Origin of the sequence: Amycolatopsis thermoflava N1165 (assembly GCF_000473265.1) — a bacterium.
Lineage (GTDB): Bacteria > Actinomycetota > Actinomycetes > Mycobacteriales > Pseudonocardiaceae > Amycolatopsis_E > Amycolatopsis_E thermoflava.
The window spans coordinates 7960347-8073096 of record NZ_KI421511.1 but is presented as its reverse complement, the minus strand read 5'-3'; the positions used below and the strand labels follow the sequence as shown (position 1 = coordinate 8073096).

General features: G+C 71.5%; 107 protein-coding genes and 3 pseudogenes (2 of these 110 only partly in view). 36 read left to right on the top strand and 74 right to left on the bottom strand.

The genetic code is table 11. The features are described from left to right. Positions 1–1179: the 5' portion of an FAD-dependent oxidoreductase gene (locus AMYTH_RS0140175; RefSeq protein ID WP_027934973.1), read on the bottom strand. 312 nt of this gene lie to the left of the window's left edge; the window shows 1179 of its 1491 coding nt (coding positions 1–1179); it begins with the start codon at positions 1177–1179; its stop codon lies off the left edge, out of view. 471 nt (positions 1180–1650) lie between these two features. Next, positions 1651–2709, bottom strand: a complete 1059-nt coding sequence (locus AMYTH_RS0140170; protein WP_027934972.1) for a DNA polymerase ligase N-terminal domain-containing protein — start codon at positions 2707–2709, stop codon at positions 1651–1653. 65 nt (positions 2710–2774) lie between these two features. Here AMYTH_RS0140170 and AMYTH_RS0140165 point away from each other — a divergent pair, with 65 nt between their 5' ends. The 5 genes from AMYTH_RS0140165 to AMYTH_RS0140145 are packed head-to-tail and all read left to right on the top strand — an operon-like array spanning position 2775 to position 8898. Next, positions 2775–4058, top strand: a complete 1284-nt coding sequence (locus AMYTH_RS0140165; RefSeq protein WP_027934971.1) for an ATP-grasp domain-containing protein — start codon at positions 2775–2777, stop codon at positions 4056–4058. Positions 4059–4064: 6 nt separating this feature from the next. Beyond that, on the top strand, positions 4065–6089 hold the full coding sequence (locus AMYTH_RS0140160; RefSeq protein ID WP_027934970.1) for a CocE/NonD family hydrolase: 2025 nt from the start codon (positions 4065–4067) through the stop codon (positions 6087–6089). Positions 6090–6123: 34 nt separating this feature from the next. After that, positions 6124–7026, top strand: a complete 903-nt coding sequence (locus AMYTH_RS0140155) for an alpha/beta hydrolase fold domain-containing protein (protein ID WP_027934969.1) — start codon at positions 6124–6126, stop codon at positions 7024–7026. Beyond that, positions 7023–8300 carry a cytochrome P450 gene (locus tag AMYTH_RS0140150; protein ID WP_027934968.1) on the top strand — a complete coding sequence of 426 codons (1278 nt, stop codon included), beginning with the start codon at positions 7023–7025 and terminating at the stop codon, positions 8298–8300. The genes AMYTH_RS0140155 and AMYTH_RS0140150 overlap by 4 nt, the downstream gene beginning before the upstream one ends. A gap of 34 nt (positions 8301–8334) precedes the next feature. Further along, the gene (locus tag AMYTH_RS0140145) at positions 8335–8898 is read left to right on the top strand and encodes a hemerythrin domain-containing protein (RefSeq protein ID WP_027934967.1); all 564 of its coding nucleotides are present in this window, start codon (positions 8335–8337) and stop codon (positions 8896–8898) included. 210 nt (positions 8899–9108) lie between these two features. Here AMYTH_RS0140145 and AMYTH_RS0140140 read toward each other — a convergent pair whose 3' ends face one another. The 5 genes from AMYTH_RS0140140 to AMYTH_RS0140120 all read right to left on the bottom strand — a co-directional run bounded on the left by AMYTH_RS0140140 (position 9109) and on the right by AMYTH_RS0140120 (position 12681). Beyond that, positions 9109–9750 carry a UdgX family uracil-DNA binding protein gene (locus tag AMYTH_RS0140140; protein WP_027934966.1) on the bottom strand — a complete coding sequence of 214 codons (642 nt, stop codon included), beginning with the start codon at positions 9748–9750 and terminating at the stop codon, positions 9109–9111. Beyond that, complete coding sequence (locus AMYTH_RS0140135) at positions 9750–10214, bottom strand: SRPBCC family protein (protein ID WP_027934965.1); 465 nt, start codon at positions 10212–10214, stop codon at positions 9750–9752. Before AMYTH_RS0140135 ends, AMYTH_RS0140140 begins: the two co-directional genes overlap by 1 nt. Before the next feature lie 55 nt (positions 10215–10269). Then, on the bottom strand, positions 10270–10947 hold the full coding sequence (locus AMYTH_RS0140130; protein ID WP_027934964.1) for a PAS and ANTAR domain-containing protein: 678 nt from the start codon (positions 10945–10947) through the stop codon (positions 10270–10272). A 137-nt stretch (positions 10948–11084) separates the two neighbouring features. After that, positions 11085–12275: a zinc-dependent alcohol dehydrogenase gene (locus AMYTH_RS0140125; RefSeq protein ID WP_027934963.1), complete on the bottom strand. Its 1191-nt coding sequence runs from the start codon at positions 12273–12275 to the stop codon at positions 11085–11087. Positions 12276–12312: 37 nt separating this feature from the next. Further along, the gene (locus tag AMYTH_RS0140120; RefSeq protein ID WP_020421026.1) at positions 12313–12681 is read right to left on the bottom strand and encodes a cold-shock protein; all 369 of its coding nucleotides are present in this window, start codon (positions 12679–12681) and stop codon (positions 12313–12315) included. Between the two features lie 132 nt (positions 12682–12813). On the opposite strand from AMYTH_RS0140120, the gene AMYTH_RS0140115 reads away from it, so the two are divergent. Continuing rightward, entirely contained in the window at positions 12814–13071 is a 258-nt protein-coding gene (locus AMYTH_RS0140115) for a DUF4235 domain-containing protein (RefSeq protein WP_027934962.1), read from the top strand. On the opposite strand, the gene AMYTH_RS0140110 is transcribed toward AMYTH_RS0140115, so the two are convergent. The 12 genes from AMYTH_RS0140110 to mftA all read right to left on the bottom strand — a co-directional run bounded on the left by AMYTH_RS0140110 (position 13068) and on the right by mftA (position 27716). Further along, positions 13068–14267, bottom strand: a complete 1200-nt coding sequence (locus AMYTH_RS0140110) for a PucR family transcriptional regulator (protein ID WP_027934961.1) — start codon at positions 14265–14267, stop codon at positions 13068–13070. The genes AMYTH_RS0140115 and AMYTH_RS0140110 overlap by 4 nt on opposite strands. Before the next feature lie 137 nt (positions 14268–14404). Further along, positions 14405–14881 carry a (2Fe-2S)-binding protein gene (locus AMYTH_RS0140105; RefSeq protein WP_027934960.1) on the bottom strand — a complete coding sequence of 159 codons (477 nt, stop codon included), beginning with the start codon at positions 14879–14881 and terminating at the stop codon, positions 14405–14407. A 10-nt stretch (positions 14882–14891) separates the two neighbouring features. Continuing rightward, positions 14892–17216, bottom strand: coding sequence for a molybdopterin cofactor-binding domain-containing protein (locus AMYTH_RS0140100; protein WP_027934959.1), 2325 nt, complete (start codon positions 17214–17216; stop codon positions 14892–14894). Between the two features lie 978 nt (positions 17217–18194). Further along, positions 18195–19310, bottom strand: a complete 1116-nt coding sequence (locus AMYTH_RS0140095; RefSeq protein ID WP_027934958.1) for an NDMA-dependent alcohol dehydrogenase — start codon at positions 19308–19310, stop codon at positions 18195–18197. A 41-nt stretch (positions 19311–19351) separates the two neighbouring features. Next, positions 19352–20029, bottom strand: coding sequence for a mycofactocin biosynthesis peptidyl-dipeptidase MftE (gene mftE, locus AMYTH_RS0140090; RefSeq protein ID WP_027934957.1), 678 nt, complete (start codon positions 20027–20029; stop codon positions 19352–19354). Then, on the bottom strand, positions 20026–21438 hold the full coding sequence (gene mftF / locus AMYTH_RS0140085; RefSeq protein WP_027934956.1) for a mycofactocin biosynthesis glycosyltransferase MftF: 1413 nt from the start codon (positions 21436–21438) through the stop codon (positions 20026–20028). Before mftF ends, mftE begins: the two co-directional genes overlap by 4 nt. Further along, positions 21435–22220, bottom strand: coding sequence for a mycofactocin-coupled SDR family oxidoreductase (locus AMYTH_RS0140080; protein WP_027934955.1), 786 nt, complete (start codon positions 22218–22220; stop codon positions 21435–21437). The genes mftF and AMYTH_RS0140080 overlap by 4 nt, the downstream gene beginning before the upstream one ends. A 169-nt stretch (positions 22221–22389) precedes the next feature. Further along, positions 22390–24315, bottom strand: coding sequence for a mycofactocin system FadH/OYE family oxidoreductase 2 (locus AMYTH_RS0140075; RefSeq protein ID WP_027934954.1), 1926 nt, complete (start codon positions 24313–24315; stop codon positions 22390–22392). Then, positions 24312–26120 carry a mycofactocin system FadH/OYE family oxidoreductase 1 gene (locus tag AMYTH_RS0140070; RefSeq protein WP_027934953.1) on the bottom strand — a complete coding sequence of 603 codons (1809 nt, stop codon included), beginning with the start codon at positions 26118–26120 and terminating at the stop codon, positions 24312–24314. Before AMYTH_RS0140070 ends, AMYTH_RS0140075 begins: the two co-directional genes overlap by 4 nt. Continuing rightward, a complete protein-coding gene (gene mftC, locus AMYTH_RS0140065) occupies positions 26117–27325 on the bottom strand; it encodes a mycofactocin radical SAM maturase (RefSeq protein WP_027934952.1) in 1209 nt (402 codons plus the stop codon). The genes AMYTH_RS0140070 and mftC overlap by 4 nt, the downstream gene beginning before the upstream one ends. A 20-nt stretch (positions 27326–27345) precedes the next feature. Further along, complete coding sequence (gene mftB, locus AMYTH_RS0140060; RefSeq protein WP_017983864.1) at positions 27346–27627, bottom strand: mycofactocin biosynthesis chaperone MftB; 282 nt, start codon at positions 27625–27627, stop codon at positions 27346–27348. After that, complete coding sequence (mftA, locus tag AMYTH_RS0140055) at positions 27612–27716, bottom strand: mycofactocin precursor MftA (protein WP_017983865.1); 105 nt, start codon at positions 27714–27716, stop codon at positions 27612–27614. Before mftA ends, mftB begins: the two co-directional genes overlap by 16 nt. 84 nt (positions 27717–27800) lie before the next feature. Here mftA and mftR point away from each other — a divergent pair, with 84 nt between their 5' ends. Continuing rightward, positions 27801–28397 carry a mycofactocin system transcriptional regulator gene (gene mftR, locus AMYTH_RS0140050; RefSeq protein ID WP_027934951.1) on the top strand — a complete coding sequence of 199 codons (597 nt, stop codon included), beginning with the start codon at positions 27801–27803 and terminating at the stop codon, positions 28395–28397. Positions 28398–28401: 4 nt separating this feature from the next. Here the strand turns inward: mftR and AMYTH_RS0140045 are convergent, their stop codons facing one another. The 9 genes and pseudogenes from AMYTH_RS0140045 to AMYTH_RS0140005 form a co-directional block, all read right to left on the bottom strand. After that, positions 28402–28785: a hypothetical protein gene (locus tag AMYTH_RS0140045; protein WP_027934950.1), complete on the bottom strand. Its 384-nt coding sequence runs from the start codon at positions 28783–28785 to the stop codon at positions 28402–28404. A gap of 3 nt (positions 28786–28788) precedes the next feature. Beyond that, complete coding sequence (locus AMYTH_RS0140040) at positions 28789–29421, bottom strand: TetR/AcrR family transcriptional regulator (protein ID WP_027934949.1); 633 nt, start codon at positions 29419–29421, stop codon at positions 28789–28791. A gap of 80 nt (positions 29422–29501) precedes the next feature. After that, positions 29502–30371 (bottom strand): NUDIX domain-containing protein, encoded by an 870-nt coding sequence (locus AMYTH_RS0140035; RefSeq protein ID WP_027934948.1) that lies wholly within the window; start codon positions 30369–30371, stop codon positions 29502–29504. Between the two features lie 12 nt (positions 30372–30383). Continuing rightward, on the bottom strand, positions 30384–31319 hold the full coding sequence (locus AMYTH_RS0140030; protein ID WP_027934947.1) for an ROK family protein: 936 nt from the start codon (positions 31317–31319) through the stop codon (positions 30384–30386). A 14-nt stretch (positions 31320–31333) separates the two neighbouring features. Continuing rightward, positions 31334–31714 (bottom strand): hypothetical protein, encoded by a 381-nt coding sequence (locus tag AMYTH_RS0140025; RefSeq protein WP_027934946.1) that lies wholly within the window; start codon positions 31712–31714, stop codon positions 31334–31336. After that, a complete protein-coding gene (locus AMYTH_RS0140020; protein WP_027934945.1) occupies positions 31711–32853 on the bottom strand; it encodes an ArsA family ATPase in 1143 nt (380 codons plus the stop codon). The genes AMYTH_RS0140025 and AMYTH_RS0140020 overlap by 4 nt, the downstream gene beginning before the upstream one ends. Before the next feature lie 14 nt (positions 32854–32867). Next, positions 32868–33308: an SRPBCC family protein gene (locus tag AMYTH_RS0140015; RefSeq protein ID WP_017983871.1), complete on the bottom strand. Its 441-nt coding sequence runs from the start codon at positions 33306–33308 to the stop codon at positions 32868–32870. Between the two features lie 27 nt (positions 33309–33335). Then, positions 33336–34126: pseudogene (locus AMYTH_RS46530) on the bottom strand (metallophosphoesterase family protein). Between the two features lie 174 nt (positions 34127–34300). Beyond that, positions 34301–34702: a hypothetical protein gene (locus AMYTH_RS0140005; protein WP_027934944.1), complete on the bottom strand. Its 402-nt coding sequence runs from the start codon at positions 34700–34702 to the stop codon at positions 34301–34303. A gap of 113 nt (positions 34703–34815) precedes the next feature. On the opposite strand from AMYTH_RS0140005, the gene AMYTH_RS0140000 reads away from it, so the two are divergent. The 3 genes from AMYTH_RS0140000 to AMYTH_RS0139990 are packed head-to-tail and all read left to right on the top strand — an operon-like array spanning position 34816 to position 38312. Then, entirely contained in the window at positions 34816–36612 is a 1797-nt protein-coding gene (locus tag AMYTH_RS0140000) for an AMP-dependent synthetase/ligase (protein ID WP_027934943.1), read from the top strand. A 21-nt stretch (positions 36613–36633) separates the two neighbouring features. Further along, complete coding sequence (locus AMYTH_RS0139995; RefSeq protein WP_084022885.1) at positions 36634–37410, top strand: MEDS domain-containing protein; 777 nt, start codon at positions 36634–36636, stop codon at positions 37408–37410. Beyond that, positions 37407–38312 (top strand): sensor histidine kinase, encoded by a 906-nt coding sequence (locus AMYTH_RS0139990; RefSeq protein ID WP_027934941.1) that lies wholly within the window; start codon positions 37407–37409, stop codon positions 38310–38312. Before AMYTH_RS0139995 ends, AMYTH_RS0139990 begins: the two co-directional genes overlap by 4 nt. Here AMYTH_RS0139990 and AMYTH_RS0139985 read toward each other — a convergent pair whose 3' ends face one another. From AMYTH_RS0139985 to AMYTH_RS0139920, 14 genes are all read right to left on the bottom strand, one after another. Beyond that, positions 38313–38813, bottom strand: a complete 501-nt coding sequence (locus AMYTH_RS0139985; protein WP_027934940.1) for a nuclear transport factor 2 family protein — start codon at positions 38811–38813, stop codon at positions 38313–38315. Further along, entirely contained in the window at positions 38810–39286 is a 477-nt protein-coding gene (locus tag AMYTH_RS0139980; RefSeq protein ID WP_027934939.1) for a hypothetical protein, read from the bottom strand. Before AMYTH_RS0139980 ends, AMYTH_RS0139985 begins: the two co-directional genes overlap by 4 nt. Further along, the gene (locus tag AMYTH_RS0139975) at positions 39283–40521 is read right to left on the bottom strand and encodes an MCE family protein (protein ID WP_027934938.1); all 1239 of its coding nucleotides are present in this window, start codon (positions 40519–40521) and stop codon (positions 39283–39285) included. Before AMYTH_RS0139975 ends, AMYTH_RS0139980 begins: the two co-directional genes overlap by 4 nt. Continuing rightward, entirely contained in the window at positions 40518–41702 is a 1185-nt protein-coding gene (locus tag AMYTH_RS0139970; protein ID WP_027934937.1) for an MCE family protein, read from the bottom strand. The genes AMYTH_RS0139975 and AMYTH_RS0139970 overlap by 4 nt, the downstream gene beginning before the upstream one ends. After that, complete coding sequence (locus AMYTH_RS0139965) at positions 41699–42886, bottom strand: MCE family protein (RefSeq protein ID WP_027934936.1); 1188 nt, start codon at positions 42884–42886, stop codon at positions 41699–41701. The genes AMYTH_RS0139970 and AMYTH_RS0139965 overlap by 4 nt, the downstream gene beginning before the upstream one ends. Next, the gene (locus AMYTH_RS0139960) at positions 42883–43914 is read right to left on the bottom strand and encodes an MCE family protein (RefSeq protein WP_027934935.1); all 1032 of its coding nucleotides are present in this window, start codon (positions 43912–43914) and stop codon (positions 42883–42885) included. The genes AMYTH_RS0139965 and AMYTH_RS0139960 overlap by 4 nt, the downstream gene beginning before the upstream one ends. Next, entirely contained in the window at positions 43911–44954 is a 1044-nt protein-coding gene (locus AMYTH_RS0139955; RefSeq protein WP_027934934.1) for an MCE family protein, read from the bottom strand. The genes AMYTH_RS0139960 and AMYTH_RS0139955 overlap by 4 nt, the downstream gene beginning before the upstream one ends. Further along, positions 44951–46273 (bottom strand): MCE family protein, encoded by a 1323-nt coding sequence (locus AMYTH_RS0139950; protein WP_027934933.1) that lies wholly within the window; start codon positions 46271–46273, stop codon positions 44951–44953. Before AMYTH_RS0139950 ends, AMYTH_RS0139955 begins: the two co-directional genes overlap by 4 nt. Continuing rightward, positions 46270–47133: an MlaE family ABC transporter permease gene (locus AMYTH_RS0139945; protein ID WP_027934932.1), complete on the bottom strand. Its 864-nt coding sequence runs from the start codon at positions 47131–47133 to the stop codon at positions 46270–46272. The genes AMYTH_RS0139950 and AMYTH_RS0139945 overlap by 4 nt, the downstream gene beginning before the upstream one ends. Beyond that, entirely contained in the window at positions 47133–47927 is a 795-nt protein-coding gene (locus AMYTH_RS0139940; RefSeq protein ID WP_017983886.1) for an MlaE family ABC transporter permease, read from the bottom strand. Before AMYTH_RS0139940 ends, AMYTH_RS0139945 begins: the two co-directional genes overlap by 1 nt. Positions 47928–48026: 99 nt before the next feature. After that, the gene (locus AMYTH_RS0139935) at positions 48027–48788 is read right to left on the bottom strand and encodes a glucose 1-dehydrogenase (RefSeq protein ID WP_027934931.1); all 762 of its coding nucleotides are present in this window, start codon (positions 48786–48788) and stop codon (positions 48027–48029) included. Beyond that, positions 48788–50302 carry an aldehyde dehydrogenase family protein gene (locus AMYTH_RS0139930; RefSeq protein WP_027934930.1) on the bottom strand — a complete coding sequence of 505 codons (1515 nt, stop codon included), beginning with the start codon at positions 50300–50302 and terminating at the stop codon, positions 48788–48790. Before AMYTH_RS0139930 ends, AMYTH_RS0139935 begins: the two co-directional genes overlap by 1 nt. Next, entirely contained in the window at positions 50299–51180 is an 882-nt protein-coding gene (locus tag AMYTH_RS0139925) for a 3-oxoacyl-ACP reductase (RefSeq protein ID WP_027934929.1), read from the bottom strand. The genes AMYTH_RS0139930 and AMYTH_RS0139925 overlap by 4 nt, the downstream gene beginning before the upstream one ends. Before the next feature lie 62 nt (positions 51181–51242). Beyond that, on the bottom strand, positions 51243–51434 hold the full coding sequence (locus AMYTH_RS0139920) for a ferredoxin (RefSeq protein ID WP_027934928.1): 192 nt from the start codon (positions 51432–51434) through the stop codon (positions 51243–51245). 105 nt (positions 51435–51539) lie between these two features. Here AMYTH_RS0139920 and AMYTH_RS0139915 point away from each other — a divergent pair, with 105 nt between their 5' ends. The 3 genes from AMYTH_RS0139915 to AMYTH_RS0139905 are packed head-to-tail and all read left to right on the top strand — an operon-like array spanning position 51540 to position 55268. Further along, positions 51540–52721, top strand: coding sequence for an acyl-CoA dehydrogenase family protein (locus AMYTH_RS0139915; RefSeq protein WP_027934927.1), 1182 nt, complete (start codon positions 51540–51542; stop codon positions 52719–52721). A gap of 10 nt (positions 52722–52731) precedes the next feature. After that, on the top strand, positions 52732–53772 hold the full coding sequence (locus AMYTH_RS0139910; protein ID WP_027934926.1) for an acyl-CoA dehydrogenase family protein: 1041 nt from the start codon (positions 52732–52734) through the stop codon (positions 53770–53772). Beyond that, positions 53769–55268: a long-chain-fatty-acid--CoA ligase gene (locus AMYTH_RS0139905; RefSeq protein WP_027934925.1), complete on the top strand. Its 1500-nt coding sequence runs from the start codon at positions 53769–53771 to the stop codon at positions 55266–55268. The genes AMYTH_RS0139910 and AMYTH_RS0139905 overlap by 4 nt, the downstream gene beginning before the upstream one ends. Here AMYTH_RS0139905 and AMYTH_RS0139900 read toward each other — a convergent pair. The 3 genes from AMYTH_RS0139900 to AMYTH_RS0139885 form a co-directional block, all read right to left on the bottom strand. Further along, a complete protein-coding gene (locus tag AMYTH_RS0139900; protein WP_027934924.1) occupies positions 55255–55848 on the bottom strand; it encodes a hypothetical protein in 594 nt (197 codons plus the stop codon). The two genes, AMYTH_RS0139905 and AMYTH_RS0139900, sit on opposite strands and share 14 nt — an antisense overlap. 113 nt (positions 55849–55961) lie before the next feature. Next, entirely contained in the window at positions 55962–58589 is a 2628-nt protein-coding gene (locus tag AMYTH_RS0139895; protein ID WP_051363145.1) for a bifunctional acetate--CoA ligase family protein/GNAT family N-acetyltransferase, read from the bottom strand. Between the two features lie 982 nt (positions 58590–59571). Next, the gene (locus AMYTH_RS0139885) at positions 59572–60741 is read right to left on the bottom strand and encodes an acetoin utilization protein AcuC (protein WP_020421071.1); all 1170 of its coding nucleotides are present in this window, start codon (positions 60739–60741) and stop codon (positions 59572–59574) included. A 104-nt stretch (positions 60742–60845) separates the two neighbouring features. Between AMYTH_RS0139885 and AMYTH_RS0139880 the strand changes: the two genes are divergently transcribed. The 3 genes from AMYTH_RS0139880 to galE all read left to right on the top strand — a co-directional run bounded on the left by AMYTH_RS0139880 (position 60846) and on the right by galE (position 63794). Continuing rightward, positions 60846–61541 (top strand): metal-dependent transcriptional regulator, encoded by a 696-nt coding sequence (locus AMYTH_RS0139880; protein WP_020421072.1) that lies wholly within the window; start codon positions 60846–60848, stop codon positions 61539–61541. Beyond that, positions 61538–62710: a galactokinase gene (galK, locus tag AMYTH_RS0139875; RefSeq protein ID WP_027934921.1), complete on the top strand. Its 1173-nt coding sequence runs from the start codon at positions 61538–61540 to the stop codon at positions 62708–62710. Before AMYTH_RS0139880 ends, galK begins: the two co-directional genes overlap by 4 nt. 94 nt (positions 62711–62804) lie before the next feature. Further along, the gene (gene galE, locus AMYTH_RS0139870) at positions 62805–63794 is read left to right on the top strand and encodes a UDP-glucose 4-epimerase GalE (protein ID WP_027934920.1); all 990 of its coding nucleotides are present in this window, start codon (positions 62805–62807) and stop codon (positions 63792–63794) included. 151 nt (positions 63795–63945) lie between these two features. On the opposite strand, the gene AMYTH_RS0139865 is transcribed toward galE, so the two are convergent. Continuing rightward, positions 63946–65268, bottom strand: coding sequence for a DUF4192 domain-containing protein (locus tag AMYTH_RS0139865; protein WP_027934919.1), 1323 nt, complete (start codon positions 65266–65268; stop codon positions 63946–63948). A gap of 254 nt (positions 65269–65522) precedes the next feature. Here AMYTH_RS0139865 and AMYTH_RS0139860 point away from each other — a divergent pair, with 254 nt between their 5' ends. Both AMYTH_RS0139860 and AMYTH_RS0139855 read left to right on the top strand, forming a co-directional pair. Next, the gene (locus tag AMYTH_RS0139860; protein WP_027934918.1) at positions 65523–66470 is read left to right on the top strand and encodes a serine hydrolase; all 948 of its coding nucleotides are present in this window, start codon (positions 65523–65525) and stop codon (positions 66468–66470) included. A 54-nt stretch (positions 66471–66524) separates the two neighbouring features. Then, positions 66525–67583 carry a DUF2293 domain-containing protein gene (locus AMYTH_RS0139855; RefSeq protein WP_027934917.1) on the top strand — a complete coding sequence of 353 codons (1059 nt, stop codon included), beginning with the start codon at positions 66525–66527 and terminating at the stop codon, positions 67581–67583. A 32-nt stretch (positions 67584–67615) separates the two neighbouring features. Here AMYTH_RS0139855 and AMYTH_RS0139850 read toward each other — a convergent pair whose 3' ends face one another. Then, entirely contained in the window at positions 67616–68044 is a 429-nt protein-coding gene (locus AMYTH_RS0139850) for a CBS domain-containing protein (RefSeq protein ID WP_027934916.1), read from the bottom strand. A gap of 35 nt (positions 68045–68079) precedes the next feature. Then, positions 68080–69504 carry a MocR-like pyridoxine biosynthesis transcription factor PdxR gene (gene pdxR / locus AMYTH_RS0139845; protein WP_027934915.1) on the bottom strand — a complete coding sequence of 475 codons (1425 nt, stop codon included), beginning with the start codon at positions 69502–69504 and terminating at the stop codon, positions 68080–68082. Between the two features lie 80 nt (positions 69505–69584). Between pdxR and AMYTH_RS0139840 the strand changes: the two genes are divergently transcribed. Both AMYTH_RS0139840 and AMYTH_RS0139835 read left to right on the top strand, forming a co-directional pair. Next, a complete protein-coding gene (locus tag AMYTH_RS0139840; RefSeq protein WP_027934914.1) occupies positions 69585–70145 on the top strand; it encodes a TIGR03086 family metal-binding protein in 561 nt (186 codons plus the stop codon). Positions 70146–70174: 29 nt separating this feature from the next. Continuing rightward, complete coding sequence (locus AMYTH_RS0139835; protein WP_027934913.1) at positions 70175–72184, top strand: prolyl oligopeptidase family serine peptidase; 2010 nt, start codon at positions 70175–70177, stop codon at positions 72182–72184. Here AMYTH_RS0139835 and AMYTH_RS0139830 read toward each other — a convergent pair. Both AMYTH_RS0139830 and AMYTH_RS51270 read right to left on the bottom strand, forming a co-directional pair. Further along, positions 72133–73440: an MFS transporter gene (locus AMYTH_RS0139830; RefSeq protein ID WP_027934912.1), complete on the bottom strand. Its 1308-nt coding sequence runs from the start codon at positions 73438–73440 to the stop codon at positions 72133–72135. The two genes, AMYTH_RS0139835 and AMYTH_RS0139830, sit on opposite strands and share 52 nt — an antisense overlap. Positions 73441–73472: 32 nt before the next feature. Next, positions 73473–73811 (bottom strand): annotated as a pseudogene (locus AMYTH_RS51270) (transposase); the annotation flags it as partial. Between the two features lie 437 nt (positions 73812–74248). Here AMYTH_RS51270 and AMYTH_RS0139820 point away from each other — a divergent pair. Beyond that, positions 74249–75076, top strand: a complete 828-nt coding sequence (locus tag AMYTH_RS0139820; RefSeq protein ID WP_027934910.1) for a LysR family transcriptional regulator — start codon at positions 74249–74251, stop codon at positions 75074–75076. On the opposite strand, the gene AMYTH_RS0139815 is transcribed toward AMYTH_RS0139820, so the two are convergent. From AMYTH_RS0139815 to AMYTH_RS0139800, 4 genes are all read right to left on the bottom strand, one after another. After that, positions 75058–75822, bottom strand: coding sequence for an SDR family oxidoreductase (locus AMYTH_RS0139815; RefSeq protein ID WP_027934909.1), 765 nt, complete (start codon positions 75820–75822; stop codon positions 75058–75060). The two genes, AMYTH_RS0139820 and AMYTH_RS0139815, sit on opposite strands and share 19 nt — an antisense overlap. Positions 75823–75900: 78 nt before the next feature. Further along, positions 75901–78723 (bottom strand): vitamin B12-dependent ribonucleotide reductase, encoded by a 2823-nt coding sequence (locus AMYTH_RS0139810; protein ID WP_027934908.1) that lies wholly within the window; start codon positions 78721–78723, stop codon positions 75901–75903. A 29-nt stretch (positions 78724–78752) separates the two neighbouring features. Next, on the bottom strand, positions 78753–79235 hold the full coding sequence (gene nrdR, locus AMYTH_RS0139805; RefSeq protein ID WP_017983911.1) for a transcriptional regulator NrdR: 483 nt from the start codon (positions 79233–79235) through the stop codon (positions 78753–78755). Between the two features lie 259 nt (positions 79236–79494). Beyond that, complete coding sequence (locus tag AMYTH_RS0139800) at positions 79495–79974, bottom strand: LysM peptidoglycan-binding domain-containing protein (RefSeq protein WP_027934907.1); 480 nt, start codon at positions 79972–79974, stop codon at positions 79495–79497. Positions 79975–80220: 246 nt separating this feature from the next. Between AMYTH_RS0139800 and lexA the strand changes: the two genes are divergently transcribed. Further along, positions 80221–80922, top strand: coding sequence for a transcriptional repressor LexA (gene lexA / locus AMYTH_RS0139795; RefSeq protein WP_017983913.1), 702 nt, complete (start codon positions 80221–80223; stop codon positions 80920–80922). Between the two features lie 25 nt (positions 80923–80947). Here the strand turns inward: lexA and AMYTH_RS0139790 are convergent, their stop codons facing one another. From AMYTH_RS0139790 to AMYTH_RS0139780, 3 genes are read right to left on the bottom strand one after another with little or no spacing between them, the layout of a single operon-like run. Next, positions 80948–81970 carry an SdiA-regulated/phytase-like domain-containing protein gene (locus AMYTH_RS0139790; RefSeq protein WP_410468328.1) on the bottom strand — a complete coding sequence of 341 codons (1023 nt, stop codon included), beginning with the start codon at positions 81968–81970 and terminating at the stop codon, positions 80948–80950. A gap of 19 nt (positions 81971–81989) precedes the next feature. Then, positions 81990–83420 (bottom strand): GTPase HflX, encoded by a 1431-nt coding sequence (gene hflX, locus AMYTH_RS0139785; protein ID WP_027934905.1) that lies wholly within the window; start codon positions 83418–83420, stop codon positions 81990–81992. 43 nt (positions 83421–83463) lie between these two features. Next, positions 83464–83919 carry an ArsR/SmtB family transcription factor gene (locus AMYTH_RS0139780; protein ID WP_084022884.1) on the bottom strand — a complete coding sequence of 152 codons (456 nt, stop codon included), beginning with the start codon at positions 83917–83919 and terminating at the stop codon, positions 83464–83466. A 103-nt stretch (positions 83920–84022) separates the two neighbouring features. Between AMYTH_RS0139780 and AMYTH_RS46525 the strand changes: the two genes are divergently transcribed. Then, positions 84023–85342, top strand: coding sequence for an MFS transporter (locus AMYTH_RS46525; RefSeq protein ID WP_037323044.1), 1320 nt, complete (start codon positions 84023–84025; stop codon positions 85340–85342). Here AMYTH_RS46525 and dapF read toward each other — a convergent pair. The 3 genes from dapF to AMYTH_RS0139760 are packed head-to-tail and all read right to left on the bottom strand — an operon-like array spanning position 85248 to position 87670. After that, positions 85248–86081 (bottom strand): diaminopimelate epimerase, encoded by an 834-nt coding sequence (dapF, locus tag AMYTH_RS0139770; RefSeq protein WP_084022773.1) that lies wholly within the window; start codon positions 86079–86081, stop codon positions 85248–85250. The two genes, AMYTH_RS46525 and dapF, sit on opposite strands and share 95 nt — an antisense overlap. Positions 86082–86090: 9 nt before the next feature. After that, complete coding sequence (miaA, locus tag AMYTH_RS0139765; protein WP_027934902.1) at positions 86091–86990, bottom strand: tRNA (adenosine(37)-N6)-dimethylallyltransferase MiaA; 900 nt, start codon at positions 86988–86990, stop codon at positions 86091–86093. Next, positions 86987–87670: a class III extradiol dioxygenase subunit B-like domain-containing protein gene (locus tag AMYTH_RS0139760; RefSeq protein ID WP_027934901.1), complete on the bottom strand. Its 684-nt coding sequence runs from the start codon at positions 87668–87670 to the stop codon at positions 86987–86989. The genes miaA and AMYTH_RS0139760 overlap by 4 nt, the downstream gene beginning before the upstream one ends. Positions 87671–87917: 247 nt before the next feature. Here AMYTH_RS0139760 and AMYTH_RS0139755 point away from each other — a divergent pair, with 247 nt between their 5' ends. Next, positions 87918–89228: a DUF349 domain-containing protein gene (locus tag AMYTH_RS0139755; protein ID WP_020419597.1), complete on the top strand. Its 1311-nt coding sequence runs from the start codon at positions 87918–87920 to the stop codon at positions 89226–89228. 71 nt (positions 89229–89299) lie between these two features. Here AMYTH_RS0139755 and AMYTH_RS0139750 read toward each other — a convergent pair whose 3' ends face one another. Next, complete coding sequence (locus AMYTH_RS0139750; protein ID WP_027934900.1) at positions 89300–90304, bottom strand: hypothetical protein; 1005 nt, start codon at positions 90302–90304, stop codon at positions 89300–89302. A 62-nt stretch (positions 90305–90366) separates the two neighbouring features. Here AMYTH_RS0139750 and AMYTH_RS0139745 point away from each other — a divergent pair, with 62 nt between their 5' ends. Further along, positions 90367–90945, top strand: coding sequence for a TetR/AcrR family transcriptional regulator (locus tag AMYTH_RS0139745; RefSeq protein ID WP_027934899.1), 579 nt, complete (start codon positions 90367–90369; stop codon positions 90943–90945). A gap of 214 nt (positions 90946–91159) precedes the next feature. Here the strand turns inward: AMYTH_RS0139745 and AMYTH_RS0139735 are convergent, their stop codons facing one another. Further along, the gene (locus tag AMYTH_RS0139735; RefSeq protein WP_228685156.1) at positions 91160–92344 is read right to left on the bottom strand and encodes an MFS transporter; all 1185 of its coding nucleotides are present in this window, start codon (positions 92342–92344) and stop codon (positions 91160–91162) included. 820 nt (positions 92345–93164) lie between these two features. Between AMYTH_RS0139735 and AMYTH_RS48405 the strand changes: the two genes are divergently transcribed. Beyond that, positions 93165–94163 (top strand): LysR family transcriptional regulator, encoded by a 999-nt coding sequence (locus AMYTH_RS48405; protein WP_084022771.1) that lies wholly within the window; start codon positions 93165–93167, stop codon positions 94161–94163. Here the strand turns inward: AMYTH_RS48405 and AMYTH_RS0139725 are convergent. From AMYTH_RS0139725 to AMYTH_RS0139715, 3 genes are all read right to left on the bottom strand, one after another. Next, positions 94050–94511 carry an Rv2732c family membrane protein gene (locus AMYTH_RS0139725; protein ID WP_027934897.1) on the bottom strand — a complete coding sequence of 154 codons (462 nt, stop codon included), beginning with the start codon at positions 94509–94511 and terminating at the stop codon, positions 94050–94052. The genes AMYTH_RS48405 and AMYTH_RS0139725 overlap by 114 nt on opposite strands. Then, entirely contained in the window at positions 94508–95992 is a 1485-nt protein-coding gene (gene miaB, locus AMYTH_RS0139720) for a tRNA (N6-isopentenyl adenosine(37)-C2)-methylthiotransferase MiaB (protein WP_027934896.1), read from the bottom strand. The genes AMYTH_RS0139725 and miaB overlap by 4 nt, the downstream gene beginning before the upstream one ends. Positions 95993–96070: 78 nt before the next feature. Then, on the bottom strand, positions 96071–96307 hold the full coding sequence (locus AMYTH_RS0139715; protein ID WP_027934895.1) for a hypothetical protein: 237 nt from the start codon (positions 96305–96307) through the stop codon (positions 96071–96073). Between the two features lie 257 nt (positions 96308–96564). Here AMYTH_RS0139715 and AMYTH_RS0139710 point away from each other — a divergent pair, with 257 nt between their 5' ends. From AMYTH_RS0139710 to AMYTH_RS0139685, 6 genes are all read left to right on the top strand, one after another. Next, positions 96565–97293, top strand: a complete 729-nt coding sequence (locus AMYTH_RS0139710) for an amino acid ABC transporter ATP-binding protein (protein ID WP_208722417.1) — start codon at positions 96565–96567, stop codon at positions 97291–97293. A 57-nt stretch (positions 97294–97350) separates the two neighbouring features. Next, the gene (locus AMYTH_RS0139705) at positions 97351–98262 is read left to right on the top strand and encodes a glutamate ABC transporter substrate-binding protein (protein WP_027934893.1); all 912 of its coding nucleotides are present in this window, start codon (positions 97351–97353) and stop codon (positions 98260–98262) included. Positions 98263–98348: 86 nt separating this feature from the next. Continuing rightward, positions 98349–98996: an amino acid ABC transporter permease gene (locus tag AMYTH_RS0139700; RefSeq protein ID WP_027934892.1), complete on the top strand. Its 648-nt coding sequence runs from the start codon at positions 98349–98351 to the stop codon at positions 98994–98996. Beyond that, complete coding sequence (locus AMYTH_RS0139695) at positions 98993–99853, top strand: amino acid ABC transporter permease (protein ID WP_027934891.1); 861 nt, start codon at positions 98993–98995, stop codon at positions 99851–99853. The genes AMYTH_RS0139700 and AMYTH_RS0139695 overlap by 4 nt, the downstream gene beginning before the upstream one ends. Positions 99854–99969: 116 nt before the next feature. Beyond that, on the top strand, positions 99970–100593 hold the full coding sequence (locus AMYTH_RS0139690) for a hypothetical protein (RefSeq protein WP_027934890.1): 624 nt from the start codon (positions 99970–99972) through the stop codon (positions 100591–100593). Further along, positions 100572–101063 carry a hypothetical protein gene (locus AMYTH_RS0139685; protein ID WP_027934889.1) on the top strand — a complete coding sequence of 164 codons (492 nt, stop codon included), beginning with the start codon at positions 100572–100574 and terminating at the stop codon, positions 101061–101063. Before AMYTH_RS0139690 ends, AMYTH_RS0139685 begins: the two co-directional genes overlap by 22 nt. Positions 101064–101068: 5 nt before the next feature. Here the strand turns inward: AMYTH_RS0139685 and ggh are convergent, their stop codons facing one another. The 5 genes from ggh to AMYTH_RS0139660 are packed head-to-tail and all read right to left on the bottom strand — an operon-like array spanning position 101069 to position 106627. Then, positions 101069–102460, bottom strand: coding sequence for a glucosylglycerate hydrolase (ggh, locus tag AMYTH_RS0139680; RefSeq protein WP_027934888.1), 1392 nt, complete (start codon positions 102458–102460; stop codon positions 101069–101071). Beyond that, the gene (locus tag AMYTH_RS0139675; RefSeq protein ID WP_027934887.1) at positions 102461–103558 is read right to left on the bottom strand and encodes an ABC transporter ATP-binding protein; all 1098 of its coding nucleotides are present in this window, start codon (positions 103556–103558) and stop codon (positions 102461–102463) included. It lies immediately after the preceding gene. A gap of 9 nt (positions 103559–103567) precedes the next feature. Further along, entirely contained in the window at positions 103568–104416 is an 849-nt protein-coding gene (locus tag AMYTH_RS0139670) for a carbohydrate ABC transporter permease (protein WP_027934886.1), read from the bottom strand. Then, complete coding sequence (locus tag AMYTH_RS0139665) at positions 104413–105306, bottom strand: carbohydrate ABC transporter permease (protein WP_027934885.1); 894 nt, start codon at positions 105304–105306, stop codon at positions 104413–104415. The genes AMYTH_RS0139670 and AMYTH_RS0139665 overlap by 4 nt, the downstream gene beginning before the upstream one ends. 1 nt (position 105307) lies before the next feature. After that, on the bottom strand, positions 105308–106627 hold the full coding sequence (locus AMYTH_RS0139660) for an ABC transporter substrate-binding protein (protein WP_027934884.1): 1320 nt from the start codon (positions 106625–106627) through the stop codon (positions 105308–105310). Positions 106628–106705: 78 nt separating this feature from the next. On the opposite strand from AMYTH_RS0139660, the gene AMYTH_RS0139655 reads away from it, so the two are divergent. Both AMYTH_RS0139655 and AMYTH_RS51010 read left to right on the top strand, forming a co-directional pair. Beyond that, positions 106706–107869 carry an ROK family transcriptional regulator gene (locus tag AMYTH_RS0139655; protein ID WP_027934883.1) on the top strand — a complete coding sequence of 388 codons (1164 nt, stop codon included), beginning with the start codon at positions 106706–106708 and terminating at the stop codon, positions 107867–107869. 16 nt (positions 107870–107885) lie between these two features. After that, positions 107886–108008 carry a hypothetical protein gene (locus tag AMYTH_RS51010; protein ID WP_267283918.1) on the top strand — a complete coding sequence of 41 codons (123 nt, stop codon included), beginning with the start codon at positions 107886–107888 and terminating at the stop codon, positions 108006–108008. A 30-nt stretch (positions 108009–108038) separates the two neighbouring features. Here the strand turns inward: AMYTH_RS51010 and AMYTH_RS50705 are convergent, their stop codons facing one another. Continuing rightward, a complete protein-coding gene (locus tag AMYTH_RS50705; protein ID WP_027934882.1) occupies positions 108039–108236 on the bottom strand; it encodes a hypothetical protein in 198 nt (65 codons plus the stop codon). Positions 108237–108277: 41 nt separating this feature from the next. Here AMYTH_RS50705 and AMYTH_RS51265 point away from each other — a divergent pair. Both AMYTH_RS51265 and AMYTH_RS50695 read left to right on the top strand, forming a co-directional pair. After that, positions 108278–108322, top strand: a pseudogene (locus AMYTH_RS51265) (hypothetical protein); the annotation flags it as partial. A 593-nt stretch (positions 108323–108915) separates the two neighbouring features. Continuing rightward, on the top strand, positions 108916–109371 hold the full coding sequence (locus AMYTH_RS50695) for a response regulator (protein WP_027934881.1): 456 nt from the start codon (positions 108916–108918) through the stop codon (positions 109369–109371). On the opposite strand, the gene AMYTH_RS0139630 is transcribed toward AMYTH_RS50695, so the two are convergent. The 3 genes in view from AMYTH_RS0139630 to AMYTH_RS0139620 are tightly spaced (at most 29 nt apart) and all read right to left on the bottom strand, a layout consistent with a single transcriptional unit that may run on beyond the window. After that, positions 109372–110127 carry a succinate dehydrogenase/fumarate reductase iron-sulfur subunit gene (locus tag AMYTH_RS0139630; protein ID WP_027934880.1) on the bottom strand — a complete coding sequence of 252 codons (756 nt, stop codon included), beginning with the start codon at positions 110125–110127 and terminating at the stop codon, positions 109372–109374. Then, positions 110124–112037: a fumarate reductase/succinate dehydrogenase flavoprotein subunit gene (locus tag AMYTH_RS0139625; protein ID WP_027934879.1), complete on the bottom strand. Its 1914-nt coding sequence runs from the start codon at positions 112035–112037 to the stop codon at positions 110124–110126. Before AMYTH_RS0139625 ends, AMYTH_RS0139630 begins: the two co-directional genes overlap by 4 nt. 29 nt (positions 112038–112066) lie before the next feature. After that, a protein-coding gene (locus AMYTH_RS0139620) for a hypothetical protein (RefSeq protein ID WP_017983946.1) crosses the window boundary here: on the bottom strand, positions 112067–112750 show its 3' portion. 123 nt of this gene lie beyond the right edge of the window; 684 of the gene's 807 nt are visible here — the last part of the coding sequence; the start codon falls outside the window, past its right edge — the gene reads right to left on this strand; it ends in the stop codon at positions 112067–112069.

The following is a 112750-nucleotide window of genomic DNA, read 5'->3' as shown; positions in this document are numbered from 1 at the left end:
GACCGAGGACTTCAGGTCGAAGCGGTTCGGGTCGTAGAGGTTCGCGGCGGGGTGGTCGCCACCGGTGATCAGCTCGGTCAGGACGAGGCCTGCGGAGGTGCCGCCGGTCATGCCCCACTGGCCGAAGCCGGTCGCGACCCACACGTGGTGGGTGGCCGGGTGGTAGCGGCCGATGTAGGGCACGTTGTCGAGGGTGGTCATGTCGTGCGCGGACCAGCGGTGGGTGGCCTTGGTGACGCCGAAGGTGGTGGCGGCCTCGGCGAGACGCCGGTAGCGGGCCTCGACGTCGACCGGCTCGCCCGTGCGGTAGTGCTCGCCGCCGACGATGACGTAGTAGCGATCGCCCTCGGTGTGGCCGCGGATGGACCGGTGGGTCACCGCGTCCAGGTACATGCCGGGCGGCGCCTCCCCGACGCCTGCGACGACCAGGTCACGGGTGATGTCGAGGCGCGCCCAGTACAGGCCGCGGTCGAAGATCGGGTAGTGGGTGGCCACGACGACGTCCCTGGCCTTGACCTGGCCGCGGTCGGTGTGCACGGTCGGCGAGGGCCGTTCGTCGAGCCTGCGGGCCCGGACCCGCTCGACGACGTGGCCGCCGAGCCGCTCGATGTGGTCGGCGAGGCCCAGCAGCCAGTGGCGCGGGTGGAACTGGGCCTGGTCGACGAACCGGACGGCGCCGACGGTGGTGATCGGCAGGTCGACGTGCTCGACGAAGTCCGCAGGGAGCCCGGCCTCAGCGGCGGCGTCGGCCTCCTGCTGGAGCTTGCCGAGCTGGGAGCTGTCGGTGGAGTAGACGAAGCTGTCCCGCCGGCGGAAGCCGCAGTCGATGCCCAGTTCGGACGACGTGCGGGCCACCCACTCGATCGCCTCCAGCTGGGCGCGCCCGTACCTCGTGGCGGCGGGCTTGCCCTTGCGGGAGGTGAGGGTGGCGTACTTGAGGGCGTGCTGGGCGGACAGCTTCGCGGTGGTGTGGCCGGAGACGCCTGAGGCGACCTGGGCCGCCTCCAGGACCACGACCGACTTGCCGGCACGAGCGAGCCCGTAGGCGGTGGTGAGACCCGCGATACCGGCCCCGATGACGACGACGTCCGCCTCGGCGGGCAGATCCCGCCCGGCCCGGTCCGGCGCCGGCGCGGTGTCGACCCACAGGGAACGCGGTTCAGGCAGCTCGATGCTCACGGCCCAGATTGCCCCAGGTGAGGGCACGTGAAACGCCGCGCTGATCCTGCCCCAAGGTAGCTGGGTGGTCATCCCGTCGCCTGACACCGGACGATCACCTTGAGCCAGGGCCGCAACCTCTCTGCTTGCGCGAGATGACATCGCGCGGCGAAGAGTCCGCCCTGCGGGCGGTGCGCCTTGCGGCGCGTCGGAAGGTCGCCTTGGGTGCGACCTCCCCCGCCCCCGATGCCTGATTGTGTTTCAGTCGCCGAGCAGTCGTGTCAAGGCGGGAAAGAGTACCTTGACACGCCTGGTCGGCGACTAAAGATCGGCTGTGGATCGGGGGCGGGGGAGGTCTGGTTGGGGTAGTCGCTTGCTTTGCGTTGCCGGCTTGCGGTTGCGGGGTGGGTGGTCAGTGCTGTTGCGTTGCCGGCTTGCGGTTGCAGGGTGGGGTGGCCAGTGTCGTTGCGTTGCCGGGCGGTTTGGTCGTTGCTACTTGGCGATGGTTCGCCACGCCTCACTCCGTTTTCCGGCCTCGTAAACCGAATCCAGGCGCTTCGCGGTCACGCCGCCCAGGCCGTTCGCCAGGCTGGCCGCCAGGACGTCCGCCCCACCGCCGTCATATGACTCCGGCGTTCGCCAGTACTCGCCGGCCAGCTTCAGCTTCCGCAGCCTCGCCCGGCGCTTCCGGTACGGCTGGTCCAGCAGTGACTTCCCATCCACGTGCAGCACGTCGAACGGCAGGAACAGCACCGGGGAGCGGTCGGCCAGTCGTTTCACCGATCGGGGCTCGGCCGTAACCCTCGTCTTGAGCGCCTTCCGGCTGGGCCTGCCCTCCTCCAGCACGATCAGCTCGCCGTCCAGCAGGACCTCCGTCGCCCCCAGCGACTCGCCCAGCGTGCGCAACTCGGGGAACAACACGGTGACGTCCTCGCCCGTCCGGTCACGCACCGTGATCCTGCCGCCCTCCACCCGGACCTGCACCCGTTCCCCCTGCCAGCGGAACTCGTACGCCCAGCCGTCCTCGTCCGGTGGCAGCGAACCCGCCCGCGCCTGCATCGGCTTCACGAACTCCGGCAGCTCCTCGCCGCTACCCCTGTCGATCCGCCGCACCAGCCAGTCTCGCGAATCCGCCTTATGACTGTTCACGAACAGGAAACGGCCCCGCACCCGGGAACCGTGCATGTCGACCTCGACCTTGTGGTCGTTCCAGTGCAGCACCTCGTACGTGCCACTGTCCCAGATCGACATCTTCCCGCCGCCGTACTCGCCTTTCGGGATCTCGCCCTCGAAAGTCGCGTACTCCAACGGGTGGTCCTCGGTGTGCACCGCCAGCCGGGGTGGTCCGGGGCGCTGCGGCAGCCCCTTCGGCACCGCCCACGACACCAGGACCCCGTCGCGCTCGAAACGCACGTCCCAGTGCAGCCGTCGGGCGTGGTGCTCCTGGATCACGAACACGTCGTCGTCACCCCGCGGCACCACCCGGTCGGGCATCGGTTCCGGCGTCCGCTTCGGATCGCGTTTCCGCCGATACTCGCTGAGATCGGGCACGTGGCCGAGATTACCCCGTCACCCGCCGGTGTTTACCGGATCCCGACAACGGGGATCAACTCCTGGTGAGCGAAACCAACATCTTCGTGCTGGGACTCGACGACGCGAACCTGCGTACCCTGCGACGCGTGCCGGGGGCGGAGAACTACCGCTACCACCAGCTCCTCACGCAGGCGGACGTGCAGGAGGGCGAGATCCCCATCGCAGACCTGATCGACAGAGCCGTGGCCGACCTGAAGGCCTTCGACGGCGAGATCGGCGCCGTCGTCGGCTACTGGGACTTCCCGGTCACCACGATGGTCCCGATCCTCGGCCGCCGCTTCGGTCTGCCCACCCCGAACCTCGAAGGCGTGCTCAAGTGCGAGCACAAGTACTGGAGCCGCCTCGAACAGCAGAAGGCCACCGACGCGATCCCCAAGTTCGCGCTGGTCGACCTCGACGGCGACCCGAAACCGCCGGAAGGCCTGTCGTTCCCGATGTGGCTCAAACCGGTCAAGTCGTTCTCCTCCGAACTGGCCTTCCACGTCAAGGACGAGGACGACTTCGCCGAGGCCGTCGAGGAGATCCGTGCCGGCATCGGGCGCGTCGGCAAACCGTTCCAGTACATCCTGGACCAGGTGACCGGCATCGACATCCCGCCGGAGATCGCCGACGCAGGGGCGCTCGCCGCGCTCGCCGAAGAGGAGATGACCGGGCAGCAGGCCGCCACCGAGGGCTACGTCCACGACGGCGAAGTCGTCGTCTACGGCGCGCTGGACTCGCTGAACTACCCGGACAGCTCGTCGTTCCTGCGCCACCAGTACCCCTCGCAGCTGCCCGAGCCGGTCGTGGAGAAGATGCTCGACGTCTCCAAGAAGGTCATCGAGCAGATCGGCCTGAACAACTCGACGTTCTCCATCGAGTTCTTCTGCCAGCCGGACACCGGCGACGTGAAGCTGCTGGAAATCAACCCGCGGCACTCGCAGTCGCACGCGGAGATCTTCGAGGACGTCGACGGCGTGCCCGACCACTACAACATGATCGAGCTCGGCCTCGGCCGCCGCCCGAACATGCCGCACGACAAGGGCAAGTACAAGATCGCGGCCAAGTGGTACCACCGCCGCTTCGAAGACGGCGTCGTCAAGCGGATCCCCACCGAGGAGGAGGTCCAGCAGCTGCAGCGGGACATCCCCGGCGTCGAGGTGGACATCGTGCCTGCCGAGGGCCAGCGCCTGTCCGAAATGGACGCCCAGGACAGCTACAGCTACGAACTCGCCTTCGTCTACGTCGGCGCGGACAGCGAAGCCGAGCTGAAGGACAAGTACCAGCGCACGATCGACTCGCTGAAGTTCGAGTTCGAGGAGGTTTGATCGGATATGCGGGAGGTCCGCTCCCTGCCGTACGAGATCACTCAGGAAGAGCACGTCTGGATACCGGTGTCGGACGGCACGAGACTGGCCGCGAAGATCTGGCGGCCGGTGTCGGCCGACGACGAACCGGTTCCCGGGATCCTCGAGTACATCCCGTACCGCAAGCGGGACCTCACCGCTGTCCGCGACTCCGTCCACCACCCGTACCTCGCCGGCCACGGGTACGCCTGCGTGCGCGTGGACCTGCGGGGCACGGGTGAGTCGGAGGGCGTCCTGGCCGACGAGTACCTCGAACAGGAGCAGCAGGACGCCGAGGACGTGCTGGCGTGGATCGCCGACCAGCCGTGGTGCGACGGCCGCACCGGCATGATGGGCATCTCCTGGGGCGGGTTCGCCGCGCTCCAGGTGGCGGCGCGGAAACCGGCCAGCCTGCGCGCGATCGTCATCTCGTCGTTCACCGACGACCGCTACTCCGACGACTTCCACTACATGGGCGGCTGCATGCTGTCGGACAACCTCGGCGAGGCCGGGACGATGTTCGCCTACAGCACCCTGCCGCCCGACCCGGCGCTGGTCGGCGAACGCTGGCGGGACATGTGGCTGGAACGCGCCGAGGGCGTCGGCCCGTGGGTGGACACCTGGCTGGAACACCAGCACCGCGACGAGTACTGGTGCCACGCGTCGGTGTGCGAGAACTACAGCGACGTGCAGGTGCCGGTGCTCGCCTCCAGCGGATGGGCGGACGGCTACTCCAACGCCGTGACCCGCCTGCTGGCCAACCTGTCCGTGCCGCGCAAGGGCCTGATCGGCCCGTGGTCGCACAAGTACCCGCACCTCGGCCAGCCCGGCCCGGCCATCGGGTACCTGCAGGAGGTCGTGAAGTGGTGGGACCACTGGCTCAAGGACCGCGACAACGGCGCGATGGACGGGCCGATGCTGCGGACCTGGATGCAGGACAGCGTGCCGCCGTCGACGTCCTACGAGGAGCGTCCCGGCCGCTGGGTCGGTGAGCCGCAGTGGCCGTCACCGCACATCGACTGGCGCACCTACCCCTTGGCGCAGCACCGGATCGCGCGCCCGGACGAGGAGGTGCCGCAGTCCGCGCTGCACGTCGAGTCGCCGCTGTCGGTGGGGCAGTTCGCCGGCAAGTGGGCCTCCTACAACGCCCCGCCGGACCTGCCCTACGACCAGCGCGAGGAGGACGGCGGCTCGCTGGTGTTCGACGGCGACGAGCTCACCGAAACGTGCGAGGTGCTCGGCGCGCCGAAGGTGCGGCTGGAGCTGTCGGTGGACAAACCGGTCGCGATGGTCGCGGCGCGGCTGTCCGATGTGCACCCCGACGGCCGGGCCACCCGCATCACCTACGGGCTGCTGAACCTGACCCACCGCGACAGCAACCACGACCCGCGGCCGCTGGAGCCGGGCAAGCGCTACCAGGTGGAGCTGGAACTCAACGGTGTCGCGCAGGCCTTCCCGCCCGGACACCGGATCCGGCTCTCACTGTCCACTTCGTACTGGCCACTGGCGTGGCCCGCCCCGGAGCCCGCGCGGCTCACCGTCCACACCCCGGGCAGCTCGCTGACGCTGCCGGTGCGGCCGATCCGCGAGTCGGACGAGGTGACCGGGCCGGTGTTCGGCGAACCCGAGGGGTCGCCGCCGATGACCACGACCGTGCTGCAGCCGGGCGAGCAGCGCTGGACGGTGTCCCGTGACCTGGTGGACTACCGCTCGGCGCTGGAGATCGTGAAGGACTCCGGCACGGTGCGCCTGGACGACATCGACCTGGAGATCTCCCGGCGCGCCTACGAGCGGTACAGCTCGGTGGCCGACGACTTCGCGTCGGTGCGCGGGGAGACGAAGTGGAGCATGACCTTCGCGCGCGGCGACTGGGAAGCGCGCACCGAGACGCACACCGTGTTGTCGTGCACGCCCGAGGAGTTCGTGCTGCACGCCACGCTGGACGGCTACGAGGGCGCGAACCGGGTGTTCTCCCGCAACTGGCACCGCAGGTTCCCCCGCGACCTGGTCTAGTTTCGCGCAGGAGGAGCAGGGGTAACCGGAACCGGTGATCGGGAAGACGAGCCTGCACGCGAAACTGCTGATCGCCGAGATGCTCCTGACCGGGCGCAAACGCACGTTCACCGACGTGGACGCGCTGCACAAGAGCATGGGGCCGCGGCAGCAGCGGGAGAACGCGCTGCCGCCCCCCGCGGTGCGCAAGCAGGTCGACATCGACCGCACCGAGGTGCACGGGCACCCGGTGTACACGTTGCGCCCGCGGGCGAACGCCACCAGCCGGCACGTCATGTACTTCCACGGCGGCGCGTACGTGCACCAGATCCAGGGTGACCACTGGAAGTTCTTCGCCCGGCTGATCGCCAGGACCGGTTGCGCCGTCACCGCGCCGCTGTACCCGCTGGCGCCGGGCAGCCACTACGACGACACGCTGTCGATGATCCACGCCACCTACAAGGAGGTGCTGGGCGAGGTCGCCCCGCGGGACCAGGTCCTGATGGGCGACTCGGCGGGCGGCGGGTTGTCGCTCGTGCTGGCGCGGGCGCTGCGCGACGAGGGCCGGCCACAACCCAAGGAAGTCGTGATGCTGTCGCCGTGGCTGGACATCACGATGACCGATCCGGCGCTGCCCGAGTACGACCGGCACGACCCGTACCTGGGCGTCACCGGCCTGCGGGAGGCCGGGCGGCTCTACGCCGGCGGCCTGGACCCGTCGAACGACCTGGTCAGCCCCATCAACGGCGACCTGCGCGGGCTGGGCTCGCTGAGCTGCTTCATCGGCACCCGGGACGTGCTGCTGGCCGACGCGCGCAACCTCTACCACAAGGCGAAGGAGCAGGGCGTGCCGCTGGAGTACTGGGAGTACGGCGGCATGTTCCACGCGTGGATGATCGCGAACATCCCGGAGGCGAAGCACGCGCTGGACCGGATCGCGGAGCTGGTGACCCGATGAGCGGCCTGCCGACGGCCTCGGTGGCGGAGACGGCGAAGGTGTTCGCCGGGGTCGTCGCGCCCACGCTCGCCGGCGGGGTGATCAAGCGGCGGCCGCGGGTCATGACCCTGCTGGAGAAGATGCAGGCCGACGCCTCCGCCGTGCAGACGCTGCAGAAGCTGCGGGCCCGCCACGGCGACGGCCTGCTGCGCCTGGCGGTGCCCGGCCGGTCGTTCGCGCTGGTGCTCTCCCCCGACGACGTCGGCCGGGTGCTGGCGGACTCGCCGGAGCCGTTCACCCCGGCGAACCTGGAGAAGAAGAAGGCGCTGTCGCAGTTCCAGCCGCACGGTGTGCTGATCTCCGAGGGGCCGGAGCGCGACCGCCGCCGGGAGTGGACCGAGCGCGCGCTGGAGACGAGCCGCCCCACGCACCACCTGGCGCCGTCGGTGCGGGCGAAGGTCGCCGACGAGTTCGCCGCGCTGGGCCCGGGCCCGCTCGACTGGGACACGTTCGCGCCGGTGTGGTGGCGGATGGTGCGCCGGGTGGTGTTCGGCGACCACGCCCGTGACGACCAGGCGACGACGGACCTGCTGGAGCGGTTGCGGTTATCGGCGAACTGGTCGTACCTGCTGCCGCGGCGCCGCCGGCTGCGGGAGGAGTTCCTCGGCCGGGTGCGCGCGCTGCTGGCCCGTGCGCCGGAGGACAGCCTGGCCGGCGGGCTCGCGGCCGACGACGAAGTGGCCAGCCAGATCGGGCACTGGCTGTTCGCGTTCGACGCCGCCGGCATGGTCACCTTCCGCACGCTGGCGCTGCTGGCCACGCATCCCGCCCAGCGGCAGCAGGCGCGGCAGGACCTCGCGTCCGGCGCCGAGCTGGGTTACCTGCGCGCGTGCGTGCTGGACACGGTCCGGTTGTGGCCGACGACGCCGGCGATCCTGCGGGACACGACGAAGGAGCTGGACTGGCACGGCCACCGGGTGCCGCCCGGGACCGGCCTGCTGGTGTTCGCCCCGCTGTTCCACCGGGACGATTCGCGGTTGCCCTACGCGCACAGCTTCGTGCCGGAGATCTGGCTGGACGGGCGGGTGCAGGAGGAGCCGTCGCTGGTGCCGTTCAGCGCGGGCCCGGGTGAGTGCCCGGCGAAGAACCTGGTGCTGTTCACGACCGCGACGGTCCTGGCCACGATGATCGGCGACCGGGACTACACAGTGGACTCCTCCCCCAAGCCCGGGCCCGGCCGCCCGCTGCCCGCCACGTTCGACAACTTCTCGTTGCGCCTGACCGGTCATCCGTGAGGTTAGGTTCCACCCGTACGGGTACCGCAATCGCATGACTGCCGCAGAGAAACCCGATCTGATCGCGTTGATCATCTCCGATCACCGCCACATCGAACGTGTCTTCACGGAGCTGGAGGCGGGCGCGGGCACCCCCGAGCACCGCCGGGACCTGGCCGACCACGTGATCGCCGAGCTGGTGCGCCACTCGGTCGCCGAGGAGCAGTTCATGTACCCGGCGGCGCGCAAGCACCTGGAGAACGGCGACGAGCTGGCCGACCACGAGCTGGAGGAGCACGCGGAGGCCGAGGAGGTCATGAAGCAGCTGGAGGACGTGCCCGCGACCGACCCCCGGTTCGACGAGCTGATGCGCCAGTTGATGGACGACATCCGGCACCACATCGAGGACGAGGAGACGGACCTGCTGCCGAAGCTGCAGTCCGCCTGCTCGCCGGATGAGCTGCGCGACCTGGGTGACAAGGTGGCGAAGGCGAAGAAGATGGCGCCGACCCGCCCCCACCCGGCCGCGCCGGACCGCCCCCCGATGAACCTGATCCTCGACCCCGGGGCCGGTTTGATCGACAAGATCCGCGACGGCCTGAGCAAGCGCAACACCTGACCACGCACGCCAGGAGGCCCCTCACCAACAGGCGAGGGGCCTTCCCCTCAGTCCCGAAACGCAACCCAAGGCACCCAAGCGCCACCAAGACCCTTAAACCCCTCCCTGCCCCTTCGTCCCCGCCATTCCTAAGACGCTGAAAAACGAAGGGCCCGCCCAGCCAGAGAATCCACGCCGATGCGAAGCGAGGCGACCCGAGCCCCCGAAACTTCACATCACGTCCGGCACAGCCCGCAAATCCTTCACCAACGCCGCGAACGCCTCATCCCGATCCGGAGCCCGCAGCACCGACGACGGATGCACGGTAGCCAGCACCCGCTCCGGCCGCCCGGAAAACTCCTCGGGCGCGGGCAACAACTCCCCACGATGCGCCGTGACCCGGAATGACGGCCCCATCAGCGATGACGCCGCGGTCGCCCCCAGCAGGACCACCACCGAGGGCTGCACGGCCTCAAGTTCGGCCACCAGCCAGGGACGGCATGCCACGATCTCCCCGCGCGAGGGTTTCTTGTGGATGCGCTGCTTCCCCCGCTCGGCCCGCACGAACTTGAAGTGCTTGACCGCGTTGGTCACATACACCTGCGACCGGTCGACCCCGGCCTCCTCCAGCGCCCGGTCCAGCAACCGGCCCGCCGGCCCGACGAACGGCTCCCCCGCGGCGTCCTCGCGGTCCCCCGGCTGCTCGCCGAGCATCATGACCTTCGCCGGCGCGGGCCCGTCGCCGAACACCGTCTGGGTGGCGTCGCGGTACAGGTCGCATCCTTGACAGCCGAGCGCCGCCGAGCGGAGCCGGTCCAGCGAGCGGCTGTCCGGCACGAACTCGGCGGCGGTCCGCTGCGTCTTGGTAGCCATCAGCGGCCGGGACGGTCCACGTCACCCCGCCACGCGCCGGTCTCCTGACCGCCGCGCTTCTCGATGAACGCCTTGAAGCGCTCCATGTCGCCATGCACGCGACGGTCCAGGATGCCGAGCTTGTCGGCGGCCTGCTCGACGAAGCCCTCGGGGTCGATGTCCATCTGCGCGGTCACCCGCGTCTTCCGGTCGTCGATCCGGTGGAACGTGATGACGCCGGCATGGCTCGGGCCGGAGTCCGACCGCCAGGCGACCCGCTCGTCGGGGTGCTGCTCGGTGATCGTCGCGTCGAACTCGCGCTTCGCGCCACCGATCTTGGTCACCCAGTGCGTGTGCGTGTCGTCGAGCTGGCGGATCTCCTCGACGCCCTCCATGAACTCAGGGAAGGACTCGAACTGGGTCCACTGGTTGTAGGCGGTGCGGACGTCGACGTTCACGTCAACGGACTCGGTGATCGTGCTCATTGCGGCATGTCTCCTTTCACCCGTGTCACGTTCCGGGTACCTCGAGACTCGCCGGTTACACGTCCTCCGCCGCCGACAATCGCGCCAGAATCGTTTCAAGGTGGGCACGCGCCTGCGCGGGTGGCTGGCCGGACGCGTGCACGGCCTCGACGAGCCGGTCGGCCAGGTCGCGGAGCTTGACGTTGCTCTGCTGCGACACGCGGATGAGCAGCTCGAACGCGCCTGCCGAGTCGTGCCCGTAGGCGAGCATGATCATGCCTTTGGCCTGCTCGATCGTGGCGCGCGAGGCCATCGCGCGCTGCAGCCCGGCCGCCTCGCCCGCCAGCTCGGACAACTGCTCGGCCTCGCGGATCCGGGACGTGGTCAGGTCGACGTAGTACCCGTGCACGCCGACGACCTCGCCGTCCTCCTGCTCGACGTCGCCGACCACGACCACCGCGCGGGTGCTCTCGTCCGCGGCGAGGATGCGCTGCTGCGCGCTGAACGGCTGACCGGTGCGGCGGGCCTCGTCGAACACCTCGGCCAGCTGCCGCCGGTCGGTCGGGTGGCCGTGCTTGGTGACCAGGTCCAGGCCCGGTTCGACCGAGCCGGGCTGGTAGCCGTACATCAGGTGGATCTCCGAGGACCAGGTCCACTTCGCGGCCCGGATGTCCCAGTGGTACATCCCGACCTGATCGGCGCTCTGGCCTGCGGGGAGGTCGGACAGGGGGTCCGGCTTCCGGGGCGTGGACATGCGTGTACGGCTCCTGCAGTGGAGTTGCTTCGAACACGGGTGCCACGCTGCTGGACAATCCCAGGGAGCCAGATCATAGCCGGGTGATCATCCGGGGCTACGCTCCGCTGTCCGGAAATCCTCGCGTGCCGCGTTCGTCACGCCGAAGGCTGCAAGAGGATCTTGATCGCCCCGTCCTGCTTCTGCTGGAACATCCGGTAGGCGCGCGGCGCGTCCTCGAGCGGCAGCTTGTGGGTGGCGAGGTCCTCGACGCCGAGCGGGTCGGCGTCGTCGCTCACCAGCGGCAGCACGTCGTCGGTCCACCGCCGCACGTTCGCCTGGCCCATCCGCAGCTGGATCTGCTTGTCGAACAGGTCCATCATCGGCATCGGGTCGAGCATGCCGCCGTAGACGCCGGACAGCGAGATCGTGCCGCCGCGGCGCACGGCGGCGATGGCCTGGTGCAGCACCGCGAGCCGGTCCACGCCGCCCTTCTCCATCAGGGGCGCGGCGATCTGGTCCGGCAGCAGCCCCACCATCTGGTGGGTGAGCTTGCCCAGCGGCGCGCCGTGGGCCTCCATGCCGACCGCGTCGATCACGGAGTCCGCGCCGCGGCCGCCGGTCATCTCCCGCACCACGCCCGGCACGTCCTTCACCGCCTTGGCGTCCACGGTGGTGAAGCCGTACCGCTCGGCCAGCGCCAGCCGCTCCGGCACCAGGTCGACGCCGATCACCTTGCCCGCGCCGCGGTGCGCGGCGATGCGGCAGGACATCTGCCCGATCGGGCCGAGCCCGAACACCACCACGCTGCCGCCGTCGGGGATCCCCGCGTATTCGACGGCCTGCCAGGCGGTGGGCACGACGTCGGAGAGGTAGACGAACCGCTCGTCGGAGGGGCCCTCGGGCACCTTGACCGGCCCGTAGTGGGCCTGCGGCACGCGCAGGTACTCGGCCTGACCGCCGGGCACCTGCCCGTAGAGCTTGGTGTAGCCGAACAGCGCGCCGCCCTTGCCCTTCCGGGTCACCTGGGTGGTCTCGCACTGCGACTGCAGGCCCTGGTCGCACATGAAGCAGTGACCGCAGGAGATGTTGAACGGCACCACGACGCGGTCGCCCGGCTTGATGTTCGTGACGCCGGAACCGACCTCCTCGACGATGCCCATCGGCTCGTGGCCGAGGATGTCGCCCTCGCCCATGAACGGCCCGAGCACCTCGTACAGGTGCAGGTCGGAGCCGCAGATGCCGGTCGAGGTGATGCGGACGATCGCGTCCGTTGGCTCCTCGATCCGTGGGTCCGGGACCTCGTCGACTCGGACGTCACGCTTGCCGTGCCAGGTAACAGCCTTCATGCCCGTTCGTGTGCCCGCACGACGGGCGGGAAAACATCTATCCGCCGAGCCAGCCGTGGTCGTGGACGAGTTCGAGGACGACGCGGCGGACCCGGAGGACCTCCTCGGCGGTGAGCGTCGGAACGCCGGTGAGCAGCGCCTCCGTCAGCTCGCCGCGGAAGTCGCGGGTCACGTACGGGTCCTCGCCGTCGTCGTCGCCGGCCTGGCGCACCAGCCGGATGCCCGACGCCTTGAGCCCGCGCTCGCCGTCCTCGACGGTGAACTCCACGACCACGCCGGGGGCGATCAGGCGTTTGTCCACGTCGAGGTCGTTGACGTGCATGAAGACGTCCTCGCCACCCCCCTCCGGCGCCACGAACCCGTACCCGCGCATGTCGTCGAAGCGGACGACCTTGCCCCTTACCACCAGCCACCCTCCCGGCGCAGTATCGCGCCAAAGTACGCCCCTGGCCGCGCCTGCACAACGTGCAAGTGTCACGGAGCGGAACTCCGGGTACCCGGACGGGTGGAGCCGGGTCCACTGTGGAGAGGTGACGGGATGAAACTGCTGTACAAACCGCTGAGCCTGGCCGTGAGCGCGCTCGGCGGGGTGCTCGCCGGGATGCTGTTCAAGCAGGCCTGGAAGGCGGCGACCGGCGAGGACGACGCGCCGGAGGCCACGTCGTCCGACTACTCCACCAAGGAGGTGCTCCTCGCGGCGGTGCTGCAGGGAGCGATCTTCGGCGGCGTCAAGGCGGCGGTCGACCGCGCCGGCGCCAAGGCGTTCACCAAGGCGACCGGCAAGAAGCTGGACTAGCTCCGCACGGCTCTGCGGGCGGAGTCGCCGAACATGGCGAGGGCGCGCAGGGCCGTGCCGAGTTCGGCGATGTCGGACGGGTCGCTCAATGACCTGCCCAACACGTCCGTGATCCGCTTCAACCGGTGCCGCACCGTGTTCGGGTGGCAGTAGACCCGCTCGGCGATCTGCTTGGTCGACCCGCCGCAGTCGAACCACGCGCGCAGCGTCAGCAGCAGCACGTTGCCCTCCTCGCCGGGCAGCTCGAGGAGCGGCCGCAGCACCTGGCCGGCCAGCTGCGCCGACGCCTCCGGGTCGCTCGCCACCAGCCCGGCCAGCGGCGACTCGTGGAACCGCGCCACGTCCTTCGTCCCCGCGGGCAGGCTGGACAGCGCGACCCGCGCGAGGTGCAGGGCGCGGGCGGTGTCGCCGAGGCCGGTGAACACGGGGCTCATCCCGACCCGGCCGCGCGGGTTCTCCCGCAGCAGCTCCAGCACCTGGTCGGGATCGCGCACCGACACGACCCCGATCTGCAGCTCCGGCGTGAGCCGCCACGCGGACGCGTGGTGCCGCTCCCGCAGCCGGACCTCGATCAGCGGCAGCGCCTCCTGGCCCAGCCCGGGGGTTTCCGCGGCGACGACGACGAACGAGCCCTCCAGCGGCAGGTCGAGCATCCGGGCGATGTCCCACAGCGTGCCCTCGGTCGTGCTGCCGCCGGTGAACAGGGCCTCGACGAGTGCCAGCCTGCGGTTCTGCCTGGTGCGGCTGATCTCGGCGACCGTCGCGCGGTAGGTCGAGGTGAGCTCCTCGATGTAGTCGTCCATCAGGTCCCAGATGGCGGTGGTCGCCGAGACCAGGGTCGCGACGTCCTGCGCGGGCGCGGTCAGCTCGACGAAGCACTGCCACACCTCGGTGAACCCGATCCGGAACGCGCGCAGCATCTCCGGCAACGGCGCCCCGGCCAGCGCGCGCTCGCGCCCGGTCGCCCGCGCCTTGGACAGGTCGGGCGCGCCGGGCTCGGCCAGGGCGCGGACGAGGAACTGCAGGTTGTCCCGGCACGAGGCGAACAGGTCGGCGTGCGAGACGAACCGCTCCTCGCGGTAGACGGCCATCTCCTCGACAATCTGCTCGTAGGTCGCCTTGGTCATCTCCGGCAACCGCGTCAGTGCCCGGCCGGCCAGGCCGGCCACCGCGGGTTCGGCGCCCGTGTACCTCATGAGATGTCCGTCCTCCCCGTCGAGGGCTCGCGAGTGGACATCTAACACGAAAGTGTCCAAGGTTGCGCATTGGCATGACACAGCCCCGCAATCGCGGCGGATTGCGAGGCCGTGGTGCCGCAAATGCGTTTCGCGCTTCACATCTTGGCGGCCGCGCTCTTCACCGCCTCGCGGATGCGGGAGTAGGTGCCGCAGCGGCAGATGTTGCGGATCTCCTCGAAGTCGGAGTCGCTGATCTCCCGTCCTTCGGCGCGGGCCTGCTTGACCTTGGCGATGGCCGCCATGATCTGGCCGGGCTGGCAGTAGCCGCACTGCGCGACGTCCCGGTCGATCCAGGCCTGCTGCATCGGGTGCAGCTCACCGGTGGCCGGGTCGGCCAGGCCTTCGATCGTGGTGATCTCGTCGTCCGGGCCGATCGCCGACACCGGCACCGAGCACGGGTTGAACGCCTTGCCGTTGATGTGGCTCGTGCACGCCTTGCACACGTTGATGCCGCAGCCGTACTTCGGACCGGTGATGCCGAGCAGGTCGCGCAGCACCCAGAGCAACCGGACCTTGTCGTCGGCGTCGACCGTGACCCGCGTGCCGTTGACCAGGAAAGTGTGTTGGGACAACGAAGGCTCCTCAGAACGTGTAGGCCAGGCCGTCGACCGGCGATTCGGGCACCGGCGGCACCTTCGGCTTCGGCTCGAAGCTCAGCGTGCCGTGGTTGATCGGGAAGCGGGTCGGCATCTTCCCCACCGCGCGGCCGTAGGCGCAGGCGGCCGCGGCGAACGAGCTGGCGACGGCGAGCTCCCCGGCGCCACCGGGCTCACCGGTGGTCGCGGGCATGACCACGACCTCCATCTCCGGCGGCGTGTTCCACTGCCGGGTGTAGAAGTAGTTGTCCCAGCTCGCTTCCAGCGGCAGGCCGTTGTCGATGTGCAGGCTGGAGGTGAGCGCCATCGCGATGCCGTCGTTGACGCAGCCGATCGTCTGCGCCTCCAGGCCCTTCGGGTTGATCGGCAGGCCGGCGTCCACGACCGCGACGGCCTTGGTGACGCGCGGGCCGGCGACCCCGTTGCGGATCTTGCGGTTGACCGTCTCGGGGCGGCAGTCGATCTCCATCAGGACCGCGCTGACGCTCTTGTACTCGTGGTGCAGCGCGATGCCCTGTGCCGTGCCGGCGGGCATCTTCCGGCCCCAGTTGCCGACCTCGGCGGCCTTGTCGAGGACCTTGCGGATGCGGTCGTCCTTGAGGAAGTTCCGGCGGAAGGTCAGCGGGTCCTGGCCCATCTTCGCGGCCAGCTGGTCGACGATCAGCTCGCGCGCGCAGACCACGTTCGGCGAGTAGACGTTGCGCATGCTGGAGGTGTGGAACTTCAGCGGCACCTCGTTGAGCAGCTGCGTGGCCGCGCCGAAGTTGTACGGCATCGACGTGGACAGCATGAACACCGTCTGGGAGAACCCGATGTCGCCGACCGGGAGTTTCGCGGCGACCGCGGTGAGGATCTCGCCGAGGCCGTGGCCGAAGTCGGTGGTGACGCTGGTGTGCCGCTGCTCGTAGCTGACGACGTTGCCGAGCGCGTGGTTGACCCGGACGCGGGAGATGCACATCGGGTGCGTGCGGCCGTGGCGGGCGTCGTCGGCGCGGTGCCACATGAGCTTGACGGGCTTGCCCATCTTCTTGGAGATCTCCGCGGCTTCGATCGCGGCGTCGCCGAACAGCTTGCGGCCGAAGGAACCGCCGCCGGTGACGACGTGCACCTTGACCGCCGGGATGGGCAGGCCGAGCTTCAGCGCGATCTGTTCTTGCGTGGTGATCGGCGATTTGAGGCCGGACCAGATCTCGGCGCGGTCGGCGCGGACGTCGGCGATGGCGCAGTTGGTTTCCAGCGCGCTGTTGCTGGCGAAGGCGAACACGAACTCGGCGTCGATCGACTGGGTCAGCACCGGCGGCACGGTCATCGGGAGCGCGGCGGCGCGCAGTTTCCGCTCGACCGAGGCGTCGGTCTCACCGTCCACTGTGCCCGGTCCCCAGTCCACCTTGAGCGCCCGGATGGCGTCGATGCACTGCCCGAAGGTCTCGGCCCGCACGGCGACGCCGGTGGAGACGGTGGCGACGTCGGTGACGCCCGGCATCGCCTTCACCTCGGCGAGGTTGTGCACGGCCTTGACGGTGCCGTTGATCGTCGGCGGGCGGCAGACCATGGTCGGCTTGGCGTTCGGGACCTGGAGGTCCATGGTGAACTGCTTGCGCCCGGTGACCGCCTCGAGCGCGTCGATGCGGCCGGTGGGTTTGCCGATGATGCGGAACTCGGAGGTCTTCTTCAGCGTCGCGCTGGTTTCCTCGGTGCGGGCGCTGGCGGCGGCTTCGGCGAGCGAGCCGTAGGTCGCCGTGCGGCCGGTAGCGGAGCGGATGACGCCGTCGCGGGTGGTGAGCGTGGCGGCGTCGACCTTCCACTGCTCGGCGGCGGTGGCCAGGAGGCGGGCGCGCGCGATGGCGGCCGCGGTGCGGACCGGGGTGTAGAGCGAGCGCACCGAGTTGGAGCCGCCGGTGAGCTGGTTGAAGACCAGTTCGGGGCGGGCGTCGGCGAGGTTGACGCCCACCTTGCTCAGCGGCAGGTCCATCTCCTCGGCGATGAGCATCGCGATGGTGGTGGTGATGCCCTGTCCGACCTCGGCGCGCGGCACCGCGAAGGAGACCGTGTCGTCGCGGTTGAGCTGGATCGCGATGAGGTTGGAGGTCGGCATCGCCGCGAGCGTCAGGGCGTCGCCGAGGTCCAGGATGTCGGCGGCCCCGGGGAGGGTGGGGATCGCGGCTTCGGCCGGGGCCGGGGAGGCCAGATCACCGCCGAGCTTCGCCGCGACGGCGAGGGTGGGCGCCGCGAGGAGGTAGCCGAGGAACCGGCGCCGTTCCAGGGACGGAGCCCCGTCCCCGGACGCGGGCGATCGCCGTTGATGCGCCATCGAGAGTGTCCTTCCGAGATCCACGTTGATCGCGGTCACGATAGGAATCGGGTTCGACGGTGGTCAACGGTCCGTAGCCGCGCCGGGGCATCTCTGTGACCGGGTGACAGTCTCGTGCCACACAACTGTGACGCGAACACAGCCGAACGTCGTATCCGGTTGCGCCGGACGGCCCACTGATCGCGACGGTCGATCAATGGTTCGGGGTGGGCGGTGGGCGTCTGCGTTGCGGCGGGGGCGGCGGGGGCGTCGGACGAGGGGCCCTCGTGGGGGTGCGACTGGCCCACTCGCGCGGGTGCGACTGACCACCTCGCGCGGGCGGGACTGTGCGCCTGCGCGCGGGCACGACTCGCCCACTCGCGCGGGCACGACTGACCACCTCGCGCGGGCGGGACTGTGTGCCTCGCGCGGGCACGGCTGGCCACCTCGCACGGGCGAAACTGTGCGCCTGCGCGCGGGCACGACTCGCCCACTCGCGCGGGCACGACTCGCCCACTCGCGCGGGCACGACTGACCACCTCGCGCGGGCGGGACTGTGCGCCTACCCACGGGCACGACCGGCCCGCTCCCGAGGGCACGACTTGCACACTCGCGCGGACATGACTGGCCCTCCCGCTCTGAGACCGACCCCTCTCACGCTGGCACGACCCGCCCAATCGCGAGGGCACTGCCGGCCACCTCGCATAGGCACCGCCTGGCCCCTCGCGCCGGCACGACTGACCTCCTCGCCCGAGCACGACTGAGCCCCTCGCCCGAGCACGAGTGGCCCGCTCGCCCGGCCACAAGGGCCCCTCACGAAAGCACGATTGATCCCCTCGCCCGAGCACGAGCGGAACCCTCGCCGGAGCCGAGCCCGAGCACCGCCGCCCCTCGCACCCCCGACCGGCCCCTCCACACACCCGTACCCCGTCACACACCTCCACCCGAAACAAAACGAGGGCGGAGGCCCAAGGCCCCCGCCCTCGTCCGCACCTAACCTCAGTCCGCCGAGTGCATGATCACGCCACGGATGTTCTTGCCGTCGCGCAGATCCTGGTAGCCCTCGTTGACCTCTTCGAGCGAGTAGCGCTTCGTCACCAGCTCGTCGAGCTTCACGTGCCCCGCCTGGTAGAGGCGCAGCAGCCGGACGATGTCGTACTGCGGGTTGGCCGATCCGAACAGCGTGCCCTTGACCGTCTTCTCGAACAGGGTCATCACGCCGCCGGACAGGTGCACCGTCAGCTTCTCCGGGTTGGCCAGTCCGGTGATGACGACCGTGCCGCCCTTGCCGATCACGTTGAACGCGTCGGTCACGACCTGCTCGTCCACCGTGCCGACGGTGATCAGCGCCTGGTCGGCCATCTGGCCCCAGGTCAGCTCCGCCACCTTTGCCGCCGCCTCGTCGGCCGAGGCGAACGCGTGCGTGGCGCCCAGTTCCAGCGCCTTTTCGCGCTTGAACGCGACCGGGTCGACCGCGATCACGTTCGCCGCACCCGCGTGCGCCGCGCCCTGGACCGCGTTGATGCCGATCCCGCCGATGCCGTACACGACGCACGTGTCGCCCGCGCGCACGCCGCCCGCGTAGTTGGCCGTCGCCCAGCCGGTCGGCACACCGCAGCCCACCAGCACGGCGGTCTCCAACGGCAGCCAGTCGTCCACCTTCACCACGGAGTGCTGGGAGATCGTGGCGCGCTCGGAGAACGTGCCGAGCATGCACATCGCGCCGTAGTCGGTGCCGCCGCGGTGGAAGCGGAAACTGCCGTCCGGCATGCCGCCGTCGAGAATCGTGGCACCCATGTCGCACAGGTTCGACCGGCCGGTGGCGCAGTAGCGGCACGTGCCGCAGTTCGGGATGAACGAGCACACCACGTGGTCACCCGGCTTGACCTTGGTGACGCCCGGCCCGACGTCTTCGATGATGCCGGCGCCCTCGTGCCCGCCCACGATCGGGAACCGCGGCACGAGGTCGTTGTCGATCAGGTGCAGGTCCGAGTGGCACAGCCCGGCGGCCGTGTACTTGATCAGGACCTCACCTTCGCGTGGGCCGTCGAGCTCGAGTTCCTCGATCTCGAACGGCTTGCCCGCGGAGTGGAGGACAGCGGCCTTGGTCTTCACACCGATCACCTCTTTGTGACAGGGGTCTCATGCACCGACTGCTACATGATGCCATCTTTGGCCACCGCCGCGGCAGCTTCAAGTAGACCGTCCGCCCATCGACTGAGGGTGGCGCGCCCCGCTTCCGCGGTCGCCCCCGCGGGGTCACCCAGCACCCCGTTCGGGCTCACCCCGCGCACACCTTCGTCCCGCAACCGGCCGATCAGCTCCGGCAACGGCCGCGTCTCGCCGGCTTCGAACCGGTTCACGCGCACGGCTTCCGGCCGCAACGCGAGCATCACCGAGGTCTCCAGCCGACCGGCGTGCGTGTCGTCGGCCGGACCGTCCGGGCACCACGCGCGCACGTTCCGGCCCTCGTAACGCAGTTTCGCCACCGCCCGGCGCAACGGGACCGCGTTGCCACCGTGCCCGCACACCAGCAGCACCCCGGCGAACGCGTCGGCGGAGCGCACCAGCTCGACCACGAGGAGTTCCGTGACTTCCTGACCGATCGACAGCGTGCCGGGAAAACCGGCGTGCTCCCCGCTCGAGCCGTAGGGCAGCGGGGGCGCGACGACCACCTCCGGACGGGCCTCGGCGAGGCGACGGCACAACTCGACGGCGATTTCGGTGTCCACCGTGTACGGCAGGTGCGGACCGTGCTGCTCGGTGGCGCCCAGCGGCACGGCCAGCAGGCGGCGCTCGCCGAGTTCGGGCCACGCGACGTCGGCGAGGTTCACAGCCGTTTCCGGATCGAGGCGGTGCCGCGCAGCGGCTCCGTTGAGGATGGTGGTGGGCGACGGGTGGGCCAGTTCGACAGATCCGGAATCAACGGTCCCGGTTCCTCCTCGCGCAGGCAACCGCGCCAAACCCCGGTGCCGTAAGCGAAATCGTCCGCGGCGCGGGCCAGCAGCCAGCGCAGCGGATCGATCTCCGGCCGGGTGCGGGCCCAGTCGGCGAGATGGCGGGCGTAGGCCAGCGCCAGCACGCGACGACCCCGCCGGGACAGCGCCAGCAACGGGACCGCGGCCGGGCCCCACGCCCCGGTGAGCGCGTCGGCCAGGAACCGGCCCGCCGCGACGTGCCCGCGCAGCGCGATGCCGAGCGCCTCCTTCGCCGGCACGTCAAGGGGTTTCAGCTTGCGCGGCAACAGGGCCGCGGTGCCGAGCGCGATCGCCACAGCGGTTTTCGGTCGCCCGGCGGCCAGCGCCAGCCAGGCCAGCGCGGTCCAGCCGGACACCCGGACCGGCGCGAGCGCCTGCCGCCCGTGGCGTTTCGCGAGCGGCGCGGCGGACGTGCCGTAGTCGTGGCGCTGCTTGAGCCAGGCGCGCCACGTCGTGCGCGGCTCGTGCACCACTTCGGACTCCGGCTCGTAACGCACGGATCCGCCGGCGTCGACGAGGCGCCAGATCAGGTCGACGTCCTCGCCGAACCGCAGGTCCTCGTCGAAGCCGTGGATCGCCTGCAGCGCCGAGGTCCGCACGACGAGCGCGGCGGTGGGCAGGTAGGTGATGCGGCCGCGTGGGCGGACCTGCGCCGGGGTGGCACCCATGTCCAAAGAGGACCGCAGCCGTTCGTACCGGGACAGCGTGCCGTCGCCGGGCGCGCTGCGCACCCGCGGCGCGACGGCCACCACCGCCGGGTCCTCGAACTGCGCCAGCAACGGCCCGAGCCAGCCCGGCTCGGGGCGGGTGTCGGCGTCGAGGAAGGCGACCAGCTCGGTGGTCACCTTGCGCCACCCGGTGTTGCGGGCCGCCGCCGGTCCACGCGCGACGGGATGCCGGTCGACCGCGTGCGGCACCGGCGCCGCCGACCCGTCGTCGACGACGAGCGTCTCGCGCACGTCGGCCAGGCGCGGCAGGAGCCCGGCGAGGCGGTCGGCGTGGTCGCGGACCGGGACCACGACGGTGACGTCCTGCGGCGTCAGCTTCGCCTCGGGGTAGGTGGGGTGGACCATCCCGGCGAGGGTGAGCTTCTCGGCCAGCCGCCGTTGGTGCGGCTTGTCTCCGACGGGTGTACCGCTTGCCCACTGGGCGAACAGGCGCGCCCCGGTGGCGGACAGCTTGATGATCCGCAGGGGCGAGCCGCCGACGAGGACGCGCCCGCCGGCGACGGCCTTGGTGGAGGGATCCAGGCGCAGCACCGTCATGCCGTGAACCCCCCGTCCGCGTGGACGACGGTGCCGGTGACGGCGCTCGCGTCCGGGCCGCACAGCCAGCAGACCGCGGCCGCCACCTCCTCGGGTTCGAGCAGCCGCTCGGCGAGCTGGTGCTGGGCGAACTCCTCGACGTCGTCCAGGTCGTAGAGCGCGGCGGTGGCCTGCAGCATCGGCGTCCGGGTGGAGCCGGGTGAGACGGCCGTCGCGGTGACGCCGGTGCCCCGCAGGTCCGTGGCGAGGCCGCGGATGAGCCCGACGACCGCGTGCTTGGCGGCGTTGTAGCCGGCCAGGCGCCAGAGCCCGGTGTGCGCGGCGGCCGAGGCGAGGGCGACGAACCGTCCGGTGCGCGGCTGCGGGCGGCGCAGCAGGGCGGGCACCGCGGCGCGGGCGAGGTGGAAGACGCCGTCCACCCCGGCGCCGAACAACGATTCCCACTCGGAATCGGTGGTCTCCCAGAGCGGCCGCCCACCTGCCATGACCGCAGCTGCGGCGACAGCGGCGTCCAGCCCGCCGAACTCGCGCTCGGCGACGGCGACAGCCTCGTCGACGGCCCGTTGGTCCCGCACGTCGGCGACGAAGTCGAGCACCTGGCCCGGCCACTTCGCGGCGACCTCGGCGAGCTGCTCCCGCCGCGCCAGCGGGTAACCCAGCCCCGGGTCGTCCTCGGCGACGTCCACGGCGACGACGCGCCAGCCCTCTCCCGCGAGCCGGTGCACGACGGCCGCCCCGATCCCCCGCCCGGCCCCCGTCACCACGGCGACGCGCGGGGTCACGTGATCATCTCCACGAGCGGAGCCTGCCAGCTGCGCGCTCACGACGACACCACCCACCCGGTGACAACCCGGCCGCGGGCGGCCACCCGGGCAGCCGGGGCCTGCTGGAGTGCCGCTTGCGGCACAGTGCCGAGCGCCCGCCCGGCGGCCCCGCGCCCAGTCACACCACTCACAACGACACCCCCGCTCGATGGCCCTCCACCACCGCGGCGTGCGCGCGCCGCGGCGTCACGCAATCCCCCGCGCGCAGGACCGGGAACGGCGCTTCCCGCAGCGCGTGCCACAACGCGTCCTCCGGCTCCTGGTGCGTCGCGCACACCACCCAGTCGCAGCGGACCTCCGTGGTCTCGCCGGTCGTGTGCTTCAACATCCGCAACGCCACGCCCCCATCCTCCGTCGCCGCGGCGCCGAGCACCATCTCGTCCGTCCGCTCCGCGATCCCGAGCGCGTGCGCCCGCCGCCCGAACAGCTCCCGGTCCAGCGTCAGCCCCAGGTCCTGCCCGACGACCATCCCAGGCGTCGACAACGTCACCCGGCAGCCCCGCCGCGCCAGCAGCTCCGCCACCGACGTCGCCGGGTGGAAACCCACCTCGTCGATCACCACCACCGCGCCGGACGGCGAGACACTGTCCAGCACCTCCCGCGCGTGCACCACCCGCGGCGCGACCGCCCATCCCGGCAGCACCGGCCGAGCGCCCGTCGCCAGCACCACGGCATCCGGCGCCTCGTCCAGCAGAAACGAAGCCGTCACCGCGACACCTGTCGTCAAGTCGACACCAGCGTCACGGCACTCGGTCAGCAGGTTGCGCACCAAGTCACCCAGCTCGCCCCGGCCCGGTGCGGTCGCGGCCAGCGCGATCTGCCCGCCCACCTCGCCGCGCTCGAACACCGTCACCCGGTGCCCCCGCCCGCCCGCCGTCGCCGCCGCCTGCAGCCCGGCCGGGCCGGCGCCGACGACCAGCACCCGCTTGGGGCGCGGCCCGGGCGGCGGCAGCGGCACCGCCTCCCGCCCGGCGCGCGGGTTCTCCACGCACCCGAGCCACCGGTTGAGACCCATCCGCCCGACACACTCCTGGTTGCAGGACAGGCAGGTCCGCACCTCCCGCCCGGCCCGCGCCTTCGCCGCGAACGACGGGTCGGCGATCTGCCCGCGCACCACGCCGACGAGGTCGCACCGCCCCTCGGCCAGCGCCCGCTCGGCCTCCTCCGGCGACTTGATCCGCCCGATGCCCACCACCGGCACCGACACGGCGCGCCGCAACGCTTCGGACACCGGCAACGCGTACCCCCGCGGCACCGCCATCGACGGTTCGACCATGTACAGCGTCGAGGTCGCGACTCCGATCGAGGTGTTCAGGTAGTCGATGTCCGGCGAGATCAGCCGCGCCACCTCGGCCGCCTCGGCCGGTGTGATGCCGCCCTCGACCAGGTCGTCGCCGGAGAGGCGCACCCCCAGCGCCCGGTCCGGCCCGATCGCCGCCCGCACCTCCGCGACGACCTCCCGCAGGAACCGCGCGCGGTTGGACAGCGGACCACCGTAGTCGTCGGTCCGCAGGTTCGCCGCGGGCGCCAGGAACCCGCGCAACAGCGACGACTGCGAGCACTGGATCTCCACGCCGTCGAACCCGCCTTCGGCGCAGTGCCGCGCGACCCGCCCGAACCCGGCGACCACCTCGGCGATCTCCGCGACGGTCATCGCCTTGGGCACCTCGCGGAAGAGCGGGTCCGGCACCGGGGACGGCGCCCACACCGCCCGCCGCGAGTACATCGACGACGCCTGCCCGCCGTTGTGGTTGAGCTGCGCGAAGATCGGCACCCCGTGCGCGTGCACGGCGTCGGTGATGCGGCGGTAGCCGGGCACGACCTCCGGCCGGTACCCGTGGATCACCTTCTCGTAGGGCCAGTCCGAGGGGTGCACGACGTGTTCCTCGGAGATGATCAGCCCGGCGCCGCCCGCGGCCCGCGCGGCGTAGTAGGCGGCGTGCTGCTCGGTGGGCAGGTTGCCGGTGGCGTAGTTGGTCAGGTGCGCGGCGAACACGATCCGGTTGCGCACCTCGACCGGTCCCAGCCGCAACGGTTCGAACAGCAGGCTCACAACGCCACCGCCGCGCGTCGGCCGTCCAGGACGGCTTCGTGGATCGTCCGGGGCGCCACGGCGTCACCGACCGCGACCCCGGGCAGCACGGCCTCCGGCAGCCGATGTCCACAGTGGACCACGGCGGCGCACGGCAGCTCCCGGCACTCCCCGGTGAGCACGTCCTCCACCACCACGTGGTCCCGCCGCGCCACCCGCAGGCGCGAGCGCTTCGCCGGCTCCACCCCGGCCCGCTGCAGGCGCGCGTTCACCGCCGCGACGTCCCGGACCTGGGTCGCGATCACCGGATCCGGGCTGACGATCGTCACGGCGCGCCCATCGGCCAGCAACTCGGCGACAGCCGCGCCGGTCCAGTCGCCGAGCGGGTCGTGCACCACGACCGGCCCGTCCGGCAGCTCCGCGCCACCCAGCACCGCGGTCACGTCGAGCACCCGGCCGCCCTCGACGGAGTAGTCCCGCGGACCAGGCCTGCTACCGGTCGCCACGACCACCGGCCGCCCGTCCGCCGCGACGGTCTCGACGCCGGTCGAAATCCGCACGCCCAGCCGCCGGACCTCGCCCTCCAGCCAGTCCACGAGCCGCGCCAGCCGGTCCCGCCCGGGAAGCCGCGCCGCGACACGCGCCATCCCGCCGAGCCGGTCGTCGCGCTCGGTCAGCTCGACGTCGAAACCCCGCAGGGCGAGCACCCGCGCGGCTTCCAGCCCGGCCGGCCCGCCGCCGGCCACCAGCACCTCCCCGGAACCCGGGCGCGGCAGCGGATCCTCGGTCTCGTGCCCGCTGCGTGGCTCGCCGATGCAGCTGACGACCGGGTTCCGCGGATCCCGCACCCGGCACTTCTGGTTGCACAGCAGACACGGCCGCGGTCGCGTCCCGGCCCGCACATGGCGCACCAGGTCCGGATCGGCGATCTGCGCGCGAGTCATCTCGACCAGCCCGGCGAAGTCCAGCGCCCGCTCGGCGAGCGCGGGATCCACCACACTGCCCTGCAGCACCGTCAAGGCGCGCCCGGAAAACGCCCGGCACAGGTCGACGTTGAAGCCCGGTTCGGTGCGCGCGTCGGGCCGGGAGTCGGCGAACGCCGATCCCCGCACCGGCACCAGGTAGTCGATCCCGCCCGGCACGGGCGCGGTCTCCGGGGTGATCCCGCCCCACGGCGCGCCTTCGTCGCACGCGAGCCGCAGTCCGAGGATGCGGTTGCCGATCGCCTCCCGGACGGCGGCGACCACCTCGCGCAGCAGCAGTCCCCGGTCGCCGTAGGCGTCCGTGCGCCGGTTGGTCAGCCCGGAACAGAACTGCCGCAGCAGGGAATACTGCCCGGCGTCGATCTCCACACCATCCACACCGGACTCGACGGCGAGCGCGGCGGCGGCGCGGAACCCGGCGACCAGCTCCGCGATCTCCGGGCCGTCCATCTCCATCGGCAGTTCACGGCTCACCGGATCGGGCACCCGCGACGGGGCCCACAGCGCGGACTGGTGGTAGGCCGAACTCCCCTGCCCGCCGGCGTGCCCGAGCGAGGCGACCACAAGCGTCCCGTGTGGACGGCAGACCTCCACGACGGACGCCCACCCGGGGCCGCATTCGGCGGCCAGCGGCGCGCGCTCGTACGGCCAGTCGGAGGGGTGCACGCTCGCCGTCTCGGTGACGACGATCCCGGCGCCGCCCTCGGCCCGCCGCCGGTAGTAGGCGACGTGCCGGTCGGCGAGCGCCCGCCCCCGAGCCAGGTTCGTTTCGTGCGGACCGAAGAGCACCCGGCTCGGGGCGGTGCCGCCGCCGACCCGGACGGGGCCGGCGAGCCTGGTCATCGTCCTGGCTGGAACCCCGCGAGCGGGCTGGTGTCGCAGGCCCGGTCCGGCCGGGCGCTGCCCTCGGGCGGGCCGAACCCGATGCTGACGGGCACCTTGCTGGTCTTGCGGCTCTGGCGGGTCTTGCGGTGCGAGTGGTCGATGTGCGACCGCGGCGCCCCGCTGACCCCGGCCAGCGCCAGTTCCCCGTGCCCCTTCACACATTCCGGATCGGGACCGTCCAGCGGGAGGCCGGTGAAGAACTTCGCCGCCATGCACCCGCCCTGGCAGGCGTCGTAGGCCGAACAGGACGTGCACGCGCCGCCGGTCTGCGGGCCGCGCAGGCGCTCGAACAGCTCGGAGGTGTTCCACACGCCGGCGAACCCGCCCTCGTCGCGGACGTTGCCCGCGAGGAACTCCTCGTGGATCGCGAACGGGCAGGCGTAGACGTCGCCGACCGGGTCGATCAGGCACACCACGCGCCCCGCCCCGCACAGGTTCAGGCCAGGCAGCGGGTCCGAACCGAGCGCGTTGAGGTGGAAGAACGAGTCGCCGGTGAGGACCTTCTCGCCGTTGGCGATCAGCCAGTCGTAGAGCTGCAGCTGCTGTTCGGCGGTCGGGTGCAGCTCGTCCCAGGTGTCCGCGCCGCGGCCGGACGGGCGCAGCCGCGTGATGCGCAGCTGGGCGCCGTAGGTGTCGGCGATGGCCTTGAACTCGTCGAGCTGACCGACGTTGTGCCGGGTCATCACGACGGAGAGCTTGAAGTCGCGGAACCCGGCGTCCTTCAGGTTCCGCATCGCCCGCATCGCGGTGTCGTAGGAACCCGGGCCGCGGACGTAGTCGTTGACCTCGGCGGTGGCGCCGTCCAAGGAGATCTGCACGTCCACGTAGTCGGTGGCGGCGAGCCACCGCGCCCGCTCCGGGGTGAGCTTGACGCCGTTGGTGGAGAACTTGACGCCCACCTGGTGGTCCACCGCGTACTCGACGAGCTCCCAGAAGTCGGCGCGGACGGTGGGCTCGCCACCGCCGATGTTGACGTAGAAGACCTGCATGCGCTGCAGCTCGTCGATGACGGCCTTGCACTCCGCGGTGCTCAGCTCCCGCGGGTCACGGCGGCCCGACGAGGACAGGCAGTGCACGCACGAGAGGTTGCAGGCGTAGGTCAGTTCCCAGGTCAGGCAGATGGGCGAGTTCAGCCCCTGCTTGAAGTGTTCGACGAGCTTCATCGCACGCCCTTCTCAGTGGTTCAGCGCGGTTCGATCGTGCCGTTCTCGGCGAGTCCGGCCAGCGCCTTCAGGTAGGCCGGGCGCTGGTCGCCGGGGACGCCGGCGGCGTCGAGGGTGGTGTGCACGTCGGGCTGGTCCCCGAGCGTGCGCACCACCTCGACCAGGATCTTCGTCTTCAGGAACGAAAGCCTCCGGGTGCCGAAGTCGTAGGCGAGCGCCCCGAACGGTTCCGGTCGCAACGCGACGCGCGGGGAGCACCGGTAGGCCTGGTCCGGATCGAACACGGTCAGTAGACGCCGCACATGCCGTCGATGGAGACCTCTTCCACGAGCAGGTCCTCCTCGACGAGCGAGTCTTCCACGGCGGGGGCGACGTTCTTGGCCTCGGACATGGGATGCTCCCTTCGGCGATGGGCCGCTCCGGTGCGGCCGCGCTTCTCGGACAATAATGGCACCGAGTGCCGAATGGAAGAGGGATGACCGAAAAGGCGGATCCGGCGCCCCGGGCGGGACGCAAGCCGATCACGTCGCGCGCCGAAGTCGAGCACGTGGCGTTCGAACTGTTCGCCAGCCGCGGGTTCGACCGCACGACGATCGACGACATCGCGAAGGCAGCCGGCATCGGGCGGCGCACGTTCTTCCGCTACTTCCCGTCGAAGAACGACATCGCCTGGGGCGACTTCGACGGCCAGCTGGACAAGATGCGCAAGCGCCTCGCGTCCTACCCGCCGGACCGCCCGCTGCCCGGCGTGCTGCGGGAGGCGCTGGTGGACTTCAACCGGGTCGACCCGTCCGAGGCGGTGTGGCACCGGCAGCGGATGGAGCTGATCCTGACCACGCCGGCACTGCAGGCGCACTCGACGCTGCGCTACGCGGACTGGCGGCAGGTGATCGCGGAGTTCGTCGCGGGACGGCTCGGGGTGGCCGCCTCGGCGCTCGCTCCGCAGACCGTGGCCTACACCGCGCTGGGCATCGCGCTGGCCGCGTACGAGCAGTGGCTGCGCGACCCGCGCGCCGACCTCGCCGAGCTGATGGCCGCCGGCGTGGACCAGCTGACGGAAGCGCTGACCTGAGCGGTCATCGGGGCAGGCGGAGGAACTCCGACGCCCGGCGCCACACCTCGCGCGGGTCCGGATCGGTCGCGGTCCACGTGGTGGAGCGAATCCGGCCGCGCCCGCGGTAGGTCCGCATGATCTGCCGGTGCACGGGGAGGCCGACGAAGCCGTGCATCGCGTCCTCGCCGCGCCACAGGGAGACCGAGCCGGTTCTGCGCCTCGACGGTTCGACCCAGAGCCAGTGCCCGACCGCGCCGTCGAGGGTCGGCCACAGGCGGGACAGCTGCCTGCCCGCGCGGTAGATCCCCGGCAGGTCGCGCAACCGATCGGAGGTGAAGTCGGTGACGCTGACGAGCACGGGCCCGCTCGCGGCGGCGGGTCCGGGTGTCCACGAGGTGCGCAGCATGGTTCAGTCCTCCGGCAGGATGGCGGGATCGGTGGCGAGGGTCCGCAGCCGCGCCAGGACGGCGCGGCGGGCGCGGGCGTAGGTGATCTCGTGCCCGACGAGGCGCGAGTGGATCACGGCCGACTCACCGAGCGCGTCGATCTCGTAGGCAAGCTGGTCCGGGTCGGCGTCCTCGGTCAGCTCGCCCAGGGCGATCGCCTCGTCGACGAGCGAGCGGATGAAGGCGAGCCAGTCGTGCAGCGCCTGCGCTGTTTTGGCCTGGACGGCGCCGGGCCGGTCGTCGAATTCCGTTTGCGCGGCGAGGAAGAAGCACCCGCCGGGCAGCACACCGCCGGCGTAGAAGGCCATCCGCGCCTCGTGCAGCGCGAACACCCGCCGGATGCCGGGTGGCGTGCGCAGGGCGGGCGCCATGACGCGGTCGGTCCACTGCCTTCGTGCCTGGTCGATGGCGTCCAGCTGCAGGTGTTCCTTGTCCTTCCAGTGCGCGAACAGTCCGGACTTGCTGATGCCGAGGTGCTCGGCGAGCCGCCCGAACGTGAGACCTTCCAGCCCGTGCACCGACGCCAGCGCCACCGCCGCGTCGAGCACCGTCTCCCGCGTGCGCTGACCCCGCTCCCGCCGCCGATCACTGTGCATGGATCGACCGTACACTACAAAACCGATCGATCGGTCTTATTTCTGGCGAGGCATGAACCCGGCCCCGGTTCAGGCCGGTTCTAGCCGTCCACCAGGTTCAGCAGCGTCGCCGGCCCCAGGACGCGCGCGCCCTCCGCCGTCACCCGTGCTCGCAGCTCGCGGTCGGCCGTCACCACCACCACGTGGTCGTCGGGGCGGGCGTCGCGCGTTTTGCGGACGCTTTCCACGATCTGGGAGTCGCCGTCGCGGACCGCGGCGATCACCTCGACCTCGTCGGCCGGGGGCACGTCCCGCGCCTGGCCTTCGACCACCATCTGCACCCGCGGCCACCACGACCAGTCCGCCCCGCCGAGCCCGACGTCCGCGCTGCGCACCCCGTCGCGCGCCAGCCCGGACAACCGGTCCCGCAGCCGCTCCGCCGCCCCGGCCCGGTCCCGCCACCAGCCGTCCGGCCGGGAGCCGACCACGTTGGCCGCGTCGACGACCAGCACCAGCTCCCGACCGAGCTGGGCGTGCAGCGCCGGCCAGGCCGCCGCGAAGTCGGCGTGCAGCGGGAACGAGCCGACCTCGTCCGGCGGCACCCACCGCAGCTCGGCGCTCTCCTCGTTGACCACCCGCTCCCGCACCGGGTGCCGGGTGTTCGCCAGGACCGTCGTGTAGCTCCAGCCGCCGTGGTCGACCACCGACTCCGCGGTGGGCCGCACCGCGGCGGACGGCACCGCGGCCTCCTCCTCCGCCTCACGCGTCGCGGCCTCCCGCGCGGACTCGTGCCCGCGGCGCGCGCCGCCGGGCAGCGCCCACGTCTCGCCGTGGTGCGTCCACCAGGCCCGGTGCTGCAGCAGCACACCCCGCTCGGGATCGGTCAGCAGCAGGCCCGCGGCGCCGAAGAGGCCCCAATGCCGGTGGCCGCGCTCGCAGTACACGAAGCCGTCGCCGTCATCAGGGGTCATCGTTCCAGCTTGTCATACCGCCGTGGCTTCGAGCGCCAGCGCGGCGGCCCCCACCAGCGCGGCGTCGTCGCCCAGCTGCGCGGTGCGGATGCGCGCGAGCGGCCGGTGCCTGCCGCCGGTGATCGCGGCCGCATAGTGCTCGCGGGCCTCGTCGAGGAACAGCGGCGCCGACTCCGACACGCCGCCCGCGATCACCACGATCTCCGGGTCGAACACGTCCGCGACCAGCGCCAGCCCCTCGCCGAGCCACTTCGCCAGCTCGGCCACCGCCCGCTGCGCGATCGGGTCGCCGTCGCGCGCCGCCCCGGCCACCCGGCGACCGGTCAGCGCGCCGGGGTCCAGCCCGATGTCCCTGGACAGGACCGTGGCCGTACCCGGGTACCTGGCCAGCAGCTCGATCGCGGTCGCGGCCAGCGCCGTGCCACTGCAGTAGCGCTCCCAGCAGCCGTACTTGCCGCACGGGCACGCCCGCCCGTCCGGCACCACCGTCAGATGCCCGAGCTCCGGCGCGACCCCGTTCGCGCCCCGGTACAGCTCACCGTCCAGCAGCAGCCCCGCCCCGATCCCGGTGCCGATCGCGACCAGCGCCGCGACCCCGGCCCCGCGCGCGGCGCCGAAGCGGTGCTCGCCGACCGCGGCGGCGTTCGCGTCGTGCTCCAGCGTCACCGGCAGGCCGACGCGCTTGGCGATGCGGTCCGCCACCGGCGCGTGCCGCCAGGCCAGGTGCGGCGCGAACATCACGGTGCGCCGGTCGTTGGCGACGAACCCGGCGACCGCCAGGCCCACCCCGGCGACGTCGTCGTGCCGGTTGCGCAGCTCGTCGATCACCCCGGTGATGGCGTCTTCGAGCGCGTCCTCGGCGGCCGGCGTGCCCGCCCGCGCGGTGTCCAGGATCGAGCCGTGCTCGTCCACCACACCGGCACGGACGCTCGTGCCACCGACGTCCAGGCCGATCGCGTGCACTAGCCCTCCCGCCACTGCACCGGGATGCGCTGCACCCGGCCGGAGTCCGGCTGCGGCCGCGGCGGCGGCTGGAACCCGGGCATGTGCACGCCCTCCTGCGGCTCCCACCGGTCGGCCAGCACGGCCCGCAGCAACGCGATGATCTGCGCCGCCTGCTCCAGGACGCGGGCGACGAACTCGGGCTTCTCGCCGCGCACCACGGCGACCACGGCGCACAGCGGGCACCAGCCGCAGTCGCCGCCGTCCTCGGGCTTCGCGGCCGTGCCGTGCCCGGCGGCGACCACGCCGTCCAGCCAGGGCGCCGCGCGTTCGACGACCATCTCGACGAGCAGCCGGATCTCCTCGGCCAGGCTCGCCGCGCTCACGCCTTCGGTCGTCATCGGTCCTCCCCCGGCTTGGTGAGCGAGACGACGAGACCGTCCGCATCGGACTCGGCGCCGGTGATCCGGCACGGGCGCAACGACTCCGGCAGCGCCACCAGGCGGCGGAACCCGTCGACCGTGACGGCCAGGTCATCGTCCACGCGCGCCAGGTCCAGCTCGGCCCCGCGGTCCAGCGGCAGCGCCAGCCGCAGCCGGTACCCACCGTCCACTTCGGTCACATGCAGCAGGGGCGCGGAGGTGGACCCCTTGCCCTCCAGCGGATCCCGCTCGCCGTACAGCTCGGTGGCGATCTCCCGCAGCGCGGGCAGCCCGACCGGCTCGGCGGCGCGGTGCTCCACCCTGGCCAGCTCCCAGGTCAGCTCGCTCAGCACCTCGTCCTGCTGGCGGCGGCGGGTGCGCATCCAGTTCGCCGCCGCCCCGCGCCACACGCCGGGCGCGGGCATCAGGCGGTTCACGATCAGCCCGTCGACCCTGATCCCGCGCAGCGCCAGTGAGCTCAGCGTGCGGCGCGCCTCGGCGACCACGACCCGGTCCGGCGTCAGCACCAGCCGCACCGTGGTGACGGCCGGATCGGTCAGCAGGTCGCGCAGCGCCGAGACGTGCGCCGCGAGGTCGCGCACCGACCGGGCCAGGCCACGGGAGCCGGTGAGCGTGAGCTGCCAGCCGAACACCTTGTCCAGGTACCCGGCCACGGCCTCGGGAAGCGCGAGCAGCCGCAGCGTTTCCGCGGTCGGCCCGCAGTCGACCACCACCACGTCCCACCGGCCGGCCTCGGCCAGCCGCTGCACCTCGGTGAGCGCGAGCAGCTCGTCCACGCCGGGCAGGACGCTCAGCTCCTCGGCGTCCAGCGCGTCCACCCCGGCGCCCGCGAGCGCGCCCTTCAGCCTGCCGCGCAGGTCCTGCCAGATGTCGTCGACGAGGCCGCGCGAGTCGACCTGCGCGCCGTGCAGCCGGGTGTCCACGTCGGACGGTTCGCGGCCGAGCCGCTTGCCGAACGCGTCCGCCAGCGAGTGCGCCGGATCGGTGGACACGACCAGCGTCTTGTACCCGCGGGCGGCCAGGCCCGCCGCCGTCGCCGCGGCGAGCGTCGTCTTGCCGACGCCTCCCTTGCCGGTGAACAGCAGCAGCCGGGTCATGGGCCGTCCCGCCCTCAGGCGAGGTCCTCCACGCGGCGCTTGAGCTCCTTGAGCGCGGTGTCCATGACCATCTTCTCCGCCTTGCGGCGCAGCAGCCCGATCATCGGCAGCACCAGCTCGACCGACAGCGTGTAGGTGACCCGCGTGCGGTTCCCGACCGCCTCCAGCTCGTAGCGGCCGTCCTGCGCCTTCTGCATCTGCCCGCGCACCAGGTGCCAGCTGACCGACCGGCCGTCGGCGGCCCAGTCGTACTCCAGCGTGTAGACGTCCTTGATCGGGCCGGCGTCCAGGGTCAGCTTGACCTGCTTGGGACGGCCCGCGTCGTCGGTCGCGAGCACCTCGGTCTCCCGGACCTGCTTGGCCCATTCCGGGTACGACGCGAAGTCCGCGATCACCGCCATGACCTTCTCCGGCGGCGCGTCGACCTCGATGGACTGCGTGGACTGGTCGGCCATGGCGGAGAGGTTACCGCCTGGCCCGCGTCACCACCGCAGGACGTACGGGCGCCCGGTGACCTTGAAGTGGCCGACGTTGCGGCACTCGGTGCGGCCCACCCGCAGCCGGGCCGACAGCGGCTGGTGCACGTGGCCGAACAGCGACCACCGCGGCTGCTCCGCGTAGACCAGGCCGCGCAGGGCCGACGAGCCCAGCTCGTGCCGCCGGGCGACCACGTCGTAGGTCAGCTCCGGCAGCGCGGGCGGCTGGTGGGTGCACAGCACGTCGATGTCGGTGAGCTTGCCCACCGCCTCGTCGAACTCCTCCTGCGTGCGCAGGTAGGGCCGCCACACCGGGTTGGACCGGCGGATCGTGGCCCCGGCCGGCAGCACCACGCCGCCCGCGAAGCCGAACCGCAGGCCGCCGATCTCGACGACCTCACCCTCGACCAACCGCACGTCGTCCCCGGCGAACTCGGGCCACAGGTCCGGCGAGTCGACGTTGCCCGCGATCGCGTAGGTCGGCGCGGTCATCGCCGCGAACATCGCCGCGTACTGCTCGCGCACGGCCTCCTCGACGGCGGCGGCCGGGTCGTCCAGGCTCGACCACAGGGACTTCGAGAAGGCGATCGACTCCTCGCGGGTGCCCTCGCGGCGCAGCCGGGCGAAGGTGGCGACCTTCTCCGGACCGACAGCGTGCCGAGGATGCCCTGGTCGTGCTGGTGGTAGTCGACGAAGTCGAGCAGGTCCCCGAGGACGATCAGCGCGTCCGCCCCGTCACCGGCCCTGGCCAGGGCTTCCGTGTTCCCGTGGACGTCCGACACGACATGAACGCGCATGATGACCTAGTTTACGGAAAATTCCAGCAGGACCTGCGTGCCGGTGCCGGTAGCGGAACCTCAGACGGCCCCTCGCTGTGGGATCGCCTCCTCATGAACGCCGGTTCACCACGTCGGCGCTGTCCTCGCGAGGAGCCGCCTGAGAACCCGCGGCGGCGCAAGCTGACAGCGGGGTCAAATGCTCCGTGGAGGAATCCCGGGCTCACGCCCGTCCTCCAGGACCTCCTTCAGGCCCAGCGCCACGGCCTTGGCCGCGCGCGCCCGGCGGTCGAACTCGCGCCGGAGCTGCCGGGGGCTCATTTCCCCGGCCGGGCTCGCGCGCAGGAAGTAATGCAGCAGCGTGCCGTCCAGCGTGCGTTCGAGCCAGACCTCCATCGTGCCGACCAGCGCGCCACGGACGGTCCAGCGCAGGCCCTCCTCGCCGCGGTCGGTGTAGACCTCGAGCACCAGGTCGGGCCAGTACCGCCGCCACGCGGCCGGGTCGGCGAACACCGCCGCCACGGTGCCGGGCGGCACCGCGATGAAGGTCTCGTCGACGATGTCGATGCTGGGCGGCGCACCGTTGAGCGTGCTCACGCCCAGCAGAATGTCATGCCCGTGTTACCGGCGGTCCGACCCCTTGGTCGTAAGGTGTCACCGACGCTAAGTTGTGACTGGCGAGTAACACCCTTGAACCACGGAGGTCCACCGTGCGCGAGTACAGCGCCCCGGCAGTGCAGCCGGTTGCCGATGACGAGAACCTCGCCGACATCGTGTGGGCGAACGCCGAGCGGTTCCCCGACGCGATCAGCTTCCGGCGCCAGGTGGACGGCTCGTGGCTGGACGTCACGGCCCGTGAGTTCGCCGCGCAGGTCATCGGCGTCGCGAAGGGCCTGGTCGAGGCCGGGATCGAGCGGGGCGACCGGGTCGGCCTGATGTCCAAGACACGGTACGAGTGGACGCTGATCGACTTCGCCATCTGGGCCGCGGGCGCCGTCACCGTGCCGATCTACGACACCTCCTCGCCCGAGCAGGTCGCCTGGATCCTGTCCGACTCCGGCGCCAAGGGCGTCTTCGTGGAGACGAGCGAGCACCTGGCCGCCGTCGACGAGGTCCGCGACCGGCTGCCCGCCCTGCAGTACACCTGGCAGATCGAGGCGGCGCGTCCCGCGGTGGACGAGCTGACCACGCTGGGCGCCGACGTGGCCGACGACACCGTGCACGAGCGGCGCCGCATCGTTCAGGCCGGCGACCTGGCCACCATCGTCTACACCTCGGGCACCACCGGCCGCCCCAAGGGCGTCGAGCTGACCCACCGCAACCTGCTGGCCGAGATCCGCGCCGACATCAACGCCTTCCCGCAGCTGATGGAGCAGGGCAACTCGCTGCTGTGCTTCCTGCCGCTGGCGCACGTGCTGGCCCGCGCGATCGCCGTCACCGCCGTCACCGCGCGCGTGACACTCGGCCACACCCCGGACGTCAAGAACCTGGTCGCCGACCTGGGCACCTTCCGGCCGACGTTCGTGGTGGCCGTGCCGCGCGTGTTCGAGAAGGTCTACAACGGCGCGAAGCAGAAGGCGCACTCCGAGGGCAAGGGCAAGATCTTCGACCGGGCCGAGCAGGTCGCCGTGTCCTACAGCGAGGCGCAGGACACCGGCGGCGCCGGGCTGGGCCTGAAGGTGCAGCACCTGCTGTTCGACAAGCTGGTCTACGGCAAGCTGCGGGCCGCGCTCGGCGGCCGCTGCATCGCCGCGGTCTCCGGTGGCGCGCCGCTGGGCGCCCGGCTGGCGCACTTCTTCCGCGGCATCGGGGTGCCGGTGTTCGAGGGCTACGGCCTGACCGAGACCTCGGCAGCGGCGAACGTGAACACCCAGGACGCGTTCCGCGTCGGCACCGTGGGCCGCCCGGTGGCGGGCACCTCCGTGCGCATCGCCGACGACGGCGAGGTCCTGCTCAAGGGCGACGTCGTGTTCGGCGCGTACTTCAACAACGAGACCGCCACCAAGGAGGCGCTGGAGGACGGCTGGTTCCACACCGGCGACCTCGGCGAGCTCGACTCGGACGGCTTCCTGAAGATCACCGGGCGCAAGAAGGAGATCATCGTGACGGCGGGCGGCAAGAACGTCGCCCCGTCCGGCCTCGAGGACACCATGCGCGCCCACCCGCTGATCTCCCAGGCCATGGTGGTCGGCGACCAGCGCCCGTTCATCGCCGCGCTGGTCACGATCGACGAGGAGTTCTTCCCGGCCTGGAAGGCGCAGAACGGCAAGCCGGCCGACGCCACGGTCGCCGACCTGGCGCAGGACCCGGACCTCGTCGCGGCCGTGCAGGGCGCGGTCGACGAGGCGAACAAGCAGGTCTCGCACGCCGAGTCGATCAAGAAGTTCGTCATCCTGGGCAACGACTTCACCGAGGCGGGCGGCGAGATCACGCCGAGCCTGAAGCTCAAGCGCAACGTGGTGACGAAGAACTACGCGACCTTCATCGAAGGTCTGTACGAAAAGTAACGAGACCACTACGCTGTGTCGGTGCTTCACGATCACCGGTGCTGGGCCTTCGAGTCCACGGCGGATTTCCGGGCCCGCGCGCGGGAGTTCCTGCGCGACGGGCTCGCCCGCGGCAGGCAGGTCTGGTACGTCGCGCCCGGCGACCCGGCGCTCGACGGGCTGGACGACGCGTTTCGCACCGGCGCGGCGCGGACGGTCTCGCTCGACGAGGCGTGCCCGGCGGGCGCCGTGGTCGATCCGGACGCGCAGGCACGCAACTACGCACTGGCGACCGAGGCCGCGCTGGCGGCGGGCTACACCGGGCTGCGGGTCGCGGCGGACTGGACGCCGCTCGTGACCACGCCGGGGCAGCTCGACGCGCTCGTGCGCTACGAGCACGCGGTGGACCGGTACGCGGCCGCGCGGCCGTTCTCCGCGATGTGCGGATACGACCGCGGCCGAGTGGGTGACGAGGTGGTGGCGAGGGTGGCGTCCATGCATCCGGCGACGAACGCCGACCCCGGGTTCCGGCTGTTCGGCTCGGCGTCGGCGTCGGCCGCGCTCGCCGGGGAGCTCGACCTGTCGACCGAGGAGCTGCTCGTCGAGGCGCTGCGGCGGGCGGATCCCCCGACGGTGGACGGCAACCTGGTGCTCGACGTCAGCGGTCTGCGGTTCGCCGACCACCGCAGCCTGACGCGGCTGGCGGAGCACGCGGCGAACCGTGGTGCGACACTGGTGTTGCGTGATCCCTCGCCGGCCGTGTCCCGCCTGGTCGAAGTGCTGGGGCTGTCGACGGTGCGGGTGGAGGGGGCCGCGTGACCGCGTTCGTGCACCCCGCGCTGTTCTACGGCTCCGACGACGAGTACCTGGACGCCCTCGTGCCCTTCGTCACGGACGGCCTGGCGCGGCGGGAACCGGTCGCGGTCGCCGTGCCCGGCGACCGGCTGTCCGTGCTGCGGCCCGCGGTCGGCTCGGACGACGTGCTGTGGCTGGACATGACCGAGGCGGGCCGCAACCCGGGCCGGATCATCCCGACGGTGCTGCGCAGGTTCGCCGACGCGCACCCGGACCGGCACGTGCGCATCATCGGCGAGCCGATCTGGGCAGGCCGCTCGGCCACCGAGTACCCGGCGTGCGCGCAGCACGAGGCGCTGATCAACCACGCGTTCGACGGCCGGGACGTGACGATCGTGTGCCCCTACGACACGGCGGCGCTGGAGCCGTCCGTGGTCGCCGACGCCCGTGAGACGCACCCGGAGGTGTGGGAGGCGTCGCGGCGGTACGCGAGCGCGGAGTACGCGCCGGACGACGTGGTGGCGCGCTACAACCAGCCGGTGCCGGCCGCGGCCCCGGTGGAATTCGCGGTGACCGGCGACTGGGGCGTCCGCGAGGCCCGCCATTGGGCGGCGGCGCAGGCGCGGGTGTTCGGGCTGAGCGAGGCCCGGGTGCCCGACCTGGAGCTGATCGTCACCGAGCTGGTGACCAACAGCCTGCGGCACGCGGGCGGCTCGTGCCGGGTCGAGCTGTGGCCCGCGGACGGTCACCTGTGCTGTGCGGTGCACGACGAGGGTTTCCTGGCGGACCCGCTGGCCGGGCGGCGCCCCCAGCCGCCGGGCGCGCTGGGCGGGCGCGGGCTGCTGCTGGTGCACCAGCTTGCCGACCTGGTTCGCACCTACACACAACCGGGCCGGACGACGCAGTACGCGCTGCTGCGCCTGTGATCACAGTGGCGTGAGCGCCGCGAGCTTCCAGGCGCCGTCCACCTTGCGCGCCACCACCGACACCGCCGCCGACGACGACGTCTGCTGTCCGGTCGTCGTGTTCAGGGTCTGCTGCTCCAGGAACGCCAGTGCCCGCGCGGTGTCGCCGTGGAGGTCCTGCAACCCGAGCGAGGCCACCGTCGTCGTGCGGATCAGTTTCTGCGACACCGCCTGCTCCTGCGCCGCGGCGAAGGTGTCGCGGTACTGGGTCACCGCGTCGTCCACCAGGACCGACGCGGCCGCCCGCTCGGTGCGCGCCAGGTTGCCGTAGTCGTAGGAGAACACCGCCTTCAGGGCCGCGCTGATCTGCTCTGACGCCTCTGCCGTCGCCGCCTGGTCAGCCAGCGCGGCGTTCGACGTGCGCCACTGCCCGGCCTGCACCGCGGCCCACCCGGCGAACCCGCCCGCCAGCACGATCACCGCCGTGAGCACCGAAACCCACGTCGCCACGCGGGAAGTCACGAGGCCCCCTGCACGGACGTGATCTTCCAGGTCCCGTCCGCCCGCGCCACGTCCGCGGTCAGGTGGCTGCGGCCCGGCTTCGGCTCACCACCATCGGACGCGATCGACACGTCCAGCACCGCGATCACCCGCGCCGCGTCCCCGTCCAGCTCTGTCACGGCGATCTGCCGCAGCGACGCCGTCGCGACGAGCTTCGCCGCGGTGGCCCGGTCCACCTGCCCCTGCCGGTCCCCGCTCAGCGACGAGCCCAGCTGGCCGCTCGTCACCGCGATCCACCGGTCCAGCGCGACACCGGCCTCGCGGTAGTCGATCGTGTTCAACGCGACCAGCGCGTCACCCGCGGCGGTGCTCACCGCGTCCCGGTCCCTGGCGCGGACCAGCCCGTCGTCGTGCGCCGCGCTCCACCAGCTCCACCCGAACCACGCCGCGGCCAGCACCGCCACCGCGGCCAGCGCGCCCAGCACCCGGGTCATCCCGGCAGTCCCAGCAGCTGCCCGAGCGAGCTCGCCGTCCCGCTCACCAGCCCCAGGACCCCGGGCATCCGGGCCGACGTGGACTGCGTCGGAGACGGCGCGGGGTCGGACGGTTTCGCCGGGTTGACCGGCTTGCCCGCGTACGGCGCGTTCTGCGCGCCACGCACCCCGGTCGCGCTGCCCGGCGGCTCGGCGCAGTAGGCCTGCCGGTTGGCGGGCAGTTCGCGGGTGTCGTTCGCCGGGCGCTGCTGCGTCGTCTCGTAGCCCTTGGTGCACGAGTGCGGGTCGAAGAAGTTCAGCACCAGCCCGAGGTGGCCTTCGCCGTTGGACCAGACGGACCGGGTGAACGCCGAGATCACGGGGTAGGCGACCAGCAGCTCCTCGATCGCGTCGGTGCGCACCGAGGTGATCTGCGCGGTGGTGAGCAGGTTCGCGATCAGCACGCCGAGGTCGGTGCCGGACGTCGCGAGGATCATGTCCAGGTCCCGCGCCAGGCCGGGCGTGGTGTCGATGACCTTCCGCAGGTCCGGGTCGGCGCCCTTGAGCTGCTCGGCGATCGTGCGCAGGCCGGTGGCCATCGAGGTGATCGTGTCGGCCTGCCGCTGCTGGGTGTCCAGCACGACCCGGCCGTCGGCCAGCAGCCGTGTGGTCTGCGGCAGGTTCTCCGTCGCCGCCGTGGTGAACGAGTTCGCCGTGTCGAGCAGCTGCTGCAGGTCGTGGCCGCTGCCCGCGAACGCGTCGTAGGTCTCGTCCACCACGGTCTTCAGCGACTGGGTGTCCACACTGGACACCAGGCGGTCCAGGTTGGCCAGCACGGTGTCCGGCGAGAGCGGGATCGCCGTGCGGTCGCTGGTGATCACCGACCCGTTCGCCAGGTACGGCCCGTCCTGGTGCTTGGGCCGCAGGTCGACGTACTGCTCCCCGACCGCCGACCGGGTCGCGACGACGGCTTCGGTGTCGGCCGGGATCTGCTCGTCGGAGGTGATGTCCAGGTCGACCGCGACTCCCTCGTCGGTCAGGTGCAGCTTGGACACCCGGCCGACCGCGACGCCCCGGTAGGTCACCTCGGCGCCCTCGAAGATCCCGCCCGACTCGGTCAGGTTCGCCGTGACCAGGTAGCCGCTGGTGCCGAACAGCCGGTCCAGCCCGGCGTACCGGCCGCCCGCGTACCCGACCGACGTGAGCGCGATCAGCAGGAACGCGATCAGCTGGATCCGGTGCTTGCGGGTGATCACGGCGTCCCTCCCAGCAGGTTGCCGAGCAGGTCGCTCAGCCCGGGCAGCAGACCGGTCACCGGCTGCGGCTGGGTCTGCGCCTGCGGCGCCGTGGGCTGCGGGATCGGCAGCGGCGGCGCCGCGGCCTGCGTGCTGGTCTCGTTGTCGCTCGGCAACTGGAACGACGGGAACTTCCCGGAGTTGGCGATGTTCTGGAAGATCGCGTCCAGGTTCAGGTCGAGCCGCGCGGTCACGTTCGCGTAGTCGCCCTTCACCACGTCGCCTGCGACGTCGGGCAGCGGGTAGGTCGGCAGGATTTTCAGCGCCTCCGGCAGGTTGGTACCCGCTTCGGCCAGTTTGGACAGTGTGGGCGCGAGCGCCCGCAGGTCCGCCAGCAGCGACTCCCGGCTCGCGTCGATCGTGTCCACGGCCACGCCGGACAACCGGTCGAGCGACTGCAGCATCCCGACCAGCTGGTCTCGCTGCTGGGTCACCACGGCCATCCCGGGCGCGAGGTCTTCCAGCGCCGTCGTCAGGTTCGCGGTCTGCGCGACGAGCGTGCCGGACAACCGGTTGAGCCCGTCGATGGCCCGGATGATCTCCGCCTTCTGCCCGTCCAGTTCGGTCGCGATCCGGTCCACCCGCGCCAGCAGCGCGCGGATCTCCGCCTCGTTCCCGGTGAGCGCGTGGTTCAGCTCGCGGGTGATGTCGGCCAGCTGGTTCACCCCGCCGCCGTTGAGCAGCAGCGACAGCGCGCCCAGCACCTCCTCGACCTCGGGGTTGCGGTTGGTGCGCGCCAGCGGGATCACCGAGCCCTCGCGCAGCGGCGCCGCGGCCGGTTCCCCGGCAGGCTCGGCGAGCTGCACGAACTTCTCCCCCAGCAGGCTCGACTGGCGCAGCTGGGCGAACGAGTTCTCCGGCATCTTCAGGTCGCCGTTGAGGCTCATGTGCACGATCGCGGACCTGGTGTCCGGCGCCAGTTCGACGCTGTCGACCCGGCCGATCGGCACGTCGTTGACCTTCACCGAAGCCTGCGGCACCAGGTCGAGCACGTCGGCGAACTGCGCGGTGATGCGGTACGGGTGGTCGCCGAGGTCCGCCCCTCCCGGCAGCGGCGTGTTGTAGAGCCCGGAGAACCCGGCCGTGCCGCAGCCCGCCAGTAGCAGCAGCACCCCGCACAGCACCCCGGTCAGCCGCCTCATGATCCGGCCTCCGGGATGTCGACCAGCGGCAGCAACGGCAGCGGCGGGAGCTTGCCGCTGTTGATGTCGGCGAGCAGCTGCGGGATCGACGGGACCTTCGCGATGCCCTCGACCACCGGGGCGATCGCCTCGCACACGTCGCTGACCGTCGTCGGCAGGCCGACCGGCGTGGACGCCTTGATCAGCCGGCACAGCGTGGTGACCAGCGGGTTGGTGAACTCGTTGGCGTTGTAGCGGATCGCGATGCTGCCCGACGCCGCGTCGTAGGAGTTGATGAAGTTGGTCATGCCGGTCGGGCCGACGTCGAGCACCTCGGCTAGCGCGGCCCGCTGGTCGACGAGCACCTGGGTGATGCTCGCCAACCGGTCCACGTTGGACGTCAGCAGGTCCTTGTTCTCCGCGACGAAGCTCTGCACGTCACCGAGCGAGGAGCCGAGCGCGGCCAGCGCGGCGCTGACGTCGCCGGAGTCCTCGGCGAGGAAGCCCGTCACGTTCCCGAGCCGCTGGTAGAACTCGTTGAGCTGCGCGTCGCTGTCCGCCAGCGCGGTGGTGAACGACTGCAGGTTCCGCACGGTGCCGAACAGGTCCTCCTTCGAGTTGTCCAGCGTGCGCGACAGGTTCGCCAGCTCGGTGACGGTGCTGTTGAGGTTCAGCCCGTTGCCGTCGAGGTTGGCCGCGGCGGTGTCCAGCAGGCCGGACAACGCGCCGTTCGCGTTGGCGCCGTTGGGCCCGAGGCTGGTCGACAGCTTGTCGAGCGTGCCGTAGAGGTCGTCCAGTTCCATCGGGGTCGCGGTGCGGTCTTGCGGGATGAGCGTGCCGGACGCCATCACCGGCCCGCTGTCGTAGGCCGGGGTGAGCTGCACGTACCGGTCGCTGACCAGGCTCGGGGCGACCACGACGGCGCCGGCGTCGGCGGGGATCTGCACGTCGTCGTCGACGCGCATGTCCACGCGCACCACGGCGCCCTCCGGGGTGACGCCGGTGATCTCGCCGACCGGCACGCCGAGGACGCGCACGGACGAGCCGGCGTAGAGGCCGACGGTCCGGTCGAACAACGCGGAGATCCGGGTGCCGCCGCTGTCCCGCAACACCAGGTACAAGCCGGCCGTCACCAGCAGCGCGAGCACGCACCCGGTCGCGATCCAGCGGTACACGCCGCGCGAGGCACGGCTGTCGAGCGTCATCCGCCCCCCAATCCCTGGTCCGGCGCGGAGATCGGCGGCGTGCAGCCCTCGGGGTTGATGGACAGCCCGCCCGCCTTGATCACCGGCGGCAGCAGCCCGCAGATGTAGCCCTCGAACCAGCGGCCGTTGCCGGTCGCGTTCGCGCCGACGCGGGTGAACGGCGCGAGCAGCTCGAGGCTGCGGTTCAGGTTGTCCTGGTTGTTCTGCAGGATGGTGGTGACCTCGCCGAGCCGCTCCAGCGTCGGCCGCAGCTGCGCGCGGTTGTCGGCGACCAGTCCGGAGAGCTGGGCCGCGAGCTGCTGCGTGCCGGTGAGCAGCGCCTTGATCGCGTCCCGGCGCCGTTGCAGCTCGCCGAGCAGCAGGTTGCCGTCGTTGATGATCGCGGTGAGCTGGGCGTTGCGGTCGGCGAGCGTCCGCGACACCTGGCTGGTGTTCGCCAGCAGGTTCGCCAGCTCCTGGTCACGGGAGGACACCGTGCGCGACAACGCGGACAGGCCGGACAGCGTGTCCCGCAACGGTTGCGGGGTGTCCTTGAGCGCGTCGGCGACCGCGTCGAAGCTTTGCGCGAGCTGGTTCGTGTCGATCTGCCCGACCGTCGTGCTCAGCTGCTGGAAGGCGTCCTGCAGCTGGAACGGGGTGGTGGTGCGCTCGACCGGGATCGGCTGGTCCGGGTCCTGCGCGCCGCCGCCCTTGGGTTTGAGCGCGAGGTACTTCTCCCCCAGCAGCGTCTTGATCTCGATGGACGCCGTCGACTCGTCGCCGACGCGGGTGTTCTCCACCTTGAACTTGACGAGCACCTTCCGGCCTGCCAGCGACACGTCGGTGACCTGGCCGACCTTCACGCCGGCCACCTGCACCTCGTTGTCCGCCGCGAGGCCCGCGGACTCGGCGAAGTAGGCCTGGTAGGTGGTCCCGGTGCCGAGCAGCGGCAGCTCGTCGGAGAAGTAGGACACCAGCGTCACCAGCACGACGAGCACGAGCGTCACCGCGCCGACGGCGGCCTGGTTGCGGTCCTTGAGCGCCTTCATGACGTCTTGCACCTCTCCGGGAGCTCGGTCGCAGGCAGCGGGAGCAGCGGCAGGGTGATGTTCAGCGACGTCACGCCGATGGTCCCGGTCAGACCGCAGAGGTAGTAGTTGTACCAGCCGCCGTAGCTCAGGGTCCGGGTGAACTTCTCCAGGTTGCCGGGCAGCTTCTGCAACAGTTCGTCGATCAGCTGCCCGGAGTCGGCGAGCGTGCCGGACAGCGTCCCGAGCGCGGCGATGTCCTGCTGGACCGGCGCTCGCGCGTCGGCGAGCAGCCCGGCGGTGGCGTCGGTCAGCTCGCCCAGCGCCGACACCGAGTCGCCGATCGGGCCACGCTGCGCGGCCAGCCCGGACACCAGCTGCTGGGTCGCCTCGATCAGGTTCGACAGCTGCGGGCCGCGGTCGTTCACCGTGGTCAACACGGTGTTGAGGTTGCCGATCACCTGGCCGATCACCTCGTCGCGGTCGGCGATGGTCTGGGTGAGCGACGCGGTGTGCGAGAGCAGGCTCTCGATCGTGCCTCCCTCGCCCTGGAAGACCTGGATGATCTCGTAGGAGAGCTGGTTGACCTGTTGTGGGTCCAGGGCCGCGAACAGCGGCTTGAACCCGTTGAACAGCACGGTGAGGTTCAGCGCCGGCTGCGTGCGTTCCGGCGGGATCATGCCGCCCGCCGCCAGCTGGTCGTCCCCGGGCACGTTGGTGCCCAGCGACAGGTACCGCTGCCCGACGAGGTTGCGGTACTTGACGGTCGCGGTGACCGAACCGGGCAGGCGGTAGGCCGACTGGACGGTGAAGTGCACGTCGGCGTAGCTGGTGTCGCCGTCCTGCTCGACGGTGATTTCGTCCACCTGCCCGACCTTCACGCCGACGATCCGCACGTCGTCGCCCTCGTGCAGGCCGGAGGCGTCGGTGAAGCGCGCGGTGTAGGTGGACGTGACGCCGAAGTTGGTGTTGGCGATGGTGGAGCCGAGGATCCCGGTCAGCAGCACCGTGACGGCGGCGAAGATCAGGATCTTGATCAGCGACGGGACGAACCGGTTCACTGGACCTCCACCTCCGCCCCGCGGTAGAGCGGCCCGGCGAGCAGGGTTCCCCACCCCGGCACGTCCTGCGGCGCGGCCGGCGACAGCAGCGCGGCGACCAGGTCCTGCTCGGCGGGCGAGTTCGCGACCGATCCGGTGGTGGACGACCCGCCGTCGATGATCCCGTTGCTGGGCAGCGGAACGCTCGCGCCGGGTCCGGCGGGCGGGTGGGTCGAGCCGTCCTGGATCGGCCCGCCCGGCGGGTACTGCGGCCAGCGCCCGGGCGGCAGCACCATCGGGTAGCAACGCGGACCGCGCTTGTCGAGGTACTCCGGTTCGTCCTTGCCCGGCTCGTACTTGGTGCGGTCGGCGACGAACCGGATCGTCACGTGGTTCATCTTGTCGGTGCCCGCGCCGAAGGCCTCGTACGCGCGCGGCACGGCTTCGGCCAGCTGCTGCAGCAGGCAGGGGTACTCCGGCGCGTACTTCGCGAGAACCTCCAAAGTGGACTGCGAGGTGACCGTGAGGTTGATCAGGTTGGCCTGGTTGACGCGCAGGAAGCTGTCCAGGTTGTCACTCGCGTTCGTGACCGACCCCCAGACCTGGGTGAGCGCCTGCTGCTTGTCCACCAGGGTCTTCGTGGTGGTGGTCAGGTCGGCCAGCGCCTGCAGGAAGTCCGGCGCGGCCCGGTCGTAGGTGTCCGCGACGTTGGCCAGACCGGTGATGTCGGCCTTGATGTCCGGCAGCGACGGGTTCAGCCCGGCCAGGTACTCGGACAGGTTCACCAGCGTCGCGCCGAGCTGCTCGCCGCGGCCGTCGAGCGCGGTGGAGACCGCGTTGAGCGTGCTGGCGAGCTTCTGCGGCTGGACGGCCTGCAGCAGCGGCATCACGTTGTTCAGCACCTGCTCCAGCTCGATCGCCGAGCTGCTGCGGTCCTGCGGGATGACGTCGCCGGCCGCGATGTGCCTTTCCGACGGATCGGGTGGGATCTGCAGGGCCACGTAGCGTTCGCCGAACAGGGTCTTGGGCAGCAGCCGCGCGGAGACGTTGTCCGGGATCAGGCTCAGCCGGTCCGGGTCCAGCGCGAGTTCCAGCGCGGCGTGGTCGCCCATCGCCTGGATCGAGCGCACCTCGCCGACGACGACACCGCGGATCTTGACGTCGGAGCCCTTGCGCAGCTGGTTGCCGACGTGGTCGGTCTCCAGCCGCACCATCGCGACCGGGGTGAACTCCTTGTTGTAGGCGGCGACCGTGGTGGCGAAGAACAGCCCGCACACGACGAGGAACACCAGGCCGAGCACCTGGTGCCACAGCCGCCGCAGCAGAACCGCCCGTCTCATCCGGCGATCCTCACCGTCGTGGTCGCGCCCCAGACCGCGAGGCTGAGGAAGAAGTCCAGCACCGAGATCAGCACGATCGACGTCCGCACCGCGCGCCCCACCGCGACGCCGACGCCGGCGGGCCCGCCGCTGGCGGTGTAGCCGTAGTAGCAGTGCGACAGGATCACCAGCACGCTGAACACGATCACCTTGCCGAACGACCACAGCACGTCCTCGGGCGGCAGGAACAGCCCGAAATAGTGGTCGTAGGTGCCCGCGGACTGGCCGTAGAGCCACACCGTGACCTGGCGCGAGGCCAGGTAGGACGACAGCAGCCCGACCGCGTACAGCGGGATCACCGCGCCCAGCCCGGCCAGCACGCGCGTGGTGACCAGGTACGGCAGGCTGGGCACCGCCATCACCTCGAGCGCGTCGATCTCCTCCGAGATGCGCATCGCGCCGAGCTGGGCGGTGAACCCGCAGCCGACGGTCGCCGACAACGCGAGCCCGGCGGCCAGCGGCGCGACCTCGCGGGTGTTGAAGTAGGCCGAGATGAACCCGGTGAGCGCGGCGGTGCCGAGCTGGTTGAGCGCGGCGTAACCCTGCAGGCCGACGATGAGACCGGTGAACAGGGTCATGCCGATCATCACGCCGAGTGTCCCGCCGATCACCGCGAGACCGCCGGTGCCGAAGCAGACCTCGGTCAGCAGCCGCAGCGTTTCCCTGCTGTAGCGGCGAAGCGTGCGCGGCGCCCAGGCGAGCGCGCGGACGTAGAAGGAGAGCTGGCTGCCCAGTCCCTCCAGCACCGCGCCAGGGCGCGCGATCATCTCGAGTGTCCGGTCGGACACCCCGGGCTGTCTCTCCAGCGTTTCGGCGGTCATCACAGCGCTTTCGGCGGAATGATCCGCAGGTAGATGGCGGTCAGCACGACGTTGATGAGGAACAGCAGCAGGAACGTGATGACCACGGCCTGGTTCACCGCGTCGCCGACGCCCTTCGGCCCGCCCGCCGGGTTGAGTCCGCGGTAGGCGGCCACCACCCCGGCGACGAACCCGTACAGCACGGCCTTGATCTCGCTGACGTAGAGGTCCGGCAGCTGCGCCAGCGCGTTGAAGCTGGCCAGGTACGCGCCCGGGGTGCCGCCCTGCATGACGACGTTGAAGAAGTACCCGCCGAGCACGCCGACCACGCTGACCAGGCCGTTGAGCAGCACGGACACGACCATCGCGGCGAGCACGCGCGGCACGATGAGGCGCTGGATCGGGTTGACCCCGAGCACCTCCATCGCGTCGATCTCTTCGCGGATCTTGCGCGCGCCGATATCGGCACAGACGGCGCTTCCGCCGGCGCCCGCGACGAGGAGGGCGGTGATCAGCGGGGCGGCCTGCTGCACGATGGCCAGTGCGCTGGCCGCGCCGGTGAACGACTGCGCGCCGATCTGCTGGGTCAGCGAACCGAGCTGCAGCGCGATCACCGCGCCGAACGGGACGGCGACGAGCGCGGTGGGCAGGATCGTCACGCTCGCGAAGAACCAGCACTGCAGGATCCACTCGCGGAACTGGAAGGGCCTGCGCGGGATCGCCCGCAGCACTTCCCAGGCCAGTGTGGACAGGCGGCCGACCTGGGTGAGCGCGGCGGTGCCCGGTATCGTGAGCGTTCCCGTGCGTGACCCCATCACACCTCCGCGACCCCAGCCTCGTTGCTCTGAGTCTTACTCCCTTGCGGGAAACCGCTTTGCGTTAGCGGTGTTTACTTCGTATTCCCGTGAAGTCGATCACCCCTGCAGGTTCAGTGCATGGGTCGCCGTCGCCCCGCCGTCGGCGACGAATTCCCCGCCCGTGCAGTAGGAACTCTCGTCACTGGCCAGGAACACCGCGAGCTGCGCGATCTCCTCGGGCTTGCCGACGCGTCCCAGCGCGACCTTCTTGCCGACCCAGGCCATGTCGATCTCCGCCCCGCCGGCGGCGTCGGCCACCATCTTCGTGTCGATCATGCCGGGATGGACCGAATTGACCCGGATCCCCTTGCGCCCCAGCTCCAGCGCGGCCACCTTCGTCATCCCCCGGATCGCGAACTTGCTCGCGGTGTAGGCGACGAGGAACGGCATGCCGGCCAGACCCTCCACAGAGGACACGTTGATGATCGAGCCGCCACCGGCCCGCGTCATCGGTTCAACGACCGAGCGCATGCCGAGAAACGCCCCGATCTGGTTGATTCCGATGACGCGTTCGTAATCGGCCAGTGACGTGTGCGCAAGCTCCGAGAAGTGCAGGATTCCGGCGTTGTTCACCAGCACGGTGAGGCCGCCGAACTCGTCCTCGGCGCGCTGCACCGCGGCGGCCCAGTCGTCCTCGCGCGAGACGTCGAGGTGCTGGTAGACCGCGCCGATCTCGTCGGCGAGGGCCTTGCCGTCGTCGTCGGCGACGTCGGCGACCATCACCTTCGCGCCCTCCTGCGTGAACCACCGGGCCGCGGCCGCGCCCTGTCCCCTGGCCGCGCCCGTGATCAGCGCGGTCTTCCCGTCGAGGCGTCCCATCACATCATCTCGTCGGTCAGCGGCAGGTACACCGACTTGAGCTCGGTGTAGGCCTCGATCGAGGACTTGCCGCCCTCGCGCCCCAGCCCGGACTGCTTGAACCCGCCGAAGGGCAGGTGCGGCTCGATCTGGAAACCGTTGATGCCGATCGTGCCCGCGCGCAGCTTGCGCGACACGCGGAACGCGCGCTGGACGTCGGCGGTGAACAGGCCCGCGCCGAGCCCGTACTCGGTGTCGTTGGCCAGGCGCACGGCCTCGTCCTCGTCGGTGAACGGGACGACCGCGAGCACCGGGCCGAAGATCTCCTCCTGCGCGATCGTCGCGTGGTTGTCCACGTCGGCGAAGATGGTCGGGCCGACGAAGTTGCCGTTCGCCAGGTCGCCGCCGAGCCGCTCGCCGCCGGTGACCAGCCGGGCGCCCTCGGCCTTGCCCTTCTCGATGTAGCCGAGCACCCGTTCCAGCTGCTTGGCGTTGATGAGCGGGCTGGCCATGACCCCCGGGTCGAACGGGTCGCCGTAGGTCATCGCCTGCGCCATGCCCTGCGCGGCGCCGAGGAACTCGTCGTAGACGTCCCGGTGCACCAGTGCCCGGGTGTTGGCGACGCACGCCTGGCCGGACAGGCCCATCGTGACCGCGCCGACGACGGTCGCGGCGGCCAGGGCGACGTTGGGCGCGTCGGCGAACACCAGCGCCGGGCTCTTGCCGCCGAGTTCGAGCGAGACCCGCTTGAGCGTGCCCGCGGAGGCCTCGACGATGTGCTTGCCGACCGCGCGGCTGCCGGTGAAGCTGACCTTGTCGACCCCGGGGTGCGTGATCAGCGCTTCGCCGACCGGGTCGCCGGGGCCGGTGACGACGTTGAGCGTGCCGGCCGGCAGCCCGGCCTCGACCAGCAGCTCGACCATGCGCAGCACGGTGAACGTGCAGTATTCCGAAGGTTTGAGCACGATGGTGCACCCGGCCGCGAGTGCCGGGGCGACCTTCTGCGCGAACAGCAGGAACGGCGCGTTCCACGGCAGGATCGCCGCGACCACGCCGATCGGCTCGCGGAAGGTCATCGCCAGGTGGTCGCCGCCCTGGTACGGCGTCAGGGTCTCGCCGCCGAGCTTGTCGACCCAGCCCGCGTGGTGGTCGAACACGTCCGCCGCGGCGCCGACCGAGGTCGCGTAGATCGTGCTGCTGAACGACAACGGCACCGAGTTGTCCAGCGCCTGCAACGACCGCAGCTCCTCGGCGTGCTCACGCAGCAGGTCCGCGTACCGGTGCAGAACCGCGACACGCGTGCTCGCGCGGGAGTTCGACCAGGCGCCCGACTCGAAGGCCACGCGCGCCGACGCGACCGCGGCGTCGACGTCGGCCTCGGTGGCGATGGCGAACTCGCCGATCTCCTCGCCGGTGGCCGGGTGGCGGTGGGTCCACGAGTCGCCGCCGGTACCGGGGCCCCACTGGCCGTCGAGATAGAGCTGACCGGTTTTGAGGCCGACGGATTCGCGGTGCGGCTGCACGGTGAGTGTCATGGGAGCTCCAGGATCTCGGTGGCGGCGAACATGGTGTCGGGATCTCGGTCGTCGAAGTGGGCACCCACGGTGGCCGCCAGCTCGTCGGCCGTCCACAGCGGACCGGCGGTGTCGAACCGCTGCTCGACCGCGGGCGGTTTCAGCAGCGCGACCATGCCGCCATGCACCACGAACACCTGGCCGTTGATGCGCTCCGCCTGCTCCGAGGCGAGGAACGCGACGAACGGGGCGACATGGTCCACCGACAAGGGATCGACGCCGCCGTCCGGCGCGTCGCCGAAGACCGCGGCGGTCATGGCGGTGCGCGCGCGGGGGCAGATGGCGTTCGCCCGCACGCCGTACCGCGCGGCGCCCCGGGCGGTGGCGACGGTGAGGCCCACGATGCCGGCCTTGGCGGCCGCGTAGTTGGGCTGACCGGCGGATCCGACGAGGAACGCCTCGGACGCGGTGTTGACGATCCGCGCGAACACCGGCGCGCCGGTGGCCTTGGACTGGGCGCGCCAGTGCGCGGTGGCGTTGCGGGACAACAGGAAGTGCCCGCGCAGGTGCACCCGGATCACGGTGTCCCACTCCTCGTCGGACATCGAGAACAGCATCCGGTCGCGCAGCACCCCGGCGTTGTTGACGACGACGTGCAGCCCGCCGAAGTGGTCGAGCGCGGCTTCGACGAGGGCGTCGGCGGTGGCGCGCTCGCCCACGTCCCCGGTGACGAGCAGCGCCCGGCCGCCCTCGGCTTCGATCTCCTCGACGACGGTTTTCGCGGCCTCCGTGACGTCGTTGAGGACGACCGAGGCGCCCGAACGGGCCAGCGCCAGCGCCTCCGCCCGGCCCAGTCCCGCCCCGGCCCCGGTCACGATGGCCACCCGCGGTTCCCGTATACCTTCCACGACGGCCAGACTAGAATCTGTTCTCGTCCCGGACAAGCCCCAGTTTCTGCCGTTTACTCGACGGTGAACAGCGCATTCTTGGGGCAAGCCGCGATCGCTTGCGAAACACGTTCTACTTCTGATTCGGGCACCGACGGGTGAACGATGCGCAACTCTTCGTCGTCATCCAGCTCGAAGACGGCGGGCGCGAACCCGATGCACACCTCGTTCGCCTCGCACAGCGACCGGTCGACGGCGACCTCCATGGCTTTCCTCCTCGGCGGCGGAGCTGATAGAAATAGAACGTGTTCTAGACTAGCGCCACGGACCGGTCTGCTTCCAGCAACGACCGGGCGGGCCGGAGGTGACGCATGCGGATCAGCTACACGCCCGAGCAGGACCGGCTGCGCGACGAACTGCGCGACTACTTCGCCAGGCTGATGACCCCGGAACGGCGCGAGGCGCTGGCCGGGGACGGCGGCGAGTACGGGGATGGCAAGGCCTACAAGGAGATCGTGCGCGAGCTGGGCCGGGACGGGTGGCTCGCGATCGGGTGGCCGGAGGAGTGGGGCGGGCAGGCCAGGCCCATGCTCGACCAGCTCGTCTTCACCGACGAGGCGGCCGTGGCCGGGGTGCCGGTGCCGTTCCTGACGGTCAACACGATCGGGCCCACGATCATGCGGTTCGGCACGCCGGAGCAGAAGGCGTTCTACCTGCCGCGCATCGCCGGCGGCGAGCTGCACTTCTCGATCGGCTACTCGGAGCCGGAGGCGGGCACCGACCTCGCGTCCCTGCGCACCCGCGCGGTCCGGGACGGCGACTCCTACATCGTCAACGGCCAGAAGATGTGGACGAGCCTGATCGAGTACGCCGACTACGTGTGGCTGGCCGCGCGCACCGACCCGGACGCGAAACGGCACAAGGGGCTGAGCATCCTGGTCGTGCCGACCGACGCGCCCGGCTTCTCCTGGACGAAGGTGCGCACCGTCGCCGGACCGGGCACGAGCGCGACCTACTACGACGACGTGCGCGTGCCGGTGTCCGCCCGGATCGCCGACGAGAACGCGGGCTGGCCGCTCATCACCAACCAGCTCAACCACGAGCGCGTGGCGCTGACCTCGGCCGCGCCGATCATCTCCGCGCTGGACGAGGTGCGGAGATGGGCGCAGGAGACCAAGCAGCCGGACGGCAGCCGGGTCATCGACGCCGAGTGGGTCCGGATGCACCTGGCCCGCGTGCACGCCCACGCCGAGTACCTCAAGCTGCGCAACTGGCGGATCGCCTGGGCCGCGGGCTCGGACGAGCTGGGCGCGGCGGAGGCCTCGGCGACGAAGGTGTTCGGCACCGAGCTGGCGATCGAGGCGTACCGGCTGCTGATGGAGGTCGTCGGGCCGGGCGCGGTGGTGCGCGCCGGCTCCCCCGGCGCCCTGCTGCGCGGACGACTCGAACGGGCGCACCGCTCGGCGCTGATCCTGACCTTCGGCGGCGGCACGAACGAGATCCAGCGCGACCTGATCGCGGCGACCGCCCTGTCCCTGCCCGTGACCCGCTGAGGAGGAACCTGTGGACTTCGCGTTGAGTGCGGACGTGACCGAACTGGCCGCGCTCGCCGGCCGCATCCTGTCCGAGCGCGCTTCGGCGAGCCCGCACGGCGAGGGCGGGTTCGACCGCGCGGTGTGGCAGGAGCTGGCGCGGGCCGGGGTGATCGACGCGGCGCTGCCTACCGCGGTCGGGGGCGGCGGCCTCGGGCTGCTCGGGCAGTGCGCGGTGCTGACCGAGATCGGCCGGACCGTCGCCGAGGTGCCGTACCTGCCGACCGTGGTGGCCGCGTCCGCGATCGCCGAGGCCGGGGACGGGCGGCTGATCGAGGAGTGGGTCGTGCCGGCGGTGCGTGGTCAGGCGGTGCTGGCGCTGGCCCTGCCGGACGCGGGCGCGCCGTGCGGCTTCACGGCGGAACCGGACGGCGGGGGCTGGCGGATCTCCGGGGCGCAGACGGCGGTGCCGTTCGCCGCGTTCGCCGACGCGCTGGTCGTGCCCGCGCACACGTCCGAGGGGACGGCGGTGTTCGTGGTCGCCGCGGACGGGGTGCGGGCGCAGAGCGTGGTCGACCACGCCGACGCCGGACTGGTCGAGCTGAACGGCGTCGCGGCTTCGCGGTTGCCGGCGGTGTCCCTGCTCGAACACGCGACTGTCGGGTTGTGTGCGCAGCAGCTCGGCGTGCTGGAGAGCGCGTTGCACCGCACGGCGGAGTACGCGCGCCAGCGCGAGCAGTTCGGGCACGCGATCGGTGCCTTCCAGGCGGTGCGGCAGCGGCTGGCGGACGCCTACATCGACGTCGAAGCCGTGCGGCTGACGCTGTGGCAAGCCGCGTGGCGCCTGTCGGAGGGGCTGCCCGCGGGGCCGGAGGTCGCGACGGCGAAGTACTGGGCCGCTGAGGCCGGGCACCGCGTCGCGCACACCGCGGTCCATATCCACGGCGGGGTCGGCATCGACACCGACCACGAGTTGCACCGGTACTTCGTGGCGGCCAAGCGGCTGGAGTTCGCCCTCGGCGGGGCGACGGCGCAGCTGCGGGTGCTGGGCGAGCTGCTCGCGACGTCATGACGGTCACCGAGATGCTGCTGGCGCGCGCCGCGGACGACGGCCCCGGCCTGCGGTTCGAGGACTCGGCGTGGACGTGGCGGGAGCACGTGCAGCAGTGCGCCGACCACGCGGCGGTGTTGCGTTCGCTGCTGACCGGGCCGGTGAAGCACGTGGGTGTGCTGGCGGACAACGTGCCGTCGTTCTCGTTCCTGCTCGGCGGGTGCGCGTTCGCGGGATCGGTGCTGGTCGGCCTGAACCCGACGCGCCGGGGCGCGGCGCTGGAGCGGGACATCCGGCTCGCCGACTGCCAGCTGGTGCTCACCGAGGGGCGGCACGCGGCGTTGCTGGACGGGGTGGACGTGCCGGTGCTGGACCTGGACGGGCCGGAGTGGGCCGCGTTGCTGGATTCGTGCGCGGGCGCTCCGCTGTCCCCGGTGCGCGCAACGCCTTCGGACCTGCTGATGCTCATCTTCACCTCCGGCACCAGCGGCGACCCGAAGGCGGTGCGGTGCACGCACGAGAAGATCGCCTTCCCCGGGCAGATGCTCGCCTCCCGGTTCGGACTGTCCGGTTCGGACTGCGTGTACCTGTCCATGCCGATGTTCCACTCCAACGCGATCATGGCCGGGTGGTCGGTCGGGCTCGCCGCGGGCGCTGCGCTGGCGATGCGGCGGCGGTTCTCGGCGTCCGGTTTCCTGCCCGACGTGCGGCGGTTCGGCGCCACCTACGCGAACTACGTGGGCAAGCCGCTGTCGTACGTGCTGGCGACGCCCGAGTTGCCGGACGACGCGGACAACCCGCTGCGGATCGTCTACGGCAACGAGGGCGCGGAGGCGGACCTGGCCGAGTTCGGCCGCCGGTTCGGCTGCCACGTGGTGGACGCGTTCGGCTCGACCGAGGGCGGGATCGGGTTCGCGCGGACGCCGGACACGCCGCCGGGGTCGCTGGGCCCGCTGCCGGAGGGGGTCGCGGTGCTGGACCCGGAGACCGGCTCGGAGTGCCCGCCCGGGGTGGTCGGGGAGCTGGTGAACACCGCCGGTGCGGGGGCGTTCGCGGGCTACTACAAGAACCCGGAGGCGGACGCCGAGCGACTCCGCGACGGCCGATACCACACCGGGGACCTGGCGTACGTGGACGAGAACGGGTTCTGCTTCTTCGCCGGGCGGCTCGGGGACTGGCTGCGGGTCGACGGCGAGAACCTCGGCACCGCGCCCATCGAGCGGATCCTGCTGCGGCACCCGGCGATCGCGGAGGCGGCGGTGTACGCGGTGCCGGATCCGGCGGTGGGCGACCAGGTGATGGCCGCGCTGGTGCTGTCGGGGCCGCTGTCGCCCGAGGAGTTCGGGGAGTTCCTCGCCGCGCAACCGGACCTCGGGCCGAAGCAGCTGCCACGGTTCGTGCGCCTCGTCAACGAACTCCCGCGGACATCCACGTACAAGATCGTGAAACGGCAGCTGGCGGCGGAGGGGACGGAGTGTTGCGATCCGGCCTGGACGCGTGCCCTCAGAGGACGATGAAGGAGTCCAGGAGTCCGACGCCCGTCAAGATCCCCAGCGCGGACGTCAACACCATTGCCGCGACAGCGGTCGTCAGCCAGAGGCGGCGCCGGGACGCACGCACGAACACCAGAGCCAGCGCACCCCACAGCAGACCTTCCACGAAGAACCACGGTTCGTTCAGGAACAGGTCCTGCAGATCGGCGACGTTCCGGTCATAGGAAACCCAGACACTGCCCGGCAACTCGGTGGGGTGTACGCCCGTGACGCTGAGCACCCGCAACGTCCAGTTGACCACGGCGTGCATGCAGCACCCGACCGCGCCGGCCCAGCCGAAGAACGGCAACGCCCGCCGCAGGGCCGGCCTGGCGAGGATCAGCGGAAGAACCGCCGCGGCCATGATGATGGCGGCTCCGGCAGCGTTGATCGCCTGGAAAACCGGCTTCGAAACCGGCTCACCGATCATGCCGAACGTGCCGCCGAAGGCGTAGTAGGCGCGGTAGCAGCCGTAGACGAACGCCCACCCGGCAAGCCAGATCGCGAGTTTGCGGGCCCGCTGGTCGCGGCTGTCATCCGTTGTGGCAACGCCTTCGTGCCGCACGTCGATAGGTGAAGAGCGCACACTCATCCTTGTTTCCGATGTCCTCGGCCTCACCTTGCCACGACGGCACTGAGAAAAATCTCAAGCCGCGCTACCGCCTGTCACCGCTTCCGTCAGAACGTCGCGTTGATCGGGCGCAGCCGCCGGGGCCCGGTGTCCGGCCGGGCCGGCGGCGGGCCGAGCACGATGCGCGCGTTGGCCACGAACGCGCCCTCCGGCGAGGCCATCACCGGGTCCAGCGTCAGCGCCCGCACCTCGGGGTGGTCCTCCGCCAGCGCCGCCACCCGCAGCACCATGTCCTGCAGCGCCGCCAGGTCCGCGGGCTCGTCGCCGCGGTAGCCGGTCAGCAGGGGGGCGCTCTTCGGCTCGCGGATGAGCGTCGCGGCGTCCACGTCGGTCAGCGGCACCGCCCGGTACGCCCGGTCCCCCAGCAGCGTGCTCACCAGCCCGGACAACCCGAACGACACCAGGCTGCCGAACGACGGGTCGTCCTGCAGGCCGATCAGGCACGAGATGCCCTTCGGCGCCATCTTCTGCACGTAGACGTCCCGCTCGCCGGACACCTCGCTCAGGTCCTCGTACCCGCGCCGCACCGCGTCCGGCGACGCCAGGTCCAGCCGCACGCCCGCGAGGTCCGGCCGTCCGCGGAGGCGTTCGTCCACGGCCTTCACCGTGACCGGGTAGCCGAGCTCCTCCGCGGCCTGGACCGCGGCCTCGGCGCTCGACACCACCCGGAACGGCACCACGTCGATGCCGTAGCACCCGAGCAGCCGCACGATGTCGGCGTCCTCGAGCACCACGTTCTTGTCGCCGCCGGCCAGGATCTCCCGCACGACCTGCTCGGCCTGCTCGACGTGCAGCCCGTCGGGGCGGATGAGCGTGCCCTGCGGCCGCTGCCGCCACGCCGCGTACCGCACGACCTTCGCCAGCGCGTTCACCGCGCGTTCCGGGCTGGGGTACGACGGGATCGACCCGCGCCCGGGGGCGCCGTCCGGTCCCGGCACGGCCAGTTCGTCCGGCACGCCCTCGGCGGCGAGGAACGTCGACACGATCGGTTTGCCCTGGTCCAGCTCCTGCGCCGCCTCGCGCAGCGCCCGCGCGTACGTGCTGCCCGGGATCGACAGCGGCGGCACGAACACCGCGACCAGCGCGTCGGTCTCCGGGTTGTTCAGCGCCTCCCGGACCGCCGCGGCGAAGTCCTCCGGACCCGCCTGCGGCCCGACGTCCACCGGGTCGAACGCGAGCCGCAGCCCCTGCGCGCGGGCCGTGTCGGCGGCGAGCAGGCCGATCGCGCTGGAGTTGCCGACGATCCCGATCCGCGGCCCCGCGGGCAACGGCTGGTGGGCGAACACGAGCGCGGTGTCGAACAGCTGGGCCAGCGTCTCCACCCGCACCACACCGGCCTGCTCGAACAGCGCCTGCACGCTCGACTCGTCGACCTCGGCGGAGGTCGCGGCCAGCTGCGGGCGGACGGCGTGCCGCCCGGACTTGACCGCGACGATCGGCTTGCTGCGCCCGAGCCGCCGGGCGAGGCGGGCGAACTTGCGCGGGTTGCCGAACGATTCGAGGTAGAGCAGGACGAGGTCGGTGCTGGTGTCGGTCTCCCAGTACTGCAGCAGGTCGTTGCCGGAGACATCGGCGCGGTTGCCCGCGGACACGAACGTCGACAGGCCGAGGCCGCGCGCTTCGGCGTCGGCGAGGATCGCGGTGCCCAAGGCGCCGGACTGGCAGAAGAACCCGGCGCGGCCCCGTTTGGGCAGGCGCGGGGCGAGGGTGGCGTTGAGCCGGACCGCCGGATCGGTGTTGAGCACGCCGAGGGCGTTCGGGCCGACCACGCGCATGCCGTGCGCGCGTGCCTCGCCGACGAGGCGCAGCTCGGCGTGCAGGCCGTGCGGGCCCGCCTCGCCGAAACCGGCGGTGACGATCAGCAAGGTCTTGACGCCCTTGGCGAGCGCACCGTCCAACACGGACTCGACCTGGTCCGCGGGCACCGCCACGACGGCGAGGTCCACCGGGTCCGGGATGTCCACAACGGACGGATAGGCGCGCACGCCACGCACCGAGCGGTGCTCCGGGTTCACCGGGTAGACGGTGCCCGCGAAGTCCGCGGCGAGCAGGTTGGACAGGACCGAGTAGCCGACCTTCGTGGGGTCGGCCGAGGCGCCGATGACCGCGACCGACCGCGGGTGGAGGAGGTTGTAGACGCTGCGCGCCTCGGCGGCCTGTTCGCGAGCGCGGGCGACGGCGAGGGACTCCTCGGTGGGGTCGATGTCGAACTCCAGGTGCAGCACGCCCTCCTCGATGGCGCGGCTGACCTGGTAACCGGCGTCGCGGAAGACGCGCACCATGGCGGCGTTCTCGGCGAGGACCTCGGCGACGAACCGGCGCAGGCCGCTCTCGGACGCGGCGGCGGCCAGGTGTTCCAGCAGGATCGACCCGACGCCGCGCCCCTGGTGCGCGTCGTCCACGACGAACGCCACCTCGGCCGAGGGCCCGTCGCCGAGCCGCTCGTACCGCCCCACGGCGATGATGTCGTCCCCGAGCAGGGCGACGAACGCCACGCGGTCGTGGTGGTCGACGACGGAGAACCGTTCGAGGTCCCGCTGCGGGATGCGCGGGTAGGCGCCGAAGTAGCGGAGGTACCGGGTGCGCTCGGAGAGCTTGCCATGGAAGGCGACGAGGGCATCGGCGTCACTCGGCACGATGGGTCGCAAGTGGACGGTGCCGCCGTCGCTGAGCAGGACGTCGGCCTCCCAGTGGCGGGGATAGTCGTAGGGATCACGGGGCCCGTGCTTCTCCCGGTTAGTGCCCTCACCCGCGCCGGCCGCCCGCCCGGGACCGGCGCCGCCCGACGCGCCACGGGTGGCTGGCTCCTGGCCGGCATCGCTGGACGCACCGGCAGCACCACGCTCCTCGGCACCGCCACGCTCACCGGCACCGCTCGGCCCACCAGCACCACCGCGACCAGCGCTGCCGCGTTCACCGGCACCGCTCCGCTCACCAGCACCACCGCGGCCACCAGTGCCGCGCTCACCAGCACCGCTCGGCCCACCAGCACCACCGCGACCAGCACCACCGCGCTCACCGGCGCCGCTCACCTGCGTCTGCCCCGCGCCCCCACGCTCGCCGGCACCGGTCAGCTGCTCCTGCTCCCCGCTGCCGCCCGCACTGCCCTGATCACTGCCCACGCCAGCGCCACCCACCTGCTCCTGATCGACAACGCCGCCCAGCCCCGAGCCGCCACCGGCGGCCTGCTCACCACCGGAGGCCTCGCCACCGGCCGCTCGCTCACCACCGGAGGCCTCGCCATGGGCCGCTCGCTCACCACCGGAGGCCCCGCCACCACCGACACTGCCCACACCGCCGCCCGACCCCAAGCCGCCACCGGCGACCTGGCCACCACCAGACGCCTCACCACCGGCGGCCTGCTCACCACCAGCGGCCCCGCCACCACCGGCACCGCCCACACCGCCCGGCCCGGAGCCGCCACCGGCGGCTTGGCCACCGCCCGCGCTGTCGCCCCGATTCCGGCCGGCAGCGGCCCGTCGGCCGGCACCCGCGGTCGCGCCGAGGTCGCCCTCCGTGCTCTCCTCCTCCGGCGCGCCATCCCCCTGAACCTGGTCGGGCCTGCCGGCCGGTGCGGCTCCGCGGGGCTCGTCCTCGTGGGGGCCGCCGGGCTTGTCGCTCCTGCTCATCTCACGTCGATTCCTCGGATCGGTCGGGTCAGTCCCTCGGGTCGTCCGGGTCCAGGCCGTGCAGCGGGAACAGCGCGCGGCGCGTGTCCCGGATCGCGACGTCGACCGGGTCGTCCGCCCCGTCCCCCCACGAGCGGAACGTGGTGTCCCGGCCGTCGGTCATCTCCGGCGGCAGCTCAGCGCTCGGCGCGGCCCGCAGGACGGTGTTGACCCAGTTGGGCGGCAGCGGCGTCTCGGGCTTCACGTCGCGGTCGAGGACCGTCGCCATGAGGTGCGTCCACGAGCGCGGCACGACCCGGATCAGCTGGTAACCGCCCCCGCCGACGGCCAGCCACCGGCCCTCGGCGTGACGCTCAGCGAGGTCACGGAGAGTAGCGTAAATGGTCCGGTGCCCGTCGACCGAGAGCGCGAGGTCCGCGAGCGGGTCCTCCTCGTGGGAGTCGACGCCGCACTGGGTGACCAGGATCTGTGGCCGGAACACCTCGAGCAGCGACGGCACGACCGCGTGGAAGGCGCGCAACCAGCCGGCGTCGCGGGTGCCGGGCGGCAGCGGCACGTTCACCGACGTGCCCTCGGCCTCGCCGGACCCGGTCTCGGCGCTGTACCCGGTGCCCGGCCACAGCGTGAACGGGTGCTGGTGCAGCGAGACCGTGAGCACGCGGGGGTCGCCGTAGAAGGCGGCCTGCACGCCGTCGCCGTGGTGGACGTCGGTGTCGACGTAGGCGATGCGGTCGAAACCGTGGTCGAGCAGCCAGGAGATGGCCACCGCGCAGTCGTTGTAGACGCAGAACCCGGCGGCGTGGTCGCGCATGGCGTGGTGGAGGCCACCAGCGATGTTCACCGCGCGCCGCGCCTCGCCGTCGGCGATCTTGCGCGCCCCGAGCAGGGTCGAGCCGACCACCAGGGCGGAGGCGTCGTGCATGTCGCTGAACACCGGGTTGTCGGCGGTGCCGAGGCCGTGGCCGACGTCCCAGCCCGCGGTCGGCGCGAGCTTGACCGCCGCCAGGTACTCCTCAGCGTGGATGCGGTACAACTCGGTATCGGTGGCGGGCTCGGGCACGAGCAGTTCCACGCCGTCGAGGACCCCCAGCTCAGTGGCGAGCCGCACGGTGAGGTCGAGCCGGACCGGGTTGAACGGGTGCTCACCGCCGAGGTCGTAACCGAGGAGGGCGGGATCCCAGACGACGGCGGGCTGCATGACGTCCGATGGTAGCCGTGAGGAGCGGGATTATCCTCCCGGTCACCTGGGGTGACCGTCGCCCGGAACGACTACCATGGATTGTCGCGGACGAAGGGGACATCGTGAACGATCTCATCGACACCACAGAGATGTACTTGAAGACCATCTTCGAGCTCGAAGAGGAAGGTGTCGTACCGCTGCGCGCCCGCATCGCCGAGCGGCTGCAGCAGAGCGGTCCGACAGTCAGTCAGACGGTGGCCCGCATGGAACGCGACGGACTGGTGCGCGTCGCCGACGACCGCCACCTGCAACTCACCGACCACGGCCGGGAGCTGGCCATCGCCGTCATGCGCAAGCACCGCCTCGCGGAGCGGCTGCTGCTCGACGTGATCGGGCTGGAGTGGGAGCACGTGCACACCGAGGCCTGCCACTGGGAGCACGTGATGAGCGAGGCGGTGGAGCGCAAGCTGGTCCGGCTGCTCGACCACCCGACCACCTCGCCCTACGGCAACCCGATCCCTGGTCTGGACAAGCTCGGCGAGGGCGGGCTGCCCGCGCCGCCCGCCGAGGCCGACCTGGTGCGTCTGGACGACTTCGCGCGGTCCGGCGGCGGCAAGGCGGAGATCCGGCGCCTGGCCGAGCACATCCAGCTCGACGAGAAGCTGATGGTGGACCTGAAGAAGGCGGGAGTCGCCCCCGGCAGCGTCGTGTCGGTGCGCCGCGCGGACGGCGGCGGCACCGCGGAGCTGACCGGTGAGCTGGGCGCGGTCCAGGTGCCCATGTCGGTGCTGCACGCGGTTCTGGCGCAGGCCAAGTGAGCTCCGCGAGCGAGGCCGCGGAGGCGTTCCGGTCCGTGCACGGGCGGCCCCCGTCCGGCGTGTGGTCCGCGCCGGGCCGGGTCAACCTGATCGGCGAGCACACCGACTACAACGACGGTTTCGTGCTGCCGTTCGCCCTGCCGCACCGGCTGGCCGCCGCCGCGTCCCCGCGCGCCGACCAGGTCCTCACCGTGTCCACCCTCGGCTCCGACGGGCGCATCCAGGAAGCCCGGCCGGTCACGATCCCCGATCTCCGTCCCGGTGGTGTCGACGGCTGGGCCGCGTACCCGGCCGGGGTGGCGTGGGTGCTGCGCGACCACGGTGTCGAGCGCGGCGCCGACGTAGTCCTGGCCGGTGACGTCCCCACCGGAGCCGGGCTGTCCTCCTCCGCCGCGCTGGAGTGTGCGGTGGCACTGGCCCTGCTCGGGCTGGCCGGCGAAGACGACCCGGGCCTGGAGCGGCGAGCTGAGATCGCCCGCTGGGCCCAGCGCGCCGAGAACGACTTCGTCGGCGCCCCGACCGGCGTGCTCGACCAGACCGCTTCGCTGTGTTGCGTCGACGGTCACGTGCTGTTCCTCGACGTCCGTTCCGGCGAGATGGAGCAGGTGCCGTTCGACGCCGCGGCCGCGGGCCTGCGCATCCTGGCCATCGACACGCGCGTCAAGCACGCCCACAGCGAGGGCGGCTACGGCGAGCGCCGCAAGGGCACCGAACGCGCGGCCGACCTGCTCGGCGTCAAGGCGCTGCGGGACGTGGACCCCGGCGACCTGGACAGCGCGCTCGCGCAGCTGCCCGCCGAGCTCGGCCCGCTCGTCCGCCACGTGGTGACGGAGAACCAGCGCGTGCTCGACGTGGTCGCCCTGCTCCGGGACGGGCGGATCGGCGACATCGGCCCGCTGCTCACCGCTTCGCACGTCAGCATGCGCGACGACTACCGGATCTCCTGCCCGGAGCTGGACCTCGCCGTGGAGGTCGCGGAGGCCAACGGCGCCCTCGGCGCGCGGATGACCGGCGGCGGGTTCGGCGGCACCGCGATCGCCCTCGTGCCCGAGTCCGCTGTGGACACCGTCGAGGCGGCGGTCACGGAGGCCTTCGACCGCGCGGGCTACCGCGCGCCGCGTGCCTTCGCGGCGGTCCCGTCCCCCGGCGCCGGACGCGACGAGCTGTAATTCGGCGGGGCCGGACCTGTGCGTGGCTCACAGGTTGCTGGTCCACACTGGCGACACCTCCTTTTCGTTCTCGAGAAAGGCTTCCGACGAGACCATGGCTTCCGACTCCTCGCGCCTCAAGCTGATCGTCACGGGCGGTGCCGGTTACGTCGGCAGCGTCTGCACGGCCCGCCTGCTGGAGGCCGGGCACGAGGTCGTCGTCGTGGACGACCTGTCCACCGGCCACGCGGACGCCGTCCCCGACGGCGCGCGCTTCGTCGAGGGCGACGCCGCCGACGCGACGGCGTCCCTGCTCGGCGAGGGTTTCGACGGCGTGCTGCACTTCGCGGCGAAGTCCCTCGTCGGCGAGTCGATGCAGGACCCGGCCAAGTACTGGCACGGGAACGTGATCACCTCCATCCGTTTGCTGGACGCGATGCGTGCGCACGGCACGCCGCGCCTGGTCTTCTCCTCCACGGCGGCCACCTACGGTGAGCCGGAGCGCAGCCCGATCCCGGAGACCGCGCCCACGATGCCGACCAACACCTACGGTGCGTCGAAGCTCGCCATCGACCACGCGATCACCAGCTACGCGCGGGCGCACGGACTGGCTGCCGTGAGCCTGCGGTACTTCAACGTCGCCGGCGCGTACGGTCGCTTCGGGGAGCGGCACACCACGGAGACCCACCTGATCCCGCTGGTGCTGCAGGTTGCCACCGGGGACCGCCCGCACATCGGCATCTTCGGCGAGGACTACCCCACCGACGACGGCACGGCCGTTCGCGACTACATCCACGTCGCCGACCTCGCCGACGCCCACCTGCTCGCGCTGACGCACGCGCGGGCCGGTGAACACCGCATCTACAACCTGGGCAACGGCACCGGGTTCTCCGTGCGCCAGGTCATCGAGGCGTGCCGGGCCGTGACCGGGCACCCGATCCCGGCCGAGGTTGCGCCGCGCCGCACCGGGGACCCCGCGATCCTGGTGGCCGCCAGCGACCGGGCCCGCGAGGAGCTCGGCTGGAAGCCCGAGCGCGCCGACCTGGAAGGCATCGTCCGCGACGCCTGGCGCTTCACGCAGGAGCGCAAGGCACTCGGCGGCTGATCCACTCGGTGGCTGAGGTCGGCGCCGCCCGAACGGCCTGGCCTGTGCGGCTGATGCCAGTCGGGAGTCTGCTCCGCCACTGATGTGCCTTGACCGGCCTCCACAGCTGGTCCTGCCTGTAGCCGACCTCCCCATGGCGCTCGCGGCTGCGTCATGTGAGCATGAGGCCTCCTTCCTGGCAGTCGCTCAGGCGGCGCAGCGTTTCGGGTGGGAGTTGGTGGCTGAGGCAGATCCGGAGGAGCTCCGCGAGGCGGTGGCCGGGGTGGGCGGCCAGTGCGTTGTCGAACGCCAGGGCGGCCAGGACGCCGTCGCCGCGGCGGTAGGCCGAGTAGCCGAGCAGCACGGCCGGCTCGGCGCGTTCCGGCATCGGGGTGCGGCGCACGAGTTCGAGCCACAGCCGTTCGGCGGCGGTGGCCGGGGGTTCACCGGGCGGGTCGGCCGTCGTGAGGCAACGGTCGCGCACCGTGAGGTCCGACAGGGCCATTGCCAGGGACACCACGTCCTCGTCGCTCAGGTCGAAGTCGCCCGCGACAGCCCGCGCTAGGGCGGCGCGGACGACGGCGAGGTGCTCGGCCGACTGCGCCTCGCCGAACCAGTCCGGTGCGGCCCGGTCCTCAGCTGCCCGCTCCGCCTCGACGTGCGAGTCCACTGCGGAACTGCCCGCCGCGGCACGCTTCGCCTCCTCGGAACTGCCCGCCGCCGCCAGCCCACCGGACGCCACCTCACCGAAACCCCCCGGCGCGGCACCACCCGCGGCAGTCCGATCAGCAACCTCTGTCGCGCCGAACCAGTCCCGTGCGGCACTGCCCCCCGTGGCCTGTTGGGGCGCGTCAGGGCTGTCCGTAGCGGCAAAGTCCGGTCTCGTCGGCCAATTGTCGATCGCTGCGTCCAGCATGTGTTGTCGCCGGGTGATGGCGGCTGGGTCGTCCGGGTCGAGCAGTCGTGCCACTTCCCCGCGGCTGCCGTAGGTCACCTGGCCCGTCGTCGCCATCGTCGCGGCCAGCACGGTTTCCCGGTCGTCCGGCAGCACGCCCCGCAAGCACACCTCGTGGTAGCACCGCCACCGCGCTCCGCCGCGGATCTCCGGTACCCACAGTGCGTGGTCGACCGGCCGTCCGGCGTCCCCGAAGGCGGACATCAACCGGTGGGCCAGGCCGTGGTGCGGTATCCGGCCCGGCGGCGCCCGGTGGCCGGGGCGGCGGCCGATGATCACGACCGTCACCCCGGCGCCGGGATGTCGGAGCACGGCTCGCACGAGGTCACGGGCCGCATCCGGCTCGCACGTCGAGTCGGGCAGATCCGCGCGGATCACGGGCGTGATCGGGCTTTCCCGGCCGCCGTGGTTGAGCAGGACGACGGACGGGCCGGGCCGGTACGTCAGGAGATGCGGCACCGCCGCGATCAGCTCGCCCGGGTCGGAGATGCGGACGGTGATCCGGCCGTCCGTGCCGGTGTTGGTGGTCGTGGAAGTCATGAATCCACTATGGGGCAAAAAACCGGTCTTCCCGAAACAGAACGGGATTCTGTGGATGGTTCAGGACGATGTGGACAACTTCCCGCCCGCGCGGGCCGCTGACGCGTTCCTGTCAGGGGTGTGCGGTAGGGTGCCCGCCCTGCTCCGTTCGGTCCACAGTAGATTCCACCCGACCTGACGAAGATCGACATGAGATCGCGCGGTTTTACCGTACGGTTACCTTCGCGGGGCACGAATCCGATTAGGTGGACGTTATGCGGGGCATGAAATGGCGCGTCGTGCTCGCCGGGGTGGGCGCGGGAGTCGCCACAGCCGTGGTCGTCACCTCGCTGACGATCGGCGAGGCGGACACCGGTTCGGTGCCTGTCGCGGCGCCCAGCACCCTGCCGCCGCCCAGCACCCTGCCACCGTCCGGCACGGCGTCGTCGAGCACACCGGTCAGCACCACGCACTCGACGCTGACCGCCGACGAGCGCACGCGGCTCGCCGCCGCCGCGACCGGTGCGGTCACCCACGAGGTGTCCGGGACCACCGTCGGCCTCGCCCTGTACGACACGGCCACCGGTGAACTGCTGGCCTCCGCGAACGGGGACCGGCAGTTCTACGCGGCGTCGGTGGTCAAGCTCCTGATGGCGATCGACGTGCTGCACACCGGCGGGTGGCGCGCCCCCAGCGAGGGACAGCGCGAGCGCATCGTCGAAGTGCTGTCGCTCAGCCACGACGGCGACGCCGACTCGCTCTGGAACTCGGGCGGGCGCGGATCGATCATCACGCGGATGGCTGATCTGATGAACCTGCAGAACACGCATCCGCCGCGGATTTCCGACCAGTGGGAGATGACCAGGACGACCCCGAACGACCTGGTGGCCATCTACCGCTACCTGGCCACCGAGGTGCCACCCGAGGCTCGGCAGCCGATCCTCGACGGGCTGGCGGCGATCCGGACCCCGGCCGCGGACGGGTTTCCGCAGTACTTCGGCATCCCCGACGGCCTGCCTGGGCTGCCGCGCGCGGTGAAGCAGGGCTGGATGGAGATCAACCGGGCCGTCGTGCTGAACACGACCGGGCTCGTGGGGCAGGACTACCGCTACGTCGCCGTCCTGCTGACCGAGCTGCCGCTGGGGACGAGCTTCGGCAGGGGACGTGCCGCGCTGACGGCCGGGATCAGCGCGTTGCGGCCGACCGTGAGCGAATTGCCCTGACCTGCTACCGCGGCTCCTGGTGGAAGCAGGGACCGCGGTTAGACTTCCGGGCCGATGGCCGCCAAACTGCACAACCGAGTCGCCTCCGTGGCGGGCGCCGCGCTCGCCCAGCGCAAGTACGTCGCCCCCGTCGAGGTGTTCACCGCACTCGGCTGGGTGCATCCCTCCCGCGTCGAAGAATGGCGCCGCGGGCGGTTCAGCCCCCTCGCCAAAGAACTGCCCGTCGGCACCGCGCGCATTGCCGAAGCCCTGGAGTGCCTGGGCAACTGGGCGCGCGCGAACGGGCTGAGCCCGTCCGACAGCGCTTACGTCGCGGGCACCCGGGATCGCCGCGACCTGCGGTTCACCGAGGACGACGCGCTCGATCAGCTGTGCCGCACCCATTGGCTGGCCCCAGGACTGACGGACAAGCAACGCGCACGTCTCACCGAGCGGCAGAACAAGGCGCCGGACCTCGCCGTGACCATCGCCGGCAACGACTGGACCTGCGCCGGGTGCGCGACCCGTGGCGCGACCGGGGACCTGCACCTGCCCGAGGGTGACGGCCACCTGTGCCTCGCCTGCGCCGACTTCGACCACCTGGTCTTCCTGCCCGCCGGCAACGCCGCGCTGTCCCGCCGCGCGAAGCTGGAGAGCACCCTCGCCGTGCTGGTCCTGCGGTTCAACCGGCGGCGCAAACGCCATGAGCGGCAAGGGATCCTGGTCGAGGAAGCCGCGCTCGAACGCGCCGAACAGCAGTGCCTCGCCGACGAGGACGTCCGCGCCCGGCGCCGGGAACGGGACGCGCACCGCCGGGCCGCGCAGGACCTCGAGTTCCAGGCCGCGTTCGCGGAGGTCGTCCGGCGGCTGTACCCGGGCTGCCCGGCCGAGCGGGCTCGGTTGATCGCCGAACACGCGGGGACCAGGGGCAGCGGGCGCGTCGGGCGGTCCGCGGCCGGGCGGGCGCTCGACGAGGAAGCCGTGCGGCTCGCGGTGATCGCCTCGGTACGGCACCTCGACACCGCCTACGACCGGCTGCTCATGGACGGCGTGCCGCGCGCCGATGCCCGGGAGCGGATCCGGGCGGATCTGGACCGGGTGCTGGAAGGGTGGGCCCAGCCTTCAGCCGGGTGAACCGCGACGGCGAGAGAGGCGGTCCGGCCGGCTCAGCCCTGCGCGATGTAGGCGGCCAGTTGCTGCTGCGTCGCCTCCAGTTCCTCCATCCGGCTCTTCACCACGTCGCCGATGCTGACGATCCCGACCAGGCGCCCGCCCTCCACGACCGGCACGTGCCGCACCCGGCGCTGGGTCATCAGCACGCTCAGGTCGTCCACCGAATCACGCGGGGTGCACGTCGCCACCACCGTCGTCATGATCTCCGACACCGGCCGCTTCAGCAGGGCCGGCCCGTGGTCGTTGAGCTTCCGCACCACGTCCCGCTCCGACACGATGCCCGCGATGCCGTCCTCCCCGGCCACGACCATCGCGCCCACGTTGTGCTCCGCCAGCCCGGCGAGCAGATCGGTGATGGACGACTCGGGCCGCACCGTGGCCACCCAGTTCCCCTTGCTCCGCAGTAAGTCGGCGATCCGCATCGACAGCCTCCAAGCTGCTCGTGACCCGGCTCACATCAGGTTAGAGCCCGGTCGCTGTCCGCGAAAGCCCGCAACTCCCGCAGCCCCGGCTCGATGCGGTCACGGGGGATCGCGCCGAAGCCGAAAACGAGTCCGTCCAGGGCATCCCGCACGCCCGTGAAGTCACCGAGCGTGTAGATCCGCACCCCCGCCCGTCGCGCGGCTCGCACCATCGGACGTACCGGCGTCGCGCTGAACGCACTCACATGGAGTCCGGCCGACGACGGGATCAACCGCAGCTCCGGGAACTCGCGCGCGACGACCCGGCACACCACCTCGCGCCGGGCGGCGTACTCGCGGCGCGTGCGGCGGATGTGCCGCGCGAACTCGCCGCTGTCCATGAACTCCGCCAGCGCCGCCTGCGTGAGGCTCGCCGAGTGCCAGTCGGTGAGGTACTTCGCCTTCGCCAGCGCCGGCCGCAACCCCGGCGGCGCGACGAGGAACCCGAGGCGCAGCCCGGGCAGCAGAACCTTAGAAAACGATCCGATGTAGAGCACCCGTCCGCCGGAATCCAAGCTGCGCAACGGTTCCAGCGGCCGTCCCGTGTAGCGGAACTCGGTGTCGTAGTCGTCCTCCAGTATCGCCGCGTCGTGCCGCCGGGCCCAGTCGATCAGGGCCACCCGCCGCGCCATCGACATCGACACCCCGAGCGGGAACTGGTGCGACGGCGTCACGTACACCAGGCGGCAGTCATCGGGGATGGCGTCGACGACGATGCCCTCGTCGTCCACCGGCACCCCGACCGGGCGCGCACCCAGCGTCGCGAACAGCTGACGCGGCGGCGGGTAACCGGGATCCTCGACGGCGACCCGGGCTCCCGGCTCGACCAGCACCCGGGCGGCGAGATCCACCGCCTGCTGCGATCCGTTGGTGACCAGCACGTCGTCCGCCGTGACCCGGACCGCCCGCGACACGCCGATGTGCCGCGCGATCGCCTCCCGCAGACCGGGGTGCCCCTGCGGATCGCCGTAGGTGAGCAGGTCGTGCCGCGACCGCCGCAGCTGCTGCGTGACCAGGCGGCGCCAGGTGTCGAACGGGAACAGCGAGACGTCCGGGGCGCCGGAGCGGAAGTCGAACGACGGCTGCTCGCGGAACCGGTCCGGCGGGCGGGGCACGTCGTCCCACACCGGGACCGCGGTGAGCGAAGCCGGCCCACTGTCCGGTGGCCGGCCGTCCCGCCGGGCGCCCGCGCCGACGAACGTGCCCGCGCCGACCCGCGATTCCAGGAACCCCTCGGCGACCAGCCGGTCGTACGCGACGCTGACCGTGTTGCGCGACACCGCGAGCCGTTGCGCCAGCTCACGGGTGGGCGGCAGGGCGTCCCCGTCGCGCAGGCGGCCGTCGAGGATCGCTTCGCGGATCTGGCGGTAGATGGCATCCCGCCGGCCCCGGCCGGCCCCCAGCTCGATCTGGATGTCCACCTCGCCAGCCTAATTGGCCCAACTCCGTTGGCCCAGCTTTGGACCTTCAGCAGGGCCACTGGCCCCCCTAGGTTGACGACATGGACATCCGTGACCTCGACCGGCGGGTCCTCGCCGAGGTGGACAAGATCGTTTCCGGGGCCACCGACCTCGGACTGCGGACACCGTGCGCGGGGTGGACGCTCGGTGACCTGCTCACCCACCAGGTGAGCGAAAATCACGCCTTCGCGGTGGCGCTGCGCGAGGGCGCCGCGCCGGACTGGACGTCCGGAACGCTGGGTGACGACCCGTACCGCGCCTACGCGGAGTCGGTCGACGCCTTCCTCGCCGCCTCCGCCGACGACACCGTGCTGGACCGCGAGGTGACGGTCCGCGAGTTCGGCACCTTCCCCGCCCCGGTCGCGCTCACCATGCACCTGGTCGACTCGGTCGCGCACGGCTGGGACCTCGCCCGCACCCTCGACGCGCCCTACGAACCCGACCCGGAGGCCGTGCACGTCGCGCTGCGGTTCGCCGAGCGGATGCGCACCCGGCCGCGCCCGGACGACGACGTCTTCGCGCCCGCCGTGGAGATCGCTCCGGGCACCGGTGAACTGGACCGGTTCCTCGCGCTGACCGGCCGCGACCCCGCCTGGCGTTGAAAATCATCCCCACCTGGCAGGATGGGGACATGGCTGACGAAGACCCGTACCTGTGGCTCGAGGACGTGACCGGCGAGCGGGCGCTCGACTGGGTCCGGCAGCGCAACGCCGAATCGGTCGCCGAGCTCACCGGCGGCACGCGGTTCGAGCAGCTGCGCGACGAGGCCCGCGAGGTGCTCGACGCCGACGACCGGATCCCCTACATCCGCCGCCGCGGCGAGTACTTCTACAACTTCTGGCAGGACGCGGCGCACCCGCGCGGCCTGTGGCGGCGCACCACGCTCGACTCTTACCGCACCGAGCGGCCCGAGTGGGAGGTCCTGCTCGACGTCGACGCACTGGCCGAGGCCGAGGGCGAGAACTGGGTCTGGCAGGGCGCGGCGGTGCTGCGGCCGTCGTACCGGCGCGGGCTGGCCGAGCTGTCCCGCGGGGGCGCGGACGCGGCTGTGGTGCGCGAGTTCGACCTGGAGGCGCGTGAGTTCGTCGCGGGCGGGTTCGAGCTGCCCGAGGCCAAGAGCCGCGTCGGCTGGATCGACGAGGACCGCATCTACGTCGGCACCGACTTCGGCCCCGGCTCGATGACCGCGTCCGGCTACCCGCGGATCATGAAGGAGTGGCGCCGCGGCACGCCGCTCGCCGAGGCCGTCACGGTCTTCGAAGGCAAGCCGGACGACGTCGCGGTGTTCGCCTACCACGACCCGACGCCCGGGTTCGAGCGCGACTTCGTCGGCCGCGCCATCGACTTCTACCGCACGGAGAAGTTCCTGCGCACGCCCGACGGCCTGGTCAAGCTCGACGTGCCGGAGGACGCGCAGACCAGCACCCACAAGGAGTGGCTGCTGATCCGCACCCGCACGGCCTGGACGGTCGGCGGCCGCGACTACGCGCCCGGCACGCTGCTCGCCGCGCGGTTCGACGACTACCTGGCAGGCGAGCGCGACCTCACCGTCCTGTTCGAGCCGGACGGGCGCACCTCGCTGGAGGCCTGGGACTGGACGAAGCACCACCTGCTGCTCACCACCCTCGCCGACGTGCACACCGAGCTGCACGTGCTCACCCCCGGCGAGGACGGCTGGCGCCGCGAGCCGCTGGCCGGGGCGCCGGAGCTGGGCACCGCGGAGATCGTCGACACCGATCCCGACCACAGCGACGAGTACCTGCTCAACACCAGCGGCTTCACCCAGCCCGCGACGCTCTCCTACGGGCACGTCGGGGGCGAGACCGAGATCCTGAAGCAGGCCCCGGCCCGCTTCGACGCCTCGGACATCACCGTCGAGCAGCACTTCGCCACCTCGAAGGACGGCACGCGGATCCCGTACTTCGTGGTGCGGCCGCGGAACGGGGACGGCCCGACGATGCTCACCGGCTACGGCGGGTTCGAGGTGTCCCGCCTGCCCGCGTACAGCGGTGTGACCGGCCGCGGCTGGCTCGCGCGCGGCGGCACGTACGTGCTCGCGAACATCCGCGGCGGCGGCGAGTACGGGCCGGGCTGGCACACCGGTGCGATCAAGGAGAACCGGTACCTGGTCTACGAGGACTTCGCCGCGGTCGCGGCGGACCTCGTCGAGCGCGGCATCACGACGCCGGACCGGCTGGGCATCCACGGCGGCAGCAACGGCGGCCTGCTGATGGGTGTCATGCTCACCCGCTACCCCGAGCTGTTCGGCGCGATCGTCAGCCAGGTTCCGCTGCTGGACATGAAGCGCTACCACCTGCTGCTGGCCGGCGCGTCCTGGATGGCCGAGTACGGCGACCCGGACGATCCGGCGGAATGGGAGTACATCTCGAAGTACTCGCCCTACCAGAACGTCCACAAGGGACGGAAGTACCCGCCCACGCTGTTCATGACGTCCACCCGCGACGACCGGGTGCACCCGGCGCACGCGCGCAAGATGATGGCGCGCATGCTCGAGCAGGGGCACGACGTGCGGTACTACGAGAACATCGAGGGCGGGCACGGCGCCGCGGCGGACAACGAGCAGCTGGCCTACAAGTGGGCGCTGCTGTTCGAGTTCCTCTGGCAGAAGCTCAGCAGCTGACCGCTCGCCGCCACCGCGGCGGCGAGCACGAACGCCCAGCCGAACGCGCCGGTGGCCACCACCGCGCCCATCGCCGCGACGCCGACGGTCGCCCCGACCTGGCGGACGGCGTTGAGCAGGCCACCGGCGGTTCCGGCGTAGCCGTCGGGCGCGGCGGTCACCACGCCGGTGACGAGCGCGGGCAGGGCGAGGGAGACACCGAGGCCGAGCAGCAGGAGCCCGCACGCCAGCAGCGGGTAGGGCGCGTGGACGGTCGCGGCCAGGACAGCGGCGCCTGCGGTCAGCAGGGTCAGCCCGGCGACGACCGGGAGGCGCGGGCCGCGGGCGGCGACGATCCGGCTGGTCAGCAGCGGGTTGAACGCGGTCGGCAAGGTGAGCGGCAGGAACGCCAGCCCGGTCTCGACCGGGGTGAGGTGGCGTTCGTCCTGCAGCAGCAGGGTCACCGCGAACAACGCGCCGGAGAGCACGAAGTTGACCGCCGCGCCGGCGAACAGGTTCACCGCGACGCCCCGGCTGCGCACCAGGACCGGCGGCACGGACGGGGCCGCCGAGCGGCGCTCCCGGTGGACGAAGAACGCGAGCACCAGCAGCGCGAGGACGGCCGCGACGGGCTGGGCGTCGACGATCGCCTCGGTCAGCAGGCCGAGGAACACGCACGCGGCGAGCTGGCTCCGGACGTCGAAGCCGCGACCGGCGGGCGCGGTCTCGCGGCCGCGGGTGAGGGCCAGGCCGAGGGCCGCGAGCGGCACGTTGACGAGGAACACCGCCCGCCAGTCCGCGAGGTCGACCAGCAGCCCGCCCGCGATGGGCCCGGCGGCGAGCGCGACGCCGGTGATGGCCGCCCACGCGCCGAGCGCCTTCGCCCGCGCGGTCGGGTCCGGGTGCAGGCGGCTGATCAGCGCGAGGGAGCTGGGCAGGCACGCCGCGCCCGCGACGCCGAGCAGGACGCGCAGCACGACCAGGACGGTCAGGTTCGGCGCGAACGCCGAGACCAGCGAGAGGGCGCCGAAGCTCGCGACGCCCCAGCGGAACACGCGCAGCGGGCCGAACCGGTCGGCGAGGGCGCCGCCGCCGAGCAGGAACGCGGCGAACGAGACGGTGTAGCCGTTGACCACCCACTGCTGCCCGGCGACCGAGCCGCCGAGGTCGGCGCGGATGCCGGGCAGCGCGACGGTGAGGACGGTGGTGTCCAGCAGGACGAGGAAGTAGGCGAGGGAGACGCCGAGGAGGCTGCCCCGGGTAGCGGTTGTCGTCACGGCGGCGACTCTCCGGTTCCGGCGGCGTTCGCTCAACGGGCGCGACCGGATGCGGCGTCAGGTTTTTCCGGACGCCGGGGTTGGTTGGGGGTGGCGGTAGTGGGTGTGGTGGCGGAGCATGCGTAGAGGACGTCGCAGCGGCGTCGGGCTAGGCAGATGAGGGCGGCGTTGTGTTTCTTGCCTTCTTCGCGTTTGCGCTGGTAGTAGGCCTTGCTGGCGGGTTCTCAGAGGGGGGCGAAGGCGGCGAGGAAGAAGGCTCGTTTGAGTTTGCGGTTACCGGCTCTGGTGGGGTGTTCGCCGTTGATGCTGGTGCCGGATTTGCGGGTGGTGGAGGCGATGCCGGCGTAGGCGGCCAGGTGTGCCGAGGACTTGACGGCGGAGGCGCGCCGATCTCGAGGAGGGTGCACATCAATTATGTCCTCTACCTCGGTGGCGACCTGTTTGCGTTGCTGGAGCACGGTTTACAGGCTGTCGGCGCGCCGGGGCAGGACGGTGTCGGCTGCGGCCGTTCCGGGGACGGTGACGGTCTGCTCGCCCAGCGCGGTCCAGATGTCGGCGACGAGTTTTCGCCCATGCGGGACGCGTGAGTCGCTGCGATGGCGGCGACCTTGCGGCGCCCGGCTTTGCGGATGCCGGCCGGGGCCGCCGCAACGGGGAGGATCTCAGCACTGCTGGGTGCGTGATTGTCGAACCGGAGTCGGGCTGCGCCGGGTTGCCCCGCCGCGTCGTCGCGGTGCCCGGGCGGCCGTGGGGCTGCTCCGCAGGCTGCGTTCGGCTTTTCCGAACACCTCCTGGCTAGAGTGATCTCATGGAGTTGCGGCAGTTGCGGGCCTTCGTGGCGGTGGCGTCCGCCGGCTCGGTCACCGGCGCGGCCTCGCTGCTTGAACTGTCGCCCGCGACGGTCTCGGAGCACGTGCGCTCGCTGGAGAGCTCGCTCGGGGTGGTGCTGTTCGAGCGCAAACCGACCGGTATGGCGCTCGCCGAGCGCGGGCGCCTGCTGCTTCCCGAGGCGCGGCGGCTGCTCGACCAGGCCGAGTCGATCCGGCGCCTGGTGAGCGACGAGCGCACCCGGTTCACCGTCGGCGCGCTCGAAACGCTCGTCGCCACGCGGCTGCCCGCCGTCGTCGCCCGGCTCGGGGATCGCCGGCCCGACGTCGACCTGTCCGTGCGGTCCCTGATGCGGCAACCGTTGCTGCGCGCGGTGGCGGACGGCTCGCTGGACGCGGGTCTCCTCCTGGACACCGGAACAACGCTGGGCACGCTGGGGTTCGACGGCGGCGATTTGTCCTTTGTGGACATCGAGACGGTCCGGCTGCACCTGGTCGCCCGCCCCGGGTACGACGGCGACGCCCTGCTGGTCACGCCGGACGGGTGCTCGTTCCGGATGGCCGCCGACCGGTTGCTGGGCACGGGCGGCAGGCGGCTGGAGTTCGACAGCGTGTCGACGATCCGGTCGTGGGTGGCGCAGGGCCTCGGCGCCGCGCTGCTGCCGGACTTCGCGGTCGGCGGCGACCTCGACGACGGCACGCTCGTCGCGCAGCCGCTCGCGGAGCGCGCCGAGCTGGCGTTGCGCGTGGTGTGGCGCACCGACCGCGAGGACGACCTGCGCGAGGTCCTCTACGCGATGGCGGCCTGAGCGGCCAGGAACTCCTCGAACGTGGTGCGGCCCGAGGTGTCCGGCGTCAGGTGGTGACCGGCCCGGTAGGCGCGGGCGGTGGCGCCGGGGAGCGGGACCGGCACGAGCACGCGCCGGCGGCCCCGGTGGCGCAGGTAGCTCCGGGCCAGGTCGGCGAAGTCCCGCACCTCGGGGCCGCCCATGTCCGGCGCCCGGCCGGCGGGGTCGTGGAGGGCGAGGTCCGCGAGGCGCGCGGCGACCTCGCCGGCGTCGACCGGCTGGAACCGGAACCCGGCGGGGTACAGGACGGCAGGCAGGCGGCGCTGGATCTCCACGACGCGGCACATCAGGTCGTGGAACTGCGTGGCCCGCAGGATCGTCCACGGCAGCCCCGACACGACGACGGCCTCCTCCGCGGCGAGCTTCGCGCGGTAGTACGGGAGCGGGACCCGGTCGACACCGACGATCGAGATGTACACGACGTGCGGGTCACCGTGGCGCCGCGCGATGTCGAGGAGAGTCCTGGTGGTGGCGACGTCCTTGCCGCCGAGCGTGGTCGCGCAGTGCACGATCACGTCCGCGCCCGCCACCGCCGCGTCGATGCCCTGCCGGGTGCGGAGGTCGCCGGTGCGCCAGGCGTAGGCCGTGCCGTCCGGCGCCGGACGACGGCTCAGCACCCGCACCTCCCGCTCCGGCGCGAGGAGACGCCGGGCGACCGCCCGGCCGAGCACACCGGTACCACCGGTGACGAGGATCGTTTCGCTCATGCTGAGAAGACTCGGCAGGCCGCCGAAACGTGACAGCGGCCGGGCGCGAAAGCACCCGGCCGCTGTCACACCTTCAGGTCAGCTGCAGCCGGAGGTGGCGCCGCAGCCCTCGCACGCGTAGCACGAGCCCGCGGGGCGCATCTTCGTTCCGCAGGTCATGCACAGCGGGGCGTCGGCCGCCTTGCCGAGGTGCAGGTCCATCAGCTCGGCCGTGCTGTGCGCCGCGTGGGGCCGCTCGGCCGGCTCGGCCTTCGCGGGGCTCGAGTCGACCGTGCTGCGCAGCGCCTCCAGGTCGACCTGCTCGGCCGGCTGCGAACCGTAGCCCGTCTCCACCTGGGCGGCGCGCTCGGCCGCGGTGAAGATGCCCAGCTCGGCCCGCTTCTCGTACGGCAGGTAGTCCAGCGCGAGGCGGCGGAACAGGTAGTCCAGCACGCTGGTGGCGATCCGGATGTCCGGGTCGTCCGTCATGCCTGCCGGCTCGAAGCGCAGGTTCGAGAACTTCGAGACGTAGAACTCGAGCGGGATGCCGTACTGCAGGCCCACCGAGATCGACATCGAGAAGGCGTCCATGACACCCGCCAGCGTCGAACCCTGCTTGCCCAGCTTGACGAAGATCTCGCCCAGCCCGTCGTCCGGGTACGAGCCGGCGTGCAGGTAGCCCTCCGCGCCGCCGACCGTGAACGACAGCGTCTGGCTCGGGCGCTTCTTCGGCAGCCGCTTGCGGATCGGCTTGTACTCGACGACCTTCTCCGGCTCGGCGACGTCGGCGGTCTCGGCCTTCTTCTTCGCGCTGGACAGCGGCTGGCCGACCTTGCAGTTGTCGCGGTAGATCGCCAGCGCCTTGAGGCCCAGCTTCCAGCCCTGGAAGTAGATCTCCTCGATCTCCTCGACCGTCGCCGTCTCCGGCATGTTGACCGTCTTGGAGATCGCGCCGGACAGGAACGGCTGCACCGCGGCCATCATGCGCACGTGACCCATCGGGGCGATGGACCGCTCGCCGATGGCGCAGTCGTACACCTCGTAGTGCTCCGGGCGCAGGCCCGGCGCGTCGACCACGTGGCCGTGCTCGGCGATGTACTCGACGATCGCCTCGATCTGCTCGTCCTGGTAGCCCAGGGTCTTGAGCGAGCGCGGGATGGTCTGGTTGACGATCTGCATCGAGCCGCCACCGACGAGCTTCTTGAACTTCACCAGCGAGAAGTCCGGCTCGATACCGGTGGTGTCGCAGTCCATCATGAAGCCGATGGTGCCGGTCGGCGCGAGCACACTGGCCTGCGCGTTGCGCCAGCCGTTCTTCGTGCCGATCTCGATGCCCTTCTGCCACTCGCGGGTGGCCAGGTCGCGGATCGCCGCGTCGTTGGTGTGCATCGTGCGGATCGCGTCGTTGGCCGCGGCGTGCTTGCGCATGACACGCTGGTGCGCCTCGGCGTTGCGGCTGTAGCCCTCGTACGCGCCGACCACGCCGGCCATCTCGGCCGAGCGGCGGTAGGACGTGCCGGTCATCAGCGACGTGATGCTGGCGGCGAGCGCGCGGCCGCCGTCGGAGTCGTACGCGTGCCCGGTGGCCATCAGCAGCGCGCCCAGGTTGGCGTAGCCGATGCCCAGCTGGCGGAACTTGCGGGTGGTGTCGCCGATCGCCTCGGTCGGGAAGTCCGCGAAGCAGATCGAGATGTCCATCGCGGTGATGACGAACTCGATCGCCTTGACGAACAGCTCACCGTCGAACGTGCCGTCGTCCTTGAGGAACTTCAGCAGGTTCAGCGACGCCAGGTTGCAGCTGGAGTTGTCCAGGTGCATGTACTCGCTGCACGGGTTCGACGCGGTGATCCGGCCCGACTCGGGGCAGGTGTGCCAGTCGTTGATCGTGTCGTCGTACTGCAGGCCAGGGTCGGCGCACTCCCACGCCGCCTGCGCCATCGAGCGGAACAGCTTCCGCGCGTTCACGGTGTCGATGACCTCGCCGGTGAGGCGGGCACGCAGCCCGAACTCGGCGTCGGACTCGACGGCGCGCATGAACTCGTCGCTGACGCGCACCGAGTTGTTGGCGTTCTGGTACTGCACCGACGTGATGTCGGCGCCGGAGAGGTCCATGTCGAAGCCCGCGTCGCGCAGGACGCGGATCTTCTCCTCCTCGCGCGCCTTGGTCTGGATGAACTCCTCGATGTCCGGGTGGTCGACGTCGAGGACGACCATCTTCGCCGCGCGGCGGGTGGCCCCACCGGACTTGATGGTGCCCGCCGAGGCGTCGGCGCCACGCATGAACGACACCGGGCCGGACGCGGTGCCGCCGGAGGACAGCAGCTCCTTGGAGGACCGGATGCGGGAGAGGTTGATGCCCGCGCCGGACCCGCCGCGGAAGATCATCCCCTCTTCCTTGTACCAGTCGAGGATCGACTCCATGGTGTCGTCGACCGCGAGGATGAAGCAGGCGGAGACCTGCTGCTTGGAGGAGGTGCCGACGTTGAACCACACCGGGGAGTTGAAGCTGAAGACCTGGTGCAGCAGCATCCAGGTGAGCTCGTGCTCGAAGACCTCGGCGTCGGTGGCCGTCGCGAAGTAGCCGTGCTCGGTGCCGGCCTTCACGTAGGCGTGCACGACGCGGTCGATGAGCTGCTTGAGGCTGCGCTCGCGCTGCGGACTGCCCACCGCACCGCGGAAGTACTTGCTGGTGACGATGTTGGTCGCGTTCATCGACCAGAACTCGGGGAACTCGACGCCCCGCTGCTCGAAGTTGATCGACCCGTCACGCCAGTTGGTCATGACGACGTCGCGCTGCTCCCAGGCGACCTCGTCGTACGGGTGCACGCCCTCGGTCGTGAACACCCGGCTGATCTTCAGCCCCCGCTTGCCCCGCTTCGCCGACTTGCCGCTCGCCGTGCTCGCACCCACGGTCTCGGTCATCGATTCGTCCCTCCCGCCGCGCGCCGGGCTCATTCCCCGGCCGCGCTTTCGTCGCCGTGCTTGTCTGCCATGGCCTTGCGCAGGTCCGCGATCTCCTTCTCGAAGTCCTCGACCGAGGAGAAGGAGCGGTAGACGCTGGCGAACCGGAGGTAGGCGACCTCGTCGAGTTCCCGCAGCGGCCCGAGGATGGCGAGGCCGACCTCGTGGCTCGGGATCTCGGCGACTCCGGCCGCGCGGATCGACTCCTCGACCCGCTGGGCGAGCTGCTGCAACGCGTCGTCGTCGACCGGCCTGCCCTGGCAGGCCCGGCGCACTCCCCGGACCACCTTGTCCCTGCTGAACTGCTCGGTGACCCCGGAACGCTTGACGACCGCCAGCACCATCGTCTCGGACGTGGTGAACCGGCGACCGCAGGCCGAGCAGGACCGCCTGCGGCGGATGGCCTGCCCCTCGTCCACTTCCCGCGAGTCGACGACCCGGGAGTCGGCGTGACGGCAGAACGGGCAACGCACTTTCCGAACACCTTCCCCTCTCGTCCCGCGGGTGACATCCACCCCGGCCCGCGCCGCCACGCTACGGCTCGAACCTGGTGATCAACATGTGGATATCCGGTGGGTGAACACCCACCGCCTGTGGACAACTCGTCCTCAGTCTACCCCAACTTGTGGACCAACTACAGCCATGTAACTACTAGATATAGCGGTGGACCTTAGAACGCGCGCAGGCGGGGCGCAAGCGACACGAGCGAGTGATGAGGTATGGCGACGACCTTCACGAGCCCGTGATCACGGAGCCGGATTCGACCGGCACGGTGAGCAACAGACCCGGCACGACCGACTCGGCCGGCAGGTGGTTCAGCTCTTCGATGCGCTCGACCACGGCGCCCGTGTCGCTCCCCGGCGCGTACTGCCGCGCCAGATCCCACAGCGTCTCCCCCGGCGCGACCGCGACGGTGGCCGTCCGCTCCGGGACGTCCGGCGCGAACGAGCCGGCGAAAACACCCAACCCGGTGACGGCGAGCGCGATGGCGACCCCGACCGCGGCGAGCCACGGCCACCGCGGCGCGATCCGCCGGGGGCAGGCGGCGACCGGACCGGGACGGCGGCCGGCGACCACGCGCGCCCGCGTCGGCGGGCGGCGCACCTCCGGACGGCGCACCTCCGGACGACGCGGCCGCACCGGCACGCGCCCGCCCGCGCCCTCCTCCGGCGCGCGCCGGACCAGCCACTCCTCAAGTGTCAGCACCGACATGGCGGAACCTCCTCGCAGATCCGCGACCCGCGACGAGCGCGCCGCCGGTCGAACAACCGTTCTATCGAACCTCCGTGCGAATGTGTACCACCCGGGTACGACAAAATCGAGCGCGCCCCGGCGTGTCGTCGAACAGTTGTTTGATGTTTGCTGTCGGGTGCACTACTGTGGGTGACCAGCAGAGGCGGACAGCGCCGGTCGCGCGGGTGCGCGGTCCCGGCCGCTCCAGAGCTGGGAGGCAGCACGGTGTCGGAAGAGACGGGCGAGACGATCCGCAGGCCAGGCGGCCGGTTCGGGGACGTGCATCCCCTCCCCGACCCCGAGGACGTCGAAGAGGGTCTCAGCCCCCGCCAGCAGCAGATCCTCGAAGTCATCAAGGCGTGGATCGACCGCTTCGGCTACCCGCCCAGCGTCCGCGAGATCGGCGAGGCGGTCGGGCTCACCTCCACCTCGTCGGTGTCGCACCAGCTGCGTTCGCTGCAGCGCAAGGGTTACCTGCGCCGCGACGCGAACCGTCCCCGCGCCGTCGGCGTGCTGACCGCACAGGCCGAGGCCGAGACCACGCCGCTGCCGAAGCCCGCGTACGTGCCGCTGGTCGGCCGCATCGCCGCCGGTGGCCCGGTGCTGGCCGAGCAGTCCATCGAAGAGGTCTTCCCGCTGCCGAAGGACATCGTCGGCGAGGGCGAGGTCTTCCTGCTCAGCGTCACCGGCGACTCGATGGTCGACGCCGCCATCACCGACGGCGACTGGGTGGTCGTGCGCCAGCAGCCGACGGCGAACAACGGCGAGATCGTGGCCGCGATGATCGACGGCGAGGCCACGGTGAAGACGTTCAAGCAGAAGGACGGCCACGTGTGGCTGATGCCGCACAACGAGGCCTACGACCCGATCCCCGGCGACGAAGCCACCATTCTGGGGAAGGTCGTGGCGGTCATCCGCCGTCTCTAGCCGGTCGATCGGCCGTTCGAAACGATCAGCCGGACCGCTTCCGCAACTTCGTCCAGGCGAACACCACGCCGCCCGCGACGACGACGGCCAGCAACAGGCCGGGCACCGTGTCCACGCCGCCCTGGCCGGACGCCCCGCCGGCGGCCTCCCCGCCGGAGCCCGCGGACTGGCCGCCCTCCTCCTCGGCGCTGTCCGCCACCAGGGCCGCCGCCCCGCGCACCGCGCGGATCGGGCCGACCCCCTCGGACGCCGACAACAGGGTGCCGTCCGGGTCGAAGGCGATCGCCTCCCCCTGCTGCTCGTCGGGCAGCGGCACGCGCACCGGCTCGCGCTGCAGCGCGGCGGCCACGTCCCGGTCGGGGGCCGGGAACAGGTAGGCGTCGGTGTAGGTCCGCAGCGCGACGACCTTGCCGTCCGCGCTCACGGCGCCACCGGTGACCAGCACGGAGCCGAACCCCGCGACCGGTCCGCCCGGGGTGTCCGTGGACTTGATGTCGATCGACCCGACCCGCTCCAGCGGCGTCGGGCCAGGGCTGGCCAGCGCCTTCGCCGGCCGGTAGATCCCCGCCTCCCCCAGCGGGTTCTTCGTGACCAGGTACGGCGTTCCCGACGCGTCGAGCAGCAGCGCCTCCGCGTCGTGCGGACCGTCGGGGTAGGTCAGGCGGTGCAGCGTCACCTTGCCCTGCGGCGTGACGGCCAGCAGGGCGATGGTCTCGCGTTGTTTGCGGTTGTCGCCGGTGTCGGCGAGCCAGAACGTGCCGTCCGCGGCACGGGCGAGGTCCTCGACGTCGTACGGGTCGGTCGAGCCAGAGATGATCCGCTGCACGGCGCAGTCGCGGCCCAGCACGAAGATCTGCACCTTGGTGCCGCCGTCGTTGATCGCGTACCACCGCGAGCCGTCGCTCACCAGGCCGGACAGCTCGCCGAGCCGCTTGTCCGTCACCGAGCACACCGGTTCCGGGGCCTGCGCCGCGTGCGCCGGCCCGGCCAGCCCCAGCAAGACAAGGACCGACAGGACCGGCGCCAGCGCAGCTCTACCGAGGCTCACCAGAGCCACGGTACCGATTTCAGGCCGGTGATCCGTTCACGGCGTAGGCCTCCAGCGCGGATGCCACGTCCGGGCGAACCCGGGCGCTCAGGCGGGTGCCCTCCGCAAGGTGCTCCTCGGTGAGGACCTCACCCTCGGAGTGCACGCGCGCCACCAGCTCACCGCGGGTGTACGGCACGAGCGCGTCCACGACCACGTCGGGCCGCGGCAGCCGCTCGGCCAGCGCCTCGAGCAGTTCCGGGACACCCTCGCCGGTCTTGGCCGACACCACGATCGCGCCCGGCAGCAGGTGCCGGAGGCGGACCAGCGACAGCTCGTCGGCCGCGTCCGCCTTGTTGATCACGATCAGCTCCGGCGGCAGCGGGCTCTCGTGGCTCTTGGTGATCTCGGCGAGCACCTGGCGCACGGCGTTGACCTGCTCCTCCGGGGCCGGGTCGGACCCGTCCACGACGTGCAGCAGCAGGTCCGCGTCGGCCGTCTCGTCCAGCGTCGAGCGGAACGCGTCGACCAGCTGGTGCGGCAGGTGCCGCACGAACCCGACCGTGTCGGTCAGGGTGAACGTGCGCCCGTCCGGGGTGGCCGCCCGCCGGGTCGTCGGGTCCAGGGTGGCGAACAGCGCGTTCTCCACCAGCACACCGGCCCCGGTGATGGCGTTGAGCAGGCTCGACTTGCCCGCGTTGGTGTAGCCGACGATCGCGACGCTGGGCACCTCGTTGGCCACGCGGCGGCCCCGCTTGGTCGCCCGGATGGTGTCCATCGCGGCGATCTCGCGGCGCAGCTTCGCCACGCGCTTGTTGATGCGCCGCCGGTCGGTCTCCAGCTTGGTCTCACCGGGACCACGCAGGCCCACACCGCCGTTCGCGCCACCGGCGCGGCCACCGGCCTGCCGGGACAGCGACTCACCCCAGCCCCGCAGCCGCGGGATGAGGTACTGCAGCTGGGCCAGCTCGACCTGCGCCTTGCCTTCACGCGAGCGCGCGTGCTGGGCGAAGATGTCGAGGATCAGCGCGGTCCGGTCGATCACCTTGACCTTGAGCCGCTCCTCCAGCTGGCGCAGCTGGCCGGGCGAGAGCTCACCGTCGCAGATGACCGTGTCGGCCCCGGTGGCGACGACGATGTCGAACAGCTCGCGCACCTTGCCCGAGCCGATGTAGGTGGCCGGGTCGGGCTTGGAGCGGCGCTGCACGAGACCTTCGAGCACTTCGGAACCGGCGGTCTCGGCCAGGCGTGCGAGTTCGGCTAGCGAAGCCTCGGACTGCTCCGCGGTGCCCTCGGTCCACACACCGACCAGGACCACGCGCTCGAGGCGGAGTTTCCGGTACTCGACCTCGGTGATGTCCGACAGTTCGGTCGACAGGCCCGCGACGCGGCGCAGGGATGCGCGCTCGGACAGTTCCAGGTCGCCGGTCGACGGGTCTTCCACGAGGTCTGTGTAGGTCAGTTCTGTCATCGTCCTTCCATGGTCCCACGATTCGCGGGATTGTCCGAATCCTTTAGCGGCTCGGGTACACCGCCACGTAGATCGCGAACTGCTCGGCGCCCTCCGGGGTCGAGCGGTCGCGGAACTCGTCCAGCAGGCTCAGCAGCCGCTGTTCGAACTCGCGCCTGGCCTCGGCGTCGACCCGGACCACCAGCCGGGACTGGTCCAGCTCGCCGCGGTCGAGCTCGGCGATCTCGGACAGGTAGGCCTCCAGCATGGCCTCGGACAACGCCCCGTCGTCCTCCCCGGACAGCTCCCAGGACTTGCCGGTCGACAGGTACGGGATCTCCTTCGCGCCGCGATTGCCCCTGCGGGCGGGCTGCGGGGCCAGAAAACCGGTGTCGACCAGCTTGCGCACGTGGTGCAACGTGGTCGCCGGGTCCCGCCCCAGGCGCTGCGCGATTTCCTTGTTCGTCAACGCCTCCGCATAGGTCAACCGGATGATGCGCAGGCGTATTCCCGAGGCCAGGGCGGCTGCCTCGGCCTCACTCGGGGGGCGGCGGTCTCGCACCGCCCCAGCGTAGTCGGGCGAAGTGATTGACGGATTCCAATCACTGCGTCACTCTGTTGGTGTGCCACGACGAGACTCGCTCTGGTTCCACTCGGGGTTCCGGCTGCTGTGGGCGGGCGACACGGTCAGCCAGGCGGGCACGTTCGTGGGAATTACCGTCTTGCCGCTGCTGGCCGCGACCGTGCTGTCCGCGACGCCCGGCGAGATGGGCCTGCTCACCGCGGCCGAGAACGCCGCGTTCCTGCTGATCGGGCTGCCGGCCGGGGTGTGGGTGGACCGGATGAAACGGCGTCCGCTGATGCTGCGCGCCGACTTCGCCCGCGCCGCGCTGCTGCTGACGATCCCGCTGGCGTGGTGGGCAGGCCGGCTGACGCTGGCCCAGCTGGTCGTGGTGGCGTTGCTGGTCAGCGTCGGGACGGTGTTCTTCGACGTCGCCTACCAGTCCTACCTGCCGTCCCTGGTCGGGCGTGAGCACCTGGTGGAGGGCAACGCGAAGCTGCAGGCCAGCCAGTCGGTCGCGCAGGTGGTCGGGCCGGGGCTCGGCGGCGGGCTGACCCAGTTGTTCGGCGCGGCCAACGCGGTGCTCGCGACCGGGGCGGGCTACGTCGCGTCCGGGCTGTTCCTGCTGCGCATCCGGACGCCCGAACCGGAGCCGGAACCACACGACGGCACGCCGCTGCGCGCGCAGATCGCCGAGGGCCTGCGGTTCGTGTTCGGCAATCCGGCGTTGCGCGCGATCGTGCTGTGCACCGCGAGCGGCAACTTCGCCGGCACGATCGTGATCTCGATGCAGGTCCTGTTCCTCACCAGGGACCTCGGGTTGAGCCCGTCCGGCGTCGGCCTGGTGCTCGCGGTCGCCAGCGGCGGCGGCATCCTGGGCGCGCTCACCGCCGGGTTCTGGACCAGGGTGATCGGGCAGGCCAGGGCCATCTGGCTGGTGCCGATGACCACCTGGCCGCTCCAGTTGCTGCTGCCGCTGTCCCAGCCGGGCTGGTCGGTGGCGCTGGGCGTGCTGGGGATGGTGGCCAGCGGCTACGGCATCGTGGTCTACAACGTCGCGCAGGTCAGCTACCGGCAGGCGATCTGCCCGGACCGGCTGATGGGCCGGATGAACGCGACCGTGCGGTTCGTGGTGTGGGGCACCATGCCGCTCGGCGGACTGGCAGGCGGCGCGCTCGGCGAGCTGATCGGCGTCCGGTCCACCGTGTGGACCGGGTGCGCGCTCATGGCGGTGACGATGCTGCCGGTGCTGCTGTCCCCGTTGCGGCGGATGCGCGACCTGCCGGTCAGCCCGCCCGCTCCCACCACTGCGGATCCAGCTGGCCCCGCGCCACGAACTCCGCCGGGCCCGTCAGCGTCGACGCCCCCCGCTCCACGGTGACCTCGACCCGGCCGCCGGGGATGTCCACAGCGGACTTCCCGGTGTCGGTGCCCGCCAGGTGCAGCGCGGCCGCGACCGCGGCCACCGTGCCGGTGCCGCACGCGCGGGTCTCGCCGACTCCCCGTTCGTACACCCGCATCTTCAGGCGCTGCTCGCCGAGCGGGTTGACGAACTCCAGGTTGACGCCGTCGGGGAAGAAGTCGCTGTCGTAGCGGGGCGCGCGGGTCAGGTCCAGCTCGTCGATGTCGTCGTCCACAATGGACACCAGGTGCGGGTTGCCCACGTTCACCGCGACACCGGAGAAGTTGTGCCCGTCCACGATGGCGACCGAGGCGCCGGTGATCGCGGCCGGCCCCATCTGCACGGTCACCGACAGGTCCGGGTGCACCACCACCGGCCGGTCGCCCGCGCGGGTGCCGATCACGAACTCGCGCCCGGACACCAGTCCCGCTTCGACGAGGTACCGCGCGAACACCCGCGTCCCGTTGCCGCACATCTCGGCGATCGACCCGTCGGCGTTGCGGTAGTCCATGAACCACTCCCCCGCCGAATCGGCCGCGGCGGGCAGGTCCAGAGCCTCCTTGCGCACCACGCGGAGGACACCGTCGGCACCGAGCCCGCGCTGCCGGTCACACAGCGCGGCGACCCGGCTCGCCGTCAGGTCCAGCCGGGCGTCGGGGTCGGGGAGCACCACGAAGTCGTTCTGGGTGCCATGCCCCTTGAGGAACTCGATAACCACACGATCAGACTACTGGGCCACAACGGAGAGCACCCGCTCGGCCACGTCAAGATCGGCTCCGTCGAACCACCGGATCCGCGCGTCCCGGCGGAACCAGGATCGTTGCCTGCGAACGAATCGGCGCGTCGCCTGCTTCGTCGCCTCGGCCGCGGCGGCGAAGTCCCCGTCGCCGTCCAGTTCGGCGAGCACCTGCTGGTAGCCCAGCGCGCGGGAGGCCGTCTTGCCCTCCCGGAGCCCGCGCTCCACCAGCGATCGCACCTCGTCGACGAGGCCGGCCGCGAACATGCGGTCCACGCGCAGCTCCACGCGCCGGTCGAGGTCCTCGGTGTCCCGGTCGATCCCGATCATCACGGTGCCGTACCGAGCGGGGCCGGGACGCGGCATGTTGGCGGAGAACGGTTGTCCGGTGATCTCGATGACCTCCAGCGCGCGGACGATCCGGCGCGTGTTGGTCGGCAGGATCGCGGTGGCCGCGGCCGGATCGAGCGTGGTGAGGCGGCTGTGCAGGGCCGCGGCGCCGACTTCGGCGGCCTCGGCCTCCAGCCGCGCCCGCACGGCCGGGTCGGTGCCCGGGAAGCGGAGGTCGTCAAGGACGGCCTGCACGTAGAGGCCGGAACCGCCGGTCAGCACGGGCACCTTGCCCTCGGCCAGCAGGCGCTCGATGACGGCGCGGGCGTCGCGCTGGTAGGCGGCGACGGAGGCGGTCTCGGTGACGTCGAGGACGTCGAGCAGGTGGTGCGGCACGCCGCGGCGTTCCGCCGCCGAGACCTTGGCGGTACCGATGTCCATGCCGCGGTAGAGCTGCAGGGCGTCGGCGTTGACCACCTCGCCGCCGACCGCGCGCGCGATCGTGATGGCGAGTTCGGACTTGCCGGTGGCGGTGGGGCCGACGACGGCGATCGGGTTCACCCGCGCTCCCACACCGCGACGTGGTAGCCGACGCCGAACGGCGCCGCGGAGTAGAGCAGTTCGGCGCGCCAGTCGTCGCCGGCGCCCGCCAGCACCTGCCACGGCGCGCGGCCGCCCGCGCCCAGTTCGGCGGCCAGCCCGGGATCGAGCGCCCGCAGCGCGGCCGTGTCGGCGGTGGCGAGCGCGCGGGCGACCGCCTCGTCGAAGGCGGGGGCGCGCTCGTCCTCACCGCCCGGGGACTTGGGGCCGTGCCGGTTGGAGCCGTCGCCGAGCACGAGCAGGCCGGTTCGGTCGCCGTTGGCGAGGAGCTTGCCGAGGCGCTCGCACTCGGCCGGATCGCCGTCCACGAGGTGCACCCGCACCGAATCCGCGCCCGCCTGCTCCCGCAGCCAGCCCGCGACGAGGGCGGGCAGCGGGAGTTCGGCCGGGGACGCGGGCGCCGCGCTCAACGAGACCGGAACGTCGGCTCCGTATCCGCGGAACGACCCGGACGTGTCGGGCTCGATGACCCGTTCGTGGTCGCCGGCGCCCACCGCGACCCACTCCGGGGTCACGGCGGCGAGGCGCCCCACGGCGGCGCGGCAGGCCGCGCGCAACGCCTCCAGCTCGGCGTTCGCCCCCGGGGACAGCGCCGGCACGAGCAGCGGGGGCTGCGGTACCACCACGGCTTGCACGATCACACCCGTCGAGGTTACCGGCAGCCACGCTCGGGCAACCCACGACCACGGAGAGCAGCGAGATCGACGATCACAGCGATCCCACGTGGCCCGGAAGTAGAATCACCCGCTCCGACCCCCCAACCGAGTACCACGAGCGGCGCTGAACTGCTTGAATGCGGCCAGAGGGAACGAGACCCGCATGACCCGGCCCCGCCCGCCAGCGGGGCGCCCGCCACGAGGCGGGCCGACAGGCGATAAGGAGCCTGCGATGTCCGACGAGAACACCGGCACCCCGGCACCCCACCAGGTGCCCCACGGCCACACGCCCGCCGCCGGCCACGGCGCGCCGGTCCCGCCGGCCGAGCCGCACCCCTCCCGCTGGGGCCGGGTGGACGACGAGGGCAACGTCTACGTCCGGACCGCGGACGGGGAACGCGCCGTCGGCGTGTGGCAGGCCGGCTCGCCGGAGGAGGGGCTGCTGCACTACGCGCGGCGCTTCGACGACCTGCGCACCGAGGTCGAACTGCTCGGCACCCGGCTGTCGTCCGGCGCGGGCGACCCGAAGCACGCGCTCGCCACCGCGACGCAGCTGCGGGAAAGCCTGCCGACGGCGGCCGTGGTCGGCGACCTCGCGGCGCTGTCGGCGCGGATCGACCAGATCGTCGCGCACGCCGAAACCGCGCTGGCGGCGGCGAAGCAGGAGCGCGAGGAGGCCCGCGCGGCCGCGGTCGGGCGCAAGCAGGCGCTGGCCGAGGAGGCCGAGAAGATCGCCGCCGAGTCGGTGCAGTGGAAGGCCGCTGGCGACCGGCTGCGCGCGATCCTCGACGAGTGGAAGACGATCAAGGGCGTCGACCGCAAGACCGACGACGAGCTCTGGAAGCGCTTCTCCAAGGCGCGGGAGGCGTTCAACCGTCGCCGCGGCTCGCACTTCGCCGAGCTGGACAAGCAGCGCGCGGCCGCGAAGGCCCGCAAGGAGGAGCTGATCGCGGAGGCCGAGGCGCTCGCCGACTCGACCGACTGGGGCCCGACGGCCGGGCGCTACAAGGAGCTCATGACGGAGTGGAAGGCGGCGGGCCGGGCGCCCAAGGAGGCCGACGACGCGTTGTGGCAGCGCTTCCGCGCCGCGCAGGACGCGTTCTTCTCCCGCCGCTCCGCGACGTTCTCCGAGCGGGACGCCGAGTTCGCCGCGAACGCCACGCGCAAGGAGGAGCTGCTCGCCGAGGCCGAGAAGATCGACCCGGGCGCCAACCTCGACGCGGCGAAGGCGCAGCTGCGGCGGATCCAGGAGCAGTGGGACGAGATCGGCAAGGTGCCGCGGGAACGGATCCGCGAGCTGGACGGCAGGCTCAAGGCGGTCCAGGACCGGATCCGCGAGGTCGAGGACAGCCAGTGGCGCCGCAGCGACCCGGAGGCGCAGGCGCGGGCCGCGCAGTTCCGCGAGCGGGTCGAGCAGTTCGAGGCGCAGGCCGCGAAGGCCCGCGCCGCCGGCGACGAGCGGCGCGCCAAGAAGGCCGAGGAGCAGGCGGCGCAATGGCGCGAGTGGATGCAGGCGGCGGAGCAGGCGGTCGCGGACCGCTGAGGTCTTCGATTCGCTGAGGTCTTCGGTTCGAGTGGCGGCCCCTTCCCGGTGCGGGGAGGGGCCGCCGTCGTTCAGTGGTCCCGGTAGTACTCGCCGATCGCCGTGAACGCGGCCTTCGGCTCCCACGGCAGCTCCTGCCCGTCGCGGTCCTCGAAGACCTTCACCACCCCGTAGCTGGCCAGGTCCAGGTCGTCCCGCGGGTCGCCGCCAGGGCGGTGCACGTGGTCGTACAACGCGAAGGTGAACACGAACGCGCTGTCCACGCCCGCGGAGTCGAACGTCTCCAGCAGTTCGCGCACGTACGCGGCCTGCCCCTCCTCGTCGCGCTCGTACTCGCCGTTCAGCCGGACCGGGCCGCGGTCCTCGTCGTACTCGACGGCGTCCAGCGCGCTCGCCCCCAGATCGCCCGCGCCGCGGTAGGTCGCGGCGCCGAACTCGGTGATCGCGACGGGCTTGCCCTGCTCGACGAGGGCCCGGACCCCGTCGGCGAAGCGGTCGGCGATCGCGGCCGTCCGGTACAGATCCACCGAGACGAAGTCAAACAGCGTCCAGTCGACGCGCTCCAGCTGCACGGACGCGTAGGTCACCTGGCCACCGAACCGCTCCCGCACGACGGCGACCGCCTTGGCGAGGAAGTCACCGACCCGGGAGCCGAGTTCGGGGATGCGCTCGCGGTTGTCCATCAGGAACGCGATCCGCTGCCGGATGCCGTCGCCGGGCAGGAAACCCTTGTTCATCAGGCTCAGCTCGGCCCCGGCCACGAACACGACCTCGGCGCCCCGCCGTCTGATCCGCTCGGCCCGCTCGGCGCAGTCCGCGAACAGCTTCAGCGTCTCCTCCTCGGTCAGCTCCAGCGGGTACGGCGAGAACCAGACCTCCAGCCCCAGCTCGGCCGCGCGGGTGGCGGCCACCTCCAGCCGCTCCGGATCGCCGCCCATGATCCGCACCGCGTTGCAGTGCAGGTCGTCGCGGATGACCCGCAGCTCGCGCTCGACCACCTCCGGATCGAACCGCTTCCGGGAGAACTTCCCGTTCTGGACGAAGCCGGTGTCATAGCTGATGCCCTTGGCTCGCATGTCCATCTCCTCAAATAGGGTACTGGCCGTACCTTAGCAGAGATAAGGTACCGTGCGTACCCATGGAGCCGTCCCGGACCCGCAGGCGGGGAGCCGCACTGGAGGACGCGATCCTCCAGGCGGCGGCGGACGAACTGACCGAGTCCGGGTTCGCCGCGCTGACCATGGACAAGGTCGCCGCGCGCGCGGGCACCAACAAGAACGCCCTGTACCGCCGCTGGCCGAACCGGCTCGCTCTCGGAGTTGCCGCCTACCAGCGGCTCACGAGATCGGTGCCGGTGCCGGACACCGGCAACCTCCGCGACGACGCCCTCGCCCTGCTGCGTGGCGCCAACCGGCACTGGAGCTCCCCGCTCGGCGCGATCCTGCGCGAGCTGATCGCCGCGGCCGGGGGCGCCTCGGAACTCCTGGGGCAACTGCAGGACCCCGCCGAGGGGGCGGCCGCGCCGTGGCTGACCATCCTGGAACGCGCTGCCGAACGCGGGGAGGTGTCACCGGCCGCGCTGAACCACCGCGTCGCCACGGTGGCGATCGTGTTGCTGCGCAACGAGTTCGTCGTGCGGGGCGTGCCCACCGCGCCAGACGAAGTGTTGGTCGAGATCGTCGACGAGGTCTACCTGCCGCTGGTGCGGTCGAAGTGACCCTCCAGCACCGCAAGGTCGCGCACGGCGTACCGGCGGTGCTCGCACTCCTCGTTCATCACCACGCGCAGGCACTTCCCCACCGGCTGCGGCTCCTCGGGGTAGCCGGGCGCGGGCGACGGTGTCCGCCCGCAGCGATTCGAGGGTGACCCACCCGGCGCGGAAGTCCGCGGGGCCGTCCATCGCCCGCAGCTCGACGGCGATGTCCACCCGGTCATGATGGCGCTGTCCGGTGCCGCAGCGCCACGCCCGCGCCGGTCAGGAACGCCAGCGCCGCCGCGGACCCGAGGATCACCGGTGGTGTCGTGACCTGCGTGAGCAGCGCGAACACGTACGGCGCGCAGAACCCGACGTAGGTGAGCGCCCACCACACGGAGGCCAGCCGGGCCAGGCCCGCGGGCGGGGCGATGCGCGCGATCTCGGTGAGGCCGAAGGTCACGCACAGCCCGTACCCGCAGCCAAGTGCCGCGTCGGCCAGCAACGCGACGGCGGGTTGCGCGGACACGGCCGCGGCGAGGCCGAGGAGCATCCCGGTGCCGACCGCGGCGAGCCCGATCAGCGCGGGCAGCAGGATCGCGCGTGCGGCGAGGCGCCTGCCGACCGGCTGGATCAGCAGCCCGGCCCCCAGCACGACGGCTATCGCGGCGCCCGCGAAGACCGTCTCGACGTCGCCGAGGCGCGACTCCACCAGTGACGGCAGCACGGCGAACCCGGTCGCGGGCGCGGCGAAGACCCACGGCGCGACCGGGACGACCATGCGCCGGAAGCGCGGGTCGCGGATGCCGGTCACGCGCTTGCCGGGCTGTGCGCGGGGCGCGGTCTCCGGCACCTTGAGCGCCGCGACGAGCGCGACCGCGGACAACACGAAGTGCGGCAGGTAGGCGACGTCCAGCGGCGCCCACTGCGCGATCAGCGCGGCGACCAGCCCGCCGATCCCGAAGCCGGCGGAGAGGAACAGACTCGCCCGGCGCGCGCCGGTCCCCTCGGCTGTGTCGTCGTGCGGCGGGTGCGACAGCTCCTTCACCCAGGCACTGCCCGCCGCGAGGACCGCCCCCATGGCGAACCCCGAGGCGAAGCGCCCCACCCCCAACCACGGCACACCCATTTCGCCGAGCAGAAGCGCCCCGGTCGCGAGCGCCGAGAGGACGACCGCGCCGAGCACCACGGGCCGTCGACCGTAGCGGTCCGCGCCCGGGCCGCCGAGTAGCAGGCCGGGCACCAGGCCGAGGACGTAGATCGCGAAGAGCCCGGTCACGGTCGCCGCGGAGAGGCCCATCTCGCGCCGGTAGGCCCCGAGCAGCGGCGAGAACTGGTTGGCGCCCCACCCCACGGCGGTGATCAACCAGGCGGCCCGCGGCCAGGCCCGCCGGGTCGCGGGCAGCAGGGCACACTCCGTCATACCCCGGTTCTAACCCGCGCGGAGTTGTGGAAACCGGATCGTTCACGATTCCCGAACGGCTGTGCGGGGCGTGGCCGGGCGGGCTGGTGGCTGCGGCGGACGGCGCGGACACGGCGCGCTGCCGCAGGCCGCGGCGGGCGGCAGTGGTGGCTGCTGCGGTCAGCGCGGCAGCTGCCGCAAGCCGCGGCGGGCAGCAGCGGAAGCTGCGGACAGCGCAGTCGCTGCCACAAGCAGCGGCGGCCGCCGCGGGCAGCACGGTTGTGCCGCAGCCGGCACGTGGCCGCAGACAGCGCGTGGCCACGGGCAGCGGCGGCCAACGCAGGCGGCAGCCTGCCGCAACCGGCGTGTCACTGCGCACACCGGGATCGCCGCCACAGGCAGCGGCAGCCGCCGCGGGCAGCGCGGTTGTGCCGCAGCCGGCACGTGGCCGCGGCCAGCGCGTGGCCATGGGCAGCGGCCAACGCAGGCGGCAGCGGTAGCCGCTGCGGGTCGCGCGATAGCTACCGCAACCGGCGCGTCGCTGCGCGCAGCGCGATCGCTGCCACAGGCGGCGGCCAACGTCGGCAGCAGCGGTGGTCGCCACGGGCGATGGTGGCCGTCCACAGCCTGCGCGTCGCTGCAGGCAGCGCGCCGCCGCGGGCGGCAGCGGTAGCCGCCGCGCGTGTTGTGCCCGCTGTTCGCGCATTATGTGCGCCGTTCGAGAGCCAGTGCGTTCCTCCGGGCGGGCAGCTCCCGGCGGCGCCCGTCGGAGTCTGGGGGCGGCAGGCGCGGGTGGTAGATCACCTTGGCGTACCTCGCGTGGCGGGCTTACCGTCAGGGCGTGGATCTGCGCCGCCTTGCCTCGTTTCTGGCGGTGGCCGAAGAAGGGCACTTCGGCCGGGCCGCGGCGCGCCTTTTCCTCTCCCCGCCGGCCGTGACCGCCCACGTCCAGCAGCTCGAGCGCGAGCTGGGCGTGCCGCTGTTCGAGCGCGCCCCGGTGCGGCTCACCCCGGCCGGGCACCGCTTCCTCGGCCACGCCCGCGGCCTGGTCGACGCGGCCAACGCCGCCATCACCGACATGGCGGACCTCGCCGAGCACTCCGACGACACCCTGCGCGTCGGCGTCATGGGCCACGGCTCGGCCGAGCTGACCCCGGCCGTCATCAGCGCCTTCCGCCACCTGCGGCCGCAGGTGCGCCTCACCCTGGAGGCCCTCACCTTCACCGAGCACACCAGCGCGCTGCTCGAACACCGCGTCGATGTGGCCTTCGTGCGGCCGGCGGTCACCGACGAGCGGGTCACGGTCGACGTGCTCACCACGGAGGCCCGCATCGTCGTCATCCCGGCGCACTCCGAGCTGGCCGCGGCCGGCGAGCTGCGCCTCGCGGACGTGTTGGACCTGCCGTTCGTCGCGCTGCCGCCGCACACACCGCGGCCGTTCACGGACTACCTGTACTTCACCGAGGCCCGCGGCGGCGAGGCGCCGCGCCCGGGACCGGACCACGCGGTCACCCCGCAGGAGGTGCTGATGAGCGTCGCGGCAGGGCGGGGCGCCGGTTCGGCGCTCAGCTCGTTCGCGCGCTTCTACCGCTGGCCCGGCACCGTGTGCGTGCCGGTCGTGGACGCGCCGTGGGACCACAGCGTGCTCGCCACCCGCACCGGCGACCGCGACCCGCACGTGCAGCTGTTCCGCGGCCTCGCCCGGTCGCTGGCCCCGCGGTTCGCCTCAGGTGCGGGACCAGGCGGTGCGCATCCACTGGGCGGCCAGCAGGATGATCGCGACCAGCGCGATCACCATGCCGATGCCGGGACCGCGCCCGGTGGCGCCGTTGGCGACTGACGACTGCTGCGACCAGATCGCCAGCAGCCCGTCGACGGAGGCGAACCAGCCGCCCATCGCGCACACCCACGACAGCCACCAGCGGCGCGTCATCAGCGTCAGCGCGGAGGCCAGCACGCCGATCACCGTGGACGTGACCGCGAACAGCTGCGGGATGCCGCCGCCCTGCCCGAGCAGCACCTGCCAGCCCACGTGCGGACCGACCCACGGCAACAGCTGCCCCACCAGCAGCACGAACACCAGCACCGCGATGACGAACCCGCGCCGGCCCAGCTCGACGGTGCGGGAGGCCTTGGTGACGACCTCGTCGACGTCGGTGCCCAGCCGGTCGTAGTCGCTCTCGCTCACAGTCCGCACCCGCCCGTCGTCACCGGCTGGGGCGCCGGACGGCCGAACGACGGCAGCCCGAGGCTGACCCCGTCGGTCTTGGGCCGGCGGCCCGCCTCCACGTTGTCACCGGCGCGGGTGCGCCGGTGCGACAGCAGGTCGCCGTCGGCGACGAGGTGGTGCGGCGCGCCGTAGGTGACCACGGTTTCGACCACGTCACCCGGCCGCACCGAACCCTCGATCGCGGACCCGGTCGGCGTGAAGTGCACCAGCCTGCCGTCGCGGGCGCGCCCGCTCATCCGCCGGGTCTCGGTGTCCTTGCGGCCCTCGCCTTCGGCGACCAGCAGCTCGACCTTGCGCCCGACCAGCTTCTTGTTCTCGTCCCAGGCGATCTCGTTGACCAGCTCGACCAGCCGGTCGTAGCGCTCCTGCACGACCTGCTTGGGCAGCTGGTCCGGCAGCTCGGCCGCGGGGGTTCCGGGGCGCTTGGAGTACTGGAAGGTGAACGCGCTGGAGAACCGGGCCTCGCGCACGACGTCGAGCGTGGCCTGGAAGTCCTCCTCGGTCTCGCCGGGGAACCCGACGATGATGTCGGTGGTGATGGCCGCGTCCGGGATCCGGTCCCGCACCTTGTCCAGAATGGACAGGAACCGGCTGGACCGGTAGGAGCGGCGCATCTCGCGCAGGATGCGGTCCGAACCGGACTGCAGCGGCATGTGCAGCTGCGGGCAGACGTTCGGGGTCTCGGCCATCGCGTCGATGACGTCGTCGGTGAACGCCGCCGGGTGCGGCGAGGTGAAGCGGACCCGCTCCAGGCCGTCGATGCCGCCGCAGGCGCGCAGCAGCTTGGAGAAGGCGTCCCGCTCGCCGAACTCGACGCCGTAGGAGTTGACGTTCTGCCCGAGCAGCGTCACTTCCAGCACGCCCTCGGCGACGAGCGCCTCGACCTCGGCCAGGACCTCGCCGGGCCGCCGGTCGCGCTCCTTGCCGCGCAGCGACGGCACGATGCAGAAGGTGCAGGTGTTGTTGCAGCCCACGGAGATCGAGACCCAGCCCGAGTAGGCCGACTCGCGCCGCGCGGGCAGCGTCGAGGGAAACGTCTCCAGCGACTCGAGGATCTCCACCTCGGCCTCGGCGTTGTGCCGGGCGCGTTCCAGCAGCACCGGCAGGGCGCCGATGTTGTGGGTGCCGAACACGACGTCCACCCACGGGGCGCGCTTGACGATCTCGCCGCGGTCCTTCTGGGCGAGGCAGCCGCCGACGGCGATCTGCATGTCCGGGTTGGCGTCCTTGGCCGGGCGCAGGTGCCCGAGGGTGCCGTAGAGCTTGTTGTCCGCGTTCTCGCGCACCGCGCACGTGTTGAACACGACGAGGTCGGGCGCGTCGTCCGCGCCCGCCGGAACGTAGCCCGCCTCCTCCAGCTGGCCCGCGAGCCGCTCGGAGTCGTGCACGTTCATCTGGCAGCCGAACGTGCGGATCTGGTAGGTTTTGCCACCGTTCATCGGGCACCGTGTTCGCTGGTAAGACAAGCCATGACGGCTACCAGCGTAACTCTTCGGGGTTGCCCGCCTTCGCGCGCGTCAGGTTCGCAGCGCGACGTACCAGCCTTCGGGGATGGGGCCGGGCAGCAGGTCCGGGATGGACGTGCAGATGTGTCCCGGCCAGGACGACAGCTGCGACTGGCAGTCCGCCTGCGTCGGGTACGGGCCGGCTTTCAGGCTGACGCCGTCGGCGTGGGCAGCGGGGGCGGCGAGCGTGCACAGCCCCGCGCCGAGCACGAGCGCGGCGGCCAGCTTGCGGAGGTTGCGTGCGGTCACGAACCGAGTATCGAACGTGACGACGCCGAGCGCAGCGGTGTGCCCCGTTCGAGCGAAGCGACCCCGTCCGAGCTGCACCGCTCGCCTGACTACAGTTACCCGCACCCGGGGTCACCGTCCGTCGAAAACGGGCAGAACGGATGACACCTAGGTTGCGTTTGATTCGATTTACGGGCGCGGGGGCGCGTCACGGTGTTAGATCGCCGAGTGAGCCTGGCTATGGAGGGCAGATGAGCACAGCTACGTCAGCACCAGCGATGATCAGGGCTGCGGGCGTGAACAAGTTCTTCGGTGACCTGCACGTGCTCAAGGACATCAACCTCGAGGTGCCCAAGGGCCAGGTCGTCGTGGTGCTCGGCCCGTCCGGGTCCGGCAAGTCGACGCTGTGCCGCGCGATCAACCGGCTGGAGCCGATCAACTCCGGCGAGATCGAGGTGGACGGGCAGCCGCTGCCCGCGGAGGGCAAGGCGCTGGCCGCGCTGCGCGCCGAGGTCGGCATGGTGTTCCAGTCGTTCAACCTGTTCGCGCACAAGACCATCGTCGAGAACGTGATGCTCGCGCCGGTGAAGGTCCGCAAGGTCGGGCAGGACGAGGCGCGCAAGACCGCGATGCAGCTGCTGGACCGGGTGGGCATCGCGAACCAGGCGCAGAAGTACCCGGCTCAGCTGTCGGGCGGTCAGCAGCAGCGTGCGGCGATCGCGCGGGCGCTGGCGATGAGGCCGAAGGTGATGCTGTTCGACGAGCCCACCTCGGCGCTGGACCCGGAGATGGTCCAGGAGGTCCTGGACACGATGACCGGGCTGGCGAAGGAAGGCATGACGATGCTCGTGGTCACGCACGAGATGGGCTTCGCCCGTCGCGCGGCGAACCGCGTGGTGTTCATGTCCGACGGGGAGATCGTCGAGGACGCGTCGCCGGACGAGTTCTTCACCAAGCCGAAGTCGGACCGCGCCAAGGACTTCCTCGGCAAGATCCTGACGCACTAGTTGAGTTCCCGCGGCGCCCGGCAGGCGCCGCCCGATCCCGGGAGAACAGGAATCCAGATGAAGATCCGCACCCTGGCAGCGGGCCTGCTGGTCGGCGCCCTGACGCTGACCGCTTGCGGCAAGGAGGGGACCCCCTCCGGCGGCACCGGGGACACCGGAACCGACGCCGCCGCGCTGCCCACCTACACGGTGGCCCAGAACGTGGACGTGGCCGGCTCGCCGACCTTCGCCAAGATCAAGGGCGCAGGCAAGCTGACCATCGGCGTGAAGGACGACCAGCCGGGCCTGGGCCTGAAGGACCCGACGACCGGCAAGTTCCAGGGTTTCGACATCGAGATCGCCAAGATGGTCGCCGCGGGCCTCGGCTTCGACGAGAGCAAGATCACCTTCACCACGGTCGACTCGGCCGCGCGTGAAGCCGCGATCACCAACGGCAACGTCGACTACTACGTCGGCACCTACACCATCACCGACAAGCGCAAGACCCAGGTGTCCTTCGCCGGCCCGTACTTCATGGCCGGGCAGGACCTGCTGGTGCGCAAGGACGACACCTCGATCACCGGCCCGGAGACGCTGAAGGGCAAGAAGGTCTGCTCGGTGACCGGGTCGACCCCGATCCAGCGCGTGCGCGACCAGCAGCTGACCGAGGCCGGGAACATCGTCGAGTTCCAGAAGTACTCGCAGTGCGTGGAGAAGCTGATCACCAAGGAGGTGGACGCCGTCACCACCGACGACGCCATCCTCAAGGGCTTCGCCGCCCAGGACCCGGACAACCTGAAGGTCGTCGGCAAGACGTTCTCGCAGGAGCCGTACGGCATCGGCCTGCCCCGTGACGACGCCGCGCTGCGCGGCAAGGTGGACGACCTGCTGCAGGCCGCCATCGACGACGGCACCTGGCAGAAGATCTACGACGCCACCCTCGGCAAGTCCGGCTCGGCCGCGACGCCTCCGGCGATCCAGCGCTACTGACACTCCTCTGTGGCCGGTGAGCGCGAGCGTGCTCACCGGCCACACCCGTTTCCACCCACTCATCGAACCGCGGCGGGGAAGGCCCGATGGACGTCCTGCTCGACAACTTGGACCTCTACGGTCCGTTCTTCTGGACCACGATCAAGCTGTTCCTGATATCCGGCGTGGCTAGCCTGATCTTCGGCACCTTCCTGGCCGGCCTTCGGGTGAGCCCGGTCCCGGTGTTCCGCGCCGTCGGCGCCACCTACGTGACACTGATCCGCAACACCCCGCTGACGCTGGTGTTCGTGTTCCTGGTGTTCGCCTACCCGCTGCTCGACATCGTCGACCTGAGCTACTTCACCGCCGCGGTCGTGTCGCTGACCCTGTACACCTCGGCGTTCATCTGCGAGGTCGTCCGCTCGGGCATCAACACCGTCCCCGTCGGCCAGGCCGAAGCCGCCCGCGCGCTCGGGCTGACCTTCACCCAGATCCTCGGCCAGATCGTGCTGCCCCAGGCCATCCGCTCGGTGGTGCCGCCGCTGATGAGCATGCTCATCGCGCTGCTGAAGAACACCACCATCGCCGCCGGGTTCTCCGTCGCCGAGGCCGGTGCGATCCGCCAGTACCTGTCCGAGCGCGGTGACAACCAGCTGGTCGGCCTGCTGTGGGTCGCCCTCGGGTTCATCATCCTGGTCGCGGTCCTGTCCTTCATCCAGCGGACCCTCGAGAAGCGCTGGAGCGTGGCGCGATGAGCAACGTCCTGTTCGACATCCCCGGTCCCAAGGCCCGCGCCCGCTACCGCGTGCTCGCCGTCCTGGGCACCCTCATCGTCGCCGCGGTGATCGCCTACATCATCTGGCGGTTCATCGACAGCGGCCAGTTCTCCGCCCGCCGCTGGGAGTGGCTGCAGTACGCCCAGGTCCAGCGCGACCTGCTCGACGCCCTGCTCGCCACCCTGCAGGCATTCGCCCTCGGCGCCGTGCTGGCCCTGGTGTTCGGCGCGATCTTCGCCGCAGGCCGCCTGTCCGACCACGCCTGGGTCCGCGGCGTCTCCACCGGAATCGTGGAGTTCTTCCGCGCCATCCCGCTGCTGATCCTGATGTTCCTCTTCTACTACGGCGCACCCGCGCTGGGCATCTCCCTGCCGCCGTTCGCCGCCGTGGTGCTTGGCCTGACCCTGTACAACGGGTCGGTGCTGGCGGAGGTGTTCCGCGCCGGCATCCTGGCGCTGCCGAAGGGCCAGAGCGAGGCGGCGTACGCGCTGGGCATGCGCAAGACGCAGGTGATGACGCTCGTCCTGATCCCGCAGGCGGTCCGGTCGATGCTGCCGACCATCATCAGCCAGCTCGTGGTGCTGCTCAAGGACACCGCGCTCGGGTTCCTGGTCACCTACCCCGAGCTGCTGTACTATGCCCGCTACATCGGCTCGCAGGGCACGTTCGGCCGCCCGATCGTGCCGTCCACGCTGGTGGTCGCGGCGATGTACATCGCGCTGTGCCTGCTGCTCACCGCGCTGGCGAACTACATCGAACGCCGCCAGCGGCGCAGCAAGAAACACGTGGAGGTCGAGCGCCCGCCGACGACCGAGGACGTCGTGGGCGTGGCCTGATCCACACGACGAAAGAGAGGGGCGTGACGGCTGCCGTCACGCCCCTCTTTTCGTTCGGTATCAGTCGGCGCCGCGCCCGCGGATAACATGGATCATCCGCTGGTCCTGGCCGGGAAATGACGCCACATGGGAACCACCTCGAAACGTTCGCCAAGATCATCGGCCAGCTGAAGACGCCGCTCACGCTCGCCGGCCTGGCCGTGGTGATCCTCTACCTGCTCTACCAGCAGGTGCTCAACCTCAGCGTATTGTCCCCGCTGCAGGGCAACGATACGTTCACGCTGGTCGATTCGATCGTGTCGAAGGTGTTCTGGCTGGCCGTCGTGGCCGTGGTGTTCGGGTTCGCGGGATTCGTGCTCACCGCGCTGCTCCCGCGCCGCACCCGGCCCAAGCAGGCGGTGGTGTCCCTGGTGGGCACCTCGCTCGACCCGGAACTGTCCAGTCCGGCCGCGAACCCGGCCACCGGCAACCGGTACGAGGTGCTCGAGCAGAAGTTCGAGGTCGGCGCGATCGACTGCAAGTTCGTCAACCGCGGGAACGCGACGGCGTTCCTCGATTCCTTCTCGGTGCTCGTCAAGGGGCGGCGGACTTCCGGACGTTCCTCTCCCACCACGAGCGCTGGCACGTCGGCGAGTACTTCGAGAACCTGCCCCGCGGTGACAGCCCACGCCAGCAGTGGCACCTCCGCTACGTCGGCGCTCTCCCGGAGACGGCGTCGGTGCCGGTCGGCATCACCGTGACGGGGAGCTACGAAGCCGAGGACGGGAACTCCCATGAGATCACCCGCACCGACGTGCGCTGCGCCATCGACGAACCGGTCTCACCAGAGGTGCTCTGGGTCGGCGACCACGGGTTCTCCTACGAGTTCCACGAGGTCAGCTACAACGCGGTACCCCCGTCCACGGTGCACGCGGTGGTGCTCGACGCGGAGCCCGGACAGCGGCGGGACTACGCGTTGTCCAGGGCGATCGAACCCGGCGGTGTGGAGCGCTTCCACGTCGCGCTCGCCTCCGTCAGGTCGGCCACGTACGAGATCACCCTGGGCTTCCGCGTCGACGGCGGCGAGCACATCTGGTCGAAACCGATGCCGGTCCGGCTGGAGCGCCTGCACGGCTCCGCGCTGCCGGACAACCTGACCGACGGCGCGTCCTTCGAGGTGCGGGACGGCGGCCTCGTCCTCGGCGGTCGCCAGGCGTCGGCCTGGTGGTGACCGCCTCAGTCGGCGTCGGCGCAGAGCCAGTCCAGTACCACGGCCGCGGTCCAGCTCTGGTCGGTGCTGCCCAGCGGTTCACCGGTGAAGGGCTCGTAGTACTCGCCGAACGCGCCGTCGTCGGTCAGCCGCAGTCCGGCCTCCCGCAGCTTGCGCGCCCGCTCGTGCCAGCCGCGGCGCTCGAACGCCCACCCGAACAGCCAGTTCACCACCGGCCACTGTGGACCGCGCCAGTACTGGCGCGGGTTGAAGCCGGGTCGCATCGGCGACACCGACGGCGGCACCGGCGCCAGCAGGTCGGGGTGGCCGCACCAGCGGTCGCTGTCCAGCAGCGACAGCAGCCGCAACTGGACCTCGTCCGGCGCGCCGCCGCACAGCAGCGGCGCGAACCCGGCGATCGTCTGCGTGTCGAGCCACCGGTTGGCGCGCAGGTCCCGGTCGCGGGCCATACCGGACACCGAGTGGCAGCTCGCCGCCACCGCGTCCCGCGCCCGCGACGCCCACAATGCCAGGTCAGCGAGCTTGTCCTCGTCCTGGCCGAACTCCGTGCCGAGCTCGATCAGCACGTCGCAGGACACCGCGAACAACGCGGTGATGAACACGTCGCCGACCAGGAAGCTGGAGCGGCGCACGATCTCCTTCTGGTCGTACCCCGCGCGGCGCATCTCCTCGATGAGCCACAGGTAGCGGTCGTACTCCTTGTCGGTCGGCCGCTCGCTCGGGTCGCCGATGACGCGCACGTCCTTGCGCACGTACGGCGGCAGCTCGTCGCCCGGGTTGACGGCCGCGTAGGGCACGTCCCAGCGCGGCGAGTTGTCCATCCCGGACTCCCAGCCGTGCACGATCGCGATCAGCCCGCTCGACCCAGGGGTGCGGTACTCGACGAGCCAGCGGTGCCAGGAGTACAGCGCGGGCCAGATCGAGCGGGCGAACCGCTCGGCGTCGGCGCGCTCCTCCGGCGAGGACGTGCGGGCGATCTCCAGCATCCGCTGCACCGCGATCGCGTGCACCGGGGGCTGGCAGATGCCCGAGGTGCGCACGTCGCGCGGCCCGTCGACCGCCGTGTCGGTGCCCCAGCGGTCCGGGCCGGGGAAGTACGCGTCGTCGTCGGTGAAGACGATGTGCGGCACCATCCCGTTGCGCCACTGCGCCTTGAACAGGGTCTCCAGCTCGGCGACCGCGCGCGGCAGGTCCAGCCGGGCCAGCCCGATCGAGATGAACGCCGCGTCCCAGCTCCACATGTGCGGGTAGAGTCGCGGCGCCGCGGTGATCACGGCACCGGTGTCGTTGTCCCTCAGCACCCGGGCGGCCCGCGCGGCCAGGGTCGGCCTGGCGTAGCGGACCGGTCTTCTGCCGCCGGCGGCTCCTTCGCAGGGACTCGTGACGTCGACAGTCATCTACTTCGCCTCCAACAGGAGCTGGGTTTCGGGGTCGTACCACCGGCACTGCTCCGGTGGCAGGCTCAGCCGCAGGGTCTGGCCGGGGTCGGCCCGGAACCCCGCCGCGGCCTGCACTTTCAGCACCTGCCCGCACAGCTCCGTGGTGAGCAGAGTCGAGGAGCCCAGTGGCTCGTACACCTGCACCTCGCAGCGCAGGCCGTCCGCGCCGGGCGCCACCGCGATCGATTCCGGCCGGATGCCGAGCCGCAACTCCTTGCCGCCGAACGTCTTCAGCGCGCTCGGGACCGGCAGCGTCTGGCCGCCGAAGTCGATCCGCGAGCCGTCCTCGCTGACGGTGCCGGTGAGGAAGTTCATCGGCGGGCTGCCGAGGAAGCCCCCGACGAACTCGTCCGCGGGCTCGGTGTAGACGGCGACCGGGTCACCGCACTGGGCGATGCGCCCGTCACGCATGACGGCGACCCGGTCGCCCAGCGACAGCGCCTCGACCTGGTCGTGCGTCACGTACAGGGTGGTCACGCCGATCTCGTTGACCAGCTTCTTCAGCTCCGCGCGGAAGGACAGCCGCAGCAGGGCGTCCAGGTTGGACAGCGGCTCGTCCATGAGCAGCACGTCGGCGTCCATCACGATCGCCCGCGCCACCGCGACGCGCTGCCGCTGGCCGCCGGACAGCTTCGCCGGGTACCGGTCCAGGTAGGGCGTGAGCTGCAGCAGCTCCGCGGCCCACTCGACCTTCTTGCGCACCTCGTCCGCGGGCACACCGTGCACCCGAAGGCCGAAGCCGATGTTGTCGGCGACCTTCTTGTTCGGGAACACCGCGTAGGACTGGAACACCATGGACAGGTTGCGCCGCCGCGGTTCCAGGTAGGTGACGTCGCGGCCGCCGATGACGATCTGCCCGGCGTCCGGGGTCTCCAACCCGGCGTCCGGGGTCTCCAACCCGGCGACCATCCGCAGCAGCGTGGTCTTGCCGCAGCCGGACGGGCCGAGCAGGACCATGAACTCGCCGTCGGCCACCTCCAGCGACACCTCGTCGGTGGCGCGGGCGGTGCCGCCCGGGTAGGTCTTCACGAGCTCGTGCAGGACGACCTCAGCCATTGCGCTCCCTCATCGCAGCGTGGTCCCCCACATGTTCACCAGGTACCGGCGCATCACGAAGATGAACACCAGCGCGGGCAGGATCAGCGCGAAGCCGCCGGCGAACCGGTAGGCCTGCGGCGCCTCCCCGAGCGAGGCCAGCACCTGGGCGGGCAGTGTCCGGTGCCCGAGCGTGATCACGGCGGCGCCGAGAATCTCGTTCCAGGACAACACGAACGTGAAGATCGAGGACGCCGCCAGCCCCGGCAGCGCCATCGGGAACACGACCCGGCGCGCCGCCTCGAACCGGCTGCAGCCGAACACCTGCGCCGCTTCCTCCACGTCGGTGGGCACCGAGACGAAGATGCTCGCGCTGATCAGCACGGTCGTCGGCATCGCGAGCGTGGTGTGCAGCAGCGTCACCGAGAACACCGTGTCGTAGACGCCGGTGTTCAGGAACATCGTCGCCAGCGGCACGGACAGCACGACGATCGGCAGCGCGCGGGCCAGCAGCATGAACACCTGGTAGGCGTCCTTGCCGCGGAACACCTGCCGCGCCAGCGCGTACCCGGCGGGCGCGCCGACCAGCAGCGACAGCACGACCGTGTAGACGCCGACCAGCAGCGAGTTGCCCAGCGCCGGGATCGTGCCGGTCGCCTGGATGAACGCCAGCAGCGTGTCCCCGGAGAACCCGCTCGGGATCAGCGGTTTCGGGAACTCCAGCAACGCCTGCGGCGAGGACACCGCGGCCAGGCCGATCAGGACCATCGGCACGAGCATGAACAGGCTGATCAGGATGCACGCGACCTGGACAGCGGCGGCGCGGCGACGGCGGCGCCGCAGCGGCGCCCGGTCGATCGGAGGCAGGGTCGTGGTCACTTGGCCGCCTCCTGCTGCCGCATCATGCGCAGGTAGAACAACGCCGTCGCCAGGGACAGCGCCAGCACGACGAGCGCCGCGGCGCTGGCGACCGCCGGGTTCTGCAGGTTCACGTACCACTGGTAGGTCTCCCCGACCAGCAACGGGAAGTCCCGGCCGGTGAGGGCCTGCGCGACCGCGAACGCCTGCAGCGCCAGGATCGTACGCAGGATCAGCGCGACCTGCAGGCTCGGCTTGAGCTGCGGCAGCGTCACGTGCCACAGCCGCTGCCAGGCACTCGCGCCGAACACCTGCGCGGCCTCGTCGAAGTCCTTGGGCACCATCTGGATCCCGGCCACGACGATGACGAACACCAGCGACGTGGCGCGCCAGATCTCGGCGATCACCACGGCCAGCAGCATCGTGCCGGTGTTGGTGTAGTTCAGCCACTGCACGCCGGTGTCCGAGATGCCCCACGACACCAGCAGCGAGTTCAGGTAGCCGCGGCTGTCGAACACCGACAGCCACACCAGGCCTGCCGCCAGCTCGGACACCGCGAGCGGGATGGTCCACAGGTAGAAGTGGCCGGACAGGAACTTCGGCCGGGCCTGCACGAGCAGCGCCATCGCGACGGCAAGCACGAGCTGGACCGGCACCACGATGACGATCAGCAGCAGGGTGTTGCGCAGCGCCCGCAGGAAGTACGGGTCGCCGAAGAGCCGGTCCCACGCGGCGAGCGTGAAGCCGGAGTCGTCGGTGAACGCGGAGATCAGCGCCTGGATCACCGGCCAGCCGAACAGCGCCAGCATGAAGACGATCGACGGCGCGAGCAGCAGCCACGGCGAGCCGGACAGGCGGCGGCGCTTCGCCACCGGGGTCTCGACCGGGGCGGGTGCGGTGGTCACGGTCATGTCAGCCCACCTCGCAACGCTCGGACGGCGGGTCGGGCGCCCAGCACGGCACCTTCAGGTCGTCGAACACCTTCTGCAGCACCCGCGCCTGACTGTCCAAAGTAGACTGGATATCGGCGCCGTCGAGGACGATCGCCTGGAACGAGTCCTTGAACGCCTTGGTCACCTCGCCCTCGCGGGTGCCGAGGCCGACCGGCAGCAGGGACAGGACGGAGCCCGGCGCGTCCCGCTGGCGCTGCACCGCGCCGGCCTCCATCTGCAGCGCGGGCGGCAGGTCCGCGGGGATCTGCGCGTCGACCACCGGGAAGAACCCGTTCGACCGCAGCAGGCCGACCTGCGCCTGCGGGGTCGACAGGGCCTGGATCACCTGCTCGGCCTGGCGGCGGTCGGTGCTGCCCTTGGGGATCGCGAGGCCGAGCACCACGGCCATGTAGCCGAGGCCGCGGGGGCCGCGCGGCGCGGGCAGCATCCGCCACCGCTGCGGCTCGTCGCCGGGCGCGGAAACCAGGCGAGCGACGTGGTCCCAGCCGATTTTCACCGCACCGGCCTGCAGCGGTTCCTGCATGAAGTCGTAGGTGGTGCTGGACGGGCTGGTGTTGGCCCACAGCTCCTTGAGGTACTGCCACGCGGTGACGGCCTCCGGCGAGCGGAACGTGGTGATCTGCCCGCCGGTGAACGAGGGCAGCAGGTAGCCCTGCAGGAACCGGTGGATCAGGCCTTTCGGCCCGCACGGCAGGCCCAGCACCGGCCGGTTGCCGTTGGCCTGGCGGGCGGCGATGGCCCAGTCCAGGAGCTGGTCGTAGGTCAGCGTCTCCGGGTCGGCGCCCGGTGGCAGGTGGGCCAGCGCGTCCTCGTGCGCGGCGAGCACGAAGCTGGCCTGCGCCCACGGGACGTACCAGGACTGCTGGGTGCCCGCCCTGGCCAGTGCCCGGAACTCCTCGGGAATCCCCTGGCCCGCCTGCACCCCGGAGACGTCTTCGAGGTACTTCCCCGCGAGCGGCGCGAGGTCGCTGTGCGAGCCGCCGAGCAGTCCGACCTGGGTGCGCCCGGCGCCGACCTGGCTCTGCACCTGGCTGGCGAACGGGCCTTCTTCGATCGTGACGTAGCTCACCGAGCCCGGGACCGCGCCGGCCAGGAACGAGCGGAAGCGCTCGGCCTCGGCGACCGGCCGGAACTGCGTGGACAGGAAGACCATGCCGTCGCCGCCCGTGGTCGCGAAGCCGACGCACCCGGCGGCCGTGGACGCGGCGCCGGCCAGGAAAAGACCCCGGAGGACGGTACGACGGGTGGGGCCGCTGCCGGTAAGGCGGGCCGCGCGCATTCAGTTCCACCCCAGATTTCGCCGTCTACACTTCTGTCAGGTCATTGAACATAAGTCCTCGCGGGAGACCCTGTCAACATGCCCCCGGCACGCACCGGCTCGCCCACCTCGCCGGGCCACATCCTCGCGATCCTGCGCAGCGAGGGGCCGCTGACGCGGCAGCAACTGCAGGATCGGACCGGTCTGTCCCGCCCGACGCTGGTCGAACGGCTCGACGTGCTGCAGCGGTTGAAGCTGCTGCGCCAGGTCGGGCACCGGGCCTCCAGCGGTGGACGGCCCGCCGAGATGCTCACCGCCGACGACGTGGGTCGCACCGCGCTCGTGGGCGACATCGGCCAGCGGCACGCCACGATCGCCGTGGTCGACCTCCGCGGGACGGTGTTCGGGCAGGTCCACCGGCCGTTGCCGGTGGGGCACCGGCCCGCGGAAACGCTGTCCTTCCTGCTGGAGACGGGCCGCAAGCTGCTGGCCGACGCCGGGCGCGCGGACAGCCTGTGCGCGTTCGGGCTGAGCGTGCCGGGGCAGATCGACCACGACACCGGCACGACGATCGCGCCGCCGTCGATGTCGGAGTGGCTCGGGGTGCGGTTGCGCGACACGTTCGCCGACGCGCTGTCGGTGCCGGTGTTCCTGGAGAACGACGCGAACGCCCTGGCGTTCGGCGCGTACTGCGACATGGACCGGCCGCGGGTGGCGCTGGTCGGGGTGAAGGTCGGCACCGGGATCGGCGCGGGCATGGTGATCTCCGGGCGGGTGCACCGCGGCGAGACCGGGTGCGCCGGCGAAGTGGGGCACATCCGCATCGAGGGGTCCGACCTGCGCTGCGACTGCGGGCGGCGGGGCTGTGTTTCGGCTATCGCGAGCGGGCAGGCGGTGATCCGGACGCTGCGGCCCACGGGTGTGCGCAGCGCGGAGGACGTGCTGCGGCGGGTGCGCGCCGGCCACCCCGAGGCGGTCCGGGTGACGCGCGAGGCCGGGCGGCTGGTGGGCACGGTGCTGGCGACCGTGGTGACCATCGTGAACCCGCGCTATCTGCGGGTGGGCGGGGCGATCGGGGTGCTGCCGCCGTTCCTGGAGGGGCTGAGCGAGGTGGTGTTGTCGAACGCGCACACGAGCTCGCTGGACAGTCTCGACATCGGGCCCTGCACGATCGGGGTCAACACCACGCTGACCGGCGTGGCCGGGCTCGTCGCGGACGAGGTGCTGGACCCGGCCGCGGTCGACGCGATGGCGTTGCGCTGACCGGTATAAACCAGAGGTGACCGCTTTCGACGACGACGGGTTCACCGTCACCGAGCTGCCCGGGGGCTACTCGGTCCTCAACGACTCCCCCGTCAGCGAGGGCGGCAACACGAGTCGACGGTCATCGACACCGCGCTGAGCGCGGACCCGGCGGTCAGCACGGTGTGGTTCAACGCCTGGACGGCCGAGCGCGGGCGCCGTCGAGGGCCTGATCAAGTCCGTGGTGCTTGGCATCCACGCTGAGCGCGCGCCACACCGCGTCCACCACCTGGCCGAGCCCGAAGACATGGGACACGACGAGGGAGGCGGCGCGCAGCCCGCCGACGACGTGCGTGCGCCGCAACGCGCTGCGGATGACGTGCCGCACCACGTTGCGGTCGAAGCTCAGACCGCTGCTCGGACGAGCGGATCTTCGAGGTCTGCGAGGCGATCAAGCTCTACCTGGACTCGCCGGGGATCGTGTTCGTGCTGGCCTGCGACCAGGCCGTGCTCTGGCGCGCCGTCGGCCACGACGACCCCGGCGCCGGTGCGGTACCTGGAGAAGATCATCCAGGTCAGCTACCCCGTGCCGCCGCCGAGCGACGCGCTGGCGCGGAAGCTGGTGGACGGTTACGTGAGCCGTTCCGGCACGGCGCACCTCTTCGACGACGCCATGAAGAGGCTCCTGATCGAGCGCACCGGCCGCAACCCGCGGCGCATCAAGCGGCTGATCAACAGCTTCGTGCTGGAGCACCACCTCGGCCGCGGCAGCGACGACCTGGACGCGGCGACGCTGGTCAAGGTCGTCCTGCTCCGGCACTTCTACCCCGAGTTCCACACCATGGTCGCGCTCGAAGGCCCCGCGCTGATCACCCGCTTCCTGGACTATCACGACTTCCGCGAACACGTCCGGCGCGGCGCGGAGCTGGACCCGGCCGCCCGGGACCGGCTGTTCGCGGCCACCGGCGTTCACGCCGGCGGGCACCGCCGCCGACCTGGACAGCGTCACCCAGGAACTGCCCGTCGGCTTCCCGGAACTGGTCAAGGACAAGGAGTTCGTCGAACTGGTGCGCAGCCTGCCGCGCGACGGCCGGTGGCTGCGCCGTCCCCTGCACACCGGCGCGCGGGCCTACGGCGCGCCTCCGGCCGGGTCGCTGCTCGGCATGCGGGTGCTGTGGATCGACGACAACCCGGCGGACACCGGATCGCTCCCGGACCTGTTCCGCGCGGCAGGCGCCCGCGTCGAGACCGCGACGAACCGGGACGAAGCCATGGCGACGCTGACCCTGCTGAACCCGACGGTGATCATCTCCGACGTCAGCCGGGACGGCGATCCGCAGGCCGGGTTCACCGACCTGCGCCACCTGCGTGAGCACGGGAACTACGCCGGGCCCGCGTTCTTCTACTGCGGGCAGGTGACGCCGTCCCGCCTGGAGAAGGCCAGGGAGGTGGGCGCGGGCGGGGTCACCACCTCGCCGCGCGAGCTGGCCGCCTGGCTGTCCGCGCTCGCGGGCGAGGGGTGATCAATCCGCCTTCCGCCGGAAGATCTTGCTGCCCAGCCAGACCACCGGGTCGTAGCGGCGGTCCACCACGCGCTCCTTCATCGGGATCAGCGCGTTGTCGGTGATGTGGATGTTCTCCGGGCAGACCTCCGTGCAGCACTTCGTGATGTTGCAGTACCCGAGCCCGTGCTCGTCCTGCGCCGCGTGCCGGCGGTCGGCCACGTCGAGCGGGTGCATCTCCAGCTCGGCGATCCGCATCAGGAACCGCGGCCCGGCGAAGTTCTCCTTGTTCTCCTCGTGGTCGCGGATCACGTGGCAGGTGTTCTGGCACAGGAAGCACTCGATGCACTTGCGGAACTCCTGCGAGCGCTCCACGTCGACCTGCTTCATCCGGTAGTCGCCCGGTTTCAGGCCGGCCGGCGGGGTGAACGCGGGGATCTCGCGCGCCTTCGTGTAGTTGTACGACACGTCGGTGACGAGGTCGCGGATCACCGGGAACGTCCGCATCGGCGTCACGGTGACGACCTCGTCCTCGGCGAACACCGACATCCGCGTCATGCACAGCAGCCGCGGGCGGCCGTTGATCTCCGCCGAGCACGACCCGCACTTGCCCGCCTTGCAGTTCCACCGCACCGCGAGGTCCGAGCACTGCGTGGCCTGCAGCCGGTGGATGATGTCGAGGACGACCTCGCCCTCGTTGACCTCGACGGTGAAGTCCTGCAGCCCGCCGCCGTCCGCGTCGCCGCGCCAGACCCGGAACGAAGCCTTGTAGCTCACGACTGCCTCCCGGGATGACCGGTCAGTTCTTCGTCCGTGTAGTACTTCTCCAGCTCGCTGAGCTCGAACAGCTCCAGCAGCTCGGGCCGCATCGGCTCCTGGTCCTTCGGCGTCACCGTGACTTCCAGCGCCAGCGGATCGTCCCCGGACGCGCTGCACACCAGAAGTTTGTTGCGCCAGTGGGAATCCATCCGCGGGTAGTCGTCGCGTGTGTGGCCGCCGCGGCTTTCGGTGCGCATCAGCGCGGCCCGCGCGACGCACTCGCTGACCAGCAGCATGTTGCGCAGGTCGACGGCGAGGTGCCAGCCCGGATTGAACTGCCGGTGCCCCTCGACGGTGACGTTGCGGATCCGCTTCTTGATCTCGTCGAGCTTGGCCAGCGCCTGCTCGATCTCCTCGGCCTTGCGGATGATCCCGACCAGGTCGTTCATCGACTGCTGCAGCTCGTTGTGCAGCGTGTACGGGTTCTCCTCGACGCCCTCGGCCGGCGGGTCGAACGGCACCAGCGCGGTCCGGGCCGCCTTGTCGACATCGGACTGCGCGACGGCGGGGCGGGTCTCCAGGGACTCCACATAGGACGCCGCGCCCAGCCCGGCCCGGCGGCCGAACACCAGCAGGTCCGACAGCGAGTTGCCGCCCAGCCGGTTCGACCCGTGCATCCCGCCGGAGCACTCCCCGGCGGCGAACAGGCCGCGCACGCTCGACGCCGCGGTGTCCGGGTCGACCTCGATGCCGCCCATCACGTAGTGGCAGGTCGGGCCGACCTCCATCGGCTCGGCCGTGATGTCCACATCGGCCAGTTCCTTGAACTGGTGGTACATCGACGGCAGGCGCCTGCGGATCTCCTCCGGCGTCAGGCGGCTGGCGATGTCCAGGAACACCCCGCCGTGCGGCGAACCGCGGCCGGCCTTGACCTCCGAGTTGATCGCCCGCGCCACCTCGTCGCGTGGCAGCAGGTCCGGCGTGCGGCGGTTGTTCTCCTGGTCGGTGTACCAGCGGTCGGCCTCCTCCTCGGAGTCGGCGTACTGGCCCTTGAACACGTCCGGCACGTAGTCGAACATGAACCGCTTGCCCTCGGAGTTCTTCAGCACGCCGCCGTCACCGCGCACGCCCTCGGTGACCAGGATGCCCTTCACGCTCGGCGGCCACACCATGCCCGTCGGGTGGAACTGGACGAACTCCATGTTGATCAGGTCCGCCCCGGCGCGCAGCGCGAGCGCGTGCCCGTCGCCGGTGTACTCCCACGAGTTCGAGGTGACCTTGAACGACTTCCCGATGCCGCCGGTGGCGAGCACCACGGCCGGCGTCTCGAACAGGATGAACCGGCCGCTCTCGCGCCAGTACCCGAACGCGCCCGCGATACGGTCGCCGTCCTTGAGCAGTTCGGTGATCGTGCACTCGGCGAAGACCTTCAGCTTCGCCTCGTAGTCGCCGAACTCGCGCAGGTCCTCCTGCTGCAGCGAGACGATCTTCTGCTGCATGGTGCGGATCAGTTCCAGCCCGGTGCGGTCGCCGACGTGCGCCAGCCGCGGGTAGGTGTGCCCGCCGAAGTTGCGCTGGCTGATCCGACCGTCCGCGGTGCGGTCGAACAACGCGCCGTAGGTCTCCAGCTCCCAGACCCGGTCCGGCGCCTCCTTCGCGTGCAGCTCCGCCATGCGCCAGTTGTTGAGGAACTTGCCGCCGCGCATGGTGTCCCGGAAGTGCACCTGCCAGCTGTCGCGCTCGTTCGCGTTGCCCATCGCGGCGGCGCACCCGCCCTCGGCCATGACCGTGTGCGCCTTGCCGAACAGCGACTTGCACACCACCGCCACCGACAGCCCACGCTGCCGCGCCTCGATCACCGCTCGCAGACCGGCGCCGCCCGCGCCGATCACCACCACGTCATAGCTGTGCCGCTCGACTTCCGCCATTGCCTGCCACCTAGTCCTTGAGGTCCTTGTCAGTCCACGAAACGCAGATCGGGGATGGCGCCGCTCGCCACGAGCATCACGTAGAGGTCCGTGACGACGAGCGTCCCCAGGGTGATCCAGGCCAGCAGCATGTGCCGGTTGTTGAGCTTGGTGACCTGGGTCCAGAGCCGGTACCGCACCGGGTGGCGGGAGAAGTGTTTCAGCCGCCCGCCGATCACGTGACGGCACGAGTGGCAGGACAGGGTGTAGGCCCAGAGCATGACCACGTTGCCGAGCAGCACCAGGTTGCCCAGCCCGAAGCCGAACCCGCCGGTCTTTCCGTGGAACGCGACGATCGCGTCGTAGGTGTTGATCACCGAGATCAGCACCGCCACGTAGAAGAAGTAGCGGTGGGCGTTCTGCAGGATCAGCGGCAGCCGGGTCTCCCCCGTGTACTTGCCGTGCGGTTCGGCGACCGCGCACGCGGGCGGCGAGAACCACACCGACCGGTAGTAGGCCTTGCGGTAGTAGTAGCAGGTCAGCCGGAAGCCGAGCAGGAACGGCAGCGACAGGAACGCCAGCGGGATCCAGCCCGGCAGCTCCCCGAACGGCGTGCCGAAGTGGGCCGACCCGGGCACGCACGAGTCGCTCAGGCACGGCGAGTAGAACGGCGTCAGGTAGTGGTACTCGGGCACGTAGTAGGCGGTGCGGACGAACGAGCGGATGCCCGCGTA

Excerpts from the sequence above, each read along its gene's own strand:
- AMYTH_RS0140160 (WP_027934970.1), top strand. The coding sequence starts at position 4,065 with ATGCGGGAGGTCCGCTCCCTGCCGTACGAGATCACTCAGGAAGAGCAC.
- AMYTH_RS0140150 (WP_027934968.1), top strand. The coding sequence starts at position 7,023 with ATGAGCGGCCTGCCGACGGCCTCGGTGGCGGAGACGGCGAAGGTGTTC.
- AMYTH_RS0140145 (WP_027934967.1), top strand. The coding sequence starts at position 8,335 with ATGACTGCCGCAGAGAAACCCGATCTGATCGCGTTGATCATCTCCGAT.
- AMYTH_RS0140140 (WP_027934966.1), bottom strand. The coding sequence starts at position 9,750 with ATGGCTACCAAGACGCAGCGGACCGCCGCCGAGTTCGTGCCGGACAGC.
- AMYTH_RS0140135 (WP_027934965.1), bottom strand. The coding sequence starts at position 10,214 with ATGAGCACGATCACCGAGTCCGTTGACGTGAACGTCGACGTCCGCACC.
- AMYTH_RS0140130 (WP_027934964.1), bottom strand. The coding sequence starts at position 10,947 with ATGTCCACGCCCCGGAAGCCGGACCCCCTGTCCGACCTCCCCGCAGGC.
- AMYTH_RS0140125 (WP_027934963.1), bottom strand. The coding sequence starts at position 12,275 with ATGAAGGCTGTTACCTGGCACGGCAAGCGTGACGTCCGAGTCGACGAG.
- AMYTH_RS0140115 (WP_027934962.1), top strand. The coding sequence starts at position 12,814 with ATGAAACTGCTGTACAAACCGCTGAGCCTGGCCGTGAGCGCGCTCGGC.
- AMYTH_RS0140110 (WP_027934961.1), bottom strand. The coding sequence starts at position 14,267 with ATGAGGTACACGGGCGCCGAACCCGCGGTGGCCGGCCTGGCCGGCCGG.
- AMYTH_RS0140100 (WP_027934959.1), bottom strand. The coding sequence starts at position 17,216 with ATGGCGCATCAACGGCGATCGCCCGCGTCCGGGGACGGGGCTCCGTCC.
- mftF (WP_027934956.1), bottom strand. The coding sequence starts at position 21,438 with ATGACGGTGCTGCGCCTGGATCCCTCCACCAAGGCCGTCGCCGGCGGG.
- AMYTH_RS0140070 (WP_027934953.1), bottom strand. The coding sequence starts at position 26,120 with ATGACCAGGCTCGCCGGCCCCGTCCGGGTCGGCGGCGGCACCGCCCCG.
- mftC (WP_027934952.1), bottom strand. The coding sequence starts at position 27,325 with ATGAAGCTCGTCGAACACTTCAAGCAGGGGCTGAACTCGCCCATCTGC.
- mftA (WP_017983865.1), bottom strand. The coding sequence starts at position 27,716 with ATGTCCGAGGCCAAGAACGTCGCCCCCGCCGTGGAAGACTCGCTCGTC.
- mftR (WP_027934951.1), top strand. The coding sequence starts at position 27,801 with ATGACCGAAAAGGCGGATCCGGCGCCCCGGGCGGGACGCAAGCCGATC.
- AMYTH_RS0140045 (WP_027934950.1), bottom strand. The coding sequence starts at position 28,785 with ATGCTGCGCACCTCGTGGACACCCGGACCCGCCGCCGCGAGCGGGCCC.
- AMYTH_RS0140040 (WP_027934949.1), bottom strand. The coding sequence starts at position 29,421 with ATGCACAGTGATCGGCGGCGGGAGCGGGGTCAGCGCACGCGGGAGACG.
- AMYTH_RS0140035 (WP_027934948.1), bottom strand. The coding sequence starts at position 30,371 with ATGACCCCTGATGACGGCGACGGCTTCGTGTACTGCGAGCGCGGCCAC.
- AMYTH_RS0140025 (WP_027934946.1), bottom strand. The coding sequence starts at position 31,714 with ATGACGACCGAAGGCGTGAGCGCGGCGAGCCTGGCCGAGGAGATCCGG.
- AMYTH_RS0140020 (WP_027934945.1), bottom strand. The coding sequence starts at position 32,853 with ATGACCCGGCTGCTGCTGTTCACCGGCAAGGGAGGCGTCGGCAAGACG.
- AMYTH_RS0140015 (WP_017983871.1), bottom strand. The coding sequence starts at position 33,308 with ATGGCCGACCAGTCCACGCAGTCCATCGAGGTCGACGCGCCGCCGGAG.
- AMYTH_RS0139980 (WP_027934939.1), bottom strand. The coding sequence starts at position 39,286 with ATGACCCGGGTGCTGGGCGCGCTGGCCGCGGTGGCGGTGCTGGCCGCG.
- AMYTH_RS0139970 (WP_027934937.1), bottom strand. The coding sequence starts at position 41,702 with ATGAGGCGGCTGACCGGGGTGCTGTGCGGGGTGCTGCTGCTACTGGCG.
- AMYTH_RS0139965 (WP_027934936.1), bottom strand. The coding sequence starts at position 42,886 with ATGACGCTCGACAGCCGTGCCTCGCGCGGCGTGTACCGCTGGATCGCG.
- AMYTH_RS0139960 (WP_027934935.1), bottom strand. The coding sequence starts at position 43,914 with ATGAAGGCGCTCAAGGACCGCAACCAGGCCGCCGTCGGCGCGGTGACG.
- AMYTH_RS0139950 (WP_027934933.1), bottom strand. The coding sequence starts at position 46,273 with ATGAGACGGGCGGTTCTGCTGCGGCGGCTGTGGCACCAGGTGCTCGGC.
- AMYTH_RS0139945 (WP_027934932.1), bottom strand. The coding sequence starts at position 47,133 with ATGACCGCCGAAACGCTGGAGAGACAGCCCGGGGTGTCCGACCGGACA.
- AMYTH_RS0139940 (WP_017983886.1), bottom strand. The coding sequence starts at position 47,927 with ATGGGGTCACGCACGGGAACGCTCACGATACCGGGCACCGCCGCGCTC.
- AMYTH_RS0139935 (WP_027934931.1), bottom strand. The coding sequence starts at position 48,788 with ATGGGACGCCTCGACGGGAAGACCGCGCTGATCACGGGCGCGGCCAGG.
- AMYTH_RS0139930 (WP_027934930.1), bottom strand. The coding sequence starts at position 50,302 with ATGACACTCACCGTGCAGCCGCACCGCGAATCCGTCGGCCTCAAAACC.
- AMYTH_RS0139920 (WP_027934928.1), bottom strand. The coding sequence starts at position 51,434 with ATGGAGGTCGCCGTCGACCGGTCGCTGTGCGAGGCGAACGAGGTGTGC.
- AMYTH_RS0139915 (WP_027934927.1), top strand. The coding sequence starts at position 51,540 with ATGCGGATCAGCTACACGCCCGAGCAGGACCGGCTGCGCGACGAACTG.
- AMYTH_RS0139905 (WP_027934925.1), top strand. The coding sequence starts at position 53,769 with ATGACGGTCACCGAGATGCTGCTGGCGCGCGCCGCGGACGACGGCCCC.
- AMYTH_RS0139885 (WP_020421071.1), bottom strand. The coding sequence starts at position 60,741 with ATGCAGCCCGCCGTCGTCTGGGATCCCGCCCTCCTCGGTTACGACCTC.
- galE (WP_027934920.1), top strand. The coding sequence starts at position 62,805 with ATGGCTTCCGACTCCTCGCGCCTCAAGCTGATCGTCACGGGCGGTGCC.
- AMYTH_RS0139865 (WP_027934919.1), bottom strand. The coding sequence starts at position 65,268 with ATGACTTCCACGACCACCAACACCGGCACGGACGGCCGGATCACCGTC.
- AMYTH_RS0139860 (WP_027934918.1), top strand. The coding sequence starts at position 65,523 with ATGCGGGGCATGAAATGGCGCGTCGTGCTCGCCGGGGTGGGCGCGGGA.
- AMYTH_RS0139855 (WP_027934917.1), top strand. The coding sequence starts at position 66,525 with ATGGCCGCCAAACTGCACAACCGAGTCGCCTCCGTGGCGGGCGCCGCG.
- AMYTH_RS0139850 (WP_027934916.1), bottom strand. The coding sequence starts at position 68,044 with ATGCGGATCGCCGACTTACTGCGGAGCAAGGGGAACTGGGTGGCCACG.
- AMYTH_RS0139840 (WP_027934914.1), top strand. The coding sequence starts at position 69,585 with ATGGACATCCGTGACCTCGACCGGCGGGTCCTCGCCGAGGTGGACAAG.
- AMYTH_RS0139835 (WP_027934913.1), top strand. The coding sequence starts at position 70,175 with ATGGCTGACGAAGACCCGTACCTGTGGCTCGAGGACGTGACCGGCGAG.
- AMYTH_RS0139820 (WP_027934910.1), top strand. The coding sequence starts at position 74,249 with ATGGAGTTGCGGCAGTTGCGGGCCTTCGTGGCGGTGGCGTCCGCCGGC.
- AMYTH_RS0139815 (WP_027934909.1), bottom strand. The coding sequence starts at position 75,822 with ATGAGCGAAACGATCCTCGTCACCGGTGGTACCGGTGTGCTCGGCCGG.
- AMYTH_RS0139810 (WP_027934908.1), bottom strand. The coding sequence starts at position 78,723 with ATGACCGAGACCGTGGGTGCGAGCACGGCGAGCGGCAAGTCGGCGAAG.
- AMYTH_RS0139800 (WP_027934907.1), bottom strand. The coding sequence starts at position 79,974 with ATGTCGGTGCTGACACTTGAGGAGTGGCTGGTCCGGCGCGCGCCGGAG.
- hflX (WP_027934905.1), bottom strand. The coding sequence starts at position 83,420 with ATGACAGAACTGACCTACACAGACCTCGTGGAAGACCCGTCGACCGGC.
- AMYTH_RS0139755 (WP_020419597.1), top strand. The coding sequence starts at position 87,918 with ATGTCCGACGAGAACACCGGCACCCCGGCACCCCACCAGGTGCCCCAC.
- AMYTH_RS0139750 (WP_027934900.1), bottom strand. The coding sequence starts at position 90,304 with ATGCGAGCCAAGGGCATCAGCTATGACACCGGCTTCGTCCAGAACGGG.
- AMYTH_RS0139745 (WP_027934899.1), top strand. The coding sequence starts at position 90,367 with ATGGAGCCGTCCCGGACCCGCAGGCGGGGAGCCGCACTGGAGGACGCG.
- AMYTH_RS0139735 (WP_228685156.1), bottom strand. The coding sequence starts at position 92,344 with ATGACGGAGTGTGCCCTGCTGCCCGCGACCCGGCGGGCCTGGCCGCGG.
- miaB (WP_027934896.1), bottom strand. The coding sequence starts at position 95,992 with ATGAACGGTGGCAAAACCTACCAGATCCGCACGTTCGGCTGCCAGATG.
- AMYTH_RS0139710 (WP_208722417.1), top strand. The coding sequence starts at position 96,565 with ATGATCAGGGCTGCGGGCGTGAACAAGTTCTTCGGTGACCTGCACGTG.
- AMYTH_RS0139705 (WP_027934893.1), top strand. The coding sequence starts at position 97,351 with ATGAAGATCCGCACCCTGGCAGCGGGCCTGCTGGTCGGCGCCCTGACG.
- AMYTH_RS0139700 (WP_027934892.1), top strand. The coding sequence starts at position 98,349 with ATGGACGTCCTGCTCGACAACTTGGACCTCTACGGTCCGTTCTTCTGG.
- AMYTH_RS0139695 (WP_027934891.1), top strand. The coding sequence starts at position 98,993 with ATGAGCAACGTCCTGTTCGACATCCCCGGTCCCAAGGCCCGCGCCCGC.
- AMYTH_RS0139690 (WP_027934890.1), top strand. The coding sequence starts at position 99,970 with ATGACGCCACATGGGAACCACCTCGAAACGTTCGCCAAGATCATCGGC.
- ggh (WP_027934888.1), bottom strand. The coding sequence starts at position 102,460 with ATGACTGTCGACGTCACGAGTCCCTGCGAAGGAGCCGCCGGCGGCAGA.
- AMYTH_RS0139675 (WP_027934887.1), bottom strand. The coding sequence starts at position 103,558 with ATGGCTGAGGTCGTCCTGCACGAGCTCGTGAAGACCTACCCGGGCGGC.
- AMYTH_RS0139665 (WP_027934885.1), bottom strand. The coding sequence starts at position 105,306 with ATGACCGTGACCACCGCACCCGCCCCGGTCGAGACCCCGGTGGCGAAG.
- AMYTH_RS0139660 (WP_027934884.1), bottom strand. The coding sequence starts at position 106,627 with ATGCGCGCGGCCCGCCTTACCGGCAGCGGCCCCACCCGTCGTACCGTC.
- AMYTH_RS0139655 (WP_027934883.1), top strand. The coding sequence starts at position 106,706 with ATGCCCCCGGCACGCACCGGCTCGCCCACCTCGCCGGGCCACATCCTC.
- AMYTH_RS0139625 (WP_027934879.1), bottom strand. The coding sequence starts at position 112,037 with ATGGCGGAAGTCGAGCGGCACAGCTATGACGTGGTGGTGATCGGCGCG.